The 115,343-nt window shown below is 70.3% G+C and carries 104 protein-coding genes and 1 tRNA gene (1 of these 105 running past the window's edge); 41 read left to right on the top strand and 64 right to left on the bottom strand.

Translation table 11 applies throughout. From position 1 onward, the window contains the following. A protein-coding gene (locus ACFHWU_RS09615; RefSeq protein ID WP_416590324.1) for an SRPBCC family protein crosses the window boundary here: on the bottom strand, window positions 1–500 show its 5' portion. The gene continues 25 nt to the left of window position 1, outside the view; only the first 500 of its 525 coding nucleotides appear in the window; it begins with the start codon at window positions 498–500; its stop codon lies beyond the left edge, outside the window. A gap of 383 nt (window positions 501–883) precedes the next feature. Here ACFHWU_RS09615 and ACFHWU_RS09610 point away from each other — a divergent pair, with 383 nt between their 5' ends. Then, on the top strand, window positions 884–1,855 hold the full coding sequence (locus ACFHWU_RS09610) for a quinone oxidoreductase family protein (protein ID WP_416590323.1): 972 nt from the start codon (window positions 884–886) through the stop codon (window positions 1,853–1,855). An 11-nt stretch (window positions 1,856–1,866) separates the two neighbouring features. Here ACFHWU_RS09610 and ACFHWU_RS09605 read toward each other — a convergent pair whose 3' ends face one another. The 3 genes from ACFHWU_RS09605 to ACFHWU_RS09595 form a co-directional block, all read right to left on the bottom strand. After that, window positions 1,867–2,547 (bottom strand): ABC transporter ATP-binding protein, encoded by a 681-nt coding sequence (locus ACFHWU_RS09605; RefSeq protein WP_416590359.1) that lies wholly within the window; start codon window positions 2,545–2,547, stop codon window positions 1,867–1,869. A 142-nt stretch (window positions 2,548–2,689) separates the two neighbouring features. Next, complete coding sequence (meaB, locus tag ACFHWU_RS09600; RefSeq protein WP_416556173.1) at window positions 2,690–3,697, bottom strand: methylmalonyl Co-A mutase-associated GTPase MeaB; 1,008 nt, start codon at window positions 3,695–3,697, stop codon at window positions 2,690–2,692. Beyond that, window positions 3,694–4,881 carry an acetyl-CoA C-acetyltransferase gene (locus ACFHWU_RS09595; protein ID WP_416556172.1) on the bottom strand — a complete coding sequence of 396 codons (1,188 nt, stop codon included), beginning with the start codon at window positions 4,879–4,881 and terminating at the stop codon, window positions 3,694–3,696. Before ACFHWU_RS09595 ends, meaB begins: the two co-directional genes overlap by 4 nt. A gap of 77 nt (window positions 4,882–4,958) precedes the next feature. Here ACFHWU_RS09595 and mce point away from each other — a divergent pair, with 77 nt between their 5' ends. The 3 genes from mce to ACFHWU_RS09580 all read left to right on the top strand — a co-directional run bounded on the left by mce (window position 4,959) and on the right by ACFHWU_RS09580 (window position 9,335). Continuing rightward, the gene (gene mce, locus ACFHWU_RS09590) at window positions 4,959–5,444 is read left to right on the top strand and encodes a methylmalonyl-CoA epimerase (RefSeq protein WP_416556171.1); all 486 of its coding nucleotides are present in this window, start codon (window positions 4,959–4,961) and stop codon (window positions 5,442–5,444) included. 468 nt (window positions 5,445–5,912) lie between these two features. After that, window positions 5,913–7,157 (top strand): DivIVA domain-containing protein, encoded by a 1,245-nt coding sequence (locus tag ACFHWU_RS09585; RefSeq protein ID WP_416556170.1) that lies wholly within the window; start codon window positions 5,913–5,915, stop codon window positions 7,155–7,157. A 282-nt stretch (window positions 7,158–7,439) separates the two neighbouring features. Beyond that, window positions 7,440–9,335: a hypothetical protein gene (locus ACFHWU_RS09580; protein WP_416556169.1), complete on the top strand. Its 1,896-nt coding sequence runs from the start codon at window positions 7,440–7,442 to the stop codon at window positions 9,333–9,335. Window positions 9,336–9,389: 54 nt separating this feature from the next. On the opposite strand, the gene ACFHWU_RS09575 is transcribed toward ACFHWU_RS09580, so the two are convergent. Further along, entirely contained in the window at window positions 9,390–10,025 is a 636-nt protein-coding gene (locus tag ACFHWU_RS09575) for an acyltransferase (RefSeq protein WP_416556168.1), read from the bottom strand. Between the two features lie 394 nt (window positions 10,026–10,419). On the opposite strand from ACFHWU_RS09575, the gene ACFHWU_RS09570 reads away from it, so the two are divergent. Genes ACFHWU_RS09570 through ACFHWU_RS09535 form a run of 8 tightly spaced genes read left to right on the top strand, consistent with a single transcriptional unit; the run spans window position 10,420 to window position 18,724 of the window. Next, window positions 10,420–11,475, top strand: coding sequence for a Gfo/Idh/MocA family protein (locus tag ACFHWU_RS09570; protein ID WP_416556167.1), 1,056 nt, complete (start codon window positions 10,420–10,422; stop codon window positions 11,473–11,475). Beyond that, on the top strand, window positions 11,472–12,527 hold the full coding sequence (locus ACFHWU_RS09565) for an NAD-dependent epimerase/dehydratase family protein (protein WP_416556166.1): 1,056 nt from the start codon (window positions 11,472–11,474) through the stop codon (window positions 12,525–12,527). Before ACFHWU_RS09570 ends, ACFHWU_RS09565 begins: the two co-directional genes overlap by 4 nt. Then, complete coding sequence (locus ACFHWU_RS09560; protein WP_416556165.1) at window positions 12,524–13,672, top strand: DegT/DnrJ/EryC1/StrS family aminotransferase; 1,149 nt, start codon at window positions 12,524–12,526, stop codon at window positions 13,670–13,672. Before ACFHWU_RS09565 ends, ACFHWU_RS09560 begins: the two co-directional genes overlap by 4 nt. Further along, entirely contained in the window at window positions 13,669–14,400 is a 732-nt protein-coding gene (locus ACFHWU_RS09555; RefSeq protein WP_416590322.1) for an acetyltransferase, read from the top strand. The genes ACFHWU_RS09560 and ACFHWU_RS09555 overlap by 4 nt, the downstream gene beginning before the upstream one ends. Beyond that, a complete protein-coding gene (locus tag ACFHWU_RS09550; protein WP_416556163.1) occupies window positions 14,397–15,527 on the top strand; it encodes a DegT/DnrJ/EryC1/StrS family aminotransferase in 1,131 nt (376 codons plus the stop codon). Before ACFHWU_RS09555 ends, ACFHWU_RS09550 begins: the two co-directional genes overlap by 4 nt. 14 nt (window positions 15,528–15,541) lie before the next feature. Beyond that, window positions 15,542–16,819 carry an MFS transporter gene (locus ACFHWU_RS09545; protein WP_416567783.1) on the top strand — a complete coding sequence of 426 codons (1,278 nt, stop codon included), beginning with the start codon at window positions 15,542–15,544 and terminating at the stop codon, window positions 16,817–16,819. Next, entirely contained in the window at window positions 16,819–17,838 is a 1,020-nt protein-coding gene (locus tag ACFHWU_RS09540) for a hypothetical protein (protein ID WP_416556161.1), read from the top strand. The genes ACFHWU_RS09545 and ACFHWU_RS09540 overlap by 1 nt, the downstream gene beginning before the upstream one ends. A gap of 19 nt (window positions 17,839–17,857) precedes the next feature. After that, window positions 17,858–18,724 carry a DUF6492 family protein gene (locus ACFHWU_RS09535; protein WP_278171131.1) on the top strand — a complete coding sequence of 289 codons (867 nt, stop codon included), beginning with the start codon at window positions 17,858–17,860 and terminating at the stop codon, window positions 18,722–18,724. Between the two features lie 8 nt (window positions 18,725–18,732). Here the strand turns inward: ACFHWU_RS09535 and ACFHWU_RS09530 are convergent, their stop codons facing one another. After that, a complete protein-coding gene (locus ACFHWU_RS09530) occupies window positions 18,733–20,133 on the bottom strand; it encodes a hypothetical protein (protein ID WP_416556159.1) in 1,401 nt (466 codons plus the stop codon). A gap of 240 nt (window positions 20,134–20,373) precedes the next feature. Between ACFHWU_RS09530 and ACFHWU_RS09525 the strand changes: the two genes are divergently transcribed. Next, entirely contained in the window at window positions 20,374–21,447 is a 1,074-nt protein-coding gene (locus tag ACFHWU_RS09525; protein WP_416590321.1) for a glycosyltransferase, read from the top strand. A gap of 67 nt (window positions 21,448–21,514) precedes the next feature. On the opposite strand, the gene ACFHWU_RS09520 is transcribed toward ACFHWU_RS09525, so the two are convergent. From ACFHWU_RS09520 to ACFHWU_RS09485, 8 genes are all read right to left on the bottom strand, one after another. Beyond that, on the bottom strand, window positions 21,515–22,630 hold the full coding sequence (locus ACFHWU_RS09520) for a glycosyltransferase family 2 protein (RefSeq protein WP_416556157.1): 1,116 nt from the start codon (window positions 22,628–22,630) through the stop codon (window positions 21,515–21,517). 11 nt (window positions 22,631–22,641) lie between these two features. Next, window positions 22,642–24,219, bottom strand: a complete 1,578-nt coding sequence (locus ACFHWU_RS09515) for a lipopolysaccharide biosynthesis protein (protein WP_416556156.1) — start codon at window positions 24,217–24,219, stop codon at window positions 22,642–22,644. Next, the gene (locus ACFHWU_RS09510) at window positions 24,209–25,423 is read right to left on the bottom strand and encodes a glycosyltransferase (protein WP_416590320.1); all 1,215 of its coding nucleotides are present in this window, start codon (window positions 25,421–25,423) and stop codon (window positions 24,209–24,211) included. Before ACFHWU_RS09510 ends, ACFHWU_RS09515 begins: the two co-directional genes overlap by 11 nt. A 67-nt stretch (window positions 25,424–25,490) precedes the next feature. Next, the gene (locus ACFHWU_RS09505; RefSeq protein WP_416590319.1) at window positions 25,491–30,215 is read right to left on the bottom strand and encodes a DUF4082 domain-containing protein; all 4,725 of its coding nucleotides are present in this window, start codon (window positions 30,213–30,215) and stop codon (window positions 25,491–25,493) included. A 285-nt stretch (window positions 30,216–30,500) separates the two neighbouring features. After that, entirely contained in the window at window positions 30,501–31,871 is a 1,371-nt protein-coding gene (locus tag ACFHWU_RS09500; protein ID WP_416590318.1) for an O-antigen ligase family protein, read from the bottom strand. Window positions 31,872–31,890: 19 nt separating this feature from the next. Beyond that, a complete protein-coding gene (locus ACFHWU_RS09495; protein ID WP_416567787.1) occupies window positions 31,891–33,120 on the bottom strand; it encodes a hypothetical protein in 1,230 nt (409 codons plus the stop codon). A gap of 304 nt (window positions 33,121–33,424) precedes the next feature. Continuing rightward, complete coding sequence (locus ACFHWU_RS09490; protein ID WP_416556151.1) at window positions 33,425–35,359, bottom strand: DUF4082 domain-containing protein; 1,935 nt, start codon at window positions 35,357–35,359, stop codon at window positions 33,425–33,427. A gap of 432 nt (window positions 35,360–35,791) precedes the next feature. Next, window positions 35,792–36,697 carry a glycosyltransferase gene (locus tag ACFHWU_RS09485; protein ID WP_416590358.1) on the bottom strand — a complete coding sequence of 302 codons (906 nt, stop codon included), beginning with the start codon at window positions 36,695–36,697 and terminating at the stop codon, window positions 35,792–35,794. 249 nt (window positions 36,698–36,946) lie between these two features. Here ACFHWU_RS09485 and ACFHWU_RS09480 point away from each other — a divergent pair, with 249 nt between their 5' ends. Then, window positions 36,947–37,756 carry a WecB/TagA/CpsF family glycosyltransferase gene (locus ACFHWU_RS09480; RefSeq protein ID WP_416590317.1) on the top strand — a complete coding sequence of 270 codons (810 nt, stop codon included), beginning with the start codon at window positions 36,947–36,949 and terminating at the stop codon, window positions 37,754–37,756. After that, window positions 37,753–38,727: a glycosyltransferase family 2 protein gene (locus ACFHWU_RS09475; protein WP_416590316.1), complete on the top strand. Its 975-nt coding sequence runs from the start codon at window positions 37,753–37,755 to the stop codon at window positions 38,725–38,727. The genes ACFHWU_RS09480 and ACFHWU_RS09475 overlap by 4 nt, the downstream gene beginning before the upstream one ends. 55 nt (window positions 38,728–38,782) lie before the next feature. On the opposite strand, the gene ACFHWU_RS09470 is transcribed toward ACFHWU_RS09475, so the two are convergent. The 4 genes from ACFHWU_RS09470 to ACFHWU_RS09455 form a co-directional block, all read right to left on the bottom strand. After that, window positions 38,783–39,598: an alpha/beta hydrolase gene (locus ACFHWU_RS09470; RefSeq protein WP_416590315.1), complete on the bottom strand. Its 816-nt coding sequence runs from the start codon at window positions 39,596–39,598 to the stop codon at window positions 38,783–38,785. A gap of 43 nt (window positions 39,599–39,641) precedes the next feature. Continuing rightward, window positions 39,642–40,001 (bottom strand): hypothetical protein, encoded by a 360-nt coding sequence (locus ACFHWU_RS09465; RefSeq protein ID WP_416556147.1) that lies wholly within the window; start codon window positions 39,999–40,001, stop codon window positions 39,642–39,644. Window positions 40,002–40,036: 35 nt separating this feature from the next. Then, window positions 40,037–41,623, bottom strand: coding sequence for a 3-hydroxyacyl-CoA dehydrogenase family protein (locus ACFHWU_RS09460; protein WP_416590314.1), 1,587 nt, complete (start codon window positions 41,621–41,623; stop codon window positions 40,037–40,039). Between the two features lie 119 nt (window positions 41,624–41,742). Further along, window positions 41,743–42,285, bottom strand: a complete 543-nt coding sequence (locus tag ACFHWU_RS09455) for an FHA domain-containing protein (RefSeq protein ID WP_416556145.1) — start codon at window positions 42,283–42,285, stop codon at window positions 41,743–41,745. Between the two features lie 346 nt (window positions 42,286–42,631). Between ACFHWU_RS09455 and ACFHWU_RS09450 the strand changes: the two genes are divergently transcribed. Next, window positions 42,632–44,134 carry an aldehyde dehydrogenase family protein gene (locus ACFHWU_RS09450; protein ID WP_416556144.1) on the top strand — a complete coding sequence of 501 codons (1,503 nt, stop codon included), beginning with the start codon at window positions 42,632–42,634 and terminating at the stop codon, window positions 44,132–44,134. Between the two features lie 7 nt (window positions 44,135–44,141). On the opposite strand, the gene ACFHWU_RS09445 is transcribed toward ACFHWU_RS09450, so the two are convergent. Continuing rightward, the gene (locus ACFHWU_RS09445; protein ID WP_416590313.1) at window positions 44,142–45,524 is read right to left on the bottom strand and encodes a DUF2786 domain-containing protein; all 1,383 of its coding nucleotides are present in this window, start codon (window positions 45,522–45,524) and stop codon (window positions 44,142–44,144) included. Between the two features lie 50 nt (window positions 45,525–45,574). Continuing rightward, window positions 45,575–46,231, bottom strand: coding sequence for an endonuclease NucS (gene nucS, locus ACFHWU_RS09440; protein WP_416556142.1), 657 nt, complete (start codon window positions 46,229–46,231; stop codon window positions 45,575–45,577). A 69-nt stretch (window positions 46,232–46,300) separates the two neighbouring features. Here nucS and ACFHWU_RS09435 point away from each other — a divergent pair, with 69 nt between their 5' ends. Continuing rightward, window positions 46,301–46,918: a DUF4126 domain-containing protein gene (locus ACFHWU_RS09435; protein WP_416590312.1), complete on the top strand. Its 618-nt coding sequence runs from the start codon at window positions 46,301–46,303 to the stop codon at window positions 46,916–46,918. A 31-nt stretch (window positions 46,919–46,949) separates the two neighbouring features. Here ACFHWU_RS09435 and ACFHWU_RS09430 read toward each other — a convergent pair whose 3' ends face one another. The 5 genes from ACFHWU_RS09430 to ACFHWU_RS09410 are packed head-to-tail and all read right to left on the bottom strand — an operon-like array spanning window position 46,950 to window position 50,597. Then, entirely contained in the window at window positions 46,950–47,693 is a 744-nt protein-coding gene (locus ACFHWU_RS09430; protein ID WP_416556140.1) for an ABC transporter permease, read from the bottom strand. Continuing rightward, the gene (locus ACFHWU_RS09425; RefSeq protein WP_416556139.1) at window positions 47,690–48,592 is read right to left on the bottom strand and encodes an ABC transporter ATP-binding protein; all 903 of its coding nucleotides are present in this window, start codon (window positions 48,590–48,592) and stop codon (window positions 47,690–47,692) included. The genes ACFHWU_RS09430 and ACFHWU_RS09425 overlap by 4 nt, the downstream gene beginning before the upstream one ends. 21 nt (window positions 48,593–48,613) lie before the next feature. Further along, complete coding sequence (locus ACFHWU_RS09420) at window positions 48,614–49,339, bottom strand: hypothetical protein (RefSeq protein ID WP_416556138.1); 726 nt, start codon at window positions 49,337–49,339, stop codon at window positions 48,614–48,616. Continuing rightward, entirely contained in the window at window positions 49,336–50,232 is an 897-nt protein-coding gene (locus ACFHWU_RS09415) for an ATP-binding cassette domain-containing protein (RefSeq protein WP_416556137.1), read from the bottom strand. The genes ACFHWU_RS09420 and ACFHWU_RS09415 overlap by 4 nt, the downstream gene beginning before the upstream one ends. Beyond that, entirely contained in the window at window positions 50,229–50,597 is a 369-nt protein-coding gene (locus tag ACFHWU_RS09410; protein WP_416556136.1) for a GntR family transcriptional regulator, read from the bottom strand. The genes ACFHWU_RS09415 and ACFHWU_RS09410 overlap by 4 nt, the downstream gene beginning before the upstream one ends. A gap of 146 nt (window positions 50,598–50,743) precedes the next feature. Here ACFHWU_RS09410 and ACFHWU_RS09405 point away from each other — a divergent pair, with 146 nt between their 5' ends. Both ACFHWU_RS09405 and ACFHWU_RS09400 read left to right on the top strand, forming a co-directional pair. Next, entirely contained in the window at window positions 50,744–51,604 is an 861-nt protein-coding gene (locus ACFHWU_RS09405; RefSeq protein ID WP_282232093.1) for an ABC transporter ATP-binding protein, read from the top strand. Window positions 51,605–51,675: 71 nt separating this feature from the next. Further along, complete coding sequence (locus ACFHWU_RS09400; protein WP_416556195.1) at window positions 51,676–52,476, top strand: ABC transporter permease; 801 nt, start codon at window positions 51,676–51,678, stop codon at window positions 52,474–52,476. 163 nt (window positions 52,477–52,639) lie between these two features. On the opposite strand, the gene ACFHWU_RS09395 is transcribed toward ACFHWU_RS09400, so the two are convergent. From ACFHWU_RS09395 to ACFHWU_RS09385, 3 genes are all read right to left on the bottom strand, one after another. Next, window positions 52,640–53,194, bottom strand: a complete 555-nt coding sequence (locus ACFHWU_RS09395; protein ID WP_416590311.1) for an AAA family ATPase — start codon at window positions 53,192–53,194, stop codon at window positions 52,640–52,642. 279 nt (window positions 53,195–53,473) lie between these two features. After that, entirely contained in the window at window positions 53,474–53,692 is a 219-nt protein-coding gene (locus ACFHWU_RS09390; RefSeq protein ID WP_281551357.1) for a winged helix-turn-helix domain-containing protein, read from the bottom strand. A 308-nt stretch (window positions 53,693–54,000) separates the two neighbouring features. Beyond that, window positions 54,001–54,195 (bottom strand): helix-turn-helix transcriptional regulator, encoded by a 195-nt coding sequence (locus ACFHWU_RS09385; protein WP_278171167.1) that lies wholly within the window; start codon window positions 54,193–54,195, stop codon window positions 54,001–54,003. Window positions 54,196–54,524: 329 nt separating this feature from the next. Here ACFHWU_RS09385 and ACFHWU_RS09380 point away from each other — a divergent pair, with 329 nt between their 5' ends. Then, window positions 54,525–54,929, top strand: coding sequence for a DivIVA domain-containing protein (locus ACFHWU_RS09380; RefSeq protein WP_416556133.1), 405 nt, complete (start codon window positions 54,525–54,527; stop codon window positions 54,927–54,929). Next, window positions 54,926–55,378 (top strand): hypothetical protein, encoded by a 453-nt coding sequence (locus tag ACFHWU_RS09375; protein WP_416556132.1) that lies wholly within the window; start codon window positions 54,926–54,928, stop codon window positions 55,376–55,378. The genes ACFHWU_RS09380 and ACFHWU_RS09375 overlap by 4 nt, the downstream gene beginning before the upstream one ends. A gap of 81 nt (window positions 55,379–55,459) precedes the next feature. Here ACFHWU_RS09375 and ACFHWU_RS09370 read toward each other — a convergent pair whose 3' ends face one another. The 3 genes from ACFHWU_RS09370 to murA form a co-directional block, all read right to left on the bottom strand. After that, entirely contained in the window at window positions 55,460–55,645 is a 186-nt protein-coding gene (locus ACFHWU_RS09370) for a hypothetical protein (protein ID WP_416556131.1), read from the bottom strand. A gap of 43 nt (window positions 55,646–55,688) precedes the next feature. Beyond that, window positions 55,689–56,537: a 3-hydroxyacyl-CoA dehydrogenase family protein gene (locus ACFHWU_RS09365; RefSeq protein ID WP_416556130.1), complete on the bottom strand. Its 849-nt coding sequence runs from the start codon at window positions 56,535–56,537 to the stop codon at window positions 55,689–55,691. A gap of 123 nt (window positions 56,538–56,660) precedes the next feature. Next, window positions 56,661–58,076, bottom strand: coding sequence for a UDP-N-acetylglucosamine 1-carboxyvinyltransferase (gene murA, locus ACFHWU_RS09360; protein ID WP_416590310.1), 1,416 nt, complete (start codon window positions 58,074–58,076; stop codon window positions 56,661–56,663). Between murA and ACFHWU_RS09355 the strand changes: the two genes are divergently transcribed. Together ACFHWU_RS09355 and ACFHWU_RS09350 are read left to right on the top strand one after the other, a co-directional pair. Beyond that, window positions 58,075–58,647 (top strand): cob(I)yrinic acid a,c-diamide adenosyltransferase, encoded by a 573-nt coding sequence (locus ACFHWU_RS09355; RefSeq protein ID WP_416567794.1) that lies wholly within the window; start codon window positions 58,075–58,077, stop codon window positions 58,645–58,647. The two genes, murA and ACFHWU_RS09355, sit on opposite strands and share 2 nt — an antisense overlap. 25 nt (window positions 58,648–58,672) lie before the next feature. Continuing rightward, window positions 58,673–59,062: a VOC family protein gene (locus ACFHWU_RS09350; RefSeq protein ID WP_416590309.1), complete on the top strand. Its 390-nt coding sequence runs from the start codon at window positions 58,673–58,675 to the stop codon at window positions 59,060–59,062. A gap of 21 nt (window positions 59,063–59,083) precedes the next feature. On the opposite strand, the gene ACFHWU_RS09345 is transcribed toward ACFHWU_RS09350, so the two are convergent. From ACFHWU_RS09345 to prmC, 15 genes are all read right to left on the bottom strand, one after another. Then, a complete protein-coding gene (locus ACFHWU_RS09345; protein WP_278171179.1) occupies window positions 59,084–59,521 on the bottom strand; it encodes a DUF2550 domain-containing protein in 438 nt (145 codons plus the stop codon). 13 nt (window positions 59,522–59,534) lie between these two features. After that, a complete protein-coding gene (locus ACFHWU_RS09340) occupies window positions 59,535–59,825 on the bottom strand; it encodes a F0F1 ATP synthase subunit epsilon (RefSeq protein ID WP_123603387.1) in 291 nt (96 codons plus the stop codon). 85 nt (window positions 59,826–59,910) lie between these two features. Next, window positions 59,911–61,053, bottom strand: coding sequence for an LCP family protein (locus ACFHWU_RS09335; RefSeq protein ID WP_416590308.1), 1,143 nt, complete (start codon window positions 61,051–61,053; stop codon window positions 59,911–59,913). Window positions 61,054–61,197: 144 nt separating this feature from the next. Continuing rightward, the gene (atpD, locus tag ACFHWU_RS09330) at window positions 61,198–62,652 is read right to left on the bottom strand and encodes a F0F1 ATP synthase subunit beta (protein ID WP_416556125.1); all 1,455 of its coding nucleotides are present in this window, start codon (window positions 62,650–62,652) and stop codon (window positions 61,198–61,200) included. After that, window positions 62,652–63,581: a F0F1 ATP synthase subunit gamma gene (locus ACFHWU_RS09325; RefSeq protein ID WP_416556124.1), complete on the bottom strand. Its 930-nt coding sequence runs from the start codon at window positions 63,579–63,581 to the stop codon at window positions 62,652–62,654. The genes atpD and ACFHWU_RS09325 overlap by 1 nt, the downstream gene beginning before the upstream one ends. A gap of 11 nt (window positions 63,582–63,592) precedes the next feature. Further along, window positions 63,593–65,239 (bottom strand): F0F1 ATP synthase subunit alpha, encoded by a 1,647-nt coding sequence (gene atpA, locus ACFHWU_RS09320; RefSeq protein ID WP_416590307.1) that lies wholly within the window; start codon window positions 65,237–65,239, stop codon window positions 63,593–63,595. Between the two features lie 56 nt (window positions 65,240–65,295). Beyond that, complete coding sequence (locus ACFHWU_RS09315) at window positions 65,296–66,120, bottom strand: F0F1 ATP synthase subunit delta (protein WP_416556122.1); 825 nt, start codon at window positions 66,118–66,120, stop codon at window positions 65,296–65,298. After that, window positions 66,120–66,662 (bottom strand): F0F1 ATP synthase subunit B, encoded by a 543-nt coding sequence (locus ACFHWU_RS09310; RefSeq protein WP_278171188.1) that lies wholly within the window; start codon window positions 66,660–66,662, stop codon window positions 66,120–66,122. The genes ACFHWU_RS09315 and ACFHWU_RS09310 overlap by 1 nt, the downstream gene beginning before the upstream one ends. Before the next feature lie 90 nt (window positions 66,663–66,752). Next, complete coding sequence (gene atpE / locus ACFHWU_RS09305; RefSeq protein ID WP_123603394.1) at window positions 66,753–66,965, bottom strand: ATP synthase F0 subunit C; 213 nt, start codon at window positions 66,963–66,965, stop codon at window positions 66,753–66,755. A gap of 114 nt (window positions 66,966–67,079) precedes the next feature. After that, a complete protein-coding gene (gene atpB, locus ACFHWU_RS09300) occupies window positions 67,080–67,880 on the bottom strand; it encodes a F0F1 ATP synthase subunit A (RefSeq protein WP_282232106.1) in 801 nt (266 codons plus the stop codon). 28 nt (window positions 67,881–67,908) lie between these two features. Continuing rightward, window positions 67,909–68,124, bottom strand: a complete 216-nt coding sequence (locus ACFHWU_RS09295; protein WP_123603396.1) for a hypothetical protein — start codon at window positions 68,122–68,124, stop codon at window positions 67,909–67,911. 252 nt (window positions 68,125–68,376) lie between these two features. Next, a complete protein-coding gene (locus ACFHWU_RS09290) occupies window positions 68,377–68,775 on the bottom strand; it encodes a hypothetical protein (protein WP_282234780.1) in 399 nt (132 codons plus the stop codon). 44 nt (window positions 68,776–68,819) lie between these two features. Further along, entirely contained in the window at window positions 68,820–69,452 is a 633-nt protein-coding gene (locus ACFHWU_RS09285; RefSeq protein ID WP_416556121.1) for a phosphotyrosine protein phosphatase, read from the bottom strand. Continuing rightward, window positions 69,452–70,096, bottom strand: coding sequence for an L-threonylcarbamoyladenylate synthase (locus tag ACFHWU_RS09280; protein WP_123604990.1), 645 nt, complete (start codon window positions 70,094–70,096; stop codon window positions 69,452–69,454). Before ACFHWU_RS09280 ends, ACFHWU_RS09285 begins: the two co-directional genes overlap by 1 nt. A gap of 62 nt (window positions 70,097–70,158) precedes the next feature. Continuing rightward, complete coding sequence (gene prmC / locus ACFHWU_RS09275; protein WP_416556120.1) at window positions 70,159–71,061, bottom strand: peptide chain release factor N(5)-glutamine methyltransferase; 903 nt, start codon at window positions 71,059–71,061, stop codon at window positions 70,159–70,161. Window positions 71,062–71,163: 102 nt separating this feature from the next. Between prmC and ACFHWU_RS09270 the strand changes: the two genes are divergently transcribed. Beyond that, window positions 71,164–72,723, top strand: coding sequence for a GGDEF domain-containing protein (locus ACFHWU_RS09270; protein ID WP_416590306.1), 1,560 nt, complete (start codon window positions 71,164–71,166; stop codon window positions 72,721–72,723). A 29-nt stretch (window positions 72,724–72,752) separates the two neighbouring features. Here ACFHWU_RS09270 and prfA read toward each other — a convergent pair whose 3' ends face one another. The 8 genes from prfA to ACFHWU_RS09230 all read right to left on the bottom strand — a co-directional run bounded on the left by prfA (window position 72,753) and on the right by ACFHWU_RS09230 (window position 83,461). Next, window positions 72,753–73,841 (bottom strand): peptide chain release factor 1, encoded by a 1,089-nt coding sequence (gene prfA / locus ACFHWU_RS09265; RefSeq protein ID WP_416556118.1) that lies wholly within the window; start codon window positions 73,839–73,841, stop codon window positions 72,753–72,755. Window positions 73,842–73,944: 103 nt separating this feature from the next. Continuing rightward, window positions 73,945–74,169 carry a 50S ribosomal protein L31 gene (gene rpmE / locus ACFHWU_RS09260; protein ID WP_123603402.1) on the bottom strand — a complete coding sequence of 75 codons (225 nt, stop codon included), beginning with the start codon at window positions 74,167–74,169 and terminating at the stop codon, window positions 73,945–73,947. Between the two features lie 233 nt (window positions 74,170–74,402). Continuing rightward, on the bottom strand, window positions 74,403–76,364 hold the full coding sequence (gene rho / locus ACFHWU_RS09255) for a transcription termination factor Rho (RefSeq protein WP_416590305.1): 1,962 nt from the start codon (window positions 76,362–76,364) through the stop codon (window positions 74,403–74,405). Between the two features lie 289 nt (window positions 76,365–76,653). Beyond that, window positions 76,654–77,598 carry a homoserine kinase gene (thrB, locus tag ACFHWU_RS09250; RefSeq protein ID WP_416590304.1) on the bottom strand — a complete coding sequence of 315 codons (945 nt, stop codon included), beginning with the start codon at window positions 77,596–77,598 and terminating at the stop codon, window positions 76,654–76,656. Between the two features lie 34 nt (window positions 77,599–77,632). Beyond that, entirely contained in the window at window positions 77,633–77,863 is a 231-nt protein-coding gene (locus ACFHWU_RS09245; RefSeq protein ID WP_416556974.1) for a hypothetical protein, read from the bottom strand. A 15-nt stretch (window positions 77,864–77,878) separates the two neighbouring features. Beyond that, window positions 77,879–78,736, bottom strand: a complete 858-nt coding sequence (locus tag ACFHWU_RS09240; protein WP_416590303.1) for an SPFH domain-containing protein — start codon at window positions 78,734–78,736, stop codon at window positions 77,879–77,881. Window positions 78,737–78,795: 59 nt separating this feature from the next. Next, window positions 78,796–80,019, bottom strand: a complete 1,224-nt coding sequence (locus ACFHWU_RS09235) for an MFS transporter (RefSeq protein ID WP_416556972.1) — start codon at window positions 80,017–80,019, stop codon at window positions 78,796–78,798. A 103-nt stretch (window positions 80,020–80,122) separates the two neighbouring features. Continuing rightward, a complete protein-coding gene (locus ACFHWU_RS09230) occupies window positions 80,123–83,461 on the bottom strand; it encodes an efflux RND transporter permease subunit (RefSeq protein ID WP_416590302.1) in 3,339 nt (1,112 codons plus the stop codon). A 152-nt stretch (window positions 83,462–83,613) separates the two neighbouring features. Here ACFHWU_RS09230 and ACFHWU_RS09225 point away from each other — a divergent pair, with 152 nt between their 5' ends. Continuing rightward, window positions 83,614–84,138 carry a MarR family winged helix-turn-helix transcriptional regulator gene (locus ACFHWU_RS09225; RefSeq protein WP_416590301.1) on the top strand — a complete coding sequence of 175 codons (525 nt, stop codon included), beginning with the start codon at window positions 83,614–83,616 and terminating at the stop codon, window positions 84,136–84,138. On the opposite strand, the gene thrC is transcribed toward ACFHWU_RS09225, so the two are convergent. The 4 genes from thrC to argS form a co-directional block, all read right to left on the bottom strand. Continuing rightward, window positions 84,106–85,155 (bottom strand): threonine synthase, encoded by a 1,050-nt coding sequence (thrC, locus tag ACFHWU_RS09220; protein WP_278171212.1) that lies wholly within the window; start codon window positions 85,153–85,155, stop codon window positions 84,106–84,108. The two genes, ACFHWU_RS09225 and thrC, sit on opposite strands and share 33 nt — an antisense overlap. Window positions 85,156–85,196: 41 nt before the next feature. Next, a complete protein-coding gene (locus tag ACFHWU_RS09215) occupies window positions 85,197–86,501 on the bottom strand; it encodes a homoserine dehydrogenase (protein ID WP_416590357.1) in 1,305 nt (434 codons plus the stop codon). Between the two features lie 63 nt (window positions 86,502–86,564). Continuing rightward, window positions 86,565–87,950, bottom strand: coding sequence for a diaminopimelate decarboxylase (lysA, locus tag ACFHWU_RS09210; RefSeq protein ID WP_416590300.1), 1,386 nt, complete (start codon window positions 87,948–87,950; stop codon window positions 86,565–86,567). Window positions 87,951–88,003: 53 nt separating this feature from the next. Then, on the bottom strand, window positions 88,004–89,668 hold the full coding sequence (gene argS, locus ACFHWU_RS09205; protein ID WP_416590299.1) for an arginine--tRNA ligase: 1,665 nt from the start codon (window positions 89,666–89,668) through the stop codon (window positions 88,004–88,006). 105 nt (window positions 89,669–89,773) lie between these two features. Between argS and ACFHWU_RS09200 the strand changes: the two genes are divergently transcribed. From ACFHWU_RS09200 to ACFHWU_RS09185, 4 genes are all read left to right on the top strand, one after another. After that, entirely contained in the window at window positions 89,774–90,658 is an 885-nt protein-coding gene (locus ACFHWU_RS09200; protein WP_416556967.1) for a DUF3105 domain-containing protein, read from the top strand. 47 nt (window positions 90,659–90,705) lie between these two features. Continuing rightward, window positions 90,706–91,401, top strand: coding sequence for a DUF305 domain-containing protein (locus ACFHWU_RS09195; protein ID WP_416590356.1), 696 nt, complete (start codon window positions 90,706–90,708; stop codon window positions 91,399–91,401). A gap of 127 nt (window positions 91,402–91,528) precedes the next feature. After that, window positions 91,529–92,224 (top strand): winged helix-turn-helix domain-containing protein, encoded by a 696-nt coding sequence (locus ACFHWU_RS09190; protein ID WP_416556965.1) that lies wholly within the window; start codon window positions 91,529–91,531, stop codon window positions 92,222–92,224. Between the two features lie 113 nt (window positions 92,225–92,337). Then, window positions 92,338–92,409, top strand: a tRNA-Arg gene (locus tag ACFHWU_RS09185). A gap of 24 nt (window positions 92,410–92,433) precedes the next feature. Here ACFHWU_RS09185 and ACFHWU_RS09180 read toward each other — a convergent pair. The 3 genes from ACFHWU_RS09180 to ACFHWU_RS09170 all read right to left on the bottom strand — a co-directional run bounded on the left by ACFHWU_RS09180 (window position 92,434) and on the right by ACFHWU_RS09170 (window position 94,696). Then, entirely contained in the window at window positions 92,434–92,697 is a 264-nt protein-coding gene (locus ACFHWU_RS09180) for a Txe/YoeB family addiction module toxin (RefSeq protein ID WP_416590298.1), read from the bottom strand. After that, window positions 92,694–92,969, bottom strand: coding sequence for a type II toxin-antitoxin system Phd/YefM family antitoxin (locus ACFHWU_RS09175; RefSeq protein WP_416556963.1), 276 nt, complete (start codon window positions 92,967–92,969; stop codon window positions 92,694–92,696). The genes ACFHWU_RS09180 and ACFHWU_RS09175 overlap by 4 nt, the downstream gene beginning before the upstream one ends. Before the next feature lie 233 nt (window positions 92,970–93,202). Then, window positions 93,203–94,696, bottom strand: a complete 1,494-nt coding sequence (locus ACFHWU_RS09170) for a fibronectin type III domain-containing protein (RefSeq protein ID WP_416590297.1) — start codon at window positions 94,694–94,696, stop codon at window positions 93,203–93,205. A gap of 289 nt (window positions 94,697–94,985) precedes the next feature. Between ACFHWU_RS09170 and ACFHWU_RS09165 the strand changes: the two genes are divergently transcribed. Continuing rightward, entirely contained in the window at window positions 94,986–96,029 is a 1,044-nt protein-coding gene (locus tag ACFHWU_RS09165) for a hypothetical protein (protein WP_416556961.1), read from the top strand. Between the two features lie 77 nt (window positions 96,030–96,106). Here ACFHWU_RS09165 and ACFHWU_RS09160 read toward each other — a convergent pair whose 3' ends face one another. The 3 genes from ACFHWU_RS09160 to ACFHWU_RS09150 are packed head-to-tail and all read right to left on the bottom strand — an operon-like array spanning window position 96,107 to window position 98,533. Then, on the bottom strand, window positions 96,107–96,571 hold the full coding sequence (locus ACFHWU_RS09160) for a hypothetical protein (protein ID WP_416556960.1): 465 nt from the start codon (window positions 96,569–96,571) through the stop codon (window positions 96,107–96,109). Then, window positions 96,546–97,217 carry an RNA polymerase sigma factor gene (locus ACFHWU_RS09155; RefSeq protein WP_416556959.1) on the bottom strand — a complete coding sequence of 224 codons (672 nt, stop codon included), beginning with the start codon at window positions 97,215–97,217 and terminating at the stop codon, window positions 96,546–96,548. Before ACFHWU_RS09155 ends, ACFHWU_RS09160 begins: the two co-directional genes overlap by 26 nt. Next, window positions 97,214–98,533, bottom strand: coding sequence for a S8 family peptidase (locus tag ACFHWU_RS09150; protein WP_416590296.1), 1,320 nt, complete (start codon window positions 98,531–98,533; stop codon window positions 97,214–97,216). Before ACFHWU_RS09150 ends, ACFHWU_RS09155 begins: the two co-directional genes overlap by 4 nt. Before the next feature lie 190 nt (window positions 98,534–98,723). Between ACFHWU_RS09150 and ACFHWU_RS09145 the strand changes: the two genes are divergently transcribed. From ACFHWU_RS09145 to ACFHWU_RS09095, 11 genes are all read left to right on the top strand, one after another. Next, complete coding sequence (locus ACFHWU_RS09145; protein WP_416590295.1) at window positions 98,724–101,435, top strand: CHAT domain-containing protein; 2,712 nt, start codon at window positions 98,724–98,726, stop codon at window positions 101,433–101,435. Between the two features lie 269 nt (window positions 101,436–101,704). Next, window positions 101,705–103,192 carry an FGGY family carbohydrate kinase gene (locus tag ACFHWU_RS09140; protein ID WP_416556956.1) on the top strand — a complete coding sequence of 496 codons (1,488 nt, stop codon included), beginning with the start codon at window positions 101,705–101,707 and terminating at the stop codon, window positions 103,190–103,192. 59 nt (window positions 103,193–103,251) lie between these two features. Further along, window positions 103,252–103,920 carry a DUF2291 family protein gene (locus ACFHWU_RS09135; RefSeq protein ID WP_416556955.1) on the top strand — a complete coding sequence of 223 codons (669 nt, stop codon included), beginning with the start codon at window positions 103,252–103,254 and terminating at the stop codon, window positions 103,918–103,920. After that, window positions 103,917–105,467, top strand: coding sequence for a sugar ABC transporter ATP-binding protein (locus ACFHWU_RS09130; protein WP_416590294.1), 1,551 nt, complete (start codon window positions 103,917–103,919; stop codon window positions 105,465–105,467). Before ACFHWU_RS09135 ends, ACFHWU_RS09130 begins: the two co-directional genes overlap by 4 nt. Then, window positions 105,464–106,570 (top strand): ABC transporter permease, encoded by a 1,107-nt coding sequence (locus ACFHWU_RS09125; RefSeq protein ID WP_416556953.1) that lies wholly within the window; start codon window positions 105,464–105,466, stop codon window positions 106,568–106,570. Before ACFHWU_RS09130 ends, ACFHWU_RS09125 begins: the two co-directional genes overlap by 4 nt. A 44-nt stretch (window positions 106,571–106,614) precedes the next feature. Then, the gene (locus ACFHWU_RS09120; RefSeq protein WP_416556952.1) at window positions 106,615–107,598 is read left to right on the top strand and encodes a D-ribose ABC transporter substrate-binding protein; all 984 of its coding nucleotides are present in this window, start codon (window positions 106,615–106,617) and stop codon (window positions 107,596–107,598) included. 92 nt (window positions 107,599–107,690) lie between these two features. Then, window positions 107,691–108,683, top strand: coding sequence for a sugar phosphate isomerase/epimerase family protein (locus tag ACFHWU_RS09115; RefSeq protein WP_416556951.1), 993 nt, complete (start codon window positions 107,691–107,693; stop codon window positions 108,681–108,683). Beyond that, complete coding sequence (locus ACFHWU_RS09110) at window positions 108,680–109,573, top strand: transketolase (protein ID WP_416556950.1); 894 nt, start codon at window positions 108,680–108,682, stop codon at window positions 109,571–109,573. The genes ACFHWU_RS09115 and ACFHWU_RS09110 overlap by 4 nt, the downstream gene beginning before the upstream one ends. Then, window positions 109,570–110,523 (top strand): transketolase family protein, encoded by a 954-nt coding sequence (locus ACFHWU_RS09105; RefSeq protein WP_416556949.1) that lies wholly within the window; start codon window positions 109,570–109,572, stop codon window positions 110,521–110,523. Before ACFHWU_RS09110 ends, ACFHWU_RS09105 begins: the two co-directional genes overlap by 4 nt. A 324-nt stretch (window positions 110,524–110,847) precedes the next feature. Next, window positions 110,848–111,654, top strand: coding sequence for a sugar-binding transcriptional regulator (locus ACFHWU_RS09100; protein ID WP_416556948.1), 807 nt, complete (start codon window positions 110,848–110,850; stop codon window positions 111,652–111,654). Between the two features lie 796 nt (window positions 111,655–112,450). After that, on the top strand, window positions 112,451–114,958 hold the full coding sequence (locus tag ACFHWU_RS09095; protein ID WP_416556947.1) for a nucleoside hydrolase-like domain-containing protein: 2,508 nt from the start codon (window positions 112,451–112,453) through the stop codon (window positions 114,956–114,958). Window positions 114,959–115,343: the final 385 nt, after the last annotated feature.

Genomic DNA, 115,343 nt, shown 5'->3' with positions numbered 1-115,343 from the left:
ACGACCGGCACGCTGATCATCGCCACGGCGGGAGCCCGGTAGAACTCGCCGCCCGCCGCCTTGGTGTTGGGCCGCCCCACACCGGTGGTGATCAGCTCACGCAGGCTGACACCGATGTAGAAACCCCAGGACTTCGAACAGACAGCGAAGCATTCGTACTCCGGCACCAGGCCGAGGTGGGTGAAACGCAGCTCCGTGCCCGCGTCTGTCTTGGAGATCTCGAAGACGATGTCCGTGCCCGTCCACTCGCTCCGGTCCTCGGTGAAGCTGAAGTAGTTGTCCAGCACCCGCCATACGACCCGCTCACCTGGCACGACCTCGGTCAACTTGATCGTGCACCGGTGGTCGTCGAAGTACCGGTACGTGAACTCGTCACCGAGCTCGGCGGTTCCGCCGTCGATGTCCTCGGACCACCATCCTCGGACGTTCGTGACCGCGGCGAACACCTCCTCCGGCGTCTGGCTGACCGGAATGGTGGTGCTGAAGTCCTCTTGGCTCATGGTCTCTCCCGGGTGTGGGTGGTGGCTGTCCGCTGCTACCTGCGACTGGACCCTGATGCTCCTCGGTCGACGCCTGGTATCCGACGTGTCCGACCGGCACCCTCCGCGCAAGATGAGCTTCTCGCCGCCATCGGACGTGCAACCCCGAGGTTACACCACAGTCCACGTCGCGCAATCCAAGTGTCGCGATCTGTGACGACCTGTAGCACTCGTCGGCGGCGGGAAAACTCCGCTACCGCCCAGAGGGCAATTTGGAAGATTTTCTCAGGTTCGGTGGCACCGATAATGCTTCGCACGGTACGGCAACCGAAATTCCCGGCCGACCGACCGAGTGATCTTCGCCCAGTGCGGCGACACCCCACCTCCAAAAGGAGTCAGACACTGTGCGCGCAATCGTGGTTCGCAAACATGGCGGTCCTGAAGAGCTGAAACTCGACGAGTGGGACACCCCGGTCCCCGGTCCGGGCGAGGTACTGATCGACGTCGCCGCCGCCGGCGTCAACTTCCACGACATCGACGAGCGGATCGGCCTCTTCCCACGCGAGCTGCCCTACGTACCCGGCTTCGAATGTTCCGGGACCGTGTCGGCCGTCGGGCCCGACGTCACCAGGGTCGCGGTCGGGGACCTCGTCGCCACGCTGGTCCTGTCGTCCCCCGGCGCCTATGCCGAAAAGGTCGTGGTACCCGCCGAGAGCGTGGTGCCGGTGCCGGCCGAGGTGGGCGCCGAGCAGGCTGCCGCACTGCTCCTGCAGGGTATGACGGCCCACTACCTGACCCGGGACAGTTACCAGGTACGTCCCGGTGAGACCGCCCTCGTGCACGCCGCAGCGGGAGGACTCGGTCAGTTGCTCACCCAGGTACTCCGGCGGGAGGGGGTCCGTGTCATCGGAACGGTCTCCACCGCGGACAAGGAGCAGGCCGCGCGCGTCGCGGGCGCCGACGAGGTCATCCGCTACACAGAAGTCGATTTCGCCGACGAGGTGCGCAAACTGACCGACGGCAAGGGCGTGGACGTGATCTACGACGGCGTCGGGCAGGCCACCTTCGACAAGGGTCTCGCCTCCCTACGCACCCGTGGCACACTGATCCTCTACGGACAGACCAGTGGTGTCGTGCCACCCATGGACATGCGGGCGGGCAAGCCCGGCTCCTTCCACCTGATCTTCCCCATGATCCCGGACTTCATCGCCACCAACGACGAGATGATGGGCCGAGCCACCGACATCTTCGACTGGGTACGCGCCGGGGACATCACCGTCCATGTCGGACGCACCTACCCGCTCGCGGACGCCGGCACCGCGCACGACGACCTCGAGCACCGCCGCTCGACCGGCAAACTGCTGTTGATTCCCTGATCAGCAAGCCGTCATCCGTCGCCGGTCCCCTGGTTCGGCTCAGGCCAGCCGCGGGTCAGTTCGGCCCGGCCGTCGAGCAGGTGCAGTTCGGCGTCGCAGGCGGCGGCCGCCTCCGGGTCGTGGGTGGCGAAGACGACGGCTGCACCCCGGTCAGCTTCGGCCCGTAGCAGGTCGAGGACCAGCTGCCGGTTGGCCGCGTCCAGCTCGCTGGTCACCTCGTCGGCGAGCAGCACGTCACCGTGCAGCGCCAGCGCCCGGGCCAACGCGGTCCGCTGCTGCTGGCCACCGGAGAGCTCCTCGACGAGTTGGTCGGACTGACCGGCGAGGCCGAGCCGGTCGAGTGCGGCCGCGCCGGCCCGCCGCGCTGCCGCCGGGCTCATCCCGACAGCGATCAGCGCCACCTGCAAATTCTCCCCCGCCGTCAGCACCGCGGCGAGGCCGTTGTCCTGTGGGACCAGCACGACCTTGCGATCCACGGCGTGGTCGCGGTCGCGCAGCGGTTCACCGCCGAGCGAGATGGATCCGCCGATCGGCCGCAGCAGGCCGGCCATCGCCGACAGCAGGGTCGTCTTGCCCGCACCGGACGGCCCGGTGACCGCCAGCAGGTGACCGGGTCGCACGGTCAGCGTCACGTCACGCAGCACCGGCTCGGCACTGAGGTAGCCGACGGTCGCAGCCGTTAGCTCGATGATCGGGAGATCGACGGTGGTGGGCACGCGCCGACCCTAGCGGACCTCGCGTCGGTGCGCCGACCGCGCCTGCACCAGTAGCCGACCAGCGGGGGTGGCGGCAGCCGGACCAGCGCGGGGTCGGAGAGCGGTCAGCGCAACCGGGTCAAGACGGCGTCGGGGTGGGCCGGGTCAGCTCGGTGAGCAGCCGGTCGGCGGCGGCGTACGGGTCGAGCCGGCCGGCGAGTACCTCGGCGGCGAGTTCGGCGGGCAGCGTACCGCCGCGCAGCGAGCTGATCCGCTCGCGCAGCGTGCCGATCGCGATCGCCTCGACCTCGGCGGCGACCCGCCGGGCCCGACGGGCGGTGAGCTCGCCCCGGCCGGCCAGCCAGTCGCGGTGCCGTTCGATCGCGGTCACCAGATCGTCAAGACCGTCGCCGTTGGCGGCCACGGTCCGCAGCACTGGCGGACGCCAGCCGCCCGGGGCGGTGGCGGTCAGCGCGAGCATGCCCTTCAAGTCCCGTACGGTGCCGTCGGCACCGTCCCGGTCGGCCTTGTTGACCACGAAGATGTCGGCGATCTCCAGGATGCCGGCCTTCACCGCCTGCACGGCGTCGCCCATGCCAGGGGCGAGTAGCACCACCGTGGTGTCGGCCAGCCCGGCCACCTCGACCTCGGCCTGCCCGACGCCGACCGTCTCGATCAGCACCACGTCGCAGCCGACGCCGTCGAGGACCCGCACCGCCGCCGGGGTCGCCGACGACAGCCCGCCGAGGTGGCCCCGGCTGGACATCGAGCGGATGTACACGCCCGGGTCGGTGGCGTGGTCCTGCATCCGTACCCGGTCGCCGAGGATCGCCCCGCCGGTGAACGGGCTGGACGGATCGACGGCAAGGACGCCGACCCGCAGGTTCCGGCCGCGCAGCACCCTGACCAGCTCGCTGGTGGTGGTCGACTTGCCGACGCCGGGCGCGCCGGTCAGCCCGACGACCAGGGCGTGCCCGGTGTGCCCGGCGAGCTCGGCGGCGATCTGCGGCAGCAGCGGCCCGCCGGACTCGACCAGCGTGATCAGCCGCGCCACGGACCGGGCGTCGCCGGCGCGGGCCCGCCGGACGAGATCCGGAACGTCGCGGGAGCCGCCCCGGCTCACCTCGCGGTCAGCACCCGCAGTCACTTCGCGGTCGGCACCCGCAGGATCAGGGCGTCGCCCTGCCCGCCGCCGCCGCAGAGCGCGGCGGCGCCGGTCCCACCGCCACGCCGACGCAGCTCCAGCGCGAGAGTCAGCGCCAGCCGGGCGCCGGACATGCCGATCGGGTGACCGAGAGCGATCGCGCCGCCGTTGACGTTCACGATCCCTGGATCGACCTCGAGGTCCCGGGTCGACTGCACGCCGACGGCGGCGAACGCCTCGTTGATCTCGATCAGGTCGAGATCGGCGACGGTCATCCCGGCCTTGCCGAGGGCGTGCCGGATGGCGTTGGACGGCTGGGAGTGCAGCGAGTTGTCCGGGCCGGCGACGTTGCCGTGCGCACCGATCTCGGCGATCCAGTTGAGGCCGAGCGCCTCGGCCCGGGACCGGCTCATCACCACCACGGCGCACGCGCCGTCCGAGATCGGTGACGAACTACCGGCGGTGATGGTGCCGTCCGGAGTGAAGGCGGGACGGAGCCGGGCCAGCGTCTCGGCAGTGGTGTCCGGCCGGATTCCCTCGTCGTTGAGCAGCCGGACCGGGTCGCCCTTGCGCTGCGGCACCTCGATCGGGGTGATCTCCTCGGCGAAGACGCCGTTCTTCTGGGCGACCGCGGCCCGCTGGTGGCTGGTGGCGGCGAAGGCGTCCTGCTCGGCCCGGCTGATGCCGAGCCGGGCGCCGTGCCGCTCGGTCGACTCGCCCATCGCGCAGCAGTCGAACACGTCGGTCAGCCCGTCCAGGGCCATGTGGTCGGCGACCACCACGTCGCCGTACTTGTAGCCGGCGCGCTGGCCCCGCAGCAGATGCGGCGCGTTGGTCATCGACTCCATCCCGCCGGCCACCACGACGTCGAACTCGCCGGCCCGAATCAACTGGTCGGCGAGCGCGATCGCGTCGAGACCGGAAAGGCAGACCTTGTTGATGGTGAGCGCGGGTACGCTCATCGGGATACCGGCGCCGACCGCGGCCTGCCGGGCCGGCATCTGGCCGCTGCCTGCCTGGAGCACCTGGCCCATGATGACGTACTGCACCTGACCGGGGTCGACGCCGCCGCGACCGAGGGCGGCGGAGATCGCGGTCGAGCCGAGGGCGGTGGCCGGGAAGTCCTTCAGGTTGCCGAGTAACCGGCCCATCGGGGTGCGTGCGCCGCTGACGATCACCGAGGTCATGGGATTCCGCCTCCGCACAGTGGGACAAGGCCGGGGTGCCGGCAACAACTTAACGATGGTTCGGCCAGACTATCGCCATGACGGAAGAAGCTCCTGCCGAGGCCGCTGCGGACTATGTCACAGACATCGGCCTGCTGAAGATCGATCATGTCGGGATCGCGGTGGCGGATCTGGACACCGCGCTCGATTTCTACACCCGCACCTTCGGCATGCGCTGCGTACACCTGGAAGTCAATCACGCCCAAGGGGTACGCGAGGCCATGCTCGCCGTCGGGCCGGTGCCCGACGGCGGTCAGGTGCAGCTGCTCGCCCCGTTGTCCGCCGAGTCGACCATCGCCAAGTTCCTGGACCGCAACGGCCCCGGGATGCAGCAGTTGGCGTACACGGTGGTGGACATCGACGCGGCGTGCGCCGCGCTGCGCGAGCGCGGACTGCGGCTGCTCTACGACGCACCCCGGCCGGGCACCGCCGGTTCACGGATCAACTTCGTGCACCCGAAGGACGCTGGCGGCGTCCTGGTCGAGCTGGTCCAGCCGGCCGCGGCCACGGACCAGCCGGCCTGAGTCACGAACCGGCCCGGTCGTGCCGACTGGCCGGCCAGCTCCGGTCCGCTGATGCGGATCGACGGACCGGAACTGGTCGGTCGGGAATGCCGAAAGGAAGCGGACCGACAACTTCACCGGTTTTCAGGTACGGCGCCCCGGCGGCGAGCCACCCGGTGTGACACCGGCGACGGAACGGTTCGTCGGCGGCCGGCCCGCCGGCCGGGCATGACCCCACCCGACGTTGCCGGCGTTGCCCGGAACCACCCAGAGGAACCGCTCTGAGCTGGGCAGACGTCGCGCTGACCGGGCTCCGGACAGGGTGGACGGCGATGGCCCGACGACCAAAAAGACTTCGTTGCGTACGCGCGCGCCTACAATTCGTAGACCGATCGCCGGTCGGCTGAGAAAAGATGACCATGTCGGCTATCGTGGTGACGGGCAGTTCGCTCTTGCGAAACACCTAGGTACGTCTGCCACTATGTCTCAATGCCCCAGCAGCAGTCCTCCCTTGCGTTCTTCGATAACGCCAGCGCTCCGCACGACTTCACCGTCGTGCTTCGTGGCTACGACCGCAACCAGGTGGATGACCACCTGCAGCGGCTGGTAGCCGCCCTCACCCAGTCGGAGCAGGCTCGAGCTGAGGCCGAGCAGCGGATGAACGACGCGCAGCGCCGGCTCCGCCAGGCCGAGCAGCGGCTCAACGCGGTCGAACAGAAGCTCACCGACACCAACAAGCAGCTCGAGGAGAACAACCGGCCCACCCTCTCCGGCCTGGGGACCCGGGTGGAGCAGATTCTCCGGCTGGCCGAGGAGCAGGCCAACGACCACCGCGGTGAGGCCAAGCGGGAGTCCGAGGGCATCCTCTCCGCAGCCCGGCTGGAGGCCCGGGAGATCACCGACAAGGCGCGGGCCGAGGCCGCCGCGATGAAGGCCGGGGCCGAGCGGGAGGCGGGCAGCGTCCGGACCGCAGCCGAGCGGGAAGCGGCCGAGGTCCGGGTGCAGGCCCGGCGCGAGGCGGACACGCTGCGGGCCGACGCGGACCGGGAAACCAAGCAGCTGCGCGCGGTCACCGCACACGAGGTCGCCGAGCTGAAGTCGACCGTGGAGCGTGAGGTCGCCACCCTGCGGGCCACCGCGGAGCGGGAGATCACCCAGCTGCGGGCCAAGGCGGCCCGGGAGGCCGAGGAGAAGCGGGCCGAGGCCACCAAGTTGCTCACCGACGCTCGCGACAAGCGGGACAAGGATCTGCAGGCGCTGGAGCTGCAGCTGGCCGAGCGCCGGGAGAAGGCCGAGCGGGAAGAGTCGGAACGGCACGCTGCCCAGGTCGCGCAGACCCAGCGGATGGTCGCCGAGGCCGAAGGGCGCGCCCGGGCCGCCGAAGACCGGGCGAAGGAGATCGAGCAGCGCGCCGAGGCACGCCGAATCGAATCGGAGCGGTCCGCCCAGGAGACCGTGGACAAGGCGAAGTCGCTGGCGGACAAGACCCTCAACGAGGCGCGCAGCGAAGCCAACCGGCTGCTCACCGAGGCCCGGACCGAGGCCGAGCTGACCACCCAGGCCGCTCGCCGCGAGGTCGAGGACCTGAACCGGCAGAAGGACGCGGTCACGTCGCAGCTGGGCCAGATGCTCTCCGGCCTGGCCGGGATCGTTCCCGGCGTGCCGCAGGGCGGCGCGGACAGCGGCAAGGCCGACGACAGCGCCGAGCCGGTCAACGCCAAGTCGGCGAGCTGACCATCCGGTGCCGCACCGTTGCGGTGCACTGACCACCTGAACCACACCGACGAAGGGCCGCGCCGCACCACCGGCGTGGCCCTTCGCGTTCGGTGCCCGGTCCCCTGCTGTATGTGTCCCTGCCAGCCTGCCGCCCGGGGCGACGCGCCTGGTCACCGCCGGTGTTCCTGCATACCCGCTGAGCGAATGGTTCACACCTGGCAAATCAACCGAAGTGACGCGCGTCCTGTCAGGAGCATGGGTATCGCCCCGCAACAGGGCGTTGCGTGTGAGGATGGAGCCATGGCGCAAGGCGAAGAACTCTTCAACCTTGACGGGGACTCCGGGTCGGGGCCCAACTTCGAGCTGGCGCTGCGGGGGTACGACAGACGTCAGGTCGACCGCTACATCGCCCGCACCGAGAACGAGCTGGCCACGCTCGGCGCGGAGCGGGAACAGATCTACGTACAGATGCACACCCTGGCCGCGCAGATCGAGCAGCTCCAGACGGATCTGACCGAGGCCCGGCGGGAGACCAGCTTCCTGGACCAGGTGTCGTTCCGGCACCTCGGCCCCCGGGTCGAGCAGATTCTCGGACTCGCCGAGGACCAGGCCGAAGAGATTCGGTTCAACGCCGCCGAGGAGATCGACGCCCGCCGCGCCGAGGCCGAGCAGGTACTCGCCGACGCCCGGCAGCAGGCCGACACCGCGATGCGCGACTTCGAGCTGGCGCTCGCCGCCCGCCGCGCCGAGGAGGACCGCGCCAACGCCGCCCGCCGCGCCGAGGCCGAGGCGACCGTGACCAGCGCCCGCGAGGAGTCGGACAACCTGCGGGCAGCGGCCGAGGCGGCGCTGGTCGCCGCCCGGGAGGAGGCCGACCAGCTCATCGCCACCGCCCAGCAGCAGGCCGACGACGCACTGCACGCGGCGCGGCGCGAGGCCGACGACACCATCAAGGCCGCGCAGCGGGAAGCCAGGCAGACCGTCACCACCGCCCAGGAGCAGGCCAGCAACGCGGTCAGCACCGCCCAGGAGACCGCCGACCGGACCCTGACCGACGCCCAGGCCGAGGCCGAACGGCTGGTCACCCAGGCCCGGATGGACGCCAGCCGGTTGGTCACCACCGCCCAGGAGGAGGCGGCGAACCTGCGCGAGGCCGCCGAGGCGGCGGTCGCCGCCGCCCGGCAGGACGCCGAACGGATCCGTACCGAAGGCGAGGCCGCCGCCGAGTCGGCCCACCGGGAGGCCGCTCAGGCCGTCGAGCAGGCCACCGAGTACGTCACCCGGACCCACGCCGAGACCGACGCGTTCGTCGCGCAGACCCGCGCCGAGCTGGACCAGGAGCTCGCCGCCCGACGTGACCAGGTCGAGCAGGAGGTGACCATGCTGCGCAGTACCGCCGAAGCAGAGGTCGCCGAGCTGCGCGACCGCGTACAGCAGGAGGTCGACCGGCGCCGCGCGACGATGGAGCAGGAGATCGGCGAGTTGCGGGCCGCCGCCGAGCAGGAGGTGGAGCAGTGGCGCGACACCACCCAGGAGATCATCGCGAACCAGCGCGGTGAGGCCGAGGAGTACGCCACCCACATCCGCTCCCGGGCCGAGGAACAGGCGGTGACCATCCGCCAGCAGGCCGAGGAGTACGCGCTGAGCGCCCGGGGCAGCGCCGACGAGCACGCCGCGAGTGTCCGACGTCTCTCCGAGGAGCACGCGGCGATTGCCCAGCGTCAGCTGGCCAGCAGTCAGCAGCAGGTGGCGTCCGCCCAGCGTGAGGTCGTCTCCGCCGGTCAGCAGCTCACCGAGGTACTGCAGGAGGTCGCCGAGGCGCAGCAGGCCCTCGCTGACCTGCGGCACCAGATGGTGCTCACCCGGCAGGAGTCCGACGAGGCTCGGCGTACGCTCAGTGCGGTCCAGGCCGAGCTGGCCACCGAACAGCAACGGCTCGCCGGGCTGCGGGAACCAGAACCGGCGGCGCAGGAACTAGCGCAGGAAACAGCGCGGGAACCTGAGCCGGCGGAGCCGCGGCCCGAGACGGCCGCGCAGCAGGCCGAGCCGACAACGACGACTGCGCAGGCCCCGGAGGAGGCGTCGGAGGAGACCCTGCCGGTGGACGCGGTCCCGACCGAGGCGGTGTCGGTCGATCAGACCGCTGAGAAGGTCGCCGCGGGCGCGCCCGAGCGCAAGCACCGTACCCACGCCTGACCCCGGCCCTCGGACCGCCGATGATCCTGCCGTGCGGACGTGGGCTGGCCGGGTTCACTCCTCGGTGAGCTGCCCGTCGCGCTCGACGTGGCGCTGCCCGGTGCGGGGGCAGACGTACCGGCCGTCGCCGTCCTCGACCAGCGGTACGCCGGCCCGGCCGACCCAGCCGACCCGACGCGCCGGCACCCCGACGACCAGGGCGAAGTCCGGGACGTCCCGGGTGACCACGGCACCGGCGGCGACCGTCGCCCAGCGGCCGATCCGCACCGGGGCGACGCAGACCGCCCGGGCACCGATCGCCGCGCCGGTGCCGATGGTGACACCGACCGCGGTCCAGTCGTCGCCGGTCTTCAGCCGCCCGTCCGGGGTGACCGCCCGGGGGTACTCGTCGTTGGTGAGCACCGCCGCCGGCCCGATGAACACTCCGTCGTCGAGTTGCGCCGGCTCGTAGACGAGGGCGTGGTTCTGCAGTTTCACGTTGTCGCCGAGCCGGACCCCCGGACCGACGTACGCCCCCCGGCCGATGATGCAGTTGCGGCCGACCGACGCGTCCTCGCGGATCTGGGCCAGGTGCCAGACGCGGGTGCCGGCACCGATACTCGCCGTGTCGGCCACGTCGGCGGAGCCGGCGACGGTGACCTCGGCGGAGCTGGCGGCGGTGGCGCCCGGGCGCGCTGCGGTTGCACTCATGAGCGGTGATCCTCCCTGGTCACCGGCAGTGTGTCAGAGCTGCCGGAGGTGCGGCGCACACGGTAGGGGGTCACCGGCGCCGCCGATGTCGGGAAACCGATCCTGTGCTGCGAAGCGGCCGACTCTCCGGCCGGAAGGAACCGACCATCCGGGCCGGCACTGGCCGACAGGTGGACCCCGGCCAACGAAGGTACCTCCTGACCGCGCGGTTGTGCCGGGTTTACGTCACAGTGCTGGCGTCGGCGTGGCAACGCTCGGTAGCTTCCCGAACGGACCCTCTCCGCTGGGCCCACCGGTGGGCCGCGCCCATCCGGCGGTGGCCCGGGTCGGCCCGGCTCCGCCCGGGTCAGCATGCCCCCCGACGAAATGGACATCCGTGACTCATCCGCCTGCCATGCCGGACGAGCCCATCGGCGTAGCCGTCATCGGCGCCGGCTACTGGGGCCCCAACCTGGTCCGCAACTTCATGTCCAGCCCGGCGTTCCGGCTGCGCTGGCTCTGTGACCTCGATCTCGGTCGGGCCCGCACGGTGCTCGGCGACTACTCGACGGTCGGTGCGACCGACGATCTGGCCCGGGTGCTCGCCGACGACTCGGTGGGTGCCGTGGCGATCGCCACGCCGGCCGGCACCCACCTCGAGGTCGCCCTCGCCGCGCTACGCGCCGGCAAGCACGTGCTGGTCGAGAAGCCGCTCGCCGCCAACCACGCCGACGGGACGCGGTTGGTCGCCGAGGCCGAGCAGCGCGGCCTGACCCTGATGTGCGACCACACCTACTGCTACACCCCGGCGGTGCTGCGGATCCGGGAGATGCTGCACTCCGGCGAGCTGGGTGAGCTGCACTACCTCGACTCGGTACGGATCAACCTGGGTTTGGTGCAGCGCGACATCGACGTCGTCTGGGACCTCGCCCCACACGACCTGTCCATTCTCGACTTCGTGCTGCCGCCGGGGGTACGGCCGGTGGCGGTCGCGGCGCACGGCGCCGACGGCATCGGCGCCGGCCGGGCCTGCGTGGCGTACCTCACCCTGCGGCTGAGCAGCGGCGCGATCGCCCACGTGCACGTCAACTGGCTGTCCCCGGTCAAGATCCGTACAACGATCATCGGCGGGTCGAAGCGAACCCTGGTCTGGGACGACCTCAACCCGGGCCAGCGACTCGCCCTGTTCGACCGCGGCGTCGACGTCGCCACCTCCGACGAACTCGGCACCGAGGCCCGCCGGGACATGCTGGTGTCGTACCGCTCCGGCGACATGGTCGCCCCGGCGCTGACCGAGCGGGAGGCGCTGCGCACCATGGTCGACGAATACGCCCGCGCCATCCGTACCGGCACCCCGGCGTTGACCGACGGCCGTTCCGGCCTGCGGGTGCTGGCCGTCCTGGAAGCCGCCACCCGCAGCCTCGCCGCCGGCGGCACGATGATCCCGCTGGACGAGGAGCCCACCGCATGACCGTCGCAGGCACTGCCGGGTCCACTCCCGGTGCCGCTCCCGCCGTCGACCTGGCCAACTCCACCGTCCTGGTCACTGGCGGCGCCGGCTTCATCGGCTCGCACCTGACCGAGCATCTCGTCTCGCTCGGCGCGCAGGTCGTCGTGCTGGACAACTTCCGCAACGGCACCCGGGAGAATCTGACATTCCCCGGTGCCGAGTCGGTCCGGGTGATCGAGGGCGACATCTGCGACCCACAGACCTGCCAGGACGCGACGGCCGGGGTCGACGTGGTGTTCCACCTGGCCTGCCTCGGGGTACGCCACTCGCTGCACAGCCCGGTGGAGAACCACCAGGTCAACGCGCTCGGCACACTCAACGTGCTGGAGGCAGCGCGGGCCGCGCAGGTGTCCCGGCTGCTGTACGTGTCGACCTCGGAGATCTACGGCCGGGCCCTGGAGTTCCCGATCACCGAGCAGACCACCCCCTGGCCGCTGACCGTCTACGGCAGCAGCAAGCTGGCCGGTGAGCACTACGCCCGCTCGTACCTGGAATGCTGGGGGCTGCCGGTGGTCTGCGTCCGGCCGTTCAACAACTACGGGCCGCGGTCGCACTTCGAAGGTGACTCCGGCGAGGTGATCCCCCGGTTCATCCTGCGGGCGCTGGCCGGGCAGCCGCCGGTGGTCTTCGGCGACGGCAGCGTCACCCGCGACTTCCTGTACGTGAAGGACTGCGTCGAGACGCTGGCCCGAGTCGCCGAGTCCACCGAGCTGGTCGGCGAGGTGGTCAACCTCGGGTACGGCGAGGAGCTGACCATCGGCCTGCTGGCCCGCACGGTGCTGGAGGCGGTCGGCCGCACCGACCTGCAACCGGTGTTCGAGCCGCCACGCCCGGCCGATGTCCCCCGGCTCTGGGTGGACACCTCCAGACTGCGCAAGACGGTCGACTTCGCCCCCCGGGTGTCGTTGGCCGAAGGCATCGGCCACACCCTCGAGTACTTCCAGCGGTTGCTGAGCGAGCAGCCCGGTGCGCTGGAGCGGATGCAGACCAGGAACTGGAGCCAACCGGCATGAGCGAAGCCAGTCCGCGCCGCATCCAGGTGATGCTGCCGATGCTCGGCGAGGAGGAGGAGCAGGCCGCCGCCGCGGCGATCCGCTCCGGCTGGGTGGCCCAGGGCCCCCGGGTGGCGCGGTTCGAGCGCGAGTTCGCCGCCGTCGTCGGCGCCGGCCACGGGGTGGCGGTCAGCTCCTGCACCACCGCGCTGCACCTGGCGCTGGTGCTGCACGGCGTCGGCCCCGGCGACGAGGTCGTCGTGCCGTCGCTGTCGTTCATCGCCACCGCGAACGCGGTCCGGCACGCCGGTGCCGAGCCGGTCTTCGCCGACGTCGACCTGGCCACCGGCAACCTGACCGTCGAAACGATCGAGGCGGTACGCACCCCGCGTACCCGGGCGGTGATCGCGGTCCACCAGGGCGGGGTGCCGTTCGACACGGCCGCGCTGCGCACGGCGGCTGCCGGCTGGGGCGTACCACTGATCGAGGATGCCGCCTGCGCGGCCGGTTCCCGGGCGTACGGGCAGCCGGTGGGTGCCGGGGCGGCGATCTCTGCCTGGTCGTTCCACCCGCGCAAGGTGATCACCACCGGTGAGGGCGGCATGCTGACCCTGGCCGACACCGACGGCGCGGTCCGGCTGCGCCGACTGCGCGAGCACGGCATGAACGTCTCCGCCGCCGACCGGCACGCCAGTGCCCAGCCGGTGCTGGAGGCGTACCTGGAGCCGGCCTTCAACTACCGGATGACCGACATCCAGGCGGCGGTCGGCCTGGTCCAGGTCGGCCGGCTCGCCGGCCTGGTCGCCGGCCGGCGGGCGCTCGCCGCCCGCTACCACGAACTGCTCGCCGGGGTCGACGGGCTGGTGCCGGTGGTCGATCCGGCGTACGGCGAGACCAACTTCCAGTCGTTCTGGGTGCGGGTCGACCCGGAGTTCGGCGTCGGCCGCGACGACGTGCTCACCGGGCTGTCCGACGCCGGGGTGTCGGCCCGGCGCGGCATCATGGCCGCCCATCTGGAGCCGGCGTACGCCCACGTCGCCCCGGCCCCGCTGCCGGTGACCGAGCGGCTGACCCGGGATTCGCTGATCCTGCCGCTGCACCACGCGCTCACCGAGGCCGACCAGGACCACATCGTCGCGGTGCTACGCAAACTGGCCGGCCGATGAGGGATTTGCTGATCGTCGGGGCGGGCGGTTTCGCCCGGGAGACCGCCGCCGCTGTCGCGGCGGTCAACGCGGCGGCACCGACCTGGCGGCTGCTCGGGTACCTCGACGACGACCCGGCGTTGCACGGCACCGGGCGGGTCGGCGTACCGGTGATCGGCGGCACCGACCTGGTCGCCGAGCTGGCCGACGCGGCCGTGCTGGTCTGCGTCGGCAACCCGCGCGACTACCGGTCCCGGCGGCGGCTGGTCGAGCGGTTCGGCCTGCCGCCGCAGCGGTACGCGACGATCGTGCACCCCGCCGCCCGGATCGGCGTCGGCTGCACCGTCGGACCGGGCAGCGTGCTGCTGGCCGGGGTGGATCTGACCGCCGAGGTGTCCGTCGGTGCGCACGTCGCGGTGATGCCACAGGTGGTGCTGACCCATGACAACGTGATCGGGCCGTACGCCACGATCGCCTCCGGGGTGCGCCTCGGTGGCGGGGTGCGGCTCGGCGACGGCGTCTACGTCGGTGCTGGCGCGCTGCTGCGCGACGGGATCGCCGTCGGTGCCTGGTCGCAGCTGGGCATGGGCTCGGTGGTGCTGCGCGACGTACCCGCCGGTGAGGTGTGGGTCGGCGCGCCGGCCCGCTTCCTGCGCCGCGCCTACGCGCCGGTTGACGGCCCGGCCGGCGCGCCGGCCGGCCACCCCGCCGATCGAACGAACGAGTCGCAGTTGAGGAGTCACGCGTGAGCAGCATCCCCCTCGTCGACCTTGCCGCCGCCCACACCGAGGTGGCCGAGGAGGTCGATGCCGGTTTCAAGCGGGTCCTCGCCGGCACCGCGTTCATCGGCGGCGCCGAGGTGGCCGCCTTCGAGGCCGAGTACGCCGCGTTCAGCGGCGTGCCGCACTGTGTCGGGGTGGCCAACGGCACCGACGCCCTGGAGCTGGCCCTGCGGGCGGTCGGGGTCGGTCCGGGCAGCGAGGTGATCCTGCCGGCGAACACGTTCATCGCCACCGCCGAGGCGGTCGCCCGGGCCGGCGCCCGAGTGGTGCTGGTCGACTGCGACCCGGCGACGTACCTGATCGACGTGGACGCGGCGCTGGCCGCGGTCACCCCGGCCACCCGGGCGATCGCCCCGGTGCACCTGTACGGTCAGCTCGCCGAGGTGGACCGGCTACGCGCCGGGCTCGCCAGCTTGTCCACCACGGGGCAGGAAATCGCGATCGTCGAGGACGCCGCGCAGTGCCAGGGGGCGACCCGGCACGGCCGGGGCGCCGGTGCCGACGGGATCGCCGCTACCAGCTTCTACCCGGGTAAGAACCTTGGCGCGTACGGCGACGCCGGCGCGGTGGTCACCGCCGACGCCCAGCTCGCCGCTGACGTCCGGCGGATGTCGGCGCACGGCAGCGTCCGCAAGTACGTGCACGAGGTGGTGGGCTTCAACAGCCGCCTCGACGGGCTGCAGGCGGTGGTGCTGCGGGCCAAGCTGGCCCGGCTGGCCGACTGGAACGACCGGCGGCGCGCCGTCGCGGCCCGCTACCACGAGCTGCTGGCCGGCCTCGACGTGGTCCGGCCGGTGACGTTGGACGGCAACCTGCACGTCTGGCACATCTACTGTGTCCAGGTGCCCGGCGGGGCCGATCGCCGCGACGCCGTGCTGGCCGCGTTGAACGCGGCCGGGATCGGTGCCGGCATCCACTACCCGGTGCCGGTGCACCTGACCCCGGCCTTCGCCGACCTCGGCTACCCGGTCGGGTCGTTCCCGCACGCCGAGTCGACCGCGCCGGAGCTGCTGTCGCTGCCGATCTACCCGCAGCTGACCACCGGGCAGCAGGACCGGGTCGTCGAGGTGCTGGCCGCCGCGCTGGCGGGCTGACCGGACAATCCACCGTGTACGTCACCCTGCGCGACCGGCCTGGCGCGGACTCGGGCACCCCGGGCCGGGCCGTCGGCCGGCGGGTGTCCGGCACCGTGCTGCTGCTCGGCACGGTCAGCCTGCTGACCGATGTCTCCTCGGAGATGGTCGCCTCGGTGCTGCCGCTGTACCTGACCGCCGTGGTCGGGCTCAGCCCGGTGGCGTACGGCTTCGTGGACGGCGTCTACCAGGGGGTCAGCGCGCTGGTCCGGATCGCCGGTGGGTACGCCGGGGACCGTGGTGGGCGTCCGAAGTGGGTGGCGGTGGTCGGCTACGGGGCGTCGGCGCTGAGCCGGATCGCCATGTTGCCGGCGCAGGGGTTTGCCGCGATCACCACAGTGATCACCACGGACCGGCTCGGCAAGGGGCTGCGCACCGCGCCCCGGGACGCGCTGATCGCCGCCTCGTCGGACCCGGCGCTGCTGGGGCGGGCGTTCGGCGTGCACCGGGCGTTGGACACCGTCGGCGCCGCGCTCGGGCCGCTGGTGGCGTTCGCCCTGCTCGCCGCAGTCCCGGGCAGCTACGACTCGGTGTTCCTGGTGTCGTTCGCGGTCGCGGTGGTCGGCGTGGCGGTGCTGGTGCTGTTCGTGCCGAACCTGTCGACCACGGTGGGCGCGGTGCGCTTCGGCGTACGGCGGATGGTGGCCGAGGTGACCGGGGCCCGGCTGCGCCGGCCGCTGCTCGCCGCCGGTCTGCTCGGTCTGTCGACCATCGGCGACGGGTTCCTCTACCTGACGTTGCAGGACCGCGACGACTTCGCCGCGTTGTACTTCCCGCTGCTGTTCGTCGGCACCAACGTGGCGTACCTGCTGTTGGCGGTGCCGATGGGCCGACTGGCCGATCGGGTCGGCCGGGCGAAGGTGATGGTCGCCGGGCACGGCGCGCTGCTCGTCTGTTACCTGCTGGCCGCCGCGCCGGCCGGCGGCGTCGGGTTGACCGTCGCGGTGCTGCTGCTGCTCGGCGTCTTCTACGCTGCCACCGACGGGGTGCTGCCGGCGCTGGTCGCCCGGTTGGTGCCGGCCCCGGCCCGGGGTAGTGGGATCGCCGCCGCGCAGACGGTGGTGGTGCTGACCCGGTTCGTCTCGTCGATCGCTTTCGGTCTGCTGTGGTCGGTGACCGGTCCGGCCGGTGCGGTGCTGGTCTTCGCGGCGGTCCTGGCCGGAGGCATCCCGGTGGCCTGGTGGCTGCTGCGTGGCGTGGACCGCGCTCCGGCGGCCGGCGACGCCGTCGTACCGGCGGGTGAGGGGTCCTGATGGGGCTGCGGGTCCGGCTGGCGGTCCTCGTCGCGATCGTGCTGCTGGTGACGTTCGGCGCCGGCGGGTACGTGTGGCAGGTGCGGCAGTCGCAGGCCCGGGTGCAGGCCGACGCCAGCCCGGTGCCGGTGCGGGCCGACCTGGCGGCGGTACGCGCCGAGGCGCACCTGGTGTTCCGCTCCACCGCACTTGGCACCGGCTACGGCGAGGTCGCGATGACGCCGCTGTCCGATCCGGACGGGCCGCGGGCGCTGACCGGGGCGAGCTGCGAGCGGGTGTACGCCACCGACTCGCAGACTCTCTGCCTGTCCGCCGAGCGTGGGCTGCTCACCGTGTACCGGGCGCGGCTGCTGGACGCGGGGTTCGAGCCGAGGCTGGACCTGCCGTTGACCGGGATCCCGTCCCGGGCCCGGCTGTCCCGCGACGGTACGCTGGCCGCGACCACATCCTTCGTGGCCGGCGACTCTTACGCCAACCCGGGCGAGTTCTCCACCCGTACGGTGATCAGCCGCACCGACGGCGAGGTGGTCGGCGACATCGAACAGTTCCCGCTCTACGTCGACGGCGAGCCGGTCACCGCGGCCGACAAGAACCTGTGGGGGGTCACCTTCGCCGACGACGACCGGTTCTACGCCACCGCCGCGTCGGGCGGCCGGACCTGGCTGGTCGAGGGAAGCATCGGCGAGCGCCGGGTCGACGCGCTGCGGGAGGACGCCGAATGCCCGTCGTTGTCGCCGGACCGGACCCGGGTGGTGTTCAAGAAGCGCGGCGACCTGCCGCCGGGCCAGTGGCGGTTGGCCGTATACGACCTGACTACCGGCGCCGAGACCATGCTGGCCGAGACCCGCAGCGTCGACGACCAGGTCGAGTGGCTCGACGACGGGAACGTCGTCTACGGGCTGCCCCGCGACGCGGACGGCGGTGCCGCGACCAGTGACGTGTGGCAGGTCCCGGCGGACGGTTCGGGCGCACCGCAGGTACTGGTGCACGATGCCTGGTCACCGGCGGTGGTCCGGTGACCCGACGAAGGAGATCATCTTGACGGAGCTTGCCGTGGTCACCCCGAGCTTCGGCCCGGATTTCGAGTTGTGCGCCGCGTTGCACCGCTCGGTGCTGGCCCACTCCCCCGCCTCGGTGCGGCATCACATCATCGTGCCCCGGGCGGACCTGCCCCGCTTCGGGGCGCTGCGGGGCGACCGCACGGTGCTGCACGACGAGGCCGAGTTCCTGCCGTCGTCGGTCCGGTCGCTGCCGGGGACGAAATACTCAGTGAACCTGCGCCGGCCGTTCCCGCCGCTACGCGGCTGGATCCTGCAGCAGGTGATCAAGTTGTCGGCGGCGGCCCGGATCCCGGCGGACGTCGTGGTGCTGGTCGACTCGGACATCGAGTTCGTCCGGCCGTTCTCCGCAGCGACCTTCCGCCGCGACGACGTCGTGCGGTTCTACCGCCAACCGGACGAGGTCGACCAGCGGCTGCCCCGACATGTCCGGTGGCACGAGGTGGCCCGCGCGTTGCTGGGGTTGCCGGCGCAGCCGCCCCCGTACCCGGATTACGTCTCATCCCTGCTGGCCTGGGATCCGGTGATCGTCCGGGGGTTGCTGCAGCGGATCGAGTCGGTCACCGGGCGACGGTGGGCCGATGTCGTCGGGGCACAGCTGCACTTCTCCGAGTGGACGCTGTACGGCGTCTACGTCGACGAGGTGCTCGGTGGTCAGGCCGCGACCGGGTTCGCCACCACCGACAGCCGGTGCCACGCGTACTGGGAAGAGGTGCCGCTCGACGAGTCGTCGGTGGCCCGTTTCGTCGCCGGGATCGGCCCGGACGACGTGGCCGTGATGATCTCGGCGAAGTCGCGGACGCCACTGGAGCTGCGCCGCGCGGCGATCACCGCGCTCACCGGCTGAGCGACCGGTCAGTACGCGCCGCAGCTGGAGCCGCCGTCGACCCGGTAGAGGTGCACGGCGTTGCCGTCGATGAACGAGTCGGTGAACTGGCCGTCGTCGGCGAGCAGGGTGCGGTCCTCGTCGAGCACGGTGATCCGGGCGTCACCGACGCACGGCAGTTGGAACGTCGCCTCGGCGACGCTGCCGCCGGCCGAGCTGGCGAGCAGGTAGAAGTGTCCGTCGTACCACTTGGTGGCCAGGTCGACTCCGGTGGAGACGCTGGCCACCCCGTCGGCGTACGGGGCGTTGAGCACCGGCGCGAGCCGGGTGATCCGGTCGTTGACCCCAGCCACGGCCGACCGCACCGGCGCGTAGCAGGGTTCCCGCAGGGCATGCTGGCTCTGGCAGGGGCCGCTGAAGCTGTGGTTGAAGTAGACGATGCCCCGGGCGCCGTGGATGATGCTGCTCCAGACCGCCGCGACGACCTGCTCCGGGGCGATCGTCGGGTAGTGCTCCTCGTTGAACGGACGCCCGACCTCGACGAAGCTCCAGACCGGTCGGCTGCCGGGCGGCGAGACCAGGGACCGGACCCGGCCGACGGTACGGCCGTAGTTCGCAGCCCGGTGGCACAGCTCGGCGGGCAGCCGATCGGCTCCGTCGACGGTGGTGAGCTGGTCGGGGTCGAAGAACCGGCCGCCTTCGCTGTGCCCGCAGATGCCACGGTCGGTGAACCAGTAGGTGTCGACCGACACGACGTCGGCGAACTCGTTGACGAAGCGGGCGGCATCGGCGTCGCTCTGCCAGAACGCCACGCCCTTGCCGTAGTTGACCATCCGCAGCCGCTGGTCGTCCGGCAGCCGGTCGAGGATGTCACGCTGCACGGTGTAGCCGCACTCGCCGTCGGCCGGTTGGCAGATGTCGCCCTGCCCCGGGAAGTTGCCGGTCCAGGGGTCGTCGCCGGGCCCGGCCCACATGTCGGCCTCATCGGAGATCAGCCAGCCGCCGGTCTCGTCACCGTGTTCGCCGATCGGGCTGGTGATCGTGTGCATCCCGGCAGCTCGGACCAGGTCGAGGTTGGTGGTGCCGGTCAGCTCGACGTAGGTATTGAGGCCGATCTCGACGTCCTTGGCGGTGTCGGCGGGGTCGGTGACGCTTTCCAGCCAGACGCCGATCGGGAAGAACTCGGGACCGGTGGGCAGTGATGGGGAGAAGCGGTCGTAGAAGTCCGGGCCGCCGTCGACCGGGCGCAGCGTCGCACCGGCGCCACCCGCGGTGGCGACCGTACCGGGGGCGATCCCGGCGGCGACCGGACCGCGGACGGTGCCACCGATCGCCCACGCTGTGCCGGCGACGACGAGCGCGCCGACGACGATGCTGGCGATCAGGATCCAGCGCCGGCGCGGCCGGCGGGGTCCGGTAGCGACGACCATGGACGACCTTTCGAACGGTTCCTGCCAGCACCGAAGGCGGCACCGACCGGCAGTAGTCGGACAACCACCCTGAGCGGAACATCCGATGCTAACAACAGCTGGCGTCGACGACTGCCCGCTTTGTCCACTACATTCCATGTTCGGCGGCCACCTGTCTGGCAACCGACAGTAGTCGAAGCGGTGGTAGCGGCCGGGTACGATCACGCCGGTACCCCGACCCCCGTTGCACGGAGTTCTCACGTGATCAACCGTCTCGCGGACCAGGCCAAGGACCTGGTCCGGTCCCGCCTTACGGCGGCAGAGATCAACCGGCGGCAGGTCCCGACCTTCCAGACCACCGACGTACGGACCGGCACACCGACCGTCTACTACCTCGCGCCGGACAACCCACAGCCCAGCGGCGGGGTACGGGTCATCTATCGCCATGTCGACCTGCTCAACGACATGGGCATCCGGGCGTACGTCATGCACAAGGACCCGGCGTTCCGCTGCACCTGGTTCACCAACCAGACGCCCGTCGTCGCGGCCACGAACGCCACCCTCGGCCCGACCGACATCCTCGTCGTCCCCGAGTGGTACGGACCCGGTCTGACCACGATCCCGCGCGGGCCACGCCTCGTGGTGTTCAACCAACGGGCGTATGACACCTTTGACCATATCCCGTACCCGGATACCCGCCCCGGTGCGCCCTACGCCGACCTGCCCGGGATGACCGCGCTGCTGGCCGTCTCGCACGACAACGTCGAGCTGCTCAGCCACGCCTTCCCGAACATCCCGGTCCGGCTGACCCGCAACGTGATCGACCCCGACGTGTTCGCTTTCGGCAGCTGGCCCCGGCGACGGCACATCGCGTACGTCGGGCACCGGCGGGCCGACGAACGCGACCAGTTGCTGCACATCCTGCGGTCCCGCCGGGTGCTGGACGGCTGGGAGGTCACCCGGATAGCCGGACGCACCGAGCAACAGACCGCGGAGATCATGCGCGACTGCGCCATATTCCTGAGCTTCAGCGACCGGGAGGGCTTCGGCATGCCGCCGGCCGAGGCGATGTCCTGCGGCGCGTACGTGGTCGGCTACCCCGGCCTGGCCGGCCGCGAGTTCTTCGACCCGGCCCACTGTGCGCCGGTGCCCGATGGTGACCTGCTGGCCTTCGCCCGAGCCGTCGAGCAGGCCTGCGCCACCTGGGTCACCCAGCCGGAGGAGCTGGCCAGGCAGGCGGGTGCCGCTTCGGCGGCGGTGCGAGACCGTTACACCGTCGCCGGCCTACGCGAAGACCTGACCGCCTTCTACCGCCCGCTGCTGACCCCCGGCTGACCGGTCCACACGGCCCGCCCCGCCGGTCCCCCGCCCGGCACCGGGGCCGCACCGACCCGCTCGGTCGTCAGATGCCGTGCCGGATCCAGGTGCGGTAACGGGCGTCGTTGCGCAGTCGACGCTGCACCACGCTGGCGGCGAAGCCCGGCACCAGCGGGGCGAACCGCGCGCCGACCGCCCGGCGCCGCTGCAGCCCAGCCCAGTGCGGCAACTGCTCTGCGGCAGAATACGTCTCCCGGGCGAACTCCACGTACCACTCGACCGGCTCGCGGTCGGTCAGCCGCCGGTCGTAGGCGTGGCATGCCGATTCGAGAGCCTCGGTGGCCAACGCTTGACGGGCCAGGTCGTGCAGCTCCCGGGCCCGGGGCAAGCCACCACCGGGACCGTCGAACAGCACGTCGAAGGCGGTCCGCCGCTCGATCAGGTCGGTCCGCCGGCCGGACGCGGCGGTGACACTGACGCTGGCCGAGTGTTCCCGGTGCCAGGCCTGGTCGGCACCGTCGACGTGACCGACGTCGGAAACCGCCGCCACCCGCATCCAGGCCTCCATGTCGCAGGCGTAGCGCATCCGGCTGTCCCACGGGCCGACCTCGGCGTAGACGCTGGCCCGGACCACCGCCTCGGGAGTGGTGATGCAGTTGACACCCAACCGGCACCGCTGTGCGATCCAGTCCTCGCCGGACCAGATCGTCCAACCGGTGACCTCGGACCGGAACTCGGTCGGCACCGCCCCGTGGAAGTGCACCGGATGGCCGTACACCAGACCGACCTCGGGGAACTCGTCGAACAGCCGCGTCGCGCGGGTCAGCGCCCCCGGGGTCAGCAGGTCGTCCGCGTCGAGCCGGACGACGAACTCCCCTGTCGCCACCGCCAACCCGTCGTTGAACGCCACGCAGGGTCCGTGGTTGGTCTCGTTGTGCACCACGACCAGCCGAGGTTCGTCGGCCCGGAGGGTGGTCAGCACCTGCCGGGTGTCGTCGGTGGAGCAGTCGTCCACGACGACCACCTCGACCTCGACGCCCTGCTGGGCGAGCGCGCTGCCGATGCTCGACGGCAGGAACCGCCCGTAGTTGTAGCTCGGGATGATCACCGACACCCGTGGCGTCCGGGCCGGATCACCGGCCGGGACCGGTGCCGGCACCCGGGTGCGGGGCAGCAGCGCGCGGCGGGCTGGCAGAGACACGTACACCTCTTTCAGGGTCGGACCGCCGTGGCGAGCGGCGTCGTCGGGGCAGGCGGCACCGGCGGGGGCGAACCGGTGGCCGGGCCGTCGTCACTCGATCCACAGTCGGCTGGCTCGCCGCCGCCCGGTTGGTCAGCCACCTGATCGGCGACCTGGCCGGCCGCCTTGAGGTCCCGCAGCCGGCGCCGCAGCCAGGGCAGCAACGGCCCGGCGAACGCCACGGCCATAACGGCACCGCCGGCCAGCAACTGCCACAGCGTGCCCGACACGGTACGCACCATCAGCAGGCCGAGCGCCACCGCGGGCACCGCCACGGCCAGCGGCAGCACCAGCGCGCCGGCCAACGCCCGCAGTCGGACGCCGTGCCGACGCAGCGCGAACGCGTACATCGGCAGGATGATCAGCGCGCAGACCAGCGCATGCCCGAACCCGGCACCGACCAGGCCGTACCAGCGCACGCCGAGGATCACTGCGGGGAAGAGCGCGACCAGCCAGACCACCTGGGCGACGAACAACGCCCGGCTCGCGCCGACTGCGATGAGGTAGGTCGCCACCAGGTCGAACAGCACCCGGAACGCCCCGAAGAAGGCCAGACCGGCCAACGCGTCGGCCGCCATCGACCAGCGCTGACCGTACAGCAACGGCACCACGACACTGGCCAACCCGGACAGCAGTACGCCGACGAGCAGCGCAACGGTCCAGGTCAACGCGGCGGCCGAGACGAATCCGGCGGCCTTGCGCCGGGGATCGGTCACGGTGGCGAAGGCCGGCAGCGCCACCGCCCGGATCGCCACCCCGAGGGCGCTCATCGGCCAGGTGGAAATGTTGAACGCCAGAGTGTAGAGGCCGAGCATCACCGTTCCGGCAGTGGCGCCGACGGTCAGGTGACCGACGTTCATCACCACCCAGGACAGGACGTTGGCGCCGGCCAACGGCACGCCGAACCGGATCAGGCTGTGGGCCACCGCCGAGTCGAACCCGAACGTCGGCCGGGACCGAGTCAGCTTGAACTGCAGTACAGTGACCATCGACTGGGCGACCACCCGGGAGATTGCCAGCGACATCGCCCCGAACCCGAGCAGCACCAGGGCGACCGTGACCGTGGTGCTCACCACCAGGCTGGCACCGTCGAGGCCGAGCTGGGCCCGTTGCCGGAACTCCCGCTGCATGACCGCGTACGGCACCACCGACAGGCCGCTGAGCACCAGGGTCAACGACATCACCTGCACCACCCGGGTGGCCTGCGGGCTGTCCATCGCCGCCGACACCGGCCCGGCCGCCAGCGACATCGCACCGGCCAGGCCCAGGCTGGTCAACAACGAGATGGTGGTGACGGTGCCGGCTCGGCCCTGCACCCCGTGCCGGATGATGTCCGCGCTCATCCCGAGGTCGGCCAGGGACATCACGATGGTCTGCACGGTCAGCGCGACCGCGAAGACACCGAACTCCTCCGGAGCGAGCAGCCGGGCCAGCAGGACGCCGACGCCGAGGCTGCCGATCCGCAGGGCGATGCTGTTCAGGGTGCTCCACGCGAGGGCGCGCTTGACCCGGGCACCGAGCGGAGCTGGTGCCGTTGCTTCAGCTGTCACTACCGCTCCCGGCCGCGCTCCGACCGGCAGCGAATCGCTGCCGGGCCAGACTCGCCTTGAAGTTGACCAGGTGGGCGGTCGGATGGGCCATGGCCCCGGCCCGGCGCGGCAGATTCAGCCGTTGCTCGGCCGCGTGGGCGTAGATGTCCGCCTGCCGCCGGCCGGCGGCCTGCAGGCTGAACCGTTCGACGACGGTACGGCGGCCGAACTCGCCGAGCTCGACCCGCTGCCGGGGCTCGGCGGTGGCGAGTTCGGTGAGCGCGGCGGCGACCCGGTCGGTGCCGTCGGTGCCGTCGCCGAGGCCGTAGAATCCCTGGTCGAGGAAGACCGGCAGGGTCTGCGGAGTGAGCGGCAGCCAGAACCCCTGCTCACCCTGCACGACGACCGGCTTGGCGAAGGCCATCGCGCGCAACGCCGACGACCCCATGCCGATGACGATGTCGGCGGCGGCGTAGGCGTCACGCGGGTCGAGCATCGCGCCGGTGAGGGTGACCACCTCTGCGCCCCGCTCGGCGTTGGCCTTGTCGGCCGCCTGCTGGATCTCGGCGCGGGCCTCGCCGTCGCCGACGATCAGCAGCCGCATCCGCAGCTTCGGGTCGATGCCGGCCATCGCCCGGGTAGCGGCGAGCAGTCCTTCGAGTTTGAGTGCCGCCGCCAACCGGGACACCGACACCACAACGATCTCGTCGTCGGCGACGCCGAGGGCTTGTCGGGCCGGCCCGGGGTCGCTGACCGGAGCGTTGGCGTCAGTGTCGATCGGCGGTTCGATGACGTGCACCTCGGCCCGGTGTGGGCGTTCCTGTACGGCGATCTGCTCGGTCCCGACAATCAGCGGTAGATGCCGGGGCACCCAGGCCGGCACCTCCATGGAGAGCACGGTGACCACGAGTGGCACCCCTTGGCGCAGGTACGCGCCGTAGGCGGCCTCCAAGGTGGGTGCCCACTCGTAGGCGTGGACCAGGTCGATGCGACGGTGCCGGACGACGTCGGCGATGGCGGTGACGTTACGCGGTGAAGGCGCCTCGCCCTTCGGCGGCGCGTGGACGAACTCCAGGCCCCACTCGTCGACCATGCTTCGCAGCTCGCCGTCCGGACCGTAGATGATCACCTCGTGCCCGAGTCCGGCCACGGTCGCCGCGATCTCGATGGCGTTGATCTGGCTCCCGCCGATCTCCATCGTGTGCAGGCATGTGAGGATGCGCACCTATTGTCCCTTTCAGTCTCGGCGGAGCCGCCCTGCCGATGATTCAACGGCCTCGCCGCGACTGTCCTCAAGTGTTAGGCGTGAACACGACATCTACCCAGTAGTTGTGGTTGACCGAGTGGCCGGGGAACACCCAGCCGTACGGGTCGTAGTGGTACACACCCCCGCCGACCAGCACGTGCAGTGGCGAGCGGTCCAGCTCGGTTTCGGCGAACTGGTTGGCTGTCACGGCGTACTGGCCGACCGATGTGTGGTATGAGGCCACATAGGTGGTGTCCGCCACAATGGGCACCGGCTGATCAAAGGTGACTGTCTGCCAACCGGATTCCGTCTCGTCGGTGAACACCGCCGTCGCCAACCGGACACCGTCCGCCGTCCACAGCGACCCGCGATGCGTCCCGGTGTTGGCTGGGCCCTTGTAGAACCGGACACCGGTGACCTGACCGGCGACGTCGGAGCGGAACCGCACCCCCACCTCGACTGCGTCCTCGTCAGCCCAGTTCACCGCCGCAGGCACGTCCTCCGGGCCGAAGATGCTGACCGGCGGCACCGACGGATCGGGGCTCGGAGTCGGTTCGGGGCTCGGAGTCGATTCGGGGCTCGGCGACGGAGACCCGGTCGGGGTCGGCTCCGCGGTCGGACTGGGCCCGGTCGACGGCGACGGCGACGGTCCTGCCGGTGACGGGCTGGTGGTCGGCGTCGGCGTCGGGTCGGGGTCGGGGTCACCGGCACCGGGTACGTACAGCGGGTCGACCCAGTAGTTGGCAGAGTTGTACGTCCCGGTCGGGAACCCGCCGCCGGAACCGTACCGGTAAACCCCGTTGTCACCCGCCGGTGCGCTCAACTGGCCACGGCTGTAGCCGGAGCCGAAGAACCCGGCATTGAACGCATAGTTACCGTTCGGCGCATAGTACGACAACACGTACGTCGTACCCGCCGACACCGCCACCGGCTCAGCGAACGCCGCCGCCTGCCAGCCCGTACCGCCGCCCTCCGGGAACGTCACCTCCGCCAGCGGCGCACCACCACCGACCGGCCACAACCGACCGACCTGACTACCGGTGTTCCCAGGCCCACGGTAGAACCGCATCCCGACCACCTCACCGTCCACCGACGGGGTGAACTTGACGCCCACCTCCACCGGGTCGCTCTCCCCGACCGAGGACTGCTGCGGAACCGCGTCCGGCTCGAACAGGGTCACCACGTCGTCGCCGTAGGTCGTGGTGAACGACCAGGTGTACGGCTGCGCCATCGTCGTCCCGTCGCTGCTGGCCCGCACCGATGCGGTGTAGGTGTGCAGCGACCGCAGTGCGGTGTCCGAGGTGAACGTGGCGAGCCGGGTCGCGCCGTCGTAGCCGACCGTGCCGGCAACCGGCTCGGACGCCGCGTCGACCAGCTCGAACTCCAGCGACGACTCGTCGATGTCGATGTCGAAGTGGGCGGAGACCACCGTCTCGGCAGCCACCCCGGTGGCACCGGGTGTCGGCACCGTCGCGGTCACCGCCGGTCCGCTCTCGTCCGGCCGGCCGGACGACGACGGGGAGGGCGACGGGGACGAACCGTCACCGGTCGGCAGGAAGTACGGGTCGACCCAGTAGTTCGCCGCACCGTAGGTCTGGGTCGGGAAGCCACCACCGGCGGTGTAGTTGAAGACACCGTTGTTCTCCGCGGTGGCGGTCAGCGGGCCACGGCTGTAGCCGGAGTCGAAGAATCCGGGGTCGTAGGCGTAGTTGCCGTTCGGCGCATAGTACGACAACACGTACGTCGTACCCGCCGACACCGCCACCGGCTCAGCGAACGCCGCCGCCTGCCAGCCCGTACCGCCGCCCTCCGGGAACGTCACCTCCGCCAGCGGCGCACCACCACCGACCGGCCACAACCGACCGACCTGACTACCGGTGTTCCCAGGCCCACGGTAGAACCGCATCCCGACCACCTCACCGTCCACCGACGGGGTGAACTTGACGCCCACCTCCACCGGGTCGCTCTCCCCGACCGAGGGATGTTGCGGGACCACGTCCGGCTCGAACAGGGTCACCACCTGATCGGAGAAGCTCGAGGTGAACGACCACGAGTACGGCGCGTTCATCGGCACGTCGGCGTCGTCACGTGCGGTAACCGTCGCGGTATAGGTGGTCTGCTCGGTCAGCGGCACCACCGGGGTGAAGGTGGCCCGGCGGGCCGCAGCGTCGTAATTGACGGCACCCGCCACCGGCTCGTCGGCCGGGCCGGCCAGAGTGAACTCGATGCTGGCCTCGTCAACCGGCTTGCTGAACACGATCGACGGGGTCACATCCGCCGGCACGTTCGCCGCGTCCGCGATCGGCACCGTCGACGACACCGTGGGCGGTGCGTCGTCGGCGGTCACGAAGGTCACGTCGGCGTAGTAGTTCGTCGAACCCCACGAGTTGTTCGGGAAGCCGGGTCCGTCCTCCCGGTAGACACCGTTGCCCACCGGGCCTGCAGTGGCGGGTGCCAGCAGGGGTCCCGAGACGTGATCGGTCAGGAAGTAGCCGCCGTCGCTGGCGTACCGCCCTTCCGGTGCGAAGTAGGAGACCACGTAGCTGGTGCCGGCGGAGACCGGGACCGGGGTCGGCAGGCTCACCTGCTGCCAGCCAGTCTCGGTCTCGGCGGTGAAGACTGCCGTGGCCAGCACCGAACCACCGTTGGTCCAGAGCGTGCCACGGTGCTCGCCACCGTTACCCTCGCCCTTGTAGAAGCGCAGGCCGGTGACCAGACCGTCGATCTGAGGAGTGAACCGCACCCCGACCTCGACCGCCGGCTGAGTGCTCAGCGGCTCGCCGTCTGGCCTGCCATTGTCGGTCTCGACGAACGCCGGGGTGTCCGGCACCGCCTCGCCGAACAACGAGTACGGTCCGGAGACCGACAGGGCGACCGGGTCGGACGGTGTGCCCAGGTTGCCGCTGTCGTCGACTGCCCGCGCCAGCACCACGTGTGCGGCGGTGTCGGTGGGCAGGAACTCGTAGGTCCAGGAATGCGTACCGGTGGTGACCGGGTGCCAGGTGCCGCCGCCGTCGGTAGAGACCTCGACGCCGGCGACCAGCCCGCCGCCGGCGTCGGAGGCGGTGCCGGTGACCGTGACCGGCGCGCCGTGGGCCACGGAGCTGCCGTCGGTCGGTCCGGTGATCGTCGCGGTGGGTGCCAGCGCGTCGACGGACTGGCTGGTCACCACGATGCCGCTCATCGGGGTGGTCGGGGCCGCGCCCATGTCGGCGAAGAGGTTGATCGTGGCCTGCTGGATCGCGTCGTCGGCGGGCGCACCCGAGCCACCGTCGTGGTAGGCGTCGAGCCCCCACGCCCATTGGATGGTGCCGGCCCCGAAGACCAACGCACCGCTCGGTGCCCGGTACATGGTCATGTGGTGGGTGGTCTCCCCCGGCTTGCTCTCCGGACCGTAACCGACCAGGTACTCAGGGGTATGGCCGGTGGTGGTGGAGAGCCGGAAGGTGCCGGCCGGCCGGAAGCCGTTGTCCAGGTCCTCGTTGGACTCGTAGCCGACGGTGTGCGGCGCGAGGGTGGCGGTCTGGCCCGGAGCCAGCTCGGCCACGCCGGTGTGCCGCCAGAACCGCAGCCTGCCCTGCTCGGCGGGGACCTGCATGGCCAGGTCGGTGTTGTTGGCCATGTAGAGGTTGCCGACCAGCGCGTTTTCCGGCTCGCGCACCTCGCCGGTCGGAAAGCGTGGGTCACGCCACACGCCGGTCCACTCTTCCGACGGGTCGATCCGCGCGTTGTTCCAGGTCTCCTTGTAGCAGACCAGGGTACGGTACGGCGTACCGTCACCGTCGACGCTGTCCTCCCAGCGGACCTTCCAGTAGACCTCGTTGCCGGTGAAGAACGCCAGGTGCACTCCGGCGTCGCGGGCCGCCTCGACGTTGGCCCGCTGCTGCGGGGACCAGTACTCGTCGTGCCCGACGGAGACGTACACCTCGTGGTTGAGCAGCAGTTCACCGCGGACGTCCGCGTCGAGCCCACTGACATAGCTGACGTCGTATCCGTTGCGCTCCAGGAAGCGGATCATCGGATACTCGTTGGCGAAGAGGAAGTCGCGCCCCTGCTGAGCGCCGCGGGTGGCGAACGGCCGGTTGTAGCTCAGCTTGTAGGCGCGGTACGCCGGACCTTCGCCCCAGTAGAAGTCCGCTCCGCCGTAACGGTTGTACGCCTGCCAGGTGGTGTCGGAGGTCTGGAACACCAGCTGCGAGGTGCTGGTGTCGTCTCGCACGATGAACGGGATGTGGCTGTCACCACCGGTGTCCGAGCGGATGAGTCGGGCAATGTAGACCCCGGATACGGCGTCGGCCGGCACGTCCCAGGTAGCGCCGACCTGCCAGGTGCCGCAGTCGAAAATTTGGGTGTCGGTGGCGCGCACGCAGTCCGCGTCGGTGTTGGCCACCAACGGCAGGCTCGGGGTCAGCGTGGCCCACTCCCGTGCGCCGTCACCGCCGTACCAGCCGAGCCGGTAGACCTTGATTGTGTACGCGGACGCCTCGGTGCGCACCTTGAAACCGATTTGTTCCCCGACGTTCACGCTTATAGAGGTTGCGAAGCCCTGGATCGTTGGGTCACCGACCCCGGAAATATCCCATACCGAACTCGGCGTTCCCGACTTGCTGTTCTCACAGGCGATCACGTTGACCGGAGGTGCGCATGGATCGGTGGACGCAGATGCCGCCGGCATCGCGATCATCAGGGTCGCCATCATGACGACGGCGGTCGCGACGACGACGAAGTGCCGGCTGCCACGATCAAAAAATTTAAATACGCCCGCCCTCACCGAATGTCCCTTCAGGAGCCAGCCCAACGCGATACCGCGCGCCTCCCCCAGCTACGCAGCGCCGACGCTACCAGCGTGAGCCAAGCTCACAACCGGGCATGCATCTGACCCTCGGCGCGACCCGGACAGCCCACCCATCACCCATTCGGACAACCAAGCCGCGGACAACGTGTAATGATCCGCATTCATACGGTTAATCAATAGACATTCTTTGAGATGTCGGATCGACGACCGAGGTGGCCGAAGAACCGAGCTTCTCGGGCACCGGCACTGGCACCGGCCTCGTTATGAACCGAACCACTGGGGCGTTGACGTCCGCACCTTCAACGCCGGGTGACTGAGCCGCCACACAGCACCGCACATGCCCACCATCAACGACATCGCCGTTGCGTAGGTGCTGAAGCTCAGCGAGTCGAAGGTGAAGCCCGCCGCGATCGCAACCAACTGAACCGCGACGAGGATCGAGCAGAGGTGCCGGTCACGCTCCGACGTCGACCTGCGCCTGGCGAGTAGCGCGACGACGATCGCGGTGACGTGCAACGCGGCGAGCACCATGACCCCGATCACGCCGTTGGTCAGGGCGAAGGCGAGCCACTGGTTGTCGAGGTACTGGTACTGGGGGGACACCCAGGTCCCGGTCCCCCGCCCGAACCACGGTCGTTGTGTGAAGTAGTACCCGACCATATCGTACCGCTCGGTCCGCGAGGTGATGCTCGGGTCCGTACTCGCTCCGAGGAACATGTTGGTGATCGTGGTGACGAGTGACGGCTTCACCACAGCCATTCCGGCGAACATGACGAGACCCAGCGCCATCATGTTGTAGCGCATGCGCCACGCCCAGATGGGCATCAGCACGAGCAGCACGATCGCCAACGCCACGAATCCGGTCCGGGACATCGTCGCCGGGATGGCCGCAGCGATGAGCAACGCCAGGAGTGCGAACATCTGCCGCTGTCGAGAGGTGGCCGAAAAGCGTGCAAAGTGGATCGCGAACGGAAGAGACATCGCCATCAACAGGCTGAACTCGATGTAATGGAAGGTTGTGCTGGGCACCCGTACGCCGCCGCCACGAATCTCCAGGCCGACGACCCAGCCTTTCATCTGCAGGCCGGGTACCCGCATGTACTGGGTCAGATCAAAGTACAAGAATGCCTGAATCAGCCCAACCACGGCGACGAAGGCACAGCAGTAGACAAACACCCGCAGTACGCCGTCGAGACGGTCCCAGTTTGGCATGCCGTCGGCGGTCAACAGGATCACCCCGGAGATCGCCGCAGCGGTCAGCATCCAGCGGTCCGCCGAGTTCGCCTCCATCACGGTCAGCCCGCGGAGGAATCCGATGGCGTACGACAGCAGCATCGACAGCAGGAAGGCCAGGATCGCCCAACGCAGCGGTTGCGGCCCGGTGAGCACCAACCGCGAGTTGAGCCGGGCCGTCATCCACCAGAACCACATCAGGATCGCCACGACCAGCGCCGGGCGCCCCAGATCGGTCATTCCCGGCAGAATGAGGTGCGACGGGATCAGCGTCAGCAGGCAGACCATGAGCGACAACATGACCGGCGCGTCGATCCTGGTCAGCCTGCGGCGGGTCACATAAGTGCGTTCGCTGATCCACGCCGGTTCGAGGTCTGCCGGGTGCACCCCGGACGACATCACCGGATCCTGCCCTCGGTCATCGTGCCTGGCTGCCGTTCTTGGACGTCTCCGACGGCGTCCACTGCTCACCGCCAGCACCGGACTTGGGCAGGATAATCGTCGCGTCGTCGCGGACCGCGCGGATCACCGCCGTCTCGTCGTTGGTCGACGGCGTGACCGGCTGCTGGGTGGCTGGCTGCGGCTGGGGCGGCTGTTGCGGAGTAGCTGGCCGTTGCTGCGTGGGCTGCGGTGCGGTCGGCTGCGATCCGGAGGTCTCCCCGTCAGCGCTGTCGGCCCGGTCGTCAACCGCTCGGAAGGTCAGCGAGCCGTTGCCAACCAGCCCGCCGATCTGCACCGGACCGCCGACCAACCCGCTACCGGCCACCGGTGCCTCACCCGGCGACGACTCGGCGCTGCGATGCTCATCCGGACGGCTCATTGAACGGCTCTCCTGGCGACCCTGCGAGGCGTTGCCGGAGCTGTAGACACCGCCGGGCTTACTCGCCGCCGCGCCGTCGCGGTCACTCGCCCGAGGGCGCGGGACCGGCTGTGGGCGCGACACCGACCGCGTCTGATCGGTCCGCCCGGCCATCGGTGGGATGGTGATCGTCTCGTCGGTGCCGGTGGTGACCGGCACGGCGGCCACCGGTCGGGGCCGGCGGCGCCGCAGCAGACCGTCGATCCCGATGGTGAGCGCCGCGCTGAGCAGGACGCCGACCCCGGCGACCGCGATCGTCGCCCGGTTGACCTTGGAGTTGGCCTCCTGGATGTTGTCGCCCCGGTCGAGACGGCGAGCGGTGATGAAGCTCTCCTCGCTCGCGCCGTAGTCGGCCTGCAGCCCGACCACGCTCGCCTCCAACCGGCGGACGACCTCCTCGGTCGTCTCGGTGGCCTGGTCCTCGGACTCGCCGACCACCTCAATCGTCATGATCGGCTGCTGGTTGTCGAGGGTGATCGCGACGTTCTCGCTGAGGCCGGCGGCGTCCAGTTGCTTGAGCACGGCCTGGTCCTGCACGGTGAGGGCAGCGGCCCGGCTCAGCGACCCCAGCCCCAGCTCCAGCCAGGGGTTACGGGGAGTAGTGGGGGCGTCCTCGTCCGGAGCGGTATTGGCCGCAGTAGGCGGGATCAACTGGACGTAGGAGGTCGCGATGTAGTCCGGCTCGACGGCCATTCGCGTCCATCCGGCCGCAGCGACCGAGATGAGCAACAGCGGCGTCGCGACGTACCAGCGCCGGAACAGCAGTTTGGTGAGATCCCAAAAGTCCACTGCTGTCCTTCCATTGGGTGGCGAGGTCGGGGCGCTCGTCTTCCATCGTATGGCCAGCCGAGAAGCATGCGGGTGCGGCGTAGGACATCGGGGCCCCCGCCGGGTTCAGTGTCCGGCCGGGCACGGCAGATCCGCAAGCCTCCGACCGCCGCCTCATGCCGGACATATGTCCCGTTACGCCACACCGAACGATTGAACCGTACCGACAGTCGCCAAGGCGGCAGCTCCGAACCGGCTGTCAGGGGGACAGAGCGATGGGCCGGGTGGACGCCGCTAGCGTCCACCCGGCCCATCGAATCGGACCTTACGGCGTGATCTTGTAAATGTGGTAGCTGTACTCCTCGGCGAAGGTGTCCCGGATCGCACCCCCACTGATCGGCACCGAACGGTTCTCGAACAGCACCTCGGCGGTGTCACCGGTCACGCCGGGCGGCAGCGCCAGCGAGTGGCCGCCGGTCGGGGTGTCCTTGCCGAGCATCGCGAAGACGTAGAACGAGCCGTCGTGGGCCTTGAGCATCGTGTCCAGCCCGTTGTTGAACTCCCACTCGTAGGACTGGGTGTTCAGCACCGGTGCCAGACTGGTGATGCGCTTGTTCACCTCGGCCACGGCCGGGCGGACCGCGTCACCGCACTGCTCTCGCAGCACGTGCTGCGAGAGGCACGGCCCGCCGAAGTTGTGGTTGAAGTACTGGATGCCCCGAGCCTCGTTGATCACCGAGTTCATCACCGCGCCGGCGATTTGTGCACCGGTGATGGTCGGTGCCCAGTCCTCTGTGAACGGGTGCCCCACCTCGACGAAGGCCCACACCGGCTGCCGCTTGCCGTCCATCGCGTCAAGTTCACGCATCCGCTGCATGGTCAGCCCGTAGTTGGCCGCCCGCCGGCAGTTGTCCTTGTTCACGCCGTACGTCGGGCCCTCCGCCGCGGCGGTGCAGACGTGCGGGTCGGTGTACCAGTAGATGTCGTTGGAGACGACCGAGCTGAAGCCGTTGACGAACTTGCCGGCGTCGGAGTCGGACTGCCAGAACATCACGCCCTTGCCGTAGTTGGCGTAGCGCAACCCACGGTCACCGGACGGAACGGTGCCCGACTCCTTCTTCATCACGTCCAGCCCGCAGCCGTCCCGGCTTGACGCGCAGATCGGACCCTGGCCGGGGTAGTTTCCGGTCCACGTACCGTTGCCCGGCCCGCCCCACATATCCGCTTCGTCACCGATCACCCAGCCGACGCTCTCGTTGCCCCGGTCGCTGAACGGCTGCGGGATAAAGGCGTACATGTCGTTGCGCCTGATCAACGCGACATCCGACTGGTCGGTGAGCATGACGTAGGTGTTGAGGCCGGCCGCCTTGTCCCGGTCGATGTCCTGCTGGGTGTACACACCCTCGTACCAGACGCCGATCGGGAAGAACGACGGGTCGGTCCAGCCGGAGGCACGGGCCTGCGGGAAGTTCGCGTAGTACGCGGGGCCGCCCTCCCACGGCACCCGGGGCAGGTCGAGCACGGCCGGCGTACCGTCGGTCGGCGAGGCCGACGGGCTGGCCGACGGGGTAGCGGTCGGGCTGGCCGACGGCGACGGTGTCGGCGACGGCTCAGCGGAGGCCGTCGGCGACGGCGACGGTTCCGGCTGTTGCGATCCGGTCGGCTCGAAGGCGAGGTCGACCCAGTAGTTGCTGGCCTTCCAGGTCTGGCGAGGGAAACCACCCGATCCGTAGGCGTAGACGCCAGCGGTGCCGTCGGCCCGCAGCGGACCGGCGGACACCGGTCGTTCGAAGTAGCGCTGGGTGGCCCGGTACCGGCTGGTGTGGTACGAGGCGATGTACACCTCGCCCGCCTCGACCTCGACCGGCTCGGGCAGCGCGACATGCTGCCAACCGGAGCGGGATTCCCGCTTCGGTACGGCGGTCGCCAGCCGCTCGCCGTCCGCAGTCCACAGGTTGACCCGGTGTAGACCGCGGTCCCCCTTGGCTTTGAGGAAACGCACCGCGGTGACCACCCCGTCGCGGTCGGCGGTGAACCGCACGCCGAGCTCCACCGGCCGGGTGTCCGGGTCGACCGGCACCCGGGACACGTCCGTCTCGGCGAACAGGGTGAAGCCGTCGACCTGCTCCCCAGCGACCGAGGCGGTGACCACCGTCGCGGTGGCGAGGAAGCTGACCACCACCGCGCTGATCATCACCAGCCGGCCGCGACGGCCGGTGGGGCGACGCAGCATCCGACGCCGGCCGCGACTCGACCCCACCGAGCTCGCGTGCCGGCCGGTCGCGCCCGGGCCGGATTCGGCGGTGGGGCGCGGCGACGGGCGACCGGCCCGCCGGGCGCGCGGCGACCCGGGTAAACCGGACGAACTGGCCGTGGACGATCCCGGGATCGGTTCGTCCCGCCCCCCGTCCGGCTCAAAAGAATCCTTGCTCACCACGAGATGTACACCTCTCGGGACATGGTCCGTTGTCGGTATTGCGTTCGGCGGATCTCCCCCAGGCACTCCCCGTCCCGACGGTACGCAGCGAACTACGCCGACCGACCGGGGCCGAGGCTGACGTTAACCCAGGCCACGGACCTTCCCAAGGAACTTAATGCTCTCTTATGGCAAGCTGGCACGGCCCTGAGCCCACTCGCAGCCGACGTGAATGGTGAAATTCACTCACCTCGTACATCGACAGATCGAGATCATTTACCGGCCAGTCGGGCCGGATCCGGAGGCGTCGACCGCCGAGAGTGGATCAGCGGCATCACCGGTCGGCGAACCGGCGGTGGTCCGTCCCCAACCGGAGCGCACGCTCCATCCAGGAGAACGCCGCCTCAACTCTGCAGCAAAGGTGATCGCCACATAACAGAACGCTGCCGGAACAAGATGTGGCGCCGTGAGTACGACCCGCCGCAACCAGGACCAGGGACGGGAACCGGGCACCGGATCAAGCGCCAACTCGGCGCCCTGCGGATCCGTTCGGACGAACTCCCAGAACTCGGCGTTACCGGCACGAGATCTGGCCACTCGCCGGACCAACTCACCCGTACGCCGCGGTGCCACCACCCGTACGGGCAGGTCAACGTCCCGCTTTTCGTCGGCTCTGACCACTGCGTCGAGAAACATGTCGTCGGCGATAATGTCCGGAAAATCGGTGAATCTCGCCCGCGCAGCGGCGGAGATCGCGATCAACCCACGGCCGAAGAGACGGCCGCTGAATATCGGCAACCGCGCATTGATCGCGTAGTAGGCCCGCACCGGCCAGGTACTCGCCGAGGTGTCGATCACCGGTCGCGGCGCCGCCGCCTCCACGCCGGGTTCGGCGATCACGACGGCGAGCGCGCGTAGAAGTTCCACCGATACCGCGATGTCCGCGTCCAGATAGATCCGCACGTCTCCCCCGGCGATCTCGTCGGCGGCGTTGAGCGCGGCGATTTTCGACGGCGTGGTGATCTCCAGCACCCGGGCGCCGCAGGACCGGGCGACCGCCGCGGTCCGGTCGGTGCAGCCGTTGGCGGCCACGATGATCTCGACGTCCGGCCCGAAGGACGGCGATTCGGTCATTGCACGCAAGACTGGGCCGATCCCTTCTTCCTCGTTGAAGGCCGGCATGATGACGGTAATCTGCACAACCACGATGCTTCCATTCACGGACGATGCGACAACCAGTCGAATGGGCAACCTCACTATCGCCTAGCTGACACCGATTGGCCCATCCGGTGGACCACTACGCCGAGTACGGTGCAGCTTGTGCCTCGTGACCAGTACCCCGTTACCGCAAATAGGCATCGGATCACTCTGAGCAATGTCGCTTTTGATCCCGTTCGAGAAGAAGACGTCATCCGCCACGTCGTCGTCGCGTTGGACGCCGGCACCGGCGGCCAGATCATCACCCCGAATGTGGATATTCTGCGCCGCGCCAGCCGCGAAGAGGAGTGTCGCAGACACATAGAGTCATCAACTCTGGTAGTCGCAGACGGTGCGCCACTAATCTGGGCCAGCCGGATCAGCGGTGACCCGCTGCCGGCCCGGGTCCCCGGATCCGACCTGATCTGGAGCCTGTCCCGGGCGCTCGGCGAACAGCGCCGGTCGGTCTACCTGCTCGGTGGCGAGCCGGGCACGGCGGTGCAGGCCGCCGCCGTACTCCGTCGCGAGTTCCCCCAGCTCACCATCGCCGGCAAGCTCAGCCCGCCGTTCGGGTTCGACCGGTCCGAGGAGCAACTCACCCAGATCTGCGCCGAGGTGGCCGCCGCCCGACCGGACCTGATCTTCGTCGGGCTCGGCTTCCCCAAACAGGAACGGCTCATCGCCCGGCTCCGGCCGATGCTGCCGAACACCTGGTTCATGGGTTGCGGAGCGGCGATCGGCTTCGTCGCCGGGGTACACCGTCGGGCCCCCCGGTGGATGCAGCGCACCGGGTTGGAATGGATGCACCGGCTGCTCCGCGAGCCACACCGGCTCTCCCGCCGCTACCTGCTGCACGACGTACCGTTCGCGCTGCAGTTGCTCGGCGGCAGCGTCCGAACCCGGTTGCGGCGCGGCGACCGGGCCACGAACACCGGCAGCGAGTCTGCGCTCCCGCCGACCCGGCACATCCCGGCCCCCCGGGACAGCCAGGACAGCCAGGACGCCAACCGTCCCGACCCGGTCGGCTCCGGGAACCGCCCGTGAGCCGCCCCGACGTCTCGGTCGTCATCGTCTCGTACAACACGAGCCAGCTGATCGTGCGCTGCCTGACCGAGCTGTACGCGATCCTGACCCCGGACGTCACAGCGGAGGTGGTGGTGGTCGACAACGCCTCCACCGACGGCTCCGCCGACACCATCGCCGACCGGTTCCCGCAGGTCCGCCTGGTACGGCTGACGGAGAACGTCGGGTTCGGCCGAGGCATCAACCGTGGGGCGGCGGTCAGCACCGGGCGCTACCTGCTCTGTCTCAACCCGGACACCGTTCCGGTCGGCCATCCGGTCACCGAGCTGGTCACCTTCGCCGACCGGCACCCCGGTCACGGCCTGTACACCGGGCGCACCCTGCACCCCGACGGCACCGACGACAACTACTCCTGCTGGGGCACGCCCACGGTGTGGAGCATCTTCGGCTTCGCCAGCGGGCTGTCGACCGTGTTCCGCGGCCGGGCCTGGGCGGATCCGGAGGCGCTGCCCGGTTACGACCGCCAGTCGGTACGCGAGGTGCCGGCGCTGTCCGGCTGCATGCTGCTGATTGAGCGGGAGCTGTTCGGCCGACTCGGCGGCTTCGACCCGCAGTACTTCCTCTACAGCGAGGACATCGACCTCAGCACCCGGGCCAGGGCGCTGGGTGCCCGCCCGGTGCTGACCCCGTCCGCTCAGGTGGTGCACCTGGTCGGCGCCTCGTCCAGCTCCGAGGGGCAACGGATCCGGATCCTGCGCGGCAAGGCCACCTACGTCCGGCGGCACTGGTCGCCGCTGCGGTCCTGGACCGCTGTCCGGCTGCTGGTCGCCGGGGTCGGCCTACGGGCGGTGGGCAAGACGCTGCTCGGCCGGGACCGGTCCCGGGGCGTCGACTGGATCGAGGTCTGGCGCTCCCGCCGCGACTGGGCGGCCGGCTACCCGCCGGTCGAGGAGGATCGGCCGACCACCGAACGGCTCGAACCGGCCGGCTGACCGCCCCGGCCGACCCACCCCGCAGGCACGTCGTGCGGCGGCCGCACCTGTGCGGTCATCCTTCGTCGGCCTGCCGCTGCGGCGGTCCGGCGACCGGGACATCGGCGAACGCCGCCACCGTCCGGTCGGCGTACGCGTTGGCGTCGCCGTACTGCATCGGACCGTCCCAGCTGGTCGGCAGCGGCACGGTGACCTGCGGCGCGACCCGGCGGACCACCTCGTCGAGCACCCGCTCCACCTGGCCGACCCAGAGATGGCGGGCTCCGGCGACCCCGACCACCTCCGCCTGACCGACCACGGCGAACCGCCGGGTCGCCTCGTCCGGCCGCAGGTAGTCGTCCAGCTCCGGGACCAGCGCGGTGAGTGGCTTGCCGGACGCCGACCAGGTAGCCAGGTCGACGTCGGTGGCGAAGCGCAGCGGCGGCGACAACAGGATCGCGCCCTCGACCGCCGGGTCGCAGCCGTAGCGCAGCGCCAGGTCGGTGCCGAACGACCAGCCGAGCAGCCAGATCCTGGGCAGCTCGGCGAACTCGGCGTACTCGATCGCCGCCGCGACGTCGAACCGTTCCCCCTCGGCCGAGTCGAAGCTGCCGCCGCTGGTGCCGCGCTCGCTGCTGGTGCCCCGGGTGTTGAACCGGAGCACGGCCACGTCGGCCAGCGCCGGCAGCCGCCAGGCGGCCTTGCGGAACACGTGGCTGTCCATCATCCCGCCGTGGGTCGGCAGCGGATGCAGGCAGACCAGCGTGGCGACCGGCGGACGATCGGCTGGCAACGCCAGCTCACCGACGAGGGTGAGCCCGTCGGCGGTCTGCAGCTCGATGTCGCGGCGCTCGGCGGGCAGGATCGACATGGACCGGATCGGCTCGCTCACCCGGCCAGTCTCGCACTGCCCTGACCGGTCGGCCCGCCGGGGATCAGCCGTAGCGGGGCGCGGAGCGGGACCGCTCGACCGCCGGCCGCCGCTGCTCGCGGGCCCGCCAGCAGCCGGAGTGCCAGTGCCGCCGGTCGGTCAGATCACCCCGGCCGTCCGCCGGCCAGGCGACCACGTGCGGCACGCCCGGCCGGATCTCCTGCACGCAGCCCGGGCAGCGGTACATCTTGGTCGCCGCCGGACCGGGCACCGACCGCACCATCCACTCGCCGTCGCTGAACGACTGCACGGCGGCGACGCCCCGACGCACCCGCTCCGGGTCGACCGGCTCGGGCTGGCCGGGATCGCCGTGGCCGACGCGACCGGCGGACCGGCGGGTCGGGCGGTTGCGGCGCGGACTCATGCTCGCAAGGGTACGTCGCCGGTGCGGCGCCCTGCTCAGCCGGCGTGGTCGCGGAACCCGCCACCGGTGCGCCGGCCGAGCCGACCGGCGGTCACCAGGTTGCGCAGCAGCGGGGCGGGTGCCAGACCCGGCTCGGGCAGCTCCCGGTGGATGGCGGTCTGGACGGCCAGCGCCACGTCCAGGCCGACGGTGTCGAGCAGCTCGAACGGCCCGGCGGGATAGCCACAGCCGAGCTTCATCGCCGCGTCGATGTCGTCCGCCGTCGAATAGTTGCTCTCCAGCATCCGGACCGCGTCGTTGAGGTACGGCAACAGTAACGCGTCGGCGATGAAGCCGGCGCGGTCGCCACAGGTCACCGCGGTCCTACCGAATGCCGCGCAGAGTTGGTGCGCGGCCCGCACCGCGGTCGGCGAGGTCCGGACGGTACGCACCACCTCGACCAAACGGGCCTGCGCCGCCGGACCGCCTACGAAGTGCAGCCCGACCACGTCGGCTGGCCGGCCGGTGGCCATCGCCACGTCGATCACCGGTGCCGTCGACAGGCCGGCCACCACCACCAGGTCGACGGCGGCCAGGTCACGCGCGGCCAGGTCACCGGGGCCGGCGACCGTGACGACGTCGACTCCGGCGGCGGTGAGGACCTCGGCGACGTCGGTCGCGACCGTGCCGGACCCGATCACCCCGACCGTACGCGGTGCCGGGTGACCGGCCTCGGCGGCCACCGGGGTGAGGTCGTCCGGGGCGAGCCGCGACGAGCCCGGTGCCTGGTAGGTGTAGAAGCCCCGGCCGGACTTGCGGCCGAGCAGCCCGGCGGTGACCATCTGCCGTAGCAGCGGTGCGGCCGCGTGCCGGCGGTCGTGGCCACCACGCTGGTACAGCGTCTCCAGCACCTGGTACGCGGTGTCCAGACCGATCAGGTCGAGCAGCGTCAGCGGGCCCATCGGCAGGCCGTGGCCCTGCTGCATGGCCGCGTCGATGTCCTCCCGGCTGGCGTACCCGGTCTCGTACATCCCGATCGCCTGGTTGAGGTAGCCGAACAGCAGCGCGTTGGCGATGAATCCGGCGCGGTCGGCAACGCTCACCCCCACCTTGCCGAGCCGGGCGCAGAGCGCCTGGACGTCGCGGGTCACCTCGGACTCGGTCACCACGGTGCTGATCACCTCGACCAGCCGCATCACCGGTGCCGGGTTGAAAAAGTGCAGCCCGACTACCTGGCCGGGACGCTCGGTGGCGACAGCGATCTCAGTGACGCTCAACGACGAGGTGTTGGTCGCCAGGACGGCCCCCGGTGGGCATACCCGGTCGAGTTCGGCCAGCAGGTGTCGCTTGAGGTCGAGCCGCTCCGGGACCGCCTCGACGGCCAGGTCGACGTCGCGGAGTGCGTCGAGTCCGACCGCGAAGGTCACCCGGGCGTGCAGTGCGTCCCGGTCCGCCGGGTCGAGTTTGCCGCGGGCGACAGCCCGGTCGGTGGACGCCCTCAGGTTCTCCCGGCCCTTGTCCAGTGCCGCCCCGTCCACCTCGACGGCGACCACGTCGACGCCGTTGCGGGCGAAGACCTCGACAATCCCGGCACCCATCGTACCGAGCCCGACCACTCCCACGGTTTTGAACTCGCGCGCCACCTGGTCTCCGTCCGTCACCTGCGTCGGCCCGATGCATGGCGAGTCTGCCACGAACCGCCACACCGTCGTTCAGGAGCACCACGACCGGCGGCGTTCAGGAGCACCACGACCGGCGGCGTTCAGGAGAGCACCACGACCAGCCAGGTCAACCAGCCGACCAGGAAGACCCCGGCCAGCCCGGCCATCAGCAGCGTGCTGGGCCGACGTCGGGGGCGCATCGGCTGGGTGGGCTCGCCGAGCGCGGTGTGCAGCGGTGAATTCGGTCCGGTGGTCGGCCGCACCGGCGCGCCGGGCAACGCCGCCGTGGCCGGTCGGGGGATCCGGGTGCCGACCGGGTCGGTGAGCGCCGAGGCTGGGTCGTAGAACCGCAGTTCCACGCCGCCAATCCGGATCCGGTCGCCGTCGCGCAGCTCGGTCGGCTGCCGGATGCGCAGGTCGTTGACCCAGGTGCCGTTCGTCGACTCCTGGTCGGTCAGCACGGTACGGCCGCCACCGGCGGTTAGCACCGCGTGGCACCGGCTGACCTTGATGTCGTCGATGGTGATGTCCAGGCCGGCGTCCCGACCGATCATCCGTTCCCCGGGCGACAGCCGGTAACTGGCCCCCGGAGTCGGGCCGGTTATCACCTGTAGGAGAGGTAGCAGCGACTGGTGTTCGGACATCAGCTGGTGAAGTGCCTTCCCCCCTCGACAGCGACGCACGTCGCGCCGCCCGTTGCAGCCTGCCAGCTCCCGCCGGATCGGAACATGGTCCGTTGTCCGGTGTTGGTCGCCGGCCGGGTCAGGTCCGCGCCACCGGTTCGACGGTGGTCCGCGACAACCGGACACCCGCCCTGGCGCCAGCTGGCCAAGGCTGTCATTACATCGCCAAGAATCGAAGTCCCGCTATCCGCGAGTACCCTTCACGGCTAACCTCGGACAATACTGCGAAGCGGCCGACCAGCCCGATCCGGGGCCGGCGCAGCAACCACGGCCGGCGCAGCAACCACGGCTGGTGAAGGAGGCCACGGTGACAGCGGTACGGATCCCAGGCCGACCGGTGATCGACGGCAAGCATCTTCTCTCCTCCCACCCGGCGACCGGAGCGCCCGTAGGCCGGGTCCCGATCGCCGACCGCGATCAGGTCGCGGCGGCGGTGGCCGCAGCCCGGACCGCCACCGGCCACTGGATCGGGATCGGCCAGGCGCAACGCCGCCGCCAGCTGCTGCGCTGGCGCTCGCTGCTCGCCACCCGGATCACCGAACTCGCCGACCTGATCAACCGGGAATGCGGCAAACCGATGGCGGAGGCGATCGTCGAGGTAGCCGCCGCCATCGAACACATCGACTGGGCTGCGCAGAACGCGAAACGGGTGCTGGGTGTCCGGCGGACTCGTACCCGGCTGGTCACCGCCGAGTTCGCCGGACACCTGGAGTACCAGCCACTCGGCGTGGTCGGCGTGATCGGCCCGTGGAACTACCCGGTCCTCATCCCAATCGGCCCGATAGCGTACGCGCTGGCCGCCGGCAACACGGTGGTGTTCAAGCCGAGCGAGTACACGCCGGCGACCGGGCAGTGGCTGGCTGACACCCTTACCGAGGCGGTCGGAGCGAGGTCGGTTCTGACGGCGGTACACGGCCTCGGCGACGTCGGAGATGCGTTGTGCCGGTCCGGAGTGGACAAGCTGTCGTTCACCGGCTCGTCGCGTACCGGCCGCCTGGTCATGGCCGCCTGCGCCGAGACGCTCACCCCGGTGGTGATCGAGGCCGGCGGCAAGGACGCGATGATCGTCGACGACGACGCCGACATCGACGCGGCGGCAGAGGCCTGCGTCTGGGGTGCGATGACCAACGCCGGGCAGAGCTGCATCGGCATCGAGCGGGTGTACGCCATGGCCCCGGTGTACGACGCGTTCGTCGACGCGGTGGTGGACCGGGCCGGCCGGCTGACCGTCGGCAGTGGACCAGATGACCAGGTCGGGCCGATCACCATGCCCGGACAGCTCGACATCGTCCGACGGCACATCAAGGACGCGCTGGCCGCCGGTGGTCGGGCGGTGCTCGGCGGTGCCGCAGCGGTACAGCCACCGTACGTGCATCCGACCGTGCTGGTCGACGTACCGCCCGACTGTACCGCCGTCCGGGAGGAGACCTTCGGACCGACCGTCACGATCAACCGGGTCGAGACCATCGACGAGGCGATCGCGGCGGCCAACGACACCAGGTACGGCCTGGGCGGCGCGGTCTTCAGCAAGCGGCGGGGGATCGCCGTCGCCCGCCGGATCCGCAGCGGAATGGTGTCGATCAACTCGGTGCTCACCTTCGTCGGGTTCAGTGAGCTGCCGTTCGGCGGGACCGGCGAATCGGGTTTTGGCCGGGTGCACGGTGAAGACGGACTGCGGGAGTTCTCCCGGCCGAAGGCGATCACCCGCCGCCGGGCACCGTCGCTGCTGCCGACGATGACCTTCGAGCGGACCGCGACCGACGTGGCCCGCATCGTCAAGGTGATCAAACTGCGGTACGGCCGCGACTGATCTCGGGTCAGCCGGCGATCGGCTGATGGGCGCCGAGGCTGGCCTGGTCGGCGGCGGTGGTGCCGGCGATCCACCCGGCCCGGTTGTGGCCGCCGATCGACCGGCTGGTCACCGTCGGGAAGAGCCGCTCGGTCGCCCGGTCCACCTGCTCGTCGCGGGCCGCCAGCACCGGCACCAGCGCGGTGCCGGTTCGCGCGGCCGCCTCCCGGCCGACGTCGTCGGCGGCGGTACGCAACCGCTGCCCGATCCGCACCGCGTACGCCTCCAGGAAGGACTGGCGGAACGACCGGGTGGTCGACTGCCCGCCCCGGCCACGCTGCGGGCCGTTGCGCAGCATCGCTGCGGTGGCCTGTACCAGCAGCGAGGTGTGCAGCAACTCAACCGACTCGCAGTCGGCGGCGAACCCGACGACGGTGGCGAAGCCGAGATTGTTGGACCACACCGACCGGCAGCCGTTCGCCTCGGCGACCTGCTGCAGCAGCAACGCCTTCGCCTGCTCGTACGGTGCCTCCAGGCCGATCCGTACGGCCACCGGGTCGGCCTGTGGCCCGCCGGCCCCGGTCTGCTGCGCGGCGAGCAGCGCGTGGTCGATGCGGTGCCGGGTCATCAGCTCCTGGGCCTTGGCCGACAGCGCTTCGGCCTCCTCCGCGAATTCGGTCGACTCGGCCTTGGCCAGCAACGCCCGGATTCGGCCGAGCTGCCGCTCGTCCACGTCCTCGGTCGCGGACGGGGCCGCAGCGGTCGGCCGCTGGCGCTGCGGCCCGTCGTCGCCGGGGCGGACCGTGCCGGGCAGGGGGGCCACCAGCTCCAGTCTCGGCAGGCCGATCAGCAGCCCGGCCACCCGCACCGCGAGCAGCACGGCAGCGGACCGGTCCAGCTTGGCTCCGGCCGCCCAGGCGGTCAGCCGGTGGTCGGGCGGAGCAGCACCCCACACGTCGAGGTCGAGATCACGCAGCTGGCGGTGCCAACGGTCGGCGACCGTCGCCGGCGCGTACCCGCGCAGCTGGGCCGCGACGTACCCGGCGATTAGGCTCACCGCCCGCTTGCCGAGCTCGCGGCCGGTCACCCGCAGCACGTCGGCCGGCATCCAGCCGTGGCCCCACAGCCCGGCGGCCACCTGCCGCAACGCCTCGTCCACCGCCTGGTCCACCAGCGGGTCGTCGGCTGCGACCAGCGCGGCCACGCACTCGTCGAGGTCGTCCGGTCGGTCGGCTGTCGCCATCCGGGCCGCCCGACGCAGCAGCTCGTCGACCCGCTGCGCCTCGGTCGGTGGCCGGTACAAGCCGAACCCGTCGGGGTAGGCCGCGCCGGCGGCCTGCGCCCGTTGGCGTTGCCGCTGCTCCCTGGCCTTCTTCTTCGCGGCTCGACGTTGCTGGTTGCGCACACCCATCGGCGGACTCCAAAATCGGTGCGTGGGAGCTGGTCAAAGATCGATGCTGCTCAGAAGAGGGTGAGTTCGTCCCGTTCGATGCCGCGCAGCTTGTCGTAGTCGACCACCACGCACCGGATACCACGGTCCTCGGCAAGCACCCGGGCCTGCGGTTTGATCTCCTGCGCGGCGAAGATGCCGGTCACCGGCGCCAGCAGCGGATCCCGGTTGAGCAGTTCGAGGTAGCGGGTCAGCTGCTCGACACCGTCAATTTCGCCCCGCCGCTTCACCTCGACCGCGACGCTCGCCGCACCGTCGCGACAGAGCAGGTCCACCGGGCCGATCGCGGTCATGTACTCCCGCCGCACCAGGGTGAAATCGTCACCGAAGGTGGTCGGGTTGGCGGCGAGCAGTTCCTGGAGATGCGCCTCCACCCCGTCCTTGCGCAGGCCAGGGTCGACACCCAGGTCGTACGACAACTCCTGAAGAATTTCCTCCAGGGTGATCCGCAGTTCCTCGCCGGTCTTGTTGACCACCCGCCACATACCCGGCGTCTCCTCCAGCCGGCATGGCGGGCTCATCCAGTTCAGCGGCTTGTACGCCCGGTCGTCGGCGTGAATCGAGACCGATCCGTCCGCTTTGACCATCAACAGCCGGGTGGCCGGCGGCAGATGTGCCGAGAGCCGACCGACGTAGTCCACCGAGCATCGAGCAATCACCAGCCGCACCCGACGAGGGTAGCGCCAGCGGTGCCCGCGTACCGCGCAGGGCTGGCGCGGCGGTGCGATCCTGGTGACGTGTTCGAACTGCTGACCGGGACCGGGCTGGCCGCATCCGCAGGGCTCAACGCCTACATCCCGCTGCTGACCGTCGGCGTTCTCGCCCGCTACACCAGCCTGATCACGCTGCCGGACGGCTGGCAGTGGATGTCCGACGAATGGGTGCTGGGCATCCTCGCCGTCCTGCTGGTTGTCGAGGTCGTCGCCGACAAGGTGCCGGTCGTCGACCACGTCAACGACGTGGTGCAGACGGTCGTCCGGCCGACCGCCGGCGGGCTGGCGTTCGGCGCGGGGTCGGCGTCGGAAACAGTGACGGTCAGCGACCCCGGGGAGTTCTTCTCCTCGGACCAGTGGGTTCCGGTGCTGGTCGGTGTGCTGATCGCGCTCGGCATACATCTACTCAAGGCGACCGCCCGACCGGTGATCAACACCGCCACCGCCGGGATCGGCGCGCCGGTAGCGAGCACTGCCGAGGACGCGACCAGCGTGGTGATGTCGGTCGTCGCGATCCTGCTGCCCGTCCTGGTGCTGGTCTTCCTGGTGGCGCTGCTGATCGGCGGGCCGCTGCTGATCCGCCGGGCCCGGCAGCGCCGCCGGGAGCGGCGGGCGGCCCGGGCCGCCGGATACCGGGTCTGACCGGACACCCCGCGCCGCGCATCGCATCGCATCACCGCCAGCGGAACAAGCGGGCCGCCAGGGCACCGACCACCGCCAGGTAGCCGACCATCACCAGCAGGTGCAGCGGACGGACCGCATGCCCGGCCCAGCTGGCCTGCAAGGCCTGACTCAGCGCGCCGAGCGGGGTGAGGTCGCTCAGCCGGCGGATCGTCTCGGGCATCATCGGCCCAGGGGTCCACACCCCGGCGAAGAACAGCATCGGGAAGTAGACCAGCATGCCGATGCCGTTCGCCGCCCGTCCGGTCGACGCCAGCGCCGCGATCAGCAACCCGACCGTGAAGGTGGCCGCCCCGCCGAGCAGGAACACGCCGAGGAAGCTCACCGGGTGCTCGGGCAGCGGCACCTGGAACGCGACCGCCGCTGCGGCGACGGCCAGACCGACCGCGAGCGTCGTGGCGGCCACCGAGACCAGCAGCTGGGCGCCGAGCAGCTTCGCCGGGCGTACCGGGGTGGTGGCCATCCGGCGCAGCACCCCGCGTTCCCGGTACCCAGCCATGGTCGTCGGCAGGGAGTTGATCGCGACGCCGGCGACCGCCAGCGCGACCACCACCGGCAGGTAGATGTCGATCGGACGCAGGCCGGCGAGCTCCGCAACGGGGGTACGGAAGCCCGGCATCGCCACACCCAGGATGACGATCAGCAGCATCGGGAAGGCCAGCGCCATCACGATCATCGCCGGGTCCCGCAGGAACAGTTTGGCCTCCATCACGGTGAGCCGGCGCAGCGCGGTCATCGGTCGCCTCCGGTGAGGGTGAGAAAGGCTTCGTCCGATGTGGCCTGCTGCAGGCGCAGCTCGCGCGGCGTGACGCCGTGCCGGGACAGCGCCGCCGCGACGGCGAAGAACAGCTCCGCACCGCCGTCGACGACGACCTCACGACCGTCGAGGGTCGCGGCGGTGACCTGCGGCAGCTCGGTCAGCAGGGCGAGGTCGAGCGGCCGGTCCGGGACGAACCGGATCAGCTGCCCGCTGTCGACGCTGGCGGCCAGCCCGGCCGGGGTGTCGAGGGCGACCACCCGGCCGGCGTCGATCACCGCGACCCGGTCGCAGAGCCGCTCCGCCTCCTCCATCAGATGCGTGACCAGCACCAGGGTGACGCCCCGGTTGCGGACCGATTCGACAAGTCCCCAGGTGTCCCGGCGGGCCGCCGGGTCCAGCCCGGTGGTCAGTTCGTCGAGGAACGCCACCTTCGGGTCGCCGACCAGGGCCAGGGCGACGGACAGGCGCTGCTTCTGCCCGCCGGAGAGCTGGCCGAAGCGGGCGTCGTGCCGGGCGGACAGGCCGAGCAGGTCGAGCAGTTCCCGCCAGTCGGCCGGCTGGCGGTAGTAGGAGCTGTAGAGCTCCAGTGCCTCCCACACCTTGATCCGCTCCGGCAGCTGGCTCTCCTGCAGCTGCGCGCCGAGTTGCTGGCGCAGCCGCGCGCCATCGCGCCGCGGGTCCAGGCCGAGCACCCGTACGGTGCCCCGGTCCGGCCGGCGCAGCCCGAGCGCGCACTCCACAGTGGTGGTCTTGCCGGCACCGTTACGGCCGAGGATCCCGAAGATCTCCCCCTCATCGACGGTGAACGACACGTCGTCCACTGCGACCAGGTCGCCGTACCGCTTGTGCAGATGCTCGATCTCGATGACGGACATGGCGTCGCTCCTCAGCTCTCCTCAGCCGGAGATCTTCTTCAGTGGCAGCCGGCGAACCAGCAGCCAGGTGACGGCACCGGCGACCAGCAGGGTCAGCAGCGCGATCGCCGTTCCGGTGCCAGCGTGTGCCTCGTCGTCAAGGCCGAGCATCCGGGCGAGGCCGAACCCGGTCCATTCGGTACGGAAGCCGATCTCGACGACGAACGCCGGCAGCAGCACCACTGGCAGCAGCAATGTCCCCCACCAGGGATCGAGCAGGTGGTAGACGATCGCGGTCAGTACCCCGGCCGCCATGTAGCCCAGGTTGACCAGGCTGTACTCCAGCCAGATCGCGGCGGCGTCGCCTACCGAACCGACCAGGTACGGCTCGGTGAGCCCGTCGAGCAGACCGAAGACGTCGAGGGTCAGGTATTCGAGGCCGAAGCCGAGCGTCGTCAGGGTGGAGAAGCCGAGGGCGTACGGCACGAGGAAGCCCCAGGAGCCGATCAGCGCGTCCCGCCGGGTGACCCCGTGGGCGACGAACATCGGCAGGTAGGTGCCGACGGCGATGATGCCGAAGACGAAGGTGAACCAGCGCGGTGCCTGCAGCCCCATGCTCTGCCACATGCTCGTCTCGACCGTGCCGAACCGGGCGATCAGGCCGATGACCACGGCCCAGACCAGGTAGATGATCGTCCAGTACCACCCGGCCAGCGGCAGCGACCGGCGCAGCAAGGTACGGGTGATTCTGCAGGTGATGGCGTTCATCGCCGCATCTCCTTGTTGTCCGCTGTGTCCGCCGTGAGGTGTACGAACAGGTCCTGCAGCCCGATCGGGCCGAGCTCCAGGCCGGCGGCGCGGGCGGCGGCCCGGTCGCCGTCGTCGATGGCACCGAAAACTGTGGTGGACCGGGTGCCGCCGAGCTGCTGGCTGCCGAGCACGGTGCGTCCGGTGACGAACGCGTCGACGGCGGCGGCCGGGCCGGTCACCGCGGTCCCCCGGGCCCGCAGCGTCTCGGTCTCCTCGTGGGCGACCAGCCGGCCCCGGTGCAGCACCACCACCTCCTCGAACAGCGACCCGACCTCCTCGATCAGGTGCGTGGAGAGCACAATGGTGCGCGGGTGGGCGAGGTAGTCGTTGAGCACTTCCGCATAGAAGGCGTACCGGCTGGGCGCGTCGAGGCCGAGGTAGGCCTCGTCGAAGATGGTCAGCGGCGCCCGGGCGGCCAGCCCGAGGGTGACGCTGAGCGCCGACTTCATGCCCCGGCTCAGCCCGTTGAGCCGCTTACGCATCGGCAGGTCGAACCGCTCGACCAGGCGGGCGGCGTAGTCGGAGTCCCAGTTCGGACGCAGCGTCGCGGCGAGGTCCAGGATGCAGCCGACCCGATCGGTGTCCTGGGCATCGACCTTGTCCCGGACGAAGGCGATCTGCGACATGATCGCCGCGTTCTCGAACGGATCGGCGCCGCCGATGCGCACCGAGCCGCTGGTGGCGGCCCGGAAAGCGGCCAGTACGGCGAGCAGGCTGGTCTTGCCGGAGCCGTTGCGGCCGAGCAGTCCGTAGATCTTGCCCGGGGCGAGAGTGAGGTCGAGCGAGTCGACGGCAAGCGTGTCGCCGTAGCGGACGGTGAGATTGCGGGTCTCGATCCCCAGGCCGGTCACTGGTGTTCCCCTTCTGCTGCATGTTGAATACGGGCGACGACCTCGGCCAACGGGATGCCGATGATCCGGGCCTCGGTGACCATCGGGTCGACGACCTCGGTGAAGAACCGGTCGCGGCGCTGGCCGCGCAGCGTCTCGCGGGCGTTGGGGCTGACGAACATGCCGATCCCGCGCTTCTTGAACAGCACGCCCTCGTCGATCAGCTGGTGGAAGCCCTTGGCGGCGGTGGCGGGGTTGATCCGGTAGTAGCTGGCGTACTGGTTGGTGGACATGACCTGCTCGCCCTCCTGCAGCGCCCCGCTCAGGATGTCGTTTTTGATCTTGTCGGCTATCTGCTGATAGATCGGACTTCGATCATCGAACACGGGAGCACCTCTGGTTCACTGGTTCATTACTCGTGTAATGAACCGTAGCACCGGCGAACCAGCCCGGTCCAGCCCGCCAGCGGTGTCCGTCACCACCACGACACCCGGACGCCTTCCCCCGCACGGCAGGGGCGATAGTTGACGCCATGAGCGACAAGGCGGCGGACGCGCCGGCCATCGAGGTACGCGGGCTGCGCAAGATGTACGCCGGGACACCGGCGGTGGACGGGGTCGACCTGACCGTGCGGCGCGGCGAGGTGTTCGCTCTGCTCGGCCCGAACGGCGCTGGCAAGACCACCACCGTCGAGATCCTGGAGGGCTACCGCCGCCGCGACGCCGGCGAGGTCCGGGTGCTCGGCGTCGACCCCGACCCTGGTACGCCGCAGTGGCGCTCCCGGATCGGCATCGTGCTGCAGGGCACCGGCGAGTTCGACGAGTTGACCGTCGCCGAGGTGGTCGGCCACTTCGCCGCCTTCTACCCGACACCGGACGACCCGGCGGCGGTGATCGACCGGGTCGGCCTGGCCGGCAAGGCCCGCGCCCGCACCCACACCCTGTCCGGCGGGCAGAAGCGTCGCCTCGACGTGGCGCTCGGCATCGTCGGCCGACCGGAGCTGCTCTTCCTCGACGAGCCGACCACCGGCTTCGACCCGGAGGCCCGCCGTGAGTTCTGGGAGCTGATCCGGTCACTCGCCGGTGCCGGCACCACCATCCTGCTGACCACCCACTACCTGGACGAGGCCGAAGCCCTCGCCGACCGGGTCGGGGTGATCGCCGCCGGCCGGCTCGTCGAGGTGGCACCCCCGGCCGAGCTGGGTGGTCGGCGGGACGCCCTGGCCACCGTCGCCTGGCGTACCGCCGACGGAACGGCGCACCGCGAGGAGAGCGCGACGCCGACGAAGCTGGTCGCCGAGCTGGCCGCGCGCTTCGACGGCGAGGTGCCCGGCCTGACCGTCACCCGGCCCACCCTGGAAGACGTCTACCTGCGGATGATTGGACACAAGTGAACGCGACCACCGGCGGCACCGCCGGCGCTGTGACCTCGCCGACGGCCGGCACCCCCGGCACCTCGTCGTCCGTGCCTCGGATCGGGCCGGCGCGGCTCGGGCTGCGGCAGGGCCGGTTGGAGATCCGGCAGTTCATGCGCAGCCGCGAGTCGGTCGTGTTCACGATGGCCTTCCCGGTCATCATGATCCTGATCTTCGCGTCGATCTTCACCGGCGAGATCACCGACGGTGTCCGGTTCACCCAGTACTTCATCACCGGCATGATCGCCACCGGGCTGATGACCGTCGGGTTCCAGAGCCTGGCCATCCAGATCCCGATCGAGCGGGACCGGGGTGTACTCAAGCGGCTGCGCGGCACCCCGATGCCGAAATGGGTCTACTTCGCCGGCAAGGTCATCATGGTCGCGGTGATCGGGTTCGCCGAAACGGTGCTCCTGCTGGCCGTGGCGACCCTGCTGTTCGACCTGCAACTTCCGGACACGGCGGTCAAGTGGTTCACCCTGGGCTGGGTGTCGGTGCTCGGCATCACCGCCTGCACGCTGTGCGGCATCGCGTTCTCGTCGCTGGCGCGCAGCGGTCGCAGCGCCTCGGCGGTGGCCACCCCGGTGTCTCTGGTGCTGCAGTTCACCTCCGGCGTCTTCTTCGTCTTCACCTCGCTGCCCGGCTGGATGCAGCAGATCGCCGCGCTCTTCCCGCTCAAGTGGATGTGCCAGGGGCTGCGCTCGGTCTTCCTGCCGGAGTCCTTCGGCACCCAGGAGCCGGGCGGCTCGTTCGAGCTGGGCATGGTCGCGCTGGTGCTGGCCATCTGGTGCGTCATCGGCCTGGTGCTCTGCCTGACCACGTTCCGCTGGACCACCAAACGCGACGGCTGACTGCCAGGGGCACCAAGGTGCGCGCCGAAGACGTGATGCCGCAGGTGCATCTTGATGTACCTGCGGCATCACGCTCAACCGGCACCCCAACCCGGCGAGGTGGCACGACCGCCGACACCTGGCCGTGGTCGAGGACCACAATGCAAGGTGTCCACCGGTCGGCTCACCGTCCGGCGTTTACGAAAGCGACGATCTCGTCGAGCCCAGGACGGTAGCCGTCGCTGGCGTCCACTTCGATCTCGGGTACGTCGAGTCGGACGGGCTGGAAGCCGTGGTGGCCGACGGCAAAGGTCTGATGGTCACCGAGGGACGTATCGGCGTGGGCGCGCCGGGTTGCGTTCTCGTTCTGCCGTCGCTGGACGCGGTCGAAGGCCGTCTGCGCGGCGACCCGGCAGTGCACCACCCGGATGTCGGCGATTCCGGTCAATGGCTGCAGGCCGGGGCGCCACAGGCGGTCCTGGAAAGCCGCCTCGGCGACCGTGGTGACCCCAGCGGTCAGCAGCAGTCGCAGCACGTTGAAGAAGGTGGGCAGGGTCCGAAGGGTCAGCTCGTTGCTCGGTGCAGCGATGATGCCGCCGGCAGTGTGGACCATGCCCTCCTTGATCTCGTCGCGGCAGATCGCCGGGCAGCCGATCCGCCGGGCGAGCAGGTGGGCAAGCGTCGTCTTGCCGGCCCCTGGTGGTCCGCTGATGACGACAAGGGTCGGCTTTGTTTCCACCACGTCGTTATAGCGCGGCGGCCGGTGCACGGGCAGGGGCGGCTCTGAGTAGTCATAGTCATCCACGGCCAGAAATATCCCCGCCAACTGGCCACCAGCGAAGACCGAACTGGCCACCGACACACCGCCGGCTGACGCGGATGATCATCCGCGCCCTGCCGAACGCTATCGAGGTGAGGCCTACGCACGTTATTTTCGCTTTTTAGCGTGCGTAGGCCTCACCTGATCATGAACTACGGCCGCCCGAGCCACCCCTGTCCGCCCAACGCCGACACGCAGTCACTTTGGTTCGGCCACGAACACGCCGACTCCTTCGAGGGTCTCGGTCAGCCCGGTGGCACGGAGGATCATCATCGCCTTGCCGACGACGGTGTCCGAGACGTCGTACTCGCGGCAGAGCTGTGAGCGGCTGGGCAGCTTTGTGCCCGGTGGCCACTCGCCAGACTCAATCTTCGCTCGTAGCTCGTCGGCAAGAACTTGGTACTGCTGCTTGGGCATACACACTCCCCGGATGGCATGCCCATTTGATCACGCTTCTACCTCCAACCTCAACCAGTTGCACGTTGCTCGTTGGCCTACAACCGGTGGCGATTGTAGGTTGATGGCGAACGCTCCCGGATAGCTCTTGGGGCGGTCACCTCCGGTCGGGGCGGTCAGCGAGTCACGCCGTTGGGCGTCCCGGCCCCGAAGGTTCGCCCTGGTCGCCGTACCGCAGCAGCACCAGCGGCAGCAGCAAGCAATGGGGAGGAAGAGGAGATGCGTGAACTGTGGCGCCGGCGGCGGCCGCGGCCTCGACCCCGGCGAGGTCAGTCCTCGCGTTGGCTCGGCCGGTTGGCCGCGATCCAGGCCGCCACCTCGTCGCGGCTCCAGATGCGCATCCGGCCGTTGCCCACCACGTCGATCGGCTCGGGGAAGCCCGGCCGGCGAACGATCTCCACGGCCCTCGTCCTCGACACGCCGCCGAGCATCGTGGCGATGTCTGCCAGGGCGACGAGCTTCACAACCTGAACGTAGGTCGGCAAGGTGTTACTACTTCAGCACTTACCGACTTGACACTGTCGAAGTGATAAGTGAGGCTGTTGGGAACAGAGATGAGCAGGTGAGTGACAACGGTCCGGGCCGGTCAGCGAGTCACGCCGTTGGGCGTCCCGGCCACCAAGGTTCGCTCTGGTCGCCGTACCGCCAAGGAGGGCTGCGGCGATCGGGGTGGGGTGGCCTGCCGGCATCGGCAAGCGGCAGGGCCACCCCCGTCCACCCACCAACGACACCCGGATGAGCGGAACCAGCAGCAACACCAGCGGCAGCAGCGAGCAATGGGAAGGAAGACGAGATGCGTGAACTGTGGCGACGGTGGCAGGTCCGCCGGCAACGACGCACCATGGCCGCCACACCACCGGCCAGCTGGCCCGCCGGCAGCGCCACCGGCGTCTACCGGGCACCCGGCACCCCGGCCGGCCACAATCAGCGCGGGTCGGCGTACCGACCGGTCCGGCCCTGGCAGGTCCGCAGCCACCGCTTCCCGACGGTCCCCCGGCGCGGCGGCGGCCGCGGCCTCGACCCCGGCGAGGTCGCCGCGTTCCTCGACCGCGTCGCTCACGATCTTGGCATCGTGTACGCCGAACTCGAACGCACCTGGGAGCAGAACGACCGGATCAAGGACGCGCTGCGCCGCTGGCAGTCCACGCACGCAACGCCCACTCGGCACGGCGTCTACCAGGGCGGCGCACGCCGGTGACCGGGTCGACGCCAGTCGTCGGCAGCAGTGGCGGTCCGGCGCTGACCGTACGGGCCGCCACGGCCGCCGACGTCGAACCCCTGGCCGAGTTGTTGGCACAGGCGTGCGTACTGGACCCGGTGGTGTCCTGGCTGATCAACGACCACGCGTTGCGGTACCTGACGATGCACCGGTTCTTCGCCGCCGAGCTGGAGTACGCCGTCCGGCACGGCATCGTCGACGTGGTCGGGCACTGCGACGGCGTGGCGATCTGGTACCCGCACCCGGCAGACCGGCTCCTGTCGGCGGAACATCAGCGGCGCCGGTTGCGGGCCTGCGGTGACCGGCACGGCCCGTACGCGCACTACACCTTCACCGCCGGCCGCCTCGAACCGACCGGCCGACACCGGTCAGCTCGCGGGTCAACGGCTTGCCGACCGGATGAGGCCGCTCCAGCAGCAGGCCGGTGAGGAACTCGTCGACGGCCGCCGCAACGGCCAGTGGCGAGCCGACAGGCAGCCCCTCTGTCAGGGCTCGCCGGGCAGCGTGCACTACGGAAAGTCGGTATGCCTCGTCGCTCGCTGCTGTTCGCGCTCCGCGCGGGCAGCAAGCTGGCACAGCAGTTCGTCCGCGTCGATGCCGTGGCCGGCGGCGAGGTCTGCCTCGGCACGCCGGATCTCCTCCAGCGCGCTGGGCGTGGACAACAGGTCGAGGGTCTCTAGGTCAGAGAGCGACATGATGACTACTCTTCTCGCCACGAACCTCGGTCCGGTGGCGATGTCAGTGGCTGTAGAAGCCCTGGCCGGTCTTCCTGCCCAGGTCGCCCGCGGTGACCATGCGCTGCAGCAGCTCCGGCGGGAAGAACTTCTCGTCCGCGGTGTCGGCGTAGATGTTCTTCGCCGCGTGCAGCAGCACGTCCGCCCCGGTCAGGTCGGTGGTGGCCAGCGGCCCCATCGCGTGACCGAAGCCGAGCTTGCAGGCGGTGTCGAGATCCTCGGCGGAGACCACACCGGACTCGACGAGCTTGACCGCCTCGACGACCAGCGCGGCGATCAGCCGGGTGGTGACGAAGCCGGCGATGTCCCGGTTGACCACTACGCAGGTCTTGCCGATCTCCTCGGCGAACGCCTTCGCGGTGGCCAGGGTCGCATCCGAGGTCTTGTAGCCGCGGACCAGCTCGCACAGCTTCATCATCGGCACCGGGGAGAAGAAGTGGGTACCGACCACCGATTCGGGGCGTTCGGTGACTGCGGCGATCTGGGTCACCGGGATCGCCGACGTGTTGGTGGCCAGCACGGCGTCCGCCTTGCAGATCTTGTCGAGTGCCCGGAACACCTCGTGCTTGATCTCGATGCGCTCGAAGACGGCCTCGACGACGACATCAGCGTCGGCCGCTGCCTCCAGCTCGGTAGTGGTGGTGATCCGGCCCATCGTCGACTCGACATCGTCGGCGCTGATCGCGCCCTTGCCAGCGAACTTGTCCAGCGACCGGCGGATGCCGGCGACGCCCCGGGAGGTCGCCGCGTCGTCCAGGTCGCGCAGGATGACCTGCCAGCCCGCCTGGGCGGCAACCTGGGCGATGCCCGAGCCCATCAACCCCGCGCCGATCACTGCCAGCTGACCTGCCATCTCTGCATCTCCTCGTCCACGCGCCTCGACCGGATGTGCCAGCTGGCAGCTTATCCGGCGCACCTGAACGATCGCTAACCCGGTAGGGGCGGTCGGCCGCTGGCCGTACGGCACACCCAGCAGTCAGCCGGCCGGTGCCCCGGACAGCCGCTGCACCTGGACGCCGAGCGAGCACAGGTCGGCCACGTAGTTCGGGTAGCCCCGGTCGATGTGGTGCACGTCGGCGATCTCGGTGACCCCTTCGGCGCAGAGCCCGGCGATCACCAGCCCGGCTCCGGCCCGGATGTCGGTCGCCCGGACCCGGCCGCCGACCAGCCGTTCCCGGCCACGTACCACCGCGTGATGGCCGTCGGTCCTGATGTCCGCGCCCAGCCGCAGCAGTTCGTCGACGAACTGGAACCGGCCGTCGAAGATGTTCTCGGTGACCAGTGACGCGCCCTCGCTGACCGAGGCCAGGCCGATCGCCATCGGCAGCAGGTCGGTGGCGAAGCCAGGGAACGGCAGGGTGACCACGTCCACCGCCCTCGGCCGACGTTCCATCCGTACCCGGAAACCGTCGCCGGTGGTGTCGACGGTGGCCCCGGAGGCCGCCACCTTGTCGAGGGCGACAGCCAGGAACGATGGGTCGACGCCGCGTACCGTGACGTCGCCGCGGGTCATCGCGGCGGCGAACGCCCAGGTGCCGGCGACGATCCGGTCGCCGATGGTGCAGTGGCGGACCGGCCGCAGCTCCGGCACGCCCTCGATCCGCAGGGTGGCGGTGCCGGCGCCGTCAATCTGGGCGCCCATCTCGGTGAGCATCGCGCAGATGTCGACGATCTCCGGCTCGCGGGCCGCGTTGTCGATCTCGGTGATCCCGTCGGCCAGCACCGCCGCCATCACCAGGTTCTCGGTGGCGCCGACGCTCGGGAAGTCCAGCCAGATCGTCGCTCCGTGCAGGCCCCGCGCGGCCGAGGCGACGACCAGTCCGTCGGCGGCGGAGATCTCGGCACCCATCCGGGCCAGGCCGGCCACGTGCATGTCGAGCCCGCGCGAGCCGATCGCGTCGCCGCCCGGTTGGGCGACGGTGACGCGTCCGCACCGGGCCAGCAGCGGACCGAGTACGCAGATCGACGCCCGCAGCCGGCGGACCAGATCGACGTCGGGCTGACAGCTGGGTGCCGGCGGCACGTCGATGACCACGGTGTCGGCGCGCGGCGAGCCGGCAGCCGACCGCGAGCCGGCGACCAACGACGGTCCGGCAACCGACAGCGGGTCGGACCCGCTCATGGTGACTTCGCAGCCGAGTCCGCGCAGCACGTCGGCCATGATGGCGATGTCGGTGATCCGCGGCACGTTGCCGATCACCGTCCGGCCCGGTGCCAGCAACGCCGCCGCCATCAGTTTCAACGCCGAGTTCTTCGCGCCCTCTACCGGCACCGTCCCGGCGAGCCGACTACCGCCGCCGACCCGGATGACGTCTCCGGACGCGGCCGGCAGCAGAGCTGGCTCGACGGTGGCGCTGCCGGCGCGGCTGAGAATCCGTACCCTGTCGCTCATGGCCGTCCACCTCACCCGCATCTACACCAAGGCCGGGGACACCGGCACGACCAGGTTGAGCAACAACGAACAGGTCGCCAAGACCGACCTGCGCATCTGCGCGTACGCCGACGTCGACGAGTGCAATGCCGCGCTCGGTGCCGCCGTCGCCCTCGGCGATCTCGACGAAACGCTGCGCGGAATGCTCGGGCAGATCCAGAACGACCTGTTCGATGTCGGCGCCGACCTGGCCACCCCGGTCGAGCCGGAGCCGGCGTACCCGCCGCTGCGGGTAACCGAGGCGTACGTCACCCGGCTGGAGGGGTGGTGCGACGAGCACAACTCACGGCTGGCCAAGCTTGACTCCTTCGTCCTGCCAGGCGGTACCCCCGGTGCCGCGCTGCTGCACGTGGCCCGTACCGTCGCCCGGCGGGCCGAGCGTTCGGCATGGGCGCTGATAACCCACGAACCGGAACGAACTAGTGCTCTTCCGGCAAAGTATCTCAATCGTCTCTCGGATCTGCTGTTCATCTTGTCCAGAACCGCAAACCCGGACGGCGACGTGCTGTGGAAACCGGGCGGCGGACGCTGATTCCGACAAGATCGCGGATCAGCAGATGGCCGGGCTGCACCACGTAGAGCTCTGGATACCCGATCTGTCCGGGGCTGAACCGGGCTGGTCCTGGCTGCTGGGTGAACTTGGCTGGCAGCCGTACCAGCGCTGGCCGGCCGGCCGATCCTGGCGGTACGGCGCGACGTATCTGGTGTTGGAGGAGTCCCCGACGCTCAGCAACCGGCGACACGACCGGTGCGCGCCGGGGCTGAACCACGTCGCGTTCCACGCCGGGCCGAGACAGCGGGTGGACGAGTTGGTCGCGGCGGCGCCGGCTCACGGGTGGTCACTGCTGTTCGCCGACCGGCATCCGTACGCGGGCGGGCCGGACACCTACGCCGGGTACCTGGCCGACCGGTACGGCTACGAGGTGGAACTCGTCGCCGACGGGTAGAGCCGGATACTCCTTTGGATGTCAGGCGGCGAGGCTGCGCGAGCTCCCGCCCGGCAGGCTGGCCTCGAGCCAGGAGCTGAAGCCGGTGACCGTCGACTCCGCCATGGCGATCTCGACCGGCGCGTGGTGGCTGGTGCACCGCAGGATCACCCAGTCGTGCGGCAACGCGAGCCGCTCCTGCCCACGCGGGCTGCGCCGGCTCTCCACGGCCAGGCCGTGCCGGGACAGCACACGTTTGGGTCGCAGCGCGAAACTGAACATCCGGTACCAACGCAGCTCATCACCGGCGAACCGGCCGAATCCGGACGACCAGCCACGGCCGTCGACCATGGTGGAGACCCGGAAGCTCAACTTGATGGTGCCGCGCACCCGGACGACCAGCGCCCGCCGGACGAACAGCACCAGGATCGCGGCGAGCAGGATCAGTACGCCGATCCCGAACCATTGGATGGTCGACATCGACGCAGCCCGCTCAGTGTCCGGATGCGGTGGCGGGGGCGGCCGGAGTGGCTTCCTCCGCGAGAATCGTCACTCCGTTGGTGGTCACCGAGAGGAACCCGCCGGCGACGTCGTAGGCGAGCTGCTCCCGCCCCGGCAGCGTGATCCGTACCTGGCCGGGCTCGGCGAGCTGGCCGAGCATCGGCGCGTGGCCGGGCAGTACGCCGAGCTCACCCTCGGTGGTGCGGGCGATCACCATCTCTGCCTCACCGGACCAGACCATCTCCTCGACGGCGACGAGTTCGACGTGCAGTTGCTTGGCCAACGCGGACTCCTTTGATGGCGAGGACCACCCGAGTTTAATCGGGGCGATGCGCGGACTCCCAGCCGGGTGCCCGCCGGGCCACCCGTTACTTTTCGCGATTGACCAGTTCAGGACGGGTCAACACGAACTGGTCGAGAGTGCCGGCCCGCAACGCGGCGAGGCATTCGTCGGCGTCGTCGGTGAACCGCTCCCCCTGGTACCCGCCGCCCGGGTCGGTGACGGCAACGCCCGGCAGGCCCAGCATGACGATGTCGTCGGCACGCAGTCGGCGCAGCGCCAACGCGAAGTCGACCAGCGACCGGCCCCGGGTGCCGACCACCACCGCCTCGCCAGCGGCCTCCAGCACCGCGGTCAGCCGGCCCGGCTCGGTGATCAGATCCCGGGTGATCACCTGCTCGGCCAACGCCCGGACGAGTTGCCGTTGGTGCCGCTGCCGGCCGTAGTCGCCGTCCGGCAGGCTCTCCCGCTGCCGGACGTAGTCCAGCGCCTGCCAGCCGTTGAGCCGCTGCTCCCCCTGCTTGTACTCGGCCTGCGGACCGACGTACCCGGGGCCGTCGGGATTGCCCGGCCGCGGCCGGCCGTCCGGTTGGCGGTGCGCCGAGCGCACATCGGCGTCGATGGTCATCCGTACCCCGCCGACCGCGTCGACCAGGCGTTCCAGGCCGGCGAAGTTGACGATCACACCGGCGTCGAACCGGTCGATCCCGGTGCGGGCCGAGACCGTCGCCGCGAGCAGTTGGAAGCCGGTCACCGGGTCCGGGTGCTCGGCACCGGGCACCCTGCTGCCGTACGCCATCGCGGAGTTGATCCGGTCGACGCCGCCCGGGTGGCCGCTGACGCCGAACGCCGGGACGTCCACCAGCAGGTCCCGGGGCAACGAGATCAGGTACGCCCGGGACAACCCACTCGGCACGTGCACCAGGAGCACGGTGTCGGCCCGGGGCACCTTCTCCGGCTGGTCGGTCGGCCGGTCGATGCCGGCCACCAGGAGGTTGACCGGGCCGGTGAGCCGGTCGTCCGGGCCGGTGTCCACACCGGCACCGACGCCGACGTCGCCGAACAAATTCGCGGTGGGTACGGCCGCCGCGTACCGGTCGGCGACGGTGCGGCTCAGCACCACCACGGCCCCACCGGCGAGAAGCAGACCGACGAGTACGGCGAGCAGCGCCAGCCGTTCCGGACGGCTCAGCCTCGCTGGGCGTGCCCGGGTCCGATCCGGCTGCGTCATGCTCGACCCCCGTCCGCCGCAGAGCCGGTCGGGTACCCCGGCCGGTCGCCGGCAAACGCGACGAGCGCCCCGCCGCGATGGCGGGGCGCTCGTCAGGCGCAGATCGGGTCAGCCCTTCCTCCAGGCCGACGGCTGGCGCCGTCGTCAGCCCTTCATGAGCTCCTGGGCGTTGCGCTCCAGGTCGTCGAGCCCACCGCACATGAAGAAGGCCTGCTCAGGAAAGTGGTCGTACTCCCCTTCACTGATCTTGCGGAAGGCTTCGATGGTGTCCTTCACCGGCACGTACGAACCCTTGATGCCGGTGAAGACCTCGGCCGCGTAGGTGTTCTGCGACAGAAACCGCTCGATCCGGCGGGCCCGGGAGACGGTGATCTTGTCTTCCTCGGAGAGCTCCTCCATACCGAGGATGGCGATGATGTCCTGCAGGTCCTTGTACTTCTGCAGGATCCGCTTCACCTCGGAGGCCACCGCGTAGTGCTCCTGGCCGACGAACTCCGGGGCGAGGATCCGCGACGAGGACGCCAGCGGGTCCACCGCCGGGTAGATGCCCTTGTCGGAGATGGACCGCTCCAGGTTGGTCGTGGCGTCCAGGTGGGCGAAGGTGGTGGCCGGCGCCGGGTCGGTGTAGTCGTCGGCGGGCACGTAGATCGCCTGCATCGAGGTGATCGCCTGGCCCCGGACCGAGGTGATCCGCTCCTGCAGCTCGCCCATCTCGTCGGCCAGGGTGGGCTGGTAGCCCACCGCGGACGGCATCCGGCCGAGCAGCGTGGAGACCTCGGAACCGGCCTGGGTGAACCGGAAGATGTTGTCGATGAACAGCAGCACTTCCTGCTTCTGCACGTCCCGGAAGTACTCGGCCATGGTCAGCGCGGCGAGCGCGACCCGCAACCGGGTACCCGGCGGCTCGTCCATCTGGCCGTAGACCAGCGCGGTCTTGTCGATGACGCCGGACTCGGTCATCTCGTGGATCAGGTCGTTACCCTCACGGGTCCGCTCCCCGACGCCGGCGAAGACCGACGTACCACCGAAGTTGTTCGCGACCCGGATGATCATCTCCTGGATGAGCACCGTCTTGCCCACGCCGGCACCGCCGAACAGGCCGATCTTGCCGCCCTTGACGTACGGGGCGAGCAGGTCGAGCACCTTGATGCCGGTCTCCAGCATCTCGGTCTTCGGCTCCAGGTCGGCGAACGCCGGCGCCTTCTGGTGGATCGACCGGCGCTCGGTCACCTGCAGCGTCTCCCCCTCGGCCAGGTTGAGGCACTCACCGATGGTGTTGAACACCCGGCCCTTGACGCCGTCACCGACCGGCACCATGATCGGCGCACCGGTGTCGCGGACCTCCGCGCCCCGGACCATGCCGTCGGTCGGTTGCATCGAGATGGCCCGGATGACGTTGTCGCCGAGGTGCTGGGCCACCTCGAGGGTCAGGGTCCGCTCGCCGCCGGCAAGCGCGACGTCCACGTGCAGGGCGTTGAAGATGTCGGGCATCGCGTCGCGCGGGAACTCGGCGTCGACGACCGGGCCGATGACCCGGACCACGCGGCCGGTAGCCGATGCGGTCGCTCCGGTTGCCTGGGTTTCTACAGAGGCAGTCATCACACTTCACTTCCCGCCGCCGCGAGCGCGTTGGCGCCGCCGACGATCTCGCTGATCTCCTGAGTGATCCCGGCCTGACGCGCCGAGTTCATTAGCCGCGTGTACTTCTCGATCATTTCCTCGGCGTTGTCGGTGGCGCTCTTCATCGCCCGCCGCCGGGCCGCCGATTCACTCGCCGCCGATTCGACCAGGGCCGCGTAGATCCGGGTGTTGATGTACTTCGGCAGCAACGCGTCGAGCAGCGCCTCGGCGTTCGGCTCGAACTCGTACGCCGGCAGCACCCCAGCTGCGTCCCTCGGCTCGTCCTTGACCTCCATCGGGCCGAGGATCCGGGGCACCGGGGTCTGCGTCATCAGCGACTTGAACTCGGTGGAGACGATGTGCAACTCGTCCACCCCGAGCACCTGGTCGGCCCCGCCGCCGTCGGTGTCGTCCGCGCCGCGCTGGAACGCCGCGATCAGCGTCTGGCCGACCTCGCGGGCGTCGGCGAAGCCGGGCTGCTCGGAGAAGCCGGTCCAGCTCGCTTCGATCGGCCGGTTACGGAACCGGTAGTACGAGACGCCCTTGCGGCCGATCACGTACAGCACCGGTTCCTTGCCGTCGGCCTTCAGCCGCGCGATGAGCGACTCCGCTGTCTTGATCGCGTTGGTGCTGTAGCCGCCGGCCAGGCCCCGGTCACTGGTGATCACCAGCACGCCGGCCCGGCGCACCGTCGGACGTGCGGTCAGCAGCGGATGGTCGACCGAGGCGTTGGAGGCCAGCGCGGTGAGCACACCGGTGATCGCGTTGGCGTACGGCAGCGAGGCCGCCACCCGCGCCTGGGCCTTGGCGACCCGACTCGTCGCGACGAGCTCCATCGCCTTGGTGATCTTCTTCATCGACTTCGCCGAGCGAATCCGCTGGCGGAGTACCCGAACCTGCGCTGGCATCCGGAACCGCCCTATTCCTTCTCGGCGTCAGCGTCGGCGACGTACCGGGTGACGCTCTCGCGTTCCTGCTCGCCCTCCAGGGCCTCGGCCGGTGCCTCGTTCACCATCGGCGCCGGATCCTTGGACAGGAACATCTGCTTGAACTTCTCGACCGCGTCGGACAGCGTCGCGATAATCTCGTCGTCCCAGTTGAGCGCGGCGATCGAGTCCAGCGTGCCCTTGTGCGAGTGCCGCAGGTACTCCAGAAACTCGATCTCAAATCGCCGGACGTCACCGACCGGGATGTCGTCGAGCTTGCCCTCGGTGCCGGCCCAGACCGCGACGACCTGCTCCTGCACCGGGAACGGCGAGTAGTTCGGCTGCTTGAGCAGCTCCACCAGCCGGCCACCGCGCTCCAGCTGGTTGCGCGACGCCTTGTCCAGGTCGGAGGCGAGCGCGGAGAACGCCTCCAGCTCGCGGTACTGGGCCAGGTCCAGCCGCAGCCGACCGGCGACCTTCCTCATCGGCTTGACCTGCGCGGCGCCACCGACCCGGGAGACCGACGTACCGACGTTGATCGCCGGCCGCTGGCCCTGGTTGAACAGGTCGGTCTCCAGGAAGATCTGCCCGTCGGTGATCGAGATGACGTTGGTCGGGATGAAGGCCGAGATGTCGTTGGCCTTGGTCTCGATGATCGGCAGACCGGTCAGCGAGCCGCCGCCCAGCTCGTCGGAGAGCTTCGCGCACCGCTCCAGCAGCCGGGAGTGCAGGTAGAAGACGTCACCCGGGTACGCCTCACGACCCGGCGGACGGCGCAGCAGCAGCGACACCGCGCGGTACGCCTCGGCCTGCTTGCTCAGGTCGTCGAAGACGATCAGCACGTGCTTGCCGGCGTACATCCAGTGCTGGCCGATCGACGACCCGGTGTACGGAGCGATGTACTTGAAGCCGGCCGGGTCGGAGGCGGGCGAGGCGACGATGGTGGTGTACTCCATCGCGCCGTGCTCCTCCAGCACGCCCTTGATCGAGGCGATGGTGGAAGCCTTCTGCCCGATCGCCACGTAGATGCAGCGCACCTGCTTGGCCGGGTCGCCGGACTCCCAGTTGGCCCGCTGGTTGAGGATCGTGTCCAGCGCGACGGTGGTCTTACCGGTCTTGCGGTCGCCGATGATCAGCTGCCGCTGGCCGCGACCGATCGGGGTCATCGCGTCGATCGCCTTGATACCGGTCTGCAGCGGCTCGGACACCGACTGGCGGGCCATCACGTTCGGCGCCTGCAGCTCCAGCTCGCGGAAGCCGTCGTTGGCGATGTCACCGAGGCCGTCGATCGGCTCACCGAGCGCGCTGACCACCCGGCCCAGGAAGGCGTCGCCGACCGGGACGGAGAGCACCCGGCCGGTGCGCTTGACGCGCTGACCCTCCTCGATGCCGGCGTAGTCGCCCAGGACGACCACACCGATGTCACGTACGTCGAGGTTCAACGCCACGCCCAGCGTGCCGTCCTCGAATTCCAGCAGTTCGTTTGCCATCGCCGAGGGCAGGCCCTCGACGTGGGCGATGCCGTCCCCGGCGTCCGCCACGGTGCCGACCTCTTCACGAGACAGCTCCGGCGTGTAGGAGGAGACGTAGCGTTCTAGGGCACCACGGATCTCGTCCGACGAGATGGTCAGCTCGGCCATCCTCTGCTTCCTCTATGTCTAGTGGCCCGGATGAACCCGGAACGGCATGGACTGAATCAGCGCCCAGCGAGCGCCTTGCGAGTGTCGATGAGGCGGCGCCGAACGGTGCCGTCGTACAGGTCGGAACCGATCCGTACGCTCATCCCGCCAAGTACGGCGGGGTCGACCGTCAACTTGACGGACACCTCCCGACCGTACATCTCGGCCAACGTGGCGCCCAGCCGCTGCTCCTCGGGCTGGGTCAGTGGTGCGGCGACCGTGACATGCGCGACCTGACGGTCCCGCCGGGCAGCGGCCAGCTCGACCAGCCGGCCCAGCCCGGCACCGACGGATCGCCCGCCGAAGCCCCGGACCGCCTGCTCGGCGAGGCGCACCGTGGCCGGCAGCGCCTTTCCGGTGAGCAGCGTGCGGACCAGTTCGACCCGCCGGTCGGCCGGCACGGCGACGTCACCGACCACGGCACCCAGCTGCGGGTCGCCGTCGATGATCTTGCCGAACCGGAACAGCTCGTCCTCCACCTCGGCCAGCTCGCCGGCCGACTCGGCACCGGCCAGTGCCGTGTCGACGCCGAGTCGCTCGGTGGCGTCAAGCAGCTCCGACGGCACCGACCAGCGGGCTGCGACGACCGCGTCGAGCAGGTCGAGGCTGTCCGCGCCGATCTTCCCCCCGAACAGGCCGCGCAGCAGCCCGGTCCGGTCGTCGGCGGGCCGGGCCGGGTCGGCCAGCGCCCGCCGCAGCCGGGGCTGACGGCGCAGCAGGTCGGCCACCGAGAGGATCTCGTCGGCCGTGGTCGCGACCGCCGTCGGGGCGGCACCGGCGACGTAGTCGACCAGTCGCTCGGTCACCGCTGCGTAGGACTCCCGGCTGGTGGCGGACTGCATCAGCGGGCCCCCGCGTTCTCCAGGTCGGCCATGAACCGCTCGACGGTGCCCTTACGGCGGGCCTCGTCGGCGAGCGCGTCCCCGACGATCCGGCCGGCCAGGTCGACCGCGAGCGTGCCGACCTCGGCGCGCAGCTCCCGGATGATGGTCTGCCGCTCGGCGGCGAGCTGCTCCTTGCCGGCCGCGATGATCCGGTCGGACTCCTCCCGCGCCTTGGCGAGGATGTCCTGCCGGATCCCTTCGGCGTCGGCCCGGGCGTCGTCACGGATGCGGGCCGCGTCGGTACGCGCCTCGGCCAGCTGGGCCTTGTACTGCTCCAGCAGCTGGTTCGCCTCGGCCTGGGCGGCCTCGGCCCGCTTGATGCCGCCCTCGATCGCCTCGACCCGCGCCTGGTACATCGCTTCCATCCGCGGGAACACGAACTTCAGCAGTACGGCGACGAGCAGACCGAAGGCGATCAGGCCGACGATGATCTCGGACAGCGGCGGGAGCAGGATGTTCCCGCCCTCTTCCGCGGCGATGTACGTGACTTCTTCGTACATGGACACTTCCCTTCGCCCGGACCGGCGCTCACGCAACCGGTCACCGAGTCAGACGCGGTGAGCCCGTCGGCTCACCGGATGCCGGCCGGGTCAGTTGAGCGCGAACGCGAGCACCAGACCGAGCAGGGCGAGTGCCTCGATCACGGCGAAGCCCATGAACATGTAGACCCGGGTCAGGCCGGCGCTCTCCGGCTGGCGGGCGGTCGCCTGGATGTAGGCGGCGAACACCAGACCGACGCCGATACCGGGGCCGAGGGCGGCGATGCCGTAGCCGATGGCGTTCAGGCTGCCGGTGATCTCCATGGTTGTTTTCCTCCTGCGTTGAACGCGTGTCCGTCACGCGCACGTTTAGGTGAATGTTTCAGTTGTCGTCCACGCGGCTGACCCGTGGACGTGTATCGGTCGAGGGAGGCGGAATCAGTGCGACTCGGCCAGGGAGTGCTGCAGATAGGTCGCGCTGAGCAGGGTGAACACGTACGCCTGGAGAACCATGATGCCGAACTCGAAGAAGGTCATCACGATCGCCATGCCCCAGCTCAGCACCGCGATGGGCTTGATAAACAGGCTGTCGGCCTGGAACAGCGCCACGCCGCCGAGGGTGAAGACCAGCAGGATCATGTGGCCAGCGAACATGTTGGCGAAAAGTCGGACCGACAGCGTGACGGGCCGCAGGATCAGATTCGAGACGAACTCGATCGGCACCAGGATCGGCTGCACCCACAGCGGCGCGCCGGAGACCCAGCAGACGTGCTTGACGTAACCGACGAAACCCCACTTGGCGATGCCGTGGCCGATGTAGAGCAGCCAGCTGACCAACGCCAGCACCATCGGGAAGGCGATGTGCGACATCGGCGAGATCTGGGCGAACGGGACGATGCCCCAGAGGTTGTTCAGCAGGATGAAGCAGAACAGCACCGTCAGGTAGGGCGCGAACCGCACCCCGTCCCGGCCGATGACGTCCCGGGCGATGTTGTCGCGCACCATGCCGTACACCGACTCGGCCAGCCACTGGCCCTTGGTCGGCACCAGCTTCGGGCTGCGGTAGGTGACCAGGAAGAAGATCATCACCAGCGCGGCGGCGATCCAGAGCAGCAGTGTGATCTTGGTGAAGGCGGCCGCCCAGGCGGTGCCGTCCAACCCGGGGATCAGACTGCGGAAGTCGAAGGCATCCACGCCGGGAGGGAACTCCGCGGCGAGAACGGTCGGCTGCTCAATCAACGCGCATCCTCCGTTGGTCGGGCCTGGTTCACGCGCCCAGCTTCTTAACGGTCAGGTAGACCCCGGCCGCCGTCCCGCCGATCAGCCCGATCAGCAGCCCGACGTTGGGCAGGTCCAGCCAACGGTCGACGAGCCACCCCGCACCGCCCCACACGGCCATCCCGCCGAGCAGGTAGCCGATCGCGGCAAACCCGGTGTCGGCCCCCGAGGGACCTGCGGGTTCGGAAGGTGGTTCACCGGCCATGACGCCGGAAACATATCAGGGCAACGATGGAGGCTGTGCGTCACCCCCCGCACAACCCTCGTTGTGTGGGCGACCCGGTGGCACGTCAGATGGGTGCACACGCTACTCCTCTTCCGCCCTGGTCGGTATGCACTCCCCACATGACCGGCGATCCCGACCTCAGCGTAGGTCAAATCCGACAAATCTTCGCGAAAACTGGTGATCCTCGCCGCCGGCCCACCGGCCGGGCGTACACCCGGGATTGCCGGAGGGTCAACGCGGGTCGATCTCCACGTACGGGATCCGGGCCCGGAAGGTCCACCACACCTGGGCCGTGATCCATCCCACTGTGGCCACGATGATCGCCACCGCCAGCATCCGCTGCCCCGGCCAGTCCGACGCCGCCACCGCGAACACCGCCACCCCGAGCAGCGCGAACTTCAAGCTGTAGGTGAGCAGGCCCACACTGAGCACCATCCGCGGATGCACCGAGTCCGCCCAGGCCAGCGCCAGGCTGGAGGCCACATAGCTGGCCGCCACCAGCGCGACACCGACGACGGCGCCGACCGCCCCCGGGACTCCGTCCAGCCAGCCGCCGACCCCGGCGAGCACCACCAGCAGCACCGCCGACACCATCGACGGCACCGGCAGGTGCCGCAGCCGACTGCGCATCACCGGACGACCTCTGCCTGCATCCTCTGCCCGCCCCGCCGATCTCAGGGCAGCAGCGCCACGCCGAGCGCTCCCACCGTCTCCTCGATCTCGTCGGCCACCCGGGCGAAGGTGTGGTCGCCGCGCCCCCACGGGTCGTCCAGATCGTCCCCCGGCTGCGGACCGGCGCCGGACCGGACCGCGGCGACCGCGGCGACCAGTGCCGCGCCCCGGGCGTGCATCGCCTCCGGGGTGACCGCCGCGTCCGGACCCGACCGGGCACCGGGCAGCCCGGCCGCGTCCACCGCCGGCAGCAACCGGCCGAACTCGCCGAGCACGAAGGTGCGTTCGGCGGCATCCGGGCGCAACGCGAGCACGTACTCGAGCTGGTCGGCGGTGGCGGTGAGGACCAGATCGGCGGCGTCGATCTGGTCGGACCGCAGCTTACGAGCGGCGAAGCCGTCAACCTGCCCGCCCCGAGCTAGCACCTGGCGGGCCGCCGGTGGGTTCATCTCCTCGCCGGCGTGCCAACCGCCGGTGCCGGCGCTGTGGCTGTGCAACAGCTCCTCGACCGGCGGCGCGACGGCCGGACCGAGGCGGTCCAGCCGCTGCTCGAGCGCCAGCACCAGCAGCCGCTCGGCCATCGGCGAACGGCAGATGTTGCCCATGCAGACATGAAGGACGGTGAACGGCGGCACTAGGACTCCGTACCGATGATGTCCGGGACCACGTCACGCAGCTTCTCGATCGGGATCGCGCCGTCGCGGACCACCCGGGGCACGTCGCCGGTGAGGTCGACGATGGTGCTGGGCACGGGGTCGGGACACGGGCCGGCCTCCAGGTACGCGCGCACCGAGTAGCCGAGCTGGTCCCGGGCCTCGGCAGCGGTCACCGCCGGCGGCCGGCCGGTCTTGTTCGCCGACGAGACCGCCATCGGGCCGGTCTCCCGCAGCACCTCCAGCGCCACCGGATGCAGCGGCATCCGGACCGCGACAGTGCCGTCGGTGTCCCCCAGATCCCAGTTCAGGCTGGGCGCGTGCTCGACGATCATGGTGAGCGCCCCCGGCCAGAAGGCGTCGGCCAGGTCGCGGGCGGGCTGCGGCAGGATCAGCACCAGCCCGTCGAGGGTGTGCCGGGAACCGACCAGCACCGGCGGCGGCATCTGCCGGTCCCGCCCCTTGGCGTTGAGCAACGCGGTGACCGCGTACGAGGTGAAGGCGTCGGCGCCGACGCCGTACACGGTGTCGGTCGGCAGCACGACCAGCTCGCCGTTCTTGACCGCCTCGATCGCCGCGGCGATGCCTTTGTCACGGTCGGCGGCGGACCGGCAGTCATAGAGCATCACGGTGTGCCAGTCTGCCACGTGCCCGCCCGCTGATCCGCACCGATCACCTCCAGCTGCCGTCAGCCCGCCCGGCGGGCGGTCACGAAGCGCGGCCGGCCGGCCAGATCGTGATGGCTGGTGACGGCGTCGAAACGGCCGTCGGCTACGACCAACGCGACGACGGCGGCGGCGTGACCATCGTCGTGCTCGACCCCGAACAGCCCGCCGGGACGCAGCAGGTTCACGGCGCGGTGCACCACCGGTCGGATGACCGCCAGGCCGTCCGGCCCGCCGAAGACCGCCTCGGCCGGGTCATGCCTGGCGACCTCCGGCGCCACCGGGGTGCCGTCCGGTACGTACGGCGGGTTACACAGCAGCACGTCCACCCGGCCGGCGAACTCGCCGAGCAGGCCCGGATCCCGGACGTCGCCGGCCAGCACCTCGATCGGCCGGTCCCCGGCGGCGGCCTGTCGCCGGGCGTTGCGACGCAGCCAGCGCAGGCTGTCCGCCGAGCGTTCAACCGCGACCACCCGCGCCGTCGGAGCCTCGTGCGCGACCGCCAGTGCCACCGCGCCACTGCCGCTGCACAGGTCGACGACCACCGCCTCGCCGGGCTGGTCACGCAGCGCGTCAACGCCCGCTCCGGCGAGCAGTTCGGTCTCCGGCCGGGGCACGAAGACCCCCGGCCCCACCGCGAGCTCCAGATAACGAAACGGTGCCGATCCAGTGAGGTGCTGCACCGGTTCTCCAGCCGCCCGGCGGGTCACCAGACTGTGAAACCTGCCGATGTCGGCCTGGTCGAAGTCGCCGCTCAATGCCAGCCGGCCACGCGGAATGTCCAGCACCGAGGCGGCAATCAGCTCCGCGTCGACCCGGGCGGCGGCGACACCGGCGGCGGCCAGCCGGGCGGCCGCGGCGGCCACTGCGGCTCGGACCGGCGTCCGATCCGGCAATCCGGAGGTGTTCTCTGGCAAGTGGTTCACGACATAATCATGGTGCGTCCACCCGGGCGTCCGCAGAACAGGTCGCGGATCGGGTCGGGTGTGTGCTCCGCCAGATTCCAGCGGGCTCCAGGGAGGTTGTGCGTGGGTTGGCTCGACCGGCTCACCGACCAGGCCGAGGCGCTGATGCAGGCCCGGGCGCTGATGGAAGGCAGCCGCTCAGCCGAAGCCTGTGTCGCCTTCGAGCAGGTGATCCGGAGCACCAGCAACCGGTACGTTCGGGCCGACGCGCTGGTGCAGCGGCTCTCCGCGCTGCTCAACCTCGGCCGGTCCGCCGAGTACACGGTGGCCGTCGACCGGGCGTTCGAGGCCGCCCGGGACGTCAGCGAGCCGTACCTGCACGGCCACCTGCACGCGTTGGCCGCGCTCGCCGCCCACCAGCAGGGCGCGTTCGACCGGTGTGTCACCCATCTGGTGCACAGTGCGCGGGCGCTCGGCGCCGCCACCGACGTGGACCGGGAAACCGCCTGGGGCTGGCACGACCTGGCGATGGCCTATTCCTACCTCAGTTTCCACGGGTACGCGTTGAGCGCCATCGAGCACGCCCGGCAGCTCGCCAACGCCACCGGCATTCCAGAGGAGACCTTCGCCGCGCCCGGCATCCGGCTGCGCAACGCCGTCGCGTTGGACCATCATGGAGACACCGACGGCTGCCTGCGGGTGCTCCGCGACATCGGCAGCGACCTGGCGAAGTTCGTGCACGCCGACCGGGCCAGGCTGCTGCGCCCGAGCAGCCGGGTGGCCTACGGGTACGCCCTGGCCCGGCTGGCCGCACTCGGTGAGCCGGCCCAGCTGCCCGCCGGTGCCCCGGAGGCGACCCGGTTGATGATCGACGGCGGCGACAGTGCCCGCGCCCGCGACCTGCGCCAGCTCGGGGTGGTCTGCCTGACCATCGCGGCGGACCGGCCGGCGGAGGCGTTGACCCGACTGTCCGCGGCGGTGGTCTCCGCCGAGACACTAGGTGCCGCCGAGACGGCCCGGCTGCGCAGCGTCGCGCACACCCGGGCCGGCGACCACGCCGCCGCGCATGACGCCGACCGGTACGCGTTCCGGCTGGCTACCCGGCGCAACGACCGGCTGCGCGACATGTACGTCGACGGCATCGCCGCCCGGCTGGACCAGGAGGAGATGCGTCGCTCCGCCGCGCAGTACACCCAGGAGGCGCTAACCGACCCGTTGACCGGGCTGGCCAGCCGCCGCCACCTCGACCTCTACGTCACCGACATGGCCGGCCGGGGCGATCGGGCCGTGGTGATGGTCTGCGGCCTGGACGGTTTCAAGTCGGTCAACACCGTGCACGGCCACCACTCCGGTGACCTGGTGCTGCAACGGGTCGCCGGGGTGATCAACCGGGTGATGCGCCGGGGTGACTTCGTGGCCAGGTACGGCGGCGACGAGTTCGTGGTGGTGGTGCTGCCGGGCGCCGGCCCGGCCGAGGCGGCCGACGTGGCCCGCCGGATCACCGCCGCGGTGGCCGGTGAGGAGTGGGAGTCGCTGGTACCTGGCACTCCGGTCGGGATCAGCGTCGGCTACGCCGAGATCAGCGGTTCCGGTCCAGGGTTGCGCGAAGCGCTCAGCCGGGCCTTCGAGGTGGCCGCCCGGCAGATGCGCGAGGCCCGGCAACGGCCCCATCCGGTGCGCTGACCGTCAGGCCGGTGCCGGTGTGGCGTCGGTCAGCGGCGGGTCAGTTCGGCGTCACCGGCCAGCCGGGCGGCCCGGTCCGCCTCGGCGAGCGCGTCAAGGACGCCGTCAAGCTCCCCGCCGACCACCAGGTCCATGTTGTACGCCGTGTAGCCAATCCGATGGTCGGTGATCCGGTTCTGCGGGTAGTTGTAGGTGCGCACCCGCTCGGACCGGTCGACCGTACGCACCTGGGAGCGTCGGGCGTCGGAGGCCGCCGCGTCGGCCTGTTCCTGGGCGGCGGCGAGCAACCGGGCGCGCAGGATCCGCATCGCCTGCTCCCGGTTCTGTAGCTGGCTCTTCTCGTTCTGGCAGGAGACGACGATGCCGGTCGGCAGGTGGGTGATCCGCACCGCCGAGTCGGTGGTGTTGACCGACTGGCCGCCGGGGCCGGAGGAGCGGAAAACGTCAACGCGTAGTTCGTTCGGGTCGACGTTGACCTCGACGTCCTCGGCCTCCGGCAGCACCAGCACCCCGGCGGCGCTGGTATGGATCCGGCCCTGCGATTCGGTGACCGGCACCCGCTGCACCCGGTGCACGCCGCCCTCCCACTTGAGCCGGGACCAGACGCCGTTGCCGCCCTCGGGCATCCCCCGCGACTTGATCGCGAGCGAGACGTCCTTGACCCCACCGAGGTCGGAATCCTGCGAGTCGAGCACCTCGACCTGCCAGCCGCGCCGTTCGGCGTACCGCAGGTACATCCGGAGCAGGTCGCCGGCGAACAGCGCCGACTCCTCGCCGCCCTCGCCCGCCTTGATCTCGACGATGACGTCCTTGGCGTCGTGGGGGTCCCGGGGGATCAGCAGTTCGGCGAGGCGGGCCTCCAGGTCGGGCAGGCTGGCGGCGATTGCCTCCGCCTCGACGGTAAACGCCGGGTCCTCGCCGGCCAGCTCCCGGGCGGCGGCCAGGTCGGCCCGGGCCTGGGCGAGCTCGCCGGCGGCCTTGTGCAGCGGGGCCAGCTCGGCGAACCGGCGACCGACCCGGCGGGCGGTGGTCTGGTCCGCGTGGATCGCCGGATCAGACAGCTGCTTCTCCAGCTCGGCGTACTCGTCAAGGAGCCCGGCCAGGCGCTCGCTGCTCATACAAGTACTCCTTCATCCGGGTTCGGGTTGAAGAGACCAGGACCGTCCAGACACCGCGGCGCCCGCCCCCGACCTCGGTCGGAAGCGGGCGCCGCGTGCACAGCTACTTGGCCTTGTTGGCCTTTGCCTTGGCGTACTTCTGCTGGAACTTGGCGACCCGGCCGGCGGTGTCGAGCACGCGCTGCTTGCCGGTGTAGAACGGGTGGCAGGCGCTGCAGGTCTCAGCGTGGATCTTGCCGCCGGGTGCGGTGCTGCGGGTGGTGAACGATGCGCCGCAGGAGCAAGTGACCTCGGTGGTCACGTACTCCGGGTGAATGTCCTTCTTCACGGATGGTCCTCTCTTCGTCGGTCGCCGGGTCGCCGTCGACATCGGCCGCGCCGTTGCGCGGGCCGACTCTGGCGTGAACCGGAACCTGGCCTGTTGTCAGTCTGCCACGGGCCGTGGCGGCTGGTCGCGGTGGGCGGAGCGAACCGCCCACCGCGACCGTCACGAACACCGCCGGACGCAACGCCCGACGGCCCTGCCGGATTCCCGACCGCGCGGGGCGACCGGTGCCGGGGTCACTCCCCCGGCGTCGACTTCGCGATCTGCATCAGGAACTCGATGTTGGTCCGACTCTGCTTGAGCCGGTCCAGCAGCAGGTCCAGCGCCGCCTGGGAGTCCAGCGAGTGGAGCACCTTGCGCAGCTTGTGGGTGATCGCCAGCTCCTCCGGCGCGAGCAGGATCTCCTCCTTACGGGTGCCGGACGGGTGGATGTCGATCGACGGGAACACCCGCTTGTCGGCGATCTTGCGGTCCAGCTTGAGCTCGGCGTTGCCGGTCCCCTTGAACTCCTCGAAGATCACCGTGTCCATCATGGATCCGGTCTCCACCAGTGCGGTGGCGAGGATGGTCAACGAACCGCCGTTCTCGATGTTGCGGGCCGCGCCGAGGAACCGCTTCGGCGGGTACAGCGCCGTCGAGTCGATACCACCGGACATGATCCGCCCGCTGGCCGGCGCGGCCAGGTTGTACGAGCGGCCCAGCCGGGTCACCGAGTCGAGCAGCACGACGACGTCGTGGCCCAGCTCCACCAGCCGCTTGGCGCGTTCGATGGCCAGCTCGGCGACCGTGGTGTGGTCCTGCGGCGGCCGGTCGAACGTGGCCGCGACGACCTCACCCTTCACCGACCGCTGCATGTCGGTGACCTCTTCCGGGCGTTCGTCGACCAGCACCACCATCAGGTGGCACTCGGGGTTGTTGTGCGTGATGGCGTTGGCAATCGCCTGCAGCACCATCGTCTTGCCCGCCTTGGGCGGGGAGACGATCAGCGCCCGCTGCCCCTTGCCGATCGGCATCACCAGGTCGATGACCCGGGTGGTGAGGATGTGCGGCTCGGTCTCCAACCGCAACCGGTCCTGCGGGTACAGCGGCGTGAGTTTGTAGAACTCGGGACGCCGCCGGGCCTCCTCCGGCTCCATGCCGTTGATGGTGTCCAGCCGGACCAGCGGATTGTACTTGTCGCGACGCTGCTCACCCTCGCGGGTGGCGCGCACCGCGCCGGTGACCGCGTCACCGCGCCGCAGACCGTGCTTCTTGACCTGCGACATGGAGACGTAGACGTCGTTGGGCCCGGAGAGGTAGCCGGTGGTACGCACGAACGCGTAGTTGTCCAGCACGTCGAGGATGCCGGCCACCGGGACGAGTACGTCGTCCTCGGTCACCTGCGGCTCCCGGCCGCCACCACCGTCGCCGTCACCGCGGTCCCCCCGCCGCCGACGGTCGCGGAACCGGCTGCGTCGGCTGCGCCGACCGCCGCCTTCGTTGTCGTCGTCGTCGTTGTTGTTGTCCCGCTGGTTCCGCTCGCTGCGGTCACCCCGGTCGTTACGGTCACCCCGGTCACCCCGGTCGCTGCGGTCGCGACCACCCCGGCCGTCACCGCCACGCTCGGCCCGCTCGCCACGGTTGTCCCGACCGTCACCGCCACGCTCGGCCCGATCGCCACGGTTGTCCCGGCCGTCACGGTCACGGTTGTCCCGGCCGTCACGGTCACGGTTGTCCCGGCCGTCACCGCTCCGGTCGGCCCGATCGCCCGACTCAGTCGGCGTGGTCTGCGTGGTCTGCGTGGTCGCGGTCTCGTCGGTACGCGACTCGGCTGCCGACCGACGGCCCCGGCGGGTGCTGCGCTCGCGGGCCGGCTCGTCAACGATGGCGAGTTGCTCACCGTCGCCGCTGTCACGCCGCTCGGCCTCAGGACGGACCTCGGCGCGGACCTCCTCCCGAGGGGGTGCGGTCGCCGCCGCGACCTCGGCGCGCGGCCGTGGGGCGCCCCCGCCGGCCTGGCGCTCGGTGATCGCGGTGATCAGCTCACTCTTGCGCATCCGGGCGGTGCCGGAGATGCCGAGCGACGCGGCGAGGCTCTGCAACTCCGGCAGCAGCATCGCGGACAGCCCGGTGCCGGACCGCCGACGGCGGGCAGGAGCAGCGGTGGTGTCGTCAGCGACGTTGGAGACATCCGACGTCACGTCGGTGGTGTCGCTCAATGGATTCCTTCCCTCGATAGGCCGGGCAACCCGGGTCAAGACGCTAGGTGGCCGGGCGGCCTCGGTGCACCCGCCTCGCATGACACGTCGCGGGAGTCTTCGCGCAGCTCTGCCGAGCCCGCTTCACCAGCCTCGGTGGGCAGCTCTCGACATCTGCAGCGATCCGTGAAGACTGCGGTTCGGCGGTGACCTAGGCAGGGGTGAGACGGGCTTACCGCCGATAGCTTCGGGGGTGCGCCGCCCCGCAGGAGATCGCGTGCTTCGCGGCTGTGCTTGGCCTAGAGCGTAGTCAACTCTTCCGACCTGCAGCAACAGGGTCCCGCTCGGCGTGTCCTACTATAGCGCCTTCGATCCGGGCTCCGGCAACGTCTACCGCAAACAAGTGAGTCTGCCAGTCCATTCCCGGACAGAAGTCGGCCGGGACTTCGGTCAACGCCAGGACGCTCGGACCCGCCCCACTGATCACCGCGGCCACACCGGTCGCCCGCAGGCGGCGGACCAGTTCCGCACTGGCCGGCATCGATGGACCCCGGTAGTCCTGGTGCAACCGGTCCTCGGTCGCGGCCAGCAACAGCGTCGGGTCGGCAGTGATCGCATGGCTCAGCAGGGCGGCCCGGCCGGCGGTGAACGCGGCGTCCGCGTGCGGGACTTGAGCGGGCAGCGCCGCCCGCGCCGCCTCGGTCAGACCCCGGTTACTGGGTACGTAGACAGTCGGCGACACCGCCGGATGCGCTGGCACCGACACCGCGCGCGACCCGGACGCCTCGGTCCAGGCGATGGTGAACCCGCCGAGCAGGCAGGGTGCCACGTTGTCCGGGTGGCCCTCCAACCGGGCGGCGATCCGCAGCGCGGCGGCGGTGTCCAGCAGCTGCGTCCCGCCGACGACGAGCCCTCGGGCCAGCTGTACGCCGGCCACGATCGCCGCCGACGACGAACCCAGGCCGCGTGCCTGGGGGATCCGGTTCACGCAGCTCAACGCCAGGCCAGCCGGCCGGCCGCCGAGCTCGTCGAAGGTGGCGTGCATGGCACGGACGACGAGATGGCCGCCGTCGAGCGGCAACTCGCCGGTGCCTTCGCCGGAGATCTCGACCCGGCAGCCGGCGGGCACCACCCGGGCGGTCACCTCGTCGTGGTGACCGAGCGCCAACCCGAGCGCGTCGAACCCGGGGCCGAGGTTGGCGCTGGTGGCCGGGACCCGCACGGTCACCGGCCCGGGAACGAAGCTGATACCCATCGCCCCATGCTAGGTCCTGGTCGGTTGCCCGGTGTCAGGGCGCCGACGGCCGGTCCGGGCCGTCGGCCGACGGGCCCGATCCAGTTGCCCGATCGGATCCGGATGTCCGGCCCGATCCGGGTGTCCGGCCGGCGGCGCGCAGCGCGAACCGCAGCGCGTACTCGATCTGGGCGTTGACGCTGCGCAGGTCGTCGGCGGCCCACTTGGCAATCGCCTCGTGGACCGCCGGATCGAGCCGCAACAGCAGCTTCTTGCGTTCGGCCATCAGCCGTGGACCGCCTCAGCTGTAGAGAGACCCGGTGTTCACCACCGGCTGCACCGCCCGGTCGCCGCAGAGCACCACCAGCAGGTTGGCGACCATCTGGGCCTTGCGTTCCTCGTCGAGGTCGACCACGTGCTCGTCGGCCAACCGTTCCAACGCGTTGGAGACCATGCCGACGGCGCCCTCGACGATCCGGAACCGGGCCGCGACGACGGCGGCGGCCTGCTGCCGGGCGAGCATCGCGTGGGCGATCTCGGGGGCGTACGCGAGGTGGGTGACCCGGGATTCCAGCACCTCCACGCCGGCCAGCTCGACCCGCTCCCGCAACTCCTCGGTCAGCTCGTCGGCGACCACCGTACTGTCCCGCAGGCTGGCCCGCCCAGCGTCGTGCGCCTCGTACGGGTAGCTGGTGGCCAGGTGCCGGACGGCGGCCTCGGCCTGGACGGCCACGTACTCGACGTGGTCGTCGACGGCGAAGACGGCGCTCGCCGAGTCGACCACCCGCCACACCACGACGGCGGCGATCTCGACCGGGTTGCCGTCGGCGTCGGCGACCTTGAGCCGGTCGGTCTCGAAGTTGCGCACCCGCAGGGTGACCTTGCGCCGGACGGTCAACGGCCAGGTCCAGTGCAGGCCGGCGACCCGGATCGAGCCGAGGTAGCGACCGAAGAACTGCACCACCTGCGCCTCGTTGGGGTTGACCACGGTGAACCCGGTGGCGGCCAGCGCGATGACCCCGGCGTAGACCACGGCGGCGACGGCCATCCAGACATCCGCGTCGGCCACCGAATTGATGCCGGGCGCCACCACCGCCAGGCCGAGCAGACCTGGCACCACCAGGCCGCCGATCACCACGAATCCCGACCTCCGGAACACGGCTCGCTCCATGCTCGTTCCCTCCACCACCAGCTCGCTATCAAAGTGATATCACGATGCTAGCGATTGGCCGCAACCACCGAGCCCAGCCGCCGGGTCGCCAGCCGCCAGCCGATCGCATAGGTGACGGTCACCAGACCACACGTCGCCAGGATGATCCGGGTGTCCAGAGTGTCGATCACACTGGCCACAATCAACTGACTCACCGAGATCGACAGGGTGGCGAGCATCAGATCGGTGGCGAAGACCCGGCCGCGCAGCCGGTCCGGCACCACCGCCTGCAGGGCGTAGTTGGACAGCACCCAGTTGCTGCCGCCGCCCAGGTGCGCAAGGAAGACCAGGGTGAGCACCAGCGGGAACCAGGTGACCAACGAGATACTGGCGTAGGACAGCCCGTACACCGACATCGACGCGGCCAACCCGGTGAGCAGCCAGGACCGCCGGTTCAGCACCGGGCGGGTCAGCAGCGGCCCGATGACCGCGCCAGCACCCCGCACGGCGAACAGCAGGCCGGTGCCGATCGCGCCGACCCCGTACACCCCGGCCAACAGCGGAAACAACGTGAGTACGCCGTTGCCGAGGCCGACCGCGCTCTTCGCGGTCACCAGGGCGAGCACCTGCGGACGGCCACCGATGTAGGCCAGCGCCTCCCGGATCGCGGTCAGCGTCCGGGGTGCCGGCAGCGTGGCGTCGCGCGGAGCCTGCATCGGCCGGCGGATCGACATGGTGACCACCGCCGCCAGCAGCAGCGCCGCGGCGGCGATCCAGAAGCACGCGTACGGGTTGAGCGCCGCGCTGATCAGCCCGCCCAGCGACGCGCCGACGATCGCCATGGTGCCCCACGCGGAACCGGCGAAGACGTTGGCGGCGGGCAGCTCCGCCGCCGAGACCACGTTTGGTAGCGCGGCCTGGGCGGCCGGCGAGTAGCAGGACTTCGCCACCGCGAGCGACGCGATGGCGAACAACGCCAGCCAGGCGGTACCCGGGGTGCGCACGGCCAGCAGCAACAGCACCGCGACGACGGCGGCCAGGTTCGCGGCGATCAGGATCCGACGGCGGTCGAAGCGGTCGGCGAGCGTACCGGTGAACGGCAACATCAGGGCGTGGATGCCGGTGTCCACGGCGAGCACCAGAGCGCCCCAGACGCCGCTGCCGGTCAGCTCCGGCAGCAGCACCACCAGCGGCACCATGACGAACCAGTCCGCCCCGAAGACGACCAGCTCGGCGAGGAGCAGCCGGCGGAAATCCCGGTTTCCGGTAAGGACCGCTAACGGTGAGGACACGTACCGACACCTTACCGACCGGAGACCGGACAGTGGACGAAGTGTGATCTGCGCGACGGGTCGCCGCGGGTCCCCGGGGCCGGCACCCCGGGGACCCGCACGGTCACTTCTCCGTCGGCGAATCCGTCGGCGGCAGCGGCGAGGTGCGACTCTTCGGCAGTTTCAGCACCTCGAACTGGTCGGTGCCGTCGACCAGGGCCGCCGACGGGCGGGCCGGCGGCGCGGCGACCGGCGACGTACGGCTGGCGGGGCCGGCGGTGTCGGCGGTGTCGGAGCCGTTGCGGCCATTCGCTGCGTCGCCGGTGCCTCGTACGGCATCGGTGCCGGCGCCGGTGCCCGACGACCGATCCAGTGCCGTGGCATCGTCGCCCGCGTCGCCCGCCGGGCCGGCCGACCGGCGGGTGGCCCGGCGCTGCCGCAGCCGCTCCTTGGCGCCCTCAACCATGGTGTAGAGCGTCGGCACCAGGACCAGGGTGAGCAGCGTCGAGCTGAACAGGCCGCCGATCACCACGATCGCCAACGGCTGGCCGATGAAGCCGGCCACCCCGGTCAGGCCGAGCGCCATCGGCGTCAACGCGCAGATGGTGGCGATCGCGGTCATCAGAATCGGCCGCAGCCGACGCCGGCCGCCCTCGACCACCGCCTGGGAGACGCTCATCCCCTGCTCGCGGTACTGGTTGATCAGATCCATCAGCACGATCGCGTTGGTCACCACGATGCCGACCAGCATCAACGCGCCGATCAGCGCCGGCACACCCATCGGCGTGCCGGTGACGACCAGCAGACCGATCGCGCCGGTCGCCGCGAACGGCACCGACACCAGCAGGATCAGCGGCTGGATCAGGCTGCGGAACGTCGCCACCATGATCACGAAGACGATCGCGATCGCGGCGAGCAGGGCCAACCCGAGGTCGGCGAACGCCTCCGCCTGATCGGCGCTGACCCCGCCTATGGTGTAGGTCGCACCGGCCGGCAGGCTCAGGCCCTCCAGTCGCTGCGACAGGTCGGCGCTGGTCTGCCCGACGTTCGAGCCGGTCGCGGTGCCGGTGACGGTGGCACTGCGCTCGCCGTCCACCCGGTCGATCTGCACCGGCCCGTCGACTTCGGCGATGTCGGCGAAGTCGGCGAGGGTCGCCGGCCCGACCGGCAACGCCGCCAGTTCCTCGGCCGAGGTCACCCGGGCGCTCGGGCTGAGCACAACGTCCATCCGGTCGCCGTCGATGGTGACCTCTCCCAGCGGGCTGCCGCGGAAGGCCTGGGCGACGAGTTGCCCGAGCGCGGCCTCGTTGAGCCCGGCCTGAGCTGCCGCCGCGCGGTCGATCTGCACCTGCAGCCGGGTCACGTCCTCGGACAGGGTGCTGGTGACGTCGGCGACGTCCGGGGTCTGCGACATCGCGGTCCGGACCCGCTCCGCGGCGGTGGCCAAATCGTCCGGGTCGTTGGCCTGCACGATGACCTGCAGCTGGTTGGCGCTCCCGCCACCGGGCCCGCCGTCGGCCGCCCCGACCGTGATCTCGCCCAGGCCGTCGCGGCCAGCGAACTCGTCCCGCAGCTGCTGCTGCACGGCAATGTTGTCGGCGTCCTCGGTCAGGCTGATCGAATAGCTCGCTGTGGTGTTGCCGCCGCCACCGGCGAACGGGTTGCTGCTCGCGCCGATCGACACCTGGTAGGACTCGATTCCGTCGGTCCGCGCGAGGACCCGCTCCACCGAGATGGCGGCCCGGTCGACGGCGGCCAGGCTGGTGCCCGCCGGCAACTCCTGCCGCATGCTCAGGGTGTCCTGGCCGGCGTCGTCGATGAAGTTGGTCTCCAGCCGGGTGCTCAGCGCGAACGTGCCGAGCAGCACCGCCAGCCCGATGCCGACGGTGGCCCACCGCCGGGTGGTGGCGAACCGGATCACCGGCAGGTAGCCGCGCTGCAACGGGTTGCGCAGCTCCTTGGCTTCGGCCTCCTGCCGGACCCGCTCCACGTCGGTGCCGGCGGCGGCCGGCTTGAGGAACCAGTAGGCGAGCACCGGGATGATGGTGAGCGAGACCAGCAGGGAAGCGAGCAACGCGACGGTCACCGTGATGGCGAACGGCGCGAACAGTTGGCCGACGAAACCGCCGACGATCGCGATCGGGGCGAAGACGGCGACGGTCGCCAGGGTCGACGAGGTGACCGCGCCGGCCACCTCCCGGACCCCGGTCAGGATCGCGGTGCGCCGGTCCTCGCCGTACTCCAGATGTCGTTTGATGTTCTCCAGCACCACGATCGAGTCGTCCACCACCCGGCCGACCGAGATGGTCAGCGCGCCGAGGGTGAGCAGGTTGAGCGAGTAGTCGCCGACCCACAGGGCGATCAACGCGATCAGCACCGACAGCGGGATGGAGACCGCGGTGACCACGGTGGACCGAATCGACAGCAGGAAGACCAGGATGACCAGGACCGCCATCACCAGGCCGAGCAGGCCTTCGGTGGTGAGCGCCTCGATCGAGCGTTCCACGAACGGTGCCTGGTCGAACACCACGATCAACTCGGTGTCGGCGGCCGCGCCCAGCTCGTCGAGCCGGTCCCGGATCTCGTGCGAGATGCCGACCGCGTCGCCGTCGGGGCCGGCGATCACCGCGATCCCGAGGCTGTCCGCGCCGTTGGTCCTGGTGATCGAGGTGGCGGGGGCGGTCTGCTCGCTGATCTCGGCGACGTCGTCGAGCCGTACCGGCGGCCGGCCGGATGCGGTGAGGTAGATCCCGGCGAGATCGCTCAGTGCATCGATCCTGGTGCCGACCTGGACGGTCAGGCTCTCGTCGCCGTCGGTGAGGGAGCCGGCCGGGATGGTGACGCCGTTGACCCGCAGGGCGTTGCCGATAGCGCTCGGGTCGAGACCGGCGTCGGCCAGCGCGGCGTAGTCGGGGGTGATCGAGACGATCTGTTCACCGGCGCCGGTGACGTCGACGGCGCGTACCCCCTCGATGGCTTCCAGCTGGGGCAGCACGACCTCGTCGAGACGTCCGGCGAGCCCCGGTCCGCCGGCGCCGGCGGCGGCGAGCACCACAGCCGGCAGGTCGTCGGTGCTGCCGGCGAAGACGGCCGGTTCCACACCGTCGGGCAGTTGGATCCGGTTGATCGAGGTCTCCAGCTCGTTCACGGCGCTGGTCAGGTCGGTGCCGAAGGCGAACTCGACCTGCACGGTGGCGAAGCTCTCGCTGGAGGTGGAGGTGACGCTCTCGAGGTCGGCGACGCCCGAGATGGCGTTCTCGACGGGCTCGGTCACCTGCGATTCGACGATTTCCGGTGCCGCGCCGGGGTAGACCGCGCTGATGAACGCGGCCGGGAACTCCAACGAAGGCAAAAGCTGCTGTTTGAGCGTCGGGATGGTGACGGCGCCGAAGATCGTGATCACGACCGCGACGAGCGCCACGAGCCCTCGGTTGGCGAGGCTGAGTCTGGCGAGCAACGACATGTGCGGGCTCACTCCTGAAAAGAGTCCGGCGGCGGGACGACGGGAATTAATTCGACCAAGGCTAACAGTTAGCGTCACACAAAGTTGTTGGGATAACGTCTGCGCACGGCGGGCAGCCGGCCCGCCACCGTGCCGGACCAGAGGGAGCGCAGGTGGCCCAGCGGGACGAACTGATCGACCAGATCATGGCGACCCATCGCCGGCTGCAGCTCCTGTTCGCCTCCGACCGTTCCGACCCGCTGTTCGACTCACACCTCACCGTGCCGCAGCTGAAGATACTGCTCCTGCTCTACCTGCACGGCAGCGCCTCGGGGCAGGAGCTTAGCCAGGTGCTCGGGGTACGGATGGCCACCGTCACCGGCATCGTCGACCGGCTCGCGGCCCACCGGCTGGTCGGCCGCCGGGAGGACCCCCGGGACCGGCGGGTCCGCCGGATCGAGCTGACCGACGACGGGCGGCAGCTGATGGACCGGATCGTCACCGCCGGCACCGACCGCCAGGCCCGGCTGTTGGCCCGGCTGGACACCGACGAGCTGCGTACCGTAGCCGTCGCGACCCGGCTGCTGGTCGACGCCGCGGAAGCCGACCTGGCCGAAACCGACACCGCCCAGGTCGAGCCGCGTCACACCCGACCGGCGCCGTCCTCAGGCCAGGTCGAGAGCACGGGCCGCGAGTAGCGGATCATTGCCGATGGTGGTCGGCGCCGGAGCGGTGGAGATCGCCCACTCCGGGTCCTTCAGACCGTGCCCGGTGACCGTGCAGACCACGGTGGCACCGGCCGGTACCTTGCCGGCGGCGGCGGCCTGCAGCAGCCCGGCGACACTGGCCGCGCTGGCCAGCTCGACGAAGACCCCGACCTCCCGGGCCAGCAGCCGGTACGCCGCCAGGATGTCCCGGTCGGTGACCGCGTCGATCAGACCCCCCGAGGCGTCCCGGGCGTCGAGCGCCTTGGTCCAGCTCGCCGGGTTGCCGATCCGGATCGCGGTGGCGATCGTCGACGGCTGGCGGACCACCTCGCCGGAGACGATCGGGGCGGCACCCGACGCCTGGAAGCCGTACATCTTCGGGGCGCGGGTGGCGTTGCCGGCCTCGACGTCCTCCAGGTAGCCCATCCAGTAGGCGCTGATGTTGCCGGCGTTGCCGACCGGAAGGCAGTGGATGTCCGGGGCGTCGCCGAGCCCGGCGACGATCTCGAACGCGGCGGTCTTCTGCCCGTGCAGCCGGAAGATGTTCACCGAGTTGACCAGCGCCACCGGGTAGTCCTGAGCCAGCTTGGCCGCCATCGACAGGCAGTCGTCGAAGTTGCCGTCGACCTGTAGCAGGCGGGCACCGTGCACCAGTGCCTGGGCGAGCTTACCGAGCGCGATCTTGCCCTGCGGCACGAGCACCGCGCAGGTCAGGCCGGCGCGGGCGGCGTATGCGGCGGCCGACGCGCTGGTGTTGCCGGTCGAGGCGCAGATGATCGCCTTGTTGCCCTCCTCGACCGCCTTGGAGACCGCCATCGTCATGCCCCGGTCCTTGAACGACCCGGTCGGGTTGGCCCCCTCGACCTTGAGGTAGACGTCGGCGCCGACCCGGGCGGAGAGCACCGGCGCGGGCAGCAGCGGCGTGTTGCCCTCGTAGAGGGTGATCACCGGCGTGGCGTCGGTGACCGGCAACCGGTCCCGGTACGCCTCGATCAGGCCCCTCCACATGACAACCTCCTCGGTTCGCGCCGGCACAGCGTACCGGGCGGCTACTGGCCGCCCTCGACCCGCAGCACGCTGGCGATGGAACGGACGACGTCCAGGCCGCGCAGCTCCTCGACGGTGGCCGCGAGGGCGGCGTCCGGCGCCCGGTGGGTGACGATCACCAGGCTGGCGTCGGCGTCCCGGCCGGACTGGCGCACGGTGGCAATCGACACGTCGTGCCGGGCGAACACCCCGGCGACGGCGGCCAGCACCCCGGCCCGGTCGGCCACGTCGAGGCTGATGTGGTAGCGGGTGACCGCCTCCCCCATCGGCCGGATCGGCAGGTCGGCGTAGGCGGACTCGCTGGCCGTGTGCACCCCGGCGAGCCGGTTGCGGGCCACCGCGACGATGTCGCCGAGCACCGCGCTGGCGGTCGGCGCCCCACCGGCGCCCCGGCCGTAGAACATCAACTGCCCGGCCGCGACCGCCTCGACGAAGACCGCGTTGAACGCGTCGCCGACGCTGGCCAGCGGATGGCTGCGCGGGATCATCGCCGGGTGGACCCGGACGCTGACCGACTCGGCGCCGTCGGCACCCGGGCCCCGCTCGGCGATGCAGAGCAACTTGATGGTGCAGCCCATCGCCTTGGCGCTGGCCATGTCGGCGGCGCTGACCTCGGTGATCCCCTCGCGGTGCACGTCGTCGGCGCCGACCCGGGTGTGGAAGGCCAGCGAGGCCAGGATGGCTGCCTTGGCGGCGGCGTCGAACCCCTCCACGTCGGCGGTCGGGTCGGCCTCGGCGTACCCGAGGGCGGTCGCCTCCTCCAACGCCTCGGTGAGCCCGGCCCCGGTGGCGTCCATCGCGGAGAGGATGAAGTTGGTGGTGCCGTTGACGATGCCGGTGACCCGGGTGATCGAGTCGCCGTGCAGCGAATCACGCAGCGGACGCAGCAGCGGGATGGCGCCGGCCACCGACGCCTCGTAGAACAGGTCGGCACCGCCCTCGGCGGCGGCGTCGTGCAGGGTGCCGCCGTCCTCGGCGAGCAGCGCCTTGTTGGCGGTGACCGCGCTCTTGCCGCTGCGCAGCGCCTCCACCAGCCAGGTCCGGGCCGGTTCGATGCCGCCGACCACCTCGACCACCACGTCGACGTCGTCCCGTTTGACCAGGCCCAACGCGTCGGTGGTGAACAGCGCCGGGTCGACCGGCAGGTCACCACGGGCCCGGTTGGGCCGGCGGACCGCGACCCCGGCGATCTCGATCGGCGCCCCGACCCGGGCAGCGAGGTCGGCGGCCTGCTCGTGCAGCAGCCGCACCACCTCGGAGCCCACCGTGCCGCAGCCCAGCAACGCCAGCCGTACCGGCTTACCCATGCTCACCCCATACCTCGCGACCGCGCGCCGCGCGCTATCCACGTCGTCCCGCCGCCTGCGGCGCTATCCCACGTCCAGTGCCAGCAGATCGGCCTCGGTCTCCCGACGGACGATCACCCGGGCCGCTCCGTCGCGGACCGCGATAACCGGCGGCCGGGGCACATGGTTGTAGTTGCTCGCCATGCTCCGGCAGTACGCCCCCGTGCCCGGCACCGCGAGAAGATCTCCCGGCTGCACGTCGGCGGGCAGGAATTCATCCTTCACCACGATGTCCCCGGACTCACAATGCTTTCCCACGACCCGGGCGAGGATCGGCGCCGCGGTCGACGCCCGGGAGGCGACCGTCGCCGAGTAGGAGGCGTCGTAGAGGGCGGTACGGATGTTGTCGCTCATCCCACCGTCGACGCTGACGTAGCTCCGGATGCCGTCGACGTCCTTGACGGTGCCGACCTGGTAGAGGGTGAACACCGCCGGGCCGATGATCGCCCGGCCCGGCTCGACCGACAGGTGCGGCACGGCGAGCCGCAACGCCTCACACTCACCGTCGACGATCTTTTTCATCCGCTTGGCCAGGTCGTGGGCCGGCGCCGGGTCGTCCTGGGTGGTGTAGGCGATGCCGAACCCGCCGCCGAGATCCAGCTCGGGCAGCTCGACGCCGCGCGCGTCGCGGATCTGCGCCTGCAGCGCCAGTACCCGCCGGGCGGACACCTCGAAGCCGCCGGCGTCGAAGATCTGCGAACCGATGTGCGAGTGCAGCCCACACAGCTCCAGCACCCCCTCGTCGAGAATCCGGGCGGCTGCCTCGAACGCCGCCCCGCCGGCCAGGGAGAAGCCGAACTTCTGGTCCTCGTGGGCGGTGGCGATGAACTCGTGGGTGTGCGCCTCGACCCCGACGGTGACCCGGACCAGCACCTTCGGCCGGACGCCCCGGTCCCGGGCCAGGGTGGTCAGCCGGTCGATCTCGTCGAACGAGTCGACGATGATCCGGCCCACCCCGGCGTCGAGGGCCCGGGTCAGCTCGGCGATGCTCTTGTTGTTGCCGTGCAGGCCGATCCGCTCCGGCGGCATCCCGGCCGACAGCGCGACGGCCAGCTCACCGCCGGTGCAGACGTCCAGGTGCAGGCCTTCCTCGGCGACGATACGCACCACCGCCCGGCACAGGAACGCCTTGCCGGCGTAGTAGACGTCCTGGCCGGCGAAGGCGGCCCGGAAGTCGCGGCAGCGGGCCCGCAGGTCGTCCTCGTCGAGCAGGTACGCCGGGGTGCCGTACTCGGCGGCCAGGTCCCGCACGTCCCGGCCGCCGACGGTGATCGACCCGGTGTCCGTCCGGGTCACCGTCCGCGGCCACAGCTGTGGCAGCAGAGTGTTGACGTCGTCGGGGGTACGCAGCCAGCCCGGCCCCCGGCTGCCGAGGTCACCGTGCAGGGCCCCGGCCTCGTGTGCGCGCACGGCTCTACCGTCCTTCGTCGTTCATGGATCTGAGTCTGGGTCTGTCGGCCGGGTCACATCCGCTCGGGCGCCGAGACGCCGAGCAGGTCCAGGCCGTTGGCGATCACCGTACGGGTGGCGTCGTTGAGCCACAGCCGGGCCCGGTGCCGGTCGGTGATCTCCTCGTCGCCGAGCGGCATGATCCGGCACTTGTCGTAGAACCGGTGGTACGCCCCGGCCAGCTCCTCGAGGTAGCGGGCGATCCGGTGCGGTTCGCGCAGGTCGGCGGCGGAGGCGACCACTCCCGGAAACTCGCCGAGCGCCTTGAGCAGCTCATTCTCCTTCTCATGGTCGAGCAGCTCGGGCCGGAAGTCGTCCGGTGCGCCCCGCTGCAGCCCCACCTCGGCGGCGTTGCGGGCCACGCTGGCCGTCCGGGCGGCCACGTACTGCACGTAGAAGACCGGGTTGTCGTTCTTGGCCCGGGTCCACCGCTCCACGTCGATGTCGATCGGCGAGTCGGACGAGTAGCGGGCCAGCGCGTACCGGGCGGCGTCGACGCCGATCGCCTCGACCAGGTCCTCCAGGGTGACCACGGTGCCGGCCCGCTTGGACATCCGCACCGGCGTCCCCTCACGCACCAGGTTCACCAGCTGCCCGATCAGGATCTCCAGAGTCTGATCCGGGTCGTCGCCGAAGCAGGCCGCCATCGCCCGCAGCCGGCCGATGTAGCCGTGGTGGTCGGCGCCGAGCATCATCACGATCCGGTCGAAGCCGCGCTCACGCTTGTCCAGGTAGTAGGCGCAGTCGGCGGCGAAGTAGGTCCACTCGCCGCTGGATTTGCGCAGCACCCGGTCCTTGTCGTCGCCGAAGTCGGTGGTCCGCAGCCAGGTCGCGCCGTCGCGCTCGACGACGCGACCCTGCTCCCGCAGTCGGGTGAGCGCGTGGTCCAGCTCGCCACGGGCGTGCAGGTCCTTCTCATGGAAGTAGGTGTCGAAGTGCGTGCCGAAGGCGGCCAACGACGATTTGATCTCGTCGAGCATCAACGCGACGCCCTCGACGCGGAACAGCTCCCGGGCGGCGTCGTCGTCGAGGTCGCGTACCTGCGGATGCTTGCCGACGATGGTCCCGGCGATGTCGGCGATGTACGCCCCGGCGTAGCCGTCGGCCGGGGTCGGCTCGCCACGCATCGCGGCCAGCAGTGAGTTGGCGAACCGGTCGATCTGAGCGCCAGCGTCGTTGACGTAGTACTCCGTGCCGACGTCGGCCCCGGTGGCCTGCAGGATGCGGGCCAACGAGTCGCCGACGGCGGCCCAGCGACTGCCGCCGATGTGCACCGGCCCGGTCGGGTTGGCCGAGACGAACTCCAGATTGAGCCGGCGGCCGGCCAGACGCGTGCTGTGGCCGTACTCCCGGCCGGCCAGGACCACGGTGCGGGCCAGCGCCCCGGCGGCGGCCGAGTCGAGTCGGATGTTCAGGAAGCCCGGCCCGGCGATCTCCACCGAGGCGATCCCGTCGGCCTCGCTGAGCGCGGCGGCCAGCGCGGCGGCCAGCTCACGTGGGGCGGTGCCGACTCGCTTCGCCAATTGCAACGCCAGGTTCGAGGCGTAGTCGCCGTGGTCGGGGTTGCGTGGGCGCTCGACGGTGACCACGTCGGGGAGTAAAGATAGATCGAGGTCACGGTCGACGAAGACCGACCGGGCCGTGGCGCGGACGAGCTCAGCGAGATTGGCGGGAGTCACCAAAGCATGTTACCGGGGGTAGACTCGTGGCCTTGGCGGCGACCCTCACCTGCTGTGTCCCCGCTGAATGCCCCTTGACCGACCGACCTGACGAGGCACCACACCATGAGCATAAGCACCCAGGGTGGCGACAACCGCAACCCCTCCGTGGTCAGCACCGGCAAGCCGGCGGCCGGCGGCAAGCCCCGGACCGACGATAAGGCCGCGGGCAAGCCGGCGAAGGGCAAACCGGCGAGCGGCCGGGGCGGTGGTGCCACGGCCGCCCGGACCGGCGGCGGCAAGACCAGCGGCAAGGCCGGCAAGGGCGGCCGCAAGCCGGTCAAACCGGTCAAGGTCACCCAGGAGCGCAACTGGGGTCCGATCGCGCTGATGGTCGGCGTCGGGGTGCTGGCCACCGCGATCATCGGGTACGGGGCCTACGCGGTCTCCCAGGAGGCCCGGTCGTGGCAGGACCGCGCCTCGGACATCACCGAACTGGTCAACTACCGGGAGTCCAACCCTCCGGCGCTGGACCCGATGGCCGGCAAGCAGTCACACGAGTGGGGCCCGCTGGAGTACGAAATCCAGCCGCCGGTCGGCAGCAGCCACAACCCGAACTGGCAGAACTGCATGGGCGACGTCTACGACGCGCCCATCGCCAACGAGCATGCCGTGCACAGCCTCGAGCACGGCGCGGTCTGGCTCACCTACCAGGAGGGTCTGCCCGCCGACCAGGTCGAGACGCTGGCCGGCAAGATTCGGGGCAACGAGTACACAATGATGAGCCCGTTCGAGGGCCTGGAGTCGGCGGTCTCGCTGCAGGCGTGGGGTTACCAGCTCGCTGTCGACGACGTCAACGACCCGCGGATCGACGAGTTTATTCGGGCGCTGCGCCAGAACGCCACCGTCGAGCCGGGCGCCACCTGCTCCCGTGGGATCACCGCCACCGGCACCACCCCGCGCGATATCGGCACCCAGGAACAGCAGATGGACGGCGGCGCTGGGTCATGACCACCAGGACGAAGACGGACGCGATGGCCGACGCCGCGCGGGAGCCCGTGGACGGGCCGGCGACGCAGGACCGGCCGGCCGACCCGGCCGGCGGGGATCCGACCGATCCGCCGCCCGGTGGCGATGCGGCCGCAACCAGCCGTCGTGGCCGGTTCGGCACCGCGTGGCTGGCTGCGGCCGTCGTGGTCGGTCTCCTGCTCGGGTACGCCGCCGGCCTGCTCACCCCCGGTCTGCTGCGTCCCGGCGACACCTCGCCGGAGGCCGGGTTCGCCCGGGACATGTCGACCCACCACGCGCAGGCCGTGGAGATGTCGATGATCGTGCTGGAGCGCAGCGAGAACCCGGCGGTGCGAACCCTCGCCAGCGACATCGCGCTGACCCAGCAGAGCCAGATCGGCATGATGCAGACCTGGCTACGTGAGTGGGGCCTGGAGCCGACCGGCACCCAGCCCCGGATGGACTGGATGGAGACCACCGGCGAGTGGGCGGTGGTCGACGGTCTCATGCCGGGGATGGCCACCGATGCGCAGCGCGCCGAGCTGAGGGCGGCGACCGGCGCCGAGGTGGACCGGCTGTATCTGTCGCTGATGCTCACCCACCACCTGGGCGGCATCCACATGGCCGACGGGGTGCTCGAGCTCTCCGACGACGAGGACGTGCGCTGGCTGGCCGAGTCGATGGCAAGCGGCCAGCAGAAGGAGATCGAGCTGATCCGTACCCTGCAGTCCGCGGTCGGCGGCTGACGCCGCCCACTCATGCCCGTTCTGTGCGTCTATACCGTGACTTCGCGCACTTTGCCGGACTCTACCGTCTCAGACGTTTTCTAGGCACATATCGCTACCGTCCTGATACAGCCTCGTTGGTCCTGACGTGGGGGCACTTCTTAGCGATACTCGGAGATCGATCACGAGCTGGTGCCGACGGCATACGCTCGGCGGTGACGGCGCGGTGGCGGCCCGCCGTCGCGGATCACCCACCGGTGACGCTGGCGGGCTGACACCGGAGCAGGAACTCGAGCTGATCGACCTGTTGCGGGGCCGATGGCCGGAGGACCACGCGCTGGACGACGAGCTGTGGAGCCGGCGTACCGTCGCGACGCTGATCGAGCGGCGGTTCGGGCTGACGCTGAGCCCGACCGACGTCGGCCACTACCTGGACGCCTGGGGGCTGGCACCCCGGCGGCCGGAGGAACGCGCCTGCGGGCTCTGCGTCGATGCGGTCAACGAGTGGGTCGAGCGGGTCTACCCGACGGTGCTGCACGCGGCCCGGGAGCACCGGACGGACCTGTGGTGGCTCGGGCGGACCCGGCTGCACGGCACCACCCCGGCCGCCGACGTGCTGTCGGCCGCCTCGGTACGCGGCCAGGTCCGGTTCATGATCCTGACCCCGTCGATAGATCCGCCGCTGCCGCGCGAGTTCCTGCTGCGGCTGTGCGGACCGGACCGGCGCGGGGCGCATCTCGTGGTGGACGGCTCCTGGGCCAGCTCCGAACTGCCCCGCCGGTTGCCCCGGAGCATCGTCACGCACCTGCTGCCCAGCTGCGCCCGCCCGGCCCGGTCGGCCTGAGCAACTCCGGCGTCCCGGCCGGCGACCGGACCACCGCGCCGGCCGGGACCGGACACGGCGGATACCGATTCGGCGACCCGGTGCTGGGTTTGCTAATCTTCCTGGGTCGCTGAGCCCCCGTAGCTCAGGGGATAGAGCACCGCCCTCCGGAGGCGGGAGCGCAGGTTCGAATCCTGCCGGGGGCACTTCACAGGACTGCGCCGCGCCGGTCAGTCGCTGTAGTGGTACCGGGCCTTGATGATCTTCACTTCCTTCTCGTCGGCCCGGTACACCAGGCGTTGTTCGTCATCGATCCGCCGCGACCAGTAGCCGGACAGGTCGCCTCTCAGGGGCTCCGGCTTGCCGACACCGGTAAACGGGTCACGCTGGATCTCGCCGATCAGACGGGTGATCCGGCGCGCCTTCTTCCGATCCGAGGCGAGCCAGAAGAATAGGTCCTCCCATGCGTCGGGGTCGAAGTTGACCCCCCTCACTCCTCGCCCCCGGCCAACTCCCGAAGCTCGTCCATGGTCTTGGCAATCGAGGGGCCGCCCGCTCGGTCCCGGGCGACGGCTTCCATGAGCCGCCTCGCATTCCCGGGAGACCGAAGCAGGTACACGGTCTCTTGCCAGGCGTCGTAGTCCTCCGCCGACATGAGCACCACGTCCCCGCTGCGCGAGCTGATGCGTATCGGGTCGTGGTCGTCGTTGACCCGCTCGATAAGGGGGAACAGGCGCTGCCGTGCTTCGCTTGCGCTGATGGACATGGTTGCGCTCCTTCCAGCCGGTACAGGAATACGGTACCACTGTCGTACTGGAATCTTGTACGACTCCTGCTGCTGAGTGGCAGCGTACGCAGATGCCGAGCTTGGCCGCAGCAGGTGGGAACGACCCAGTACCAGCGCGTCACACGACTTCACCCGACTCGTCTGGGCCCTGTCGGACCCGCCCGCCACGTGCCCGACCTCGGCCGGAGCCCGCTTGGGCGGCGTCGCCTGCGCTACGGCGGCGGATAGAACATGCCCTGCGCGGTCACCGACGGACTGGCCGCCGACTCGTTGCCGGCGGCGTCGACGGCGACCACCGTGAACGTGTGCCAGGTCGCCCCGCCCACCGCCAGCGTCAGCTGGGTCCCGTCGGTCTCGCCGACGACGGTCGCGCCCTCGTACACCCGGTAGCTGACGGCAGGCTCGCCCCCGGTGGAGGCGGACCACACCAGGGTGAGCCGAGCGTCGGTGGGCCAGGCGCCGGGGGCGTTGCCGGCCACCTCGAGCGACGCCGGCGCCGCCGGCCGGGCGGCGGGACCGGGCGCGGTGGTGACCCGCACCTGGGCGGAGCGCGGGGTCTCGCCACAGGACCGGGGAAGGGTCGCGCTGACCCGGTAGACATGCCGGGACGCCGACGGCAGCCCGGAGACCACCGTCTCCGGGTAGCGGGAGGTGGCGACCGCCGTGTCACCATCCCAGACGGTGTACGAGGTGGCGACGGCGTCGAAGGTCCAGCCCAGCCGCACCGACGACGGGGAGAGCGCGGTCGCCGCCAGCCCGACCGGCCGGGGCGGACTGCTCAGGCAGGTCTCGGTCCCAGCCGACACCGCTGGGCTGTGCGCCGACTCGTTGCCGGCGGGATCGAGCGCGGCGACGGTGAAGCGGTGCCAGGTGGCGTGGAAGAGCCGCTGGACGGTGACGGTGGTGCCGACGCTGGAGGCGACCCGGGTGCCGCCCTCGTAGACCGCGTACCGGTCCGGCGGCGCTCCGGCCGGCGCGGTCCAGGCCAGGCTGATCGTGGTGTCGGTGCGCCCGGTGACTGTCAGGCCGGCAGGCGGGGCGTGCCGCGCGGGATCGCCGGCGGCGGTCGTGGCGCTGGTCGAGCCGACCAGTTCGGTGGATCCGGGGCTGCACTGGTCGAGCCGGAAGAGCCGGATCTGGTGATCGGTGGCGGGCGCCAGACCGCCGACCCGGGCGCTGGTCAGCGACGTCCAGCCCAAGCTGACGCCGTTCACCCGCAGGTCCAGCTCGCCGCCGAGCGGGTGCCGGGGCCAGGAGAGCGAGACCGCCGACGCGGTGGCGGCGGTGACGGTGATCGGCAGGGTCGGGGTCGGCAGGCACTCCGGGTTGACCCCGGAGAGCCAGGAGCGGCCGGTTACCGGGTCGGTCGGCGCCGACTCCCGCCCGTGCCGGTCGACGGCGGTGACGGTGTACGTGTGCGACGAGCCGAAGGGCACGTTCATCGTCGTCGAGGTGGTGCTGGTGCGGGCGACCACGTCTCCGCCCTCGTACACCCGGAAGGAGTGGACCCGTGGCCCGGTGGGCGGTTGCTGCCAGGTCAGGTTGATCGCGACGCCGTTGGTGCTGGCCCACAGCGCGGTCGGGGTCGTCGGGCCGGCCGGTCCGTCGTACCGCGCGACGGCGGGGGATGCGCCGAGCGCGATGGCGGCGATGAGCGCGGCGCTGGTCAGCGCGGCGGCGCCGCGCCAGTGGGACGGGGTGGGCATAACTTCCCTCCATTGACACCGATCGTCATCGACTTCGATCGATAACACCTAGGGAACCCGTGCGTCGGCACCATGTCAAGCGCGGGCCACACTGGCGGAGATCACCGCGGCTCGCACCCGTCACGGAACGACCGCCCTGCCCGAGTTTCCGACTGATTTCCACCATCTGACAACGAACCGAGCCCGGCCAAAGTATTTTTCAGCGTCGATCCCTCTCGGTAGAAGTGTCCACCCCGCGACCGTCGGCACCACGGCGGTCGCCACACTCCTACCCCTTCGGGAGGAAACCTTGTCCACGCGCCTGAGGCAACGCGTACGCAGATCCACACTCGCACTGATCGGCACGGCGACGCTGGCGCTGCTGCTCCCGGTCACCTCGGCCACGGCGGCGGCACTCGACCGCTCGACCGACCGCGGTGCCGCCGCCGCACCCGTCGACGTCTACATGAAGGACCATCCGGCGGACGTCGGCATCCAACCGCACGGGCTGAGCCCGATCTGGGCGAGCCCTGACATCAAGGTATGCCCCACCGCCGTCGAGTGCGCGACCAGCCAGAACCCGATCGTCGGGCAGACCAACTACATCTTCATCAAGCTGCGCAACCCCGGCCCGTACGGTTCCGGTGGCATGGAGCAGGGTGAGATCCACGTCTACCGGACCACGCCGGGCGGCGGCGCGACCTGGCCCACCCACTGGACCGAGATCGGCTGGATGACGGTGCCGGTCTACGCCGGAGTCACCACCGTTACCATCCCCTGGAACGGTGTCCCCGGCCCGGGGCACTTCTGCCTGCTCGCCCGCTGGGTCTCCCCCAACGACCCGATGACCTTCGAGGGTCCGAGCAACAGTGTGAACACCCGGCAGAACAACAACATCGCCTGGCGCAACGTCGACTCGGTGGCGCTGTCGACCAACGGGCAGACCGAGGTCCGGCCGTTCGCGATCGGCAACGTCCTGCGGCAGCCGACCCGCAACAGCGTGGTCTTCAGCGAGGACGGCGCGCCGCTGCGTACCGCCGGTGGACGGCTCGTGGTGGATCTCGGGCCGACGTTGTTCGCCCGCTGGGTCGAGGGCGGCATGGCCGGCAAGGGCATCCGGGAAGCGGGCCGCAACCGGGTGGAGATCGTCGACCCGGGCCAGGCCAGTCTGGACAACCTGATGCTACGCGGCAACGAACGGCTGACCATGCGGCTGATGTTCACCGCCACCAACCCGGTCGAGAAGCCGATCGCCGTGATGGTGACGCAGTTCGGCCCCGATGCGGACGGTTCCGACCGGGCCGACCTGGGCGGTGTGCGCTACGACGTAACCGTCAACAAGCAGGACCGTTAGCCACCTCGGAGGGCAGGGACGGAGGTGGCGTCCGGGACCCGTGACCTCCGTCCCGACGAGGTTCCGGATCTGCTGGCTCAGCGCAGGCTGACCCAGCAGGTCCGGACCTTGTACGTCGCGGTGCTGGCCCGCAGCTGCACCGGGCCGGTCGGCGGTACACCCATCGAGAAGAATCCGGCCTCGTCCACCGGCACGTCCTCGTACTGCCCGGCGGCGGACCGGGCGCTGAGCCGGCCCGGCGCGGCCGGGGAGAGCTGCCCGACCGCCCCGCTCGCGGTGACCTCGACGGCGAGGACCACCGGACCGGACCGAAAGGTCAGGGTCCGGTCGGTACCGCCGGACCGGGTCGACCCGACCGGCTCCAGGTCACAAGCCGAGTCGAAGGTCAGCTCGGCGACCGCCAGCTCGGCGTCGACGGTCCGCCAGCTGAACGCGGCCAGTGCCGCGGCCAGGAAGTGCTCCGGCACCGGTCCGGAGTCGCGCAGGGCGGCACCCAGCTCGATCAGCAGCTCGTCGTCACTGTTTGGTGGCCACTGCCGCATCACGTTCACCTCCGTTCCCCTGCTGCTCCCCGGGCGGGCCGATCCTGACGTACGGGGCGAGGGCTGGGCAGTTGCGCAGCTTCGCCAGGCATCGGGCCTGGGTCGGGCCGACACTTCCAGTGGGCATGCCGAGTTGCTCGCCGATCTCACGGTAGCTGGCCGGCGGGTCGGCGACGAGTAGCGTGAGCAGTTCCCGGCAGCGCGGCGGCAACTCGGCGAGCGCGTCACGCAGCGCCTGGCGCCGCTCGTCCCGGAGCAGATCCTCGTCGGGAGTCGTCCGGTCGACCAGCCGGAAGACGCCGACATGCGCGTCGGTCGACTCGTCGTACGGGTCGAACGGCTGCGTACGCCGACCGAGCCGCAGCATTCGGTGACACTCCCGTCGGGTGGTGGTCACCAGCCACGCGGGCAGAGCGTGTGCCTCGCGCAGCCGGCCGAGGTGCTCGACCAGCCGCAGCCAGACGGTCTGGTTGACGTCGGCGGCGTCGGCGTGGCCGAGCCCGTAGCTGCGGATCACCGCCGCCACCAGCGGGCCGTACCGGTGGACCAGCGCGGCCCAGGCGGTCTCGTCGCCGGCGGCGGCAGCGGAAACCAGGTCGGGGACGGTAGCCGGCGCCGGGTCGGGGATGGCGTCGGGGCTGCTCATTCAACCAGCACGCCGTAGTCGGGGTGCCAGGCCGGACCGGCGGTCAGCACCGCCGCGGCGGCCGCCGCGTCCAGCCCGGTGCCGGTCATCAGGGCGGCGAGCCGACCGGAGACGTGGCCGGTGGCGAAGGAGGTGCCGGCCCAGGCGGCGAAGCCGTCGAAGTGCAGCACCGGCTGGCCGGGCAGTACCATCTCCCCGTCGACGTACGTGCTGGTGCGGTCGCCGTACGTGCTGGCGTCCACCCAGGAGCCGTGGCTGCTGTAGTCGGCCGGCACCGGGACGCCGTCGGTCGCGTCGAGGGCGGCGACGGCCAGCACACCGGGCAGCGCCGCCGGCCAGGACGGGCGGCTGGTGCCGGCGTTGCCGGCGGCGGCGACCACCGCCGTCGTCTTGGGCAGCGCGGCGACGGCGTTGGCCAGCGGCAACGGCTGCTGGTCGTGCTGCGTGAAGTAGCCGAGGGAGAGGTTGATGACCGACACCTGCGGACCGAGCCGGCCGATCGCGGCGATCAGGCTCTCCTCGTCGCCGATGCCGTTGGCGTCCAGTGCCGACTCCGGGTCGACCCGTACGCCGGGGGCGGCCTGCCGTACGACACCGGCGACGAAGGTGCCGTGCCCGCCCTGCAGGGCCAGTTGGGTGCCGCCGAGGTACAGCGGGTCCTCGTCGTCGGTCTCCGGCAGGTAGCTGCCGCCGAGCCAGTCCGGGTGCACGTCGCCGGCCAGCCGCCAGATGCCGGTGTCGCAGACGCCGACCGTCACGTCAGCCCCTTCACCGAGCCGGGCCGGGTCCGGCGGTGGCAGCGCGGCCGCGGCCCGTGGTGGCCCGTTGGGGTTGCCCATGATGTTGCCGAATCCGAGCAGGACGTGGTGCGGCTGCACCTGCGGGGCCCGCCCGCCGGGCCACTGGCGCGGGTCGCGGAGCTGGTCGACCACGGCCGGGACGTCGGTTTCCCGGCCGAAGCGCAGTCGGCCGACATGAGCGAAGCCCTCGTCCTCGGTGACCTGGTGGCCGTTGGCGCGCAGCCGGGCCGTCACCCGTTCCATGTCGGCCGGGGCGACCAGGAGTTGCCGGGGACGGTAGAGGAACTCCGCGCCGGCTGCCGCGGTGTGCCGCCGTACCGCCGGGTGGGCGGCCAGGGTCTCCAGGAACGCCCGTTGGTAGCTCTGGTCGAGGGACGGGTCGACGGGTCCGGGCACGCCGGTCCGGCCGGTCAGGCGTGACCAGTTGGTCGTCGGGCCGAGGGGCAGCAGCGCGGCGGCCAGCGCGGACCACCCCATCAGCCGCCGACGGGAGACCTGCCCGGGAAGACCCGGCATGGGGTGACGGTGGTCGGACGACACCTGACCCTCCAAGCGGGTGGGAGACGGGGCCGGCACCACGAGGGCGACCACAAAAGGTTACGGGACCGACACGACTGTTTCAAAGGATAGTTAGGTGTCAATTAAATGACTGGCGGCCGGGCGCCGGCGTTGACCTAGGGCGCACAGGTGGGGAATTCTCTCTCTCGTGACCGAACGCACCGATTCCGGTGTCGACCTGGCACAGCGGGCCCTGGACACCGTCCAGCGCTACCCACACGAGGCCATCTCGATCGCCCACCGGGTGCTCGCCGATGCACCTGACGCCCGCACCCGGTCCACTGCGGAACGTGCAATCGGACTGGCGTTGCGCGAGCTCAACGACCTGACCGGCGCGGCACGCCATCTGCGCCGGGCGGTACGGGCTGGGGACGATGCCCGGCTGCGGGCGCTGGCCCGGATGAGCCTCGGCTACGTCCTGGCCAGTGCCGGTCGGACCACCGCCGCGCTGCGGGTCGTCACCCTGGCCCTACCGCAGCTGACCGGCGCCGACGCCGGCCGAGCCCGGATGCAGCGCGGCGTGGTGCTGCACTACCGGGGCCGGTTCGACGAAGCGGTCCGCGACTACGACCATGCGGTGGAGATCGCCCGCCGCGAGGGCGACCTGCTGTTGGAGGCGCGCGCCCGCAACAACCGAGGGCTACTCAACGCCCACCTCAACGCCGGCGCCGGAGACCCCGATGCCGATGACGGAGACCCCGACGGTCCGTCCGATGGCCGCCGTACGGCTCGCGGTGGCCGGGGCCCCGACGACGACCTGAGCCGCGCTGCGGCCATCTTCAGTCAACTCGGGCTGGACCTGGCCGCCGCCGACGCCCGGTGGAACAGCGGCATCGCCGCCGGACAACGCGGCGACGTGGCCGGCGCGCTGCACTGCTTCGCCGAGGTCGACACCGAGTACCGCCGGCTCGCGGTGCCCCGCCCCGCGCTGCTGCTGGACCGCTTCGAGCTGCTGCTGTCCGTTCCCTTGATCGACGAGGCGGTCGCGGTGGCCGAGACCGCCGTGACCGAGCTGCGCCGGCTCGGGATGGCCTCCGACCTGGCCGAGGCGCTGCTCGCCCAGGCGCGTGCCGCGCTGCTCGCCGGCGACCTGGCCACCGCAGCCGACACCGCCGGTGCGGCGCGCAGCCGGTTCCGACGGCAAGGCCGGCGGGCCTGGGCCACCCTCGCCCGGCACGTCGAGCTGCGGGCCGGGTACGCCCGGGGTACCCGGTCCCCCGCACTGCTCGCCGCGATGATCCGTACCGCCGACCAGCTCGACGCCACCGGCTGGCCCGGACCTGCGCTGACCACCAGGATCGAGGCCGCCCGGCTGGCCACTGCGCTGGGCCGGCACAGCCGGGCGGTCGAACTGCTGGAGGTCGCCGCGGACGCCCGGCGGCGGGGTACCGCGCCCCGCCGGGCCCAGGGGTGGTACGCCCTGGCGTTACGCCACCGGCTGGCTGGCGACGAGTCCGGGGCGGCCCGTGCGCTGCGCCACGGTCTGGCGGTACTCGACGGGCACCGCGCCTCGCTCGGCGCGACCGAACTGCGGGCCAACAGCGGGACGTACGGCAAGGAACTGGCCGCCGAAGGCCTGGACATCGCCGTCCGGCGGGGCGCACCGGCGCAAGTGCTGACCTGGGCGGAGCGGTGGCGGGCCAATGCGCTACGGATGCGACGGGTCTCACCGCCACCGGACCCGGACCTGGCCACCGCGCTGACCGAGCTGCGGATGGTCAGTGCCGCACTTGAGGACGCGTTGTTGGCCGGTAACCCGGTCCAGACGCTACGCGGCAGTCAGGCCCGGCTGGAGCAGCGAATCCGGGAGCTGGCCCGAGGGGTCAACGGTGGCGGCGAACTGCACGCGCCGCCCGGGGTCACCGACCTCGCCGCGGCGCTCGGTGCCGCCGTACTGCTGGAACTGGTGACGCACGGCGGGCGGCTGCTCGCGGTGCTGGTCCGCGACGGCCGGCCGACGCTGCACGACCTCGGACCGCTGGCCGACGCGGTACGGGCGGCCCGGCTGCACCGGTTCGGGTTGCGCCGGCTGGTCACCACCGGCGACAGCGCCGACGCCCGGACCGGGGTACGGCACACCGCCGGCGCGTTGGACCGGCAACTCTTCGATCCGGTACGCGAGCTGATCGCCGACCGTCCGCTGGTGATCGTGCCGATCGGCGAGCTGCACGCCGTACCGTGGTCGGGTCTGCCGACCTGTGCGGGCCGGGCGGTGACGGTGGCGCCATCGGCGACGGCGTGGCTGCGGGCCGCCGGCCGGCGGTCCGGCGGGGTGGACCCGCAGCCGGCCGGCGGGCCGGCGGTACTGGTGGCCGGGCCGCGACTGCCGGCTGCCGAGACCGAGGTGCGGCAGCTCGGTGCGGTGCTGCCCGGCTCCCGCGTGCTCACCAGGGCCGCCGCCACCGCCGACGCGGTAACCGCGGCGCTCAACGGCACTAGGCTGGCGCACATCGCCGCGCACGGGCGGTTCCGGGCGGACAACCCGCTGTTCTCCACGCTGGAGCTGGCCGACGGACCGTTGACCGCGTACGAACTGGAGCGAATTACTAGTCCGCCCGGTTGCGTGGTGTTGTCGGCCTGTGATTCCGGGCTGGCCGGGGTCCGCCCCGGCGACGAGGTGATGGGCTTCACCGCGGTGCTGCTGGCGCTGGGCGCCCGCTGTCTGATCGCGACGGTGCTGCCGGTGCCGGGCGAGCTGACCACCGCGCTGATGCTGGAGTTGCACCGCGAGATGCTGGCCGGGCATGCGCCAGCGGTGGCGCTGGCCCGGGCACAGCGGGCGTTCGCCGCGGACCCGGACGGTGCGGTCGGGGCCCGGCACGCGACGGCCGCCGCGTTCGTCTGCTTCGGCGCCGGTTGAGCCGAGGTGCCGTCGGCCGCTCCGCCGTTGGCGTTGCCGAGGGGTCGCCCAGTTCGCCTGCCACCGTAGCGGACCTCCGGTTAGCTGACGAGCGACGCCGCTGGCCGACCCCGCCGGTCTCACCCAGCCTGCCACTGACCGGTGAACGCCGCCAGCGGACACAGATCGTGCAGTAACGGGTACGCAGCCGGCTCTTGACACGTGGTGGTCACAGGGCCGTAACCTGATGACACTTGATTCAATAGTGAATAGATATCCAGAAGGTGACGATGGACACGATCCTGTCGGTGGACCAGGGCACCACCAACACGAAGGCGTTGCTCGTCGACGGTTCCGGGACGGTGCTCAGCCGCGCGTCGGCCTCGGCAGGCGTCACCTTCCCTCGCCCAGGCTGGGTCGAACAGGACGCGGAGGAGCTGTGGCGCAGTGTCCTGATCGCGGTACGGGACTGCCTCGACGCCGCAGGTGGCCCGACCCCGACCGCAGTCGCCGTGTCCAACCAGCGGGAGTCCGTCGTCGGGTGGGACCGCCGCACCGGCCGGCCAATCGGCCCAGTGCTCAGCTGGCAGGACGCCCGAGCGGACGACAAGTGCCGGCAGCTGACCGCCGCCGGGCTGGCCGAAACCGTACGCCAGCGGACCGGACTGCCGTTGGACCCGATGTTCTCCGCGCCCAAGATGGCCTGGCTGCTGGCGGCGGCAGGCCTGACCGAACCCGGTGCGGCAGAACGGGCCGGGATCGTCGTGGGCACGGTCGACGCCTGGCTCGTCTGGAACCTCACCGGTGGGGCAGTGTTCGCCTGCGAGGCCGGCAACGCCTCCCGAACGCTGCTGTACGACCTCACAACGCTGGACTGGGACACGGACCTACTGACCGCGTTCGGCGTACCCCGCGCGGTTCTGCCCCCCGTACGCGCCTCCGACGCGGGCTTCGGGGTCACCGCCGACCTCGGCGTACTGCCGGCGAAGCTGCCGGTCGCCGCAGTGCTTGCGGACTCGCACGCCGCGCTGTACCAGCACGGCTGTCACCTGCCCGGTACAGCGAAGGCCACCTACGGCACCGGGACCTCCGTGATGGCGGCGGTCGCGCACCCCGACGTCCCGTCCGCCGGGGTGGCCACAACGCTGGCCTGGCTGACGGACAAGCCGACCTATGCCCGAGAGGGCAACATCATCGCGTCCGGCGCCGCGCTCGCCTGGATGGCCCGTACTCTCGGCCTGCCCGACGTAGGGCAGCTGGAGAAGGTCGCCGACGCGGTCGACGACGCCGACGGCGTGCACTTCGTACCGGCGTTCTCGGGTCTCGGCGCCCCGTACTGGGACCGGTCCGCGACCGGCATCCTCACCGGTATCACCGGCGGCACCGATCGGGCCCACTTGGCGATGGCTGCCCTGGAGAGCGTCGCCCACCAGGTCACCGACGTGCTCGAGGCGATCGAGGTCAACTCGACCGCGATCGACATGCTGCACACCGACGGTGCCGCCACCGCCAGCGGCCGGCTCATGCGGTTGCAGGCCGATCTGCTGGGCCGGTCGGTTCGGGTGGCCGACGCGGTGGACACGTCCGCGCTGGGCGCCGCGACGCTCGCCCGGCAGTCGCTCGGCCTGGCCGACGCCGACGCGGCGGTGTCTGCAGGCATGCTCGTCGAGCCCACCATGGCGGCCGAGGCCCGGGGTCGGCGCCGCACCGAGTGGGCCGCAGCCGTTGCGCGGTCCAGGGTCGGCCGGGTGTCTGACCTTCCGGACATCGGCGACTGACCGACCCGCACGAGCCGCGACCCGTCCGCGACAACCCCGACGAGAGGAGCACCTTCGCGATGACGCAGACAACCCGACAGTCCGCCGTAGCGTTGCTACGCCGTCCCTCGGTGATCGGCGGTACGTGCCTGGTGGCGCTGCTGATCGCGATCGCGTCCACCACCAAGGTGGTCGATGCGGAGGAAGCCGCCGTCGCGGGTGCGGCGCAGCAGTTCGACGCCGCCGGGTACGCCGCACAGCGCTACGACACGGAGGTGGTGCCGGCCATCGAACAGAACGCGGTCGACATCGCCCAGCTGCTGGAGGCGGTCACGGCCGACCCGGCGGCGGCCGGGCAGGAGTACGGGCACCGCGACGGCCCGAACGCCCGCTACGCCTTCGCCGCCACCGGCACCGGCGTGGCCGGACCGGTCGCGGGCACCCTGCTACCACTGCAGATCGACGGGCTGCCCGAGGGGGTGCAGGTGAGTTTGCAGGTCGGGCCAGCGATCAACGGCACCGCGCTACGCGATGCCGCCGGCTTCATCACCTTTGACCAGTTCCTCAACCAGCTGGAGTACGCCGACGCCGCCACCGAGCTGAACAACCAGGTGAAGGCGAAGGTGCTGGCGGGGTTCGACGCCGAGGCCGCGGTTGGCAAGCAGGTGTCGTTCGTGGGTGCGTTCACCTACGGCAGCAACCCGGAGCTGATCCAGGTGACGCCGGTCGAGCTGGCGGTGGCACCGTGACCACCGCCGGTCCGGTCGTGATGCGTACCCGTGCGGTCAGCAAGGTGTACGGCGGCACTCAGGCGCTCACCAGGGTCGACTTCAGCGTCCGTGCCGGCGCCGTCACCGCCCTGTTCGGCGAGAACGGCGCCGGCAAGTCCACCTTGATGAAGATCCTGGCCGGGGTGGAGACGCCGTCGAGCGGGGTGATCGAGATGGACGGCACGCCGGTGACGTTCCGGTCTGCCGTTGACGCCGTCCGGCACGGGGTCGCGATCATTCACCAGGAACTCAACCTGTGTCCGAACCTCAGCGTCACCGACAACTTGTTCCTCGGACGTGAGCGCACCGGGCGCGGAGGCCTGCTCGAAACTCGGGGGCAGCGGCGAATCACCACGGCCCTGCTGGACCGGCTGGAGGAGCCGATCGACCCAGACGCCCTGGTCGGTGACCTGCGCCTAGGTCAGCAGCAGATCGTCGAGATCGCGCGTGCGATCTCGCTCGACACCCGGGTTCTGATCATGGACGAGCCGACGTCCGCGCTGAGCGCAGCCGAGGTCGAGGTGCTGTTCCGGGTCATCCGCGAGCTGACCGGCAATGGCGTGGCGATCGTCTACATCTCCCACCACCTGGAGGAGGCGCTGGAAATCGCCGACGACGTCGCTGTGCTGCGCGACGGAGCGCTCATCGCCACCGACGACGCCGCCAACGTCGACCTGAACTGGATCATCGCGAACATGGTTGGTCGTAGCCCGGACGACCTGTACCCGAGGCTGACGACTCCGGCGGGCGAGCCACTGCTGCGGATCCGCGGCGTGAGCGTCGTGGACGCGACCAACCCGGCTCGCCTAGCCGTCGACAGCTTGGACCTGACCGTCCACGCCGGCGAGGTGGTCTGTCTGTACGGGTTGATGGGCGCTGGCCGTACCGAACTTCTGGAGGCGCTCGCCGGCCGGCTACCGCTGCACACTGGATCGGTCACGGTAGCCGGCCAGGACGTCGCCTCGGCGGGCATCGCCGAGCGGATCGACCTAGGGCTCGTACTGGTTCCCGAGGACCGGCAACGGGACGGCCTGGTGCAGACCATGTCGGTCGGCGAGAACCTGTCACTGGCGGCGATCCGGCGGCTCCGGCTCGGGCCGCTCATCGCCCGGGCGCAGGAAGCCGGCGCGGTCGGCCGAACGATTGCCAGTGTCACGGTGAAGGCCGCCGGCGCCGGTGCGGCGATCACTTCACTGTCCGGCGGCAACCAGCAAAAGGTGGTGATCGGCAAGGCGCTGCTGACGGAGCCGCGGGTGCTGCTGCTGGACGAGCCGACCCGGGGTATCGACGTCGGCGCCAAGGCGGACATCTTCACACTGATGGCGGACCAGGCCCGGCAGGGTGTCGCGGTGCTGTTCGCCACCTCAGAACTGGGCGAGGCGCTGAACGCCGCCACCCGGGTGGTGGTGATGTACCGCGGCCGGGTGGTGCAGATCCTGGACCCGGCGACCACCAGCAAGGAGCAGCTCATGGCGGCCTCCGGCGAGGCCACGCCGCCGCCACCGTCGAATGGAGCGACCGCATGACCAGCATCCGCACCAGCGAGCCGGCCACCGCGACGGCCGGCGAACGCCGGCCGACGGTGCGATCGGGACCGAGCTGGACCCGCCGGCTGGGCGACGCAGCCCTGGAGCTGCGGGCGTTCATCGCCCTCGCCGTCATCGTGGTCATCTTCGCTTCGCTGTCCGACACCTACCTGACCAGCAGCAACCTGATCACGATGACCCGCCATGTGGCGATCAACGCCATTCTCGCGCTGGGCATGCTGTTCGTCATCCTCACCGGCGGAATCGACCTGTCTGTCGGCTCGATCGTGGGGCTGTCCGGCATCGTCGCCGGGGTGCTGCTGCAGGGCTGGGAGATCAATTCCTTCGACGTCGTCCTGTACCCGCAGGTGTGGGCGGTGATCGTCATCTCCCTCGCGGTGGGGATGCTGGTCGGCGCGGTCAACGGACTGCTCGTCGCACGATTCAACCTGGCCCCGTTCATCGCCACCCTCGGCATGCTGTACGTGGCGCGCGGCATCGCCATGCTGATCTCGGACGGCGCCACGTTCCCCCGGCTCGAAGGCAGCCCGGAATTGGGCAACACCGGCTTCGGCTTCCTTGGTCGCGGCCGACTGCTCGGTATTCCCACCTCAATCTGGATCATGGTGCTGCTGGCCCTGCTCGCGATGGTGCTGATCCGACGGATGCCGTTCGGGCGCTGGTTGTTCAGCGTCGGTGGCAACGAGCGGGCGGCCGAACTGTCCGGCGTACCGATCCGCAAGGTCAAGATGTGGGTCTACATGCTGTCCGGATTCTGCGCCGCCATGGTCGGTCTGATCATCGCCTCGGAGCTGACCTCGGCCGCGCCACAGTCCGGGGAGACCTTCGAACTCAACGCGATCGCCGCAGTAGTGATCGGCGGCGCGTCCCTGGCCGGCGGGCGGGGCACGGTCCGTGGCGCGTTGGTCGGCGCATTCGTGATCGGCTTTCTCTCCGACGGCCTCGTGATGGTCGGAGTCTCCACGTTCTGGCAAATCGTGATCAAGGGAGCGGTAATCATCCTCGCCGTACTGCTCGATCAGGGCCAGCAACGCCTGAAACGTTCCTCTGCGGCTACGGCGGCGAGGCAGGCATCCCCGTAGCCGTCCCCATCCCCCACAAATTCCCAACTGAGGAGGCAGCACCGATGTTCCGTTCTCCCGTAAGGCGGGCGGCCGCACTGCTGGTCGCCGGGACGCTCGCCCTGGCGGCGTGCGGCACCGACGACGGCACCGCACCGGCCACCGACGATTCGACCGACTCGGCCGGCGGGCTGATCGCCGTCATCACCCCGTCGCACGACAACCCGTTCTTCAAGGCAGAGGCCGACGCGGCAGTGGCCAAGGCCGAGTCGCTCGGCTACGAGACGACGTCGACGTCGCACGACGACGACCCCAACAAGCAGTCCGAGCTGATCGATTCGGCGATCAGCGCTGGGGCCAAAGCGATCATCCTGGACAACGCCGGCGCCGACGCGTCGATCGGCCCGATCCGTAAGGCGGTCGAGGCCGATGTGAAGGTCTTCCTCATCGACCGGGAGATCAACGAGACCGGCCTGGCCACCGCGCAGATCGTGGCGAACAATTCACAGGGTGCCGCGCTGGTCGCCGAGGAGTTCGTCCGGGCGATGGACGGTAGCGGCGGCTACGTCGAGCTGACCGGCAAGGCCTCCGACACCAACGCCGGAGTTCGTTCCAGCGCCTACTCGGGTGTGATCTCGCAGTACCCGGACATGCAGCTGGTCGCCCAGGAGACGGCGAACTGGGACCAGCAGGAGGCGTTCACCAAGACTGAGACGATTCTGCAGACGAACCCGGACATCAAGGGCATCATCGCGGGTAATGACACGATGGCGCTGGGCGCGCTGGCCGCGGTCAAGGCCGCCGGCCTGGGCGACAACATCGTCATCGCCGGCTTCGACGGCAGCCCGGACGCGGTGGCCGCGATCAAGGCCGGCGAGTTGCTCGCGACCGGCCTGCAGCCGGCCGTGCTGATCGCCGAAACCGCGGTGGAACAGGCCGACGAGGTGATTCGCACCGGTACCGCCAGTCAGCCCGAAAAGCAGTCCATCGACTGCGCCTTGATCACCGCAGACAACGCCGACTCGTACACCTTGTTCGCGCTGGAGTGACGTACGCCGCCCGGTAGGGGCGCTGGGAAGCTTTGTGCCCCTACCGGGCTCTGGTAACCTTCTAGTGAATCGGATTTCGGAGTTGAATAGATATGCCTAGTGAGCCGAGGTTCGGTGCCGGACTGTGGCACTTCGCCAGTTACGTCGACCGCTACGCGGTGGACGGCTACGCCCCCGCTGTCACCACCCTGGAAGCAATAGCCCGGGCGGGCGAGGTCGGTGAGCTGTCCGTGGTCGATCTGAACTACCCGTTCACTGCGGGAGTCGGCCTGTCCGAGGTGAAGGACGCGCTTGCCGAGGCCGGCCTGGCTGCCATCGGCATCACGCCGGAGATCTACCTGCGCAGGTTCAGCAAGGGCGCCTTCACCAACCCGGACCCGGCGGTGCGCTCCGCCGCGCTCGACCTGATGCACGAGGCAGCCGGAGTCGTCCGCGAGCTCGGCGCCGACTACGTCAAGATATGGCCCGGTCAGGACGGCTGGGACTACCCGTTCCAGGTGGACCACCGGCAGCTCTGGGCGCTGGCCGTCGACGGCATGCGCGAGCTCGCTGGCGCTCATCCCGACCTGAAGTTCGCCATCGAATACAAGCCACGCGAGCCCCGGGTGCACATGACCTGGGATTCCGCCGCCCGTTCGCTGCTGGGCATCCAACAGATCGGCCTGGACAACGTCGGGGTCCTGCTCGACTTCGGTCACTCACTGTACGGCGGAGAGTCGCCCGCCGACGCCGCTCAGCTGCTCATCGACCACGGCCGGCTCTACGGGATGGACGTCAACGACAACCTCCGCGGCTGGGACGACGACCTGGTGGTCGGAACCGTCCACCTCACCGAGATCTTCGAGTTCTTCTACACCCTGCGGGTGAACAACTGGGAAGGCGTCTGGCAGCTCGACCAGTTCCCGTTCCGGGAGGACAGCATCGAGGCGGCCCGGCTGTCGATCCGCTTCCTCAAAGCGGTGCACCGAGGTCTGGATCTGCTCGACATTCAGGCGCTACGCGAGGCGCAGCACCGCCAGGACGCGCTCACCGCGCAACGCCTGGTGCAGGACGCCCTGCTGCGTTCGATGGTGGTGGACCGATGAACGCGGCACCGGTCGCCGCCCCCGACACCCCGGCGCTGCCCGTCCTCGGTCGAATCGGCCCCGAGGCCGGCCGGGAGGCGATCATCGCGCACATCCGGGAGGGAGCCCGGCTTATCCGGCGGCGCGACATCAGCATGATCAACGCGGCCGGGCTGGGGCATGTCGGTGGCGAGTTCAGTGTCATCGACATCCTGGCCACCCTCTATCTGCACGTGCTGGAGATCTCCGCAGACCAACTGGATGATCCGGAGCGAGATCGGCTCATCCTGTCCAAAGGTCACGCGGCCGGCGCACTTTACGCCACGCTGGCCGCCGCCGGCCTGCTCGACCCGGTAGCCCTGGACACGTTCCTGCAGCCGCTGTCCAAGCTCAACGGACATCCCGACCGGACCAAGGTCCGCGGTGTCGAGGCCAACACCGGCCCGCTCGGGCACGGTCTGCCGATCGCGGTCGGCACCGCCCTGGCCGGCAAGCTCGACGGTTCCCGTCGACGCACCTTCGTCGTCCTCGGCGACGGCGAGTTGCAGGAGGGCTCCAACTGGGAGGCGATGATGGCCGCCGCACACCACCGGTTGGAGCGCCTCACCGCGATCGTCGACCGCAACCGGCTGCAGCAGGGTGCCCGGGTCGCCGACACCAACGAGCTGGAGCCGCTCGCGGACAAGATCCGTGCGTTCGGTTGGCAGTCGGTCGAGGTCGACGGACACGACCACGGCGCGCTGCTCGACGTGCTCACCCGCGCCCCGGCCGACGGCAAACCCACGTTCGTGATCGCCCACACGGTGAAGGGCCATCCGATCACCTTCATGAGCGACGAGGTCGCCTGGCACCACAAGGTCCCCGACGCCGACCAGGTTGCCACCGCCCTCGCTGAGTTGGAGACAGAGTGAGCACCTTGACGACCGATCAGGTCCTGCACGACTGCCGCGACGCCTACGCGGCGACCCTCGTCGAGCTCGCAGCAACCGATCCACGGATCGTCGCGGTGGTCAACGACTCGGTGGGTTCCAGCAAGCTGAGCGAGTTCAGCAGCAGATTTCCTGACCGGCTGATCAACGTCGGCATCGCCGAGCAGGACATGGTGGGCGTTGCCGCCGGCCTGGCCAACGGCGGGAAGATACCCTTCGTTTCGGCCGCCTCGTGCTTCCTCACCGCCCGCGCGCTCGAGCAGATCAAGGTCGACGCCGCGTACTCCAACCACAACCTGAACCTGTGCGGGATGAGCCCGGGCATGGCTTACGGCGAGCTCGGACCCACGCACCACTCGATCGAGGATCTGGCCTGGCTCCGTGCCATACCCAATCTCACGGTCATCGTGCCCAGCGACCCCGCCGAGACCGGGCAGGCGGTCCGCTGGGCGGCCGGGCATCCAGGGCCGGTCTTCATCCGGGTCAGTCGGATGGGCGTCGCTGCGGTCAACGCCGAGAACTACCGCTTCGTGGCCGGGCAGGCGGTCCGGCTCCGCGAAGGAACCGACATCACGATCATCGCCAACGGGACCGTCGTCTCCGCGGCGATGGAGGCCGCCGGGCTGCTGAGTCGGCTTGACATCGAGGCTCGCGTGCTGTCGATGCCGACCGTGAAGCCGCTCGACGTCGACGCCGTCGTGGCGGCGGCGCGGGACACCGGCGCGATCGTCACCGTCGAAGAGGCGCTGACCACGGGCGGCCTGGGCGGAGCTGTCGCGGAGACCGTTGTGCAGCACCATCCGGTTCCGGTCAGGTTCGTCGGCGTCCCCGGTGTGTTCGCGCCCACCGGTTCGGCCCGATGGCTGCTGGAGCACTTCGGGATCTCTCCCGCCGGCATCGTCGACGCGGCCCACCGGGTGCTTCGACGCTGACCCGCACGGGCTCTGAGTGGGCCGTGCTACGCGTGCGCCCTGCCGGCCCAAAGGCGGGCGCTACGATCGGCAGGGATCGGCCAACCGGCCCTCGGGCAAGTACCAGAGGGCAGCCACCAAGCCGCAGCTGAGGAGGATGTCGTCGGCACGAAACCACGAGCGGCATACAGCGACGACCAGGTTCGGCTTGTCGCGAAGGTCGCCCGCATGTACCACGAACGAAACATGCGGCAGACCAGCATCGCCGATGAGTTGCACATCTCGCAGGCACGTGTGTCCAGGCTGCTCAAACGAGCCACTGAGATTGGCATCGTCCGGACGATCGTGTCGCTGCCGGCCGGTGTCCACACCGACTTGGAGGAGGTTATCGAGCAGCAGTACGATCTACATGAGGCTGTGGTGGTCGATGCCTCGAGCGTGGATGACCTGCTCCCAGCTCTGGGCGCGGCGGCAGCCGACTACCTGGAGACCACCCTCACCGGCGGTGACCGGGTCGGCATCTCCTCATGGAGCGCGACTCTGCTGGCCGCCGTCGAACGGATGCGTCCGTCCCGCACCCGCGTCGTTGATCAGGTCGTCCAGATCGTCGGTGGCGTCGGGAATCCTCGCGTGCAGGTACGCGCAAACCTGCTGATGAGCCGATTCGCGGCGATGACCGGAGCCGAGCCACTTTTCATGCCGGCGCCGGCGATGCTCGGCACCGAGGCTGCTCGCGAGGCGTTGTTGCGGGATCCCACCGTCGCGGAAGTGCTGCAGACCTGGCCTAAGCTGACGATGGCATTGGTCGGCATCGGCAGCCTCGAGCCCTCGCCGCTGCTACTCGAGAGCGGCAACGCCCTCGCGGAGCCTGACCAGGCGGCCCTACGCGCCGGCGGTGCCGTAGGGGATGTCTGCCTGCGGTTCTACGACGCCGTAGGTCAGGCCGTGCACACCCCGCTCGGCGACCGAATCCTTGGCATCAGTCCCACAGAGTTGCAGACGATTCCCCGGCGGGTCGCCGTCGCTGGCGGGCGGAACAAGCTCGCCGCCATCCGCGGCGCACTGCTCGGCAAGCACGTCAATGTGCTCATCACCGATCTCACGGTCGCCCAACTCCTGGTTGACACCCCAGATCGACCTACTTCCCGGTAGCTCATCCGATTTGTTTCGCCGAGGCCAGCGAAACTGGTAAGTCTGGCAGGTCGACAAGATTGCCTACTGCCGCAGTCGACCGATGTCGCATCCTCCTCGAGTAGGTATTCATAACCGATTTTCCTTGCAGCGCCCGACCGCTACTGGCATGATGAGGTGTGGACAACACGCGCTGGGAGCCCAGAAGCGCCGATGTTTCCGTGGCCGAGGGCAACGGCAACGGACGCACCCATTCCTCGACGACGTAGCTGAGGGCAAAGGTCAGCAGTAGCTCGCCGGCCATCCGGCGAGAAGCAGGCCCACGCCCTCAGCTACGCCCATTCCGGCATTGCCGGCCTGCAATAGGCAGAGGAAGGGACGCCCCCGCCGAGGTCTGCCGGCTCGAAAACGCCATCTAGCGGACTCCGGCATCGCGCGGTTACCGCAACGACGCTCGCTGTCGCATGCGCAGCGCCTACTGGTAAGTGTCAGCCCGGCCGATCACCCACAAGCACCGACGCCAATCAAGGCGAAACAGTGCACCCACCGGCGCGGAATATTTATTCAGTTCCGACTACCCTTGCAGCTGCGATTCTCGTCTGCCATGATGACTGTCGATATGGCGTTCGGGAGACCGGGGGCGCTGCTCGTTCTGTGGCCGAGGGCAACGGCCGCAAACTCTCGTCCTTCATACCCGCAGCTGGGGCGGCAGCCGGCGACATGTCCGTTCACCTTCTGGCAGCAATGCGCTCAGCTCAGGTCCAGCTGCGCTATTCGCCGCCCATCGTCCTGACTAGGGCGGCAGAGAGGAAGCCCGATGAGGCTTGCCCACCACAAGAAAGCTCGACTGTCCGGACTCCGACGTAGCGCGCTGGCCGCGACCGCGCTCGTCGTGGCTTCCACCACGACAGTAGCCGTCGCCACTCAAGCCAGCGCCGCAGCCGGTTGCCGGGTTGACTACAACATCACCAGCCAGTGGTCTGGCGGCTTCGGCGCGACCATCGACATCACCAACCTCGGCGACCCGATCTCGGGCTGGACACTCCAGTTCACCTTCCCCGCAGGCCAGACAATCACTCAGCTCTGGAACGGCTCGGTCAGCCAGTCCGGGAGCAACGTGACCGTCAGAAACGCCTCTTACAACGGCAACATACCCACCAACGGCACCGTCAGCCCTGGGTTCAACGGAACCTGGAACAGCAGCAACCCGAAACCCACCTCGTTCACCTTGAACGGCACCGTCTGCACCGGCTCCACAGTCCCCACCACCCCACCTCCCACCACCGCACCACCACCCACCACCGCACCACCACCCACCACCGCACCACCACCCACCACCGCACCACCTACTCAGACGGTCTTCGCCGTCAACGCTGGCGGCAGCGCCTTCACCAGCTCGGACGGCACCGCCTTCGCCACCGACACGGGATTCTCCGGCGGCTCCACCTACACCGTCAGCGACCCCATCAGCGGCACCACTGACGACACCCTCTTCCAGAGCGAACGCTACGGCGACTTCAGCTACTCAGCCTCAGTGCCCAACGGCTACTACACAGTCACCCTCTACTTCGCCGAGGTCTACCACACCGCAGCTGGTCTCCGAAGCTTCGACGTCCTCATGGAGGACACCGAACAGGTCGGCGACCTCGACATCTTCGCTCAAGTCGGCGCGGACGCCGCCTACACCACCGAAAGCTCCGTAGCCGTCGGCGACGGCACCATCGACATCCAATTCGTATCCAACATCGAGAACGCAAAGGTCAACGCCATCAGAGTCGCCCGAACCAGCAACCCCGGCGACCCAGTGGCCGCCTTCACCGTCACCCCGACCAACCCCAAACCCGGCGACACCATCACCGTCGACGCCACCGCATCCTTCGACCTTGACGGCACCATCACCAGCTACCGCACCGACTACGGCAACGGCACCATCAAGACCGGCGCAGTCACCACGCACCAGTACCCCACCGCCGGCACCTACACCGTCACCGTCACCGTCACCGACAACGACGGCCGCACCAACTCACTCGCCAAGTCAATATCGGTACGAGCCGCATCCGCAAAACCGCGGGTCATCAACACAACCGACCTAGGTGCCGACCCGGACGACCTGCAGTCGCTCGTTCGTATGTTGGTGATGGCCAACGAGGTGGACCTGGAAGGCATCATCGGCAGCACCAGCTGCTGGCGGCCGACGCAGAGCTCCTCCAACATGAACAATCTACTCAATCCACGACTGAACGCGTACGGCCAGGTGCTGTCCAACCTGCAACGACACGCAGACGGTTACCCGAGCCTGTCGTACCTGCAGTCCATCTCGAAGTTGGGCCAGACCGGCTACGGCATGGACGCGGTCGGTTCGGGTAGGGACACCCCAGGATCAGAGCTGATTATCGCTGCGGTGGACCGGGACGATCCCCGGCCGGTTTGGGTCAACTTCTGGGGTGGCGGCAACACTTTGGCGCAAGCGGTCTGGAAGGTACAGAACACTCGCAGCCAGGCAGAGGTCAACCGGTTCATCAGCAAGCTCCGGGTGTACGACATCCTCGGTCAGGACGATGCGGGCGCGTGGTTGACGAAGAACTACCCGAACCTCGTCTACATCCGCGCAAAGAACCTGGTGTACAGCTGGCAGCCGTCGGACAGTTGGTTGGACTCCAACGTCCAGAACCACGGTCCGCTGGGGGCGCAGTACCCGGACAAGCAGTGGGCGACCGAGGGTGACACCCCGGCGTTCCTGCACCAGATCGCGAACGGGCTGACCGATCCGGACCACGTGGACTGGGGCGGCTTCGGCGGTCGGTTCGGCCCGGCCGAAAGGTCCGCTGTACGTGGTATGTCCTGCAGTGGTCGACTAGACCACGAGCCGTCGTTCGACCCCTACTACATGTACACCGACGCGTCGGAGGGTGGCAGCTCGATCAACCGGTGGAGCACCGCGATTCACAACGACTTCGCGGCCCGGATGGACTGGAGTATCACCAGCAGCTACTCCGGCGCCAACCACCATCCGATCGCCGTTCTCAACGGTGACACCACCAAGGATGTCCTGGAGATGTCCGCCTCCGCTGGCTCCAGTGTGAACCTCAGCGCAGCCGGCTCCAGCGACCCAGACGGCGACTCGCTGGCATACACGTGGTCGTACTACGACGAGCCCAGCTCGTACAACGGCAGCGTGTCGATCAGCAACAGCTCTGGCACCTCGGCCACGGTGCAGATCCCGTCGAACGCTGGCGGGCAGAGCATCCACATCATCCTGCAGGTACGTGACAACGGTTCGCCCAACCTGTACTCCTTCCGGCGGATGGTGATCAACGTCCGGTAGGTCGGGTCAGCCGCCGGCCGCGGAGACAGAGCGGCGGCCAAGGGGCGCCTCCCAGGCAGGACATTGTTGGACTGCCCGGGAGGCGCCCTGCTTCCTGTGGTCCGACCGACCAGCACGCCCGCCGCTCCGCCGGTGCCGCCGTGATCAGCTTCGACCCGTTCTCCGTCGGCCAGGAAGGCACCGGACGCAGCGACAAGCAGGGTGCCTCCTTCGGTGATGCGGCCTCGGACGACCTCCAACCCCAGAACCCGGTCCGCACCCGCTTTGCCGCCCCTTGCGCACGGAATATCACGTGGATACTCCTCGAACACCACGCACCTCCTAGTAGGGCAGCCGTACTTTGTGACTTGATCATGTGAGTCTGGATCGGTAGTGGTACCAGCGG

Origin of the sequence: Micromonospora sp. LOL_015, assembly GCF_048060275.1 — a bacterium.
Classification (GTDB): Bacteria; Actinomycetota; Actinomycetes; order Mycobacteriales; family Micromonosporaceae; genus Micromonospora_E.
The sequence above is the reverse complement of the archived record's forward strand: the minus strand, read 5'-3'. Positions and strand labels throughout refer to the sequence as shown.

Bases quoted from the DNA above. Each gene is read 5' to 3' on its own strand.
- ACFHWU_RS09595 (WP_416556172.1), bottom strand. From the start codon at position 4,881: ATGACCTCGGTGATCGTCAGCGGCGCACGCACCCCGATGGGCCGGTTA.
- mce (WP_416556171.1), top strand. From the start codon at position 4,959: ATGACGGAAGAAGCTCCTGCCGAGGCCGCTGCGGACTATGTCACAGAC.
- ACFHWU_RS09585 (WP_416556170.1), top strand. From the start codon at position 5,913: ATGCCCCAGCAGCAGTCCTCCCTTGCGTTCTTCGATAACGCCAGCGCT.
- ACFHWU_RS09580 (WP_416556169.1), top strand. From the start codon at position 7,440: ATGGCGCAAGGCGAAGAACTCTTCAACCTTGACGGGGACTCCGGGTCG.
- ACFHWU_RS09575 (WP_416556168.1), bottom strand. From the start codon at position 10,025: ATGAGTGCAACCGCAGCGCGCCCGGGCGCCACCGCCGCCAGCTCCGCC.
- ACFHWU_RS09570 (WP_416556167.1), top strand. From the start codon at position 10,420: ATGCCGGACGAGCCCATCGGCGTAGCCGTCATCGGCGCCGGCTACTGG.
- ACFHWU_RS09565 (WP_416556166.1), top strand. From the start codon at position 11,472: ATGACCGTCGCAGGCACTGCCGGGTCCACTCCCGGTGCCGCTCCCGCC.
- ACFHWU_RS09560 (WP_416556165.1), top strand. From the start codon at position 12,524: ATGAGCGAAGCCAGTCCGCGCCGCATCCAGGTGATGCTGCCGATGCTC.
- ACFHWU_RS09555 (WP_416590322.1), top strand. From the start codon at position 13,669: ATGAGGGATTTGCTGATCGTCGGGGCGGGCGGTTTCGCCCGGGAGACC.
- ACFHWU_RS09540 (WP_416556161.1), top strand. From the start codon at position 16,819: ATGGGGCTGCGGGTCCGGCTGGCGGTCCTCGTCGCGATCGTGCTGCTG.
- ACFHWU_RS09530 (WP_416556159.1), bottom strand. From the start codon at position 20,133: ATGGTCGTCGCTACCGGACCCCGCCGGCCGCGCCGGCGCTGGATCCTG.
- ACFHWU_RS09500 (WP_416590318.1), bottom strand. From the start codon at position 31,871: ATGTCGTCCGGGGTGCACCCGGCAGACCTCGAACCGGCGTGGATCAGC.
- ACFHWU_RS09485 (WP_416590358.1), bottom strand. From the start codon at position 36,697: ATGCCGGCCTTCAACGAGGAAGAAGGGATCGGCCCAGTCTTGCGTGCA.
- ACFHWU_RS09465 (WP_416556147.1), bottom strand. From the start codon at position 40,001: ATGAGTCCGCGCCGCAACCGCCCGACCCGCCGGTCCGCCGGTCGCGTC.
- ACFHWU_RS09455 (WP_416556145.1), bottom strand. From the start codon at position 42,285: ATGTCCGAACACCAGTCGCTGCTACCTCTCCTACAGGTGATAACCGGC.
- ACFHWU_RS09445 (WP_416590313.1), bottom strand. From the start codon at position 45,524: ATGGGTGTGCGCAACCAGCAACGTCGAGCCGCGAAGAAGAAGGCCAGG.
- ACFHWU_RS09430 (WP_416556140.1), bottom strand. From the start codon at position 47,693: ATGACCGCGCTGCGCCGGCTCACCGTGATGGAGGCCAAACTGTTCCTG.
- ACFHWU_RS09425 (WP_416556139.1), bottom strand. From the start codon at position 48,592: ATGTCCGTCATCGAGATCGAGCATCTGCACAAGCGGTACGGCGACCTG.
- ACFHWU_RS09420 (WP_416556138.1), bottom strand. From the start codon at position 49,339: ATGAACGCCATCACCTGCAGAATCACCCGTACCTTGCTGCGCCGGTCG.
- ACFHWU_RS09405 (WP_282232093.1), top strand. From the start codon at position 50,744: ATGAGCGACAAGGCGGCGGACGCGCCGGCCATCGAGGTACGCGGGCTG.
- ACFHWU_RS09390 (WP_281551357.1), bottom strand. From the start codon at position 53,692: ATGCCCAAGCAGCAGTACCAAGTTCTTGCCGACGAGCTACGAGCGAAG.
- ACFHWU_RS09380 (WP_416556133.1), top strand. From the start codon at position 54,525: ATGCGTGAACTGTGGCGACGGTGGCAGGTCCGCCGGCAACGACGCACC.
- ACFHWU_RS09370 (WP_416556131.1), bottom strand. From the start codon at position 55,645: ATGTCGCTCTCTGACCTAGAGACCCTCGACCTGTTGTCCACGCCCAGC.
- ACFHWU_RS09365 (WP_416556130.1), bottom strand. From the start codon at position 56,537: ATGGCAGGTCAGCTGGCAGTGATCGGCGCGGGGTTGATGGGCTCGGGC.
- ACFHWU_RS09355 (WP_416567794.1), top strand. From the start codon at position 58,075: ATGGCCGTCCACCTCACCCGCATCTACACCAAGGCCGGGGACACCGGC.
- murA (WP_416590310.1), bottom strand. From the start codon at position 58,076: ATGAGCGACAGGGTACGGATTCTCAGCCGCGCCGGCAGCGCCACCGTC.
- ACFHWU_RS09350 (WP_416590309.1), top strand. From the start codon at position 58,673: ATGGCCGGGCTGCACCACGTAGAGCTCTGGATACCCGATCTGTCCGGG.
- ACFHWU_RS09345 (WP_278171179.1), bottom strand. From the start codon at position 59,521: ATGTCGACCATCCAATGGTTCGGGATCGGCGTACTGATCCTGCTCGCC.
- ACFHWU_RS09335 (WP_416590308.1), bottom strand. From the start codon at position 61,053: ATGACGCAGCCGGATCGGACCCGGGCACGCCCAGCGAGGCTGAGCCGT.
- atpD (WP_416556125.1), bottom strand. From the start codon at position 62,652: ATGACTGCCTCTGTAGAAACCCAGGCAACCGGAGCGACCGCATCGGCT.
- ACFHWU_RS09325 (WP_416556124.1), bottom strand. From the start codon at position 63,581: ATGCCAGCGCAGGTTCGGGTACTCCGCCAGCGGATTCGCTCGGCGAAG.
- atpA (WP_416590307.1), bottom strand. From the start codon at position 65,239: ATGGCCGAGCTGACCATCTCGTCGGACGAGATCCGTGGTGCCCTAGAA.
- ACFHWU_RS09315 (WP_416556122.1), bottom strand. From the start codon at position 66,120: ATGCAGTCCGCCACCAGCCGGGAGTCCTACGCAGCGGTGACCGAGCGA.
- ACFHWU_RS09310 (WP_278171188.1), bottom strand. From the start codon at position 66,662: ATGTACGAAGAAGTCACGTACATCGCCGCGGAAGAGGGCGGGAACATC.
- atpE (WP_123603394.1), bottom strand. From the start codon at position 66,965: ATGGAGATCACCGGCAGCCTGAACGCCATCGGCTACGGCATCGCCGCC.
- ACFHWU_RS09295 (WP_123603396.1), bottom strand. From the start codon at position 68,124: ATGGCCGGTGAACCACCTTCCGAACCCGCAGGTCCCTCGGGGGCCGAC.
- ACFHWU_RS09290 (WP_282234780.1), bottom strand. From the start codon at position 68,775: ATGCGCAGTCGGCTGCGGCACCTGCCGGTGCCGTCGATGGTGTCGGCG.
- ACFHWU_RS09280 (WP_123604990.1), bottom strand. From the start codon at position 70,096: ATGCTCTATGACTGCCGGTCCGCCGCCGACCGTGACAAAGGCATCGCC.
- prfA (WP_416556118.1), bottom strand. From the start codon at position 73,841: ATGAGCAGCGAGCGCCTGGCCGGGCTCCTTGACGAGTACGCCGAGCTG.
- thrB (WP_416590304.1), bottom strand. From the start codon at position 77,598: ATGGGTATCAGCTTCGTTCCCGGGCCGGTGACCGTGCGGGTCCCGGCC.
- ACFHWU_RS09245 (WP_416556974.1), bottom strand. From the start codon at position 77,863: ATGGCCGAACGCAAGAAGCTGCTGTTGCGGCTCGATCCGGCGGTCCAC.
- ACFHWU_RS09230 (WP_416590302.1), bottom strand. From the start codon at position 83,461: ATGTCGTTGCTCGCCAGACTCAGCCTCGCCAACCGAGGGCTCGTGGCG.
- thrC (WP_278171212.1), bottom strand. From the start codon at position 85,155: ATGTGGAGGGGCCTGATCGAGGCGTACCGGGACCGGTTGCCGGTCACC.
- ACFHWU_RS09215 (WP_416590357.1), bottom strand. From the start codon at position 86,501: ATGGGTAAGCCGGTACGGCTGGCGTTGCTGGGCTGCGGCACGGTGGGC.
- ACFHWU_RS09200 (WP_416556967.1), top strand. From the start codon at position 89,774: ATGAGCATAAGCACCCAGGGTGGCGACAACCGCAACCCCTCCGTGGTC.
- ACFHWU_RS09175 (WP_416556963.1), bottom strand. From the start codon at position 92,969: ATGTCCATCAGCGCAAGCGAAGCACGGCAGCGCCTGTTCCCCCTTATC.
- ACFHWU_RS09170 (WP_416590297.1), bottom strand. From the start codon at position 94,696: ATGCCCACCCCGTCCCACTGGCGCGGCGCCGCCGCGCTGACCAGCGCC.
- ACFHWU_RS09160 (WP_416556960.1), bottom strand. From the start codon at position 96,571: ATGCGGCAGTGGCCACCAAACAGTGACGACGAGCTGCTGATCGAGCTG.
- ACFHWU_RS09155 (WP_416556959.1), bottom strand. From the start codon at position 97,217: ATGAGCAGCCCCGACGCCATCCCCGACCCGGCGCCGGCTACCGTCCCC.
- ACFHWU_RS09150 (WP_416590296.1), bottom strand. From the start codon at position 98,533: ATGCCGGGTCTTCCCGGGCAGGTCTCCCGTCGGCGGCTGATGGGGTGG.
- ACFHWU_RS09140 (WP_416556956.1), top strand. From the start codon at position 101,705: ATGGACACGATCCTGTCGGTGGACCAGGGCACCACCAACACGAAGGCG.
- ACFHWU_RS09135 (WP_416556955.1), top strand. From the start codon at position 103,252: ATGACGCAGACAACCCGACAGTCCGCCGTAGCGTTGCTACGCCGTCCC.
- ACFHWU_RS09125 (WP_416556953.1), top strand. From the start codon at position 105,464: ATGACCAGCATCCGCACCAGCGAGCCGGCCACCGCGACGGCCGGCGAA.
- ACFHWU_RS09120 (WP_416556952.1), top strand. From the start codon at position 106,615: ATGTTCCGTTCTCCCGTAAGGCGGGCGGCCGCACTGCTGGTCGCCGGG.
- ACFHWU_RS09115 (WP_416556951.1), top strand. From the start codon at position 107,691: ATGCCTAGTGAGCCGAGGTTCGGTGCCGGACTGTGGCACTTCGCCAGT.
- ACFHWU_RS09110 (WP_416556950.1), top strand. From the start codon at position 108,680: ATGAACGCGGCACCGGTCGCCGCCCCCGACACCCCGGCGCTGCCCGTC.
- ACFHWU_RS09095 (WP_416556947.1), top strand. From the start codon at position 112,451: ATGAGGCTTGCCCACCACAAGAAAGCTCGACTGTCCGGACTCCGACGT.